This window comes from Sphingomonas sp. CFBP 13706 (assembly GCF_014842355.1).
Taxonomy (GTDB): Bacteria; Pseudomonadota; Alphaproteobacteria; order Sphingomonadales; family Sphingomonadaceae; genus Sphingomonas; species Sphingomonas aerolata.
In genome coordinates this window covers 57,672-154,208 of sequence record NZ_JACYVM010000009.1, presented here as the reverse complement: position 1 = coordinate 154,208, position 96,537 = coordinate 57,672, and the positions used below count along the sequence as shown (strand labels likewise).

The following is a 96,537-nucleotide window of genomic DNA, read 5'->3' as shown; positions in this document are numbered from 1 at the left end:
ACACCCCTCTAGGGCCCATCCCCAACCCCGTCAAACGCAAATTTCACTTTTATGGCAAGTTTTCTTCATTTCGACCAACTTACGCCCCCAGGCAGCCCGTGTGAGCCGTGCAGGGCACGACGACGGCGCCCCTGCGTGCCAGCAAGGGACGGCAGGCAACATCCCCGCGCAGGTTTCTTAAGTGCTTGTGAAGCGCAGGCGATTATAGGGCCGGTGCGATGACCACGCCGATTCCCAGCGCCCCGCCGGCGGCAGACCCGCTGGCGGACCGGCCGCCCGACGGGCCGATCGACGGCTTGGCCGCCCCGGCGCCGCTCGCCGGGCAGGTCCGCAGTGCGCTGATCTGGCGGTCGGGCAGCCAGATCGTCGCGCAGCTCGTGCAGTGGAGCGCCACCTTCCTGGTGATCCGCATCCTCGCCCCCGCCGATTACGGTCTCTTCGCGATGTGCCAGGTGATCCTGACCTTCATGGCGATGCTCAACGGCTATGGCCTGGCGAGCGGGCTGATCCAGCAGGCGACGATCAGCCGCCACGAGGTGCGCCAACTCTTCGGCATGCTGATCCTGCTCAACGCGACACTGGCCGCGGCGCAGCTGGTGCTCGCGCCGCTCGCCGCCGCCTATTACCGGCAGCCGGTCGTCGCCGACATGCTGCGCGTTCAGGCGCTGCTCTATCTCACCACGCCGTTCATCGCCCTGCCCTATGCGCTGCTGTCACGCGCGATGGATTTTCGCCATCAAGCCAAGGCGAACATCACCGCCTCGATCGCTTCGGCGAGCACCGCGCTTGGCGGCGCGCTCTACGGACTGGGAGTATGGACGCTCGTCATCGCTCCGCTCGTATTGTTCGCGGTGCGGGGCGCGATGATGACGTGGAGCGCGCGGTCGCTGGTCTGGCCGAGCTTCGACTTTCGCGGCGCGGGCCGGCTCGCACGCTATGGCGGAGTGATGGCGGCGAGCCAGCTCTTCTGGTTCCTGCAGAGCCAGGCCGATGTGTTCATCGCCGGGCGCCGGTTCTCGCCGCACATGCTCGGCATCTACACGACCAGCCTGTTCCTCACGCAGATCTTCGTCAGCAAGTTCGTGCCGCCGCTCAATGAGGTCGCTTTTTCCGCCTATGCGCGGATGCAGGCGGATCCCGACGCGATCGGGCGGGCGTTCGTCAAGGGCGTGCGGCTGGTGATGATCGTCGCCATGCCCTTCTATCTCGGGCTCGCGGTCACCGCCGAGCCACTGGTGCTGACCGTGCTCGGCGAGAAATGGGTCGAGACCGCACCGATCGTCCGGCTGCTCGCGCTGGCGATGCCGTTCATGACGCTCCAGGTGCTGCTGACCCCCGCCTCCGATGCGCGCGGACGACCGGGTATCGGCGTGAGCAACGGCGCGACCGGCGCGGCGATCCTCGGCACCGCGTTCCTGATCGGGGTTGAGTGGGGGCCGACCGGGCTCGGCCTCGCCTGGATCGCGGCCTATCCGCTGTATTTCGCGATCAGTGCGTGGCGGAGCCTGCCGGTGATCGGCGTCCCCGCCCGTGCGGTCGCGCGCGCGGTCGCGTCACCCGCGCTGGCAGCGATCGCGATGGCGCTCGCGGTCTGGCTGGTCGATCAGCGCCTGCCAGTGATCGATCCGGTCTGGCGACTCGCGGTGCTGCTCGCGGTGGGCGGCACGGTCTATGCAGGCTGGATGCTCGCCTTTGCGCGCGCGGCGCTGGGCGAGCTCGTCGCGGTGCTGCGCAAACGCCCCGTTGCGGCCTGATCGGATCGGCGCCCTGATCGGGTCCGCGGGTCAGGCGGACTGGATATAGGCGCGCATCGCCGCGGCATCCGCCTCGATCCGGTCGATCCGGAATTTGACGAGATCGCCGATCGAGACGAAGCCGACGAGCTGATCATGGTCGATCACGGGCAGATGCCGGATCCGCCGCTGGGTCATCAGCGACAGCGCGCCGATCACCGATTCGGTCGGCGCGACCGATTTGACCGCGCGCGTCATCACGTCGCCGATCCGCTGCGTCAGCGCCCCCGCGCCCTTGGCCTGCAGGCAATGGATCACGTCGCGTTCGGAAAATATCCCGACCACGCGGCCGTCGTCGAGCACCGGCGCCGCGCCGATCCGCTGTTCCGCGAGCATCGCCACCGCGTCCGCGACGCTCGCATCGGGGTGCAACGACAGCACCATGTCCGCGCGCGTGCCGTCACCGGTCCGCCGCTTCGTCTCGAGGATCGTCGCGATCGTCATCTCCGCCTCTCCTTGTCGCGTCTCCATGCGCGTGGCTTGAGAAAACCATGTTTGCGCGGCAATGAAAAGCGATGACCGATCCTTCTGCCGAGACACCGACCGGACTCGACGATCCACACTATGCCGCGTTCGCCTGGGGCCGGTTCCGGACGATCATGGCGTGGATGATCCTGGCGGCGGCGATCTGCGCCGCGGGCGTCATCGTCGCGATGGCGCATCTTCAGGGGGCGCTGCACCTCGTGACGATGCTCGCGATTCTCGGCGGGGTCGGCGGATCGGTGATCATGGCCGGGCTCTTGATGGGGCTCGTCTTCCTGAGTTCGGGAAGCGGCCATNGAAACGAAAAAGGCCGGTACCGCGGCGTCGCGGTACCGGCCTTTTTCGATTTTGCCGTCTGGCGCGACGGTCAGCCCGCCTCGACCTCGTCGGTGGCGACGCGGACGCGACGGCGACGCGGCTTTTCCGCAGCTGCGCCGTCCGCCGAAGCGTCGGCAGCTGGTGCGGGTGCCGAGGCCGAGATGCCGAGCGATGGCGGCAGGCGGTCTGCGTCGAATGCCGCGGGTGCGGCATCGTCCGTGGCGACCGGCGCGTCGAGACTGCGGTCGCGACGCGGGCGACCGCGACGGCGGGGCTGCTCCTCGCCCGAACCGTCCGACGCGGGCGCCGGGGCGCTCACGGTCGCAACGTCGACCGGCTCGCCCATGGACTGGGCCGCGGACGACCGGTCGTCAGACGTGGCGGCGTCGGGCGTGGCCGGCGTTACGCTGCGCGCGGCGACCTCGTCCGCGCGCTCGCCCTGCTGCTCGGAGTCGGCCTGGACCGGACGCGCGGCGCGTGGCGTGCGACGGATGGTGTCGCGGCGCGGAGCATCGCGGTACTCGTCACGGCCCTGGTTTTCGCGGGGCTGGGTCTCGCGCTGCTGGCCCTGCTCGTCACCGGGCTGCTCGTCGCGCGACTGTGTCATCCGCGGGCCGCGGGCTTCGCCACGCTGGCCCTCGTTACGCTGACCGTCGTTACGCTGGCCCTCGTTGCGCTGACCCTCGTTGCGGTTCGCGTCGTAGCGTGGGCGATCGTCGCGCTGCGAGCGGTCGTCGCGGCCCTGGCCATCACGGCCCTGGTTTTCACGGCCCTGGTTCTCACGGGGCGCGCGAGCGTTCGAATACTGGCCATTGGACTGGCCGCCATTCGCCATCGCCGCCTGGTCGCCGGATCCCTGCTGGCCGTTCTGCTGCGCGTGCTGCTGCCCGTTTTGCTGGCTGCCCTGCTGCTCGCCCGAGCGGATCGGTTCGCCCTCGTCGCCATAATCGTCGTCGCCGTCGAGATCGAACGGCTGCTGGCGGCGCGGCTGTTGCTGCGCCTGGGGCTGGCTCTCTTCGAAGCGTGCCCGGGTTTCGCTCAGCACGCGGAAATAATGATCCGCGAACTGGAGATAATATTCGATGTTGACGCGGTCGCCCTGCATCTGCGCGTCGCGCGCCAGGTTCTTGTACTTCTCGTACAATTGGCTCGCGTTGCCGCGCGCGCGGCTGTCGATGCGGTTGCCCGTGTCGCGGCCACCCTGGCCACCACCACCGCCGCCGCCCTGGCGTTGACCGCCACCGCCGCCACCGCCGCCATTATTATTGTTGCCACGACCGCGACGGCGGCCGGCTTGCCGGTTGTTGATCAAGCTTGTGTCCTCAGTCGTCGAACCAAAATCTGGTCGTGCTCCGAAATGCGGTGCAAACCCCCCGCCGCGCACCGATGACGATGCGTCGGACTTGCCAGGGCCGCCGGACTGCAGCGACTTTAAGGCGAAGGATGCGGGTCAACGCTCAAAAACGACCAAGTTGTCGAGATTGCGTGCCCCTGCCCACGTGATAGCGGCCCGGAAGGGCCTCCCACAAGCGAAATATGCGGCGGCGGGCTATAATCGTCAAGTCGCGCCGGTCATCGCGCGAGCAGAACACGCGGGTTTCCGCCATAATCATGATGTAGCGCAACGTGCAGCCCCGCCGCCTCGAGCAGCGCCGAGACCGGCGCCGCCTGCGTCGCGCCGATCTCGATCACCGCCGCGCCGCCGGGTGCGATCAGCGCGGGCAACTGCGTCGCGAGGATCCGGTAATCGTCGAGCCCGTCCGCGCCTGCGAACAGCGCCGCGTGCGGTTCGTGATCGCGGACCTCGGGCGGCAGCGTCTCGGCGGTACCGATATAGGGCGGGTTGGCGAGGATCAGGTCGAACCGCCCCTCGATCGCGTCCGCCCAGCTGCCGCGCAAAAACTGCGCCCGGTCCGCCATGCCGAGCGCCGCCGCATTGGCGCGCGCATAGCCGAGCGCGTCTGCCGAAAAGTCGATGCCGAGACCGCGCGCGGGCCATTCGTCGAGCGCGGCGAGCAGCAGCGTGCCGGGGCCGGTGCCGAGATCGAGGATGGTCGCGGGCGCGCCACCGGCAAAATGCGCCTGCGCGGCGATCAGCAGCGTCTCGCTGTCCGCGCGCGGCACCAGTGCCCCCGGCCCGACCGCGAGATCGATCGACCAGAAGCCGCGCGTGCCGGTGATATAGGCGATCGGCTCATGGCGCAGACGACGCTCGACGAGCGCAGCGAACCTGGCGGGGACGGCGTAGCGGTCGGGATCGAGCAGGATCGCGTTCCGCTCGACGCCCAGCGCATGCGCCATCAGCAGTTCGGCGTCGAGGCGGGGGGTGGCGGAGAAGGCAAAGCGCACGGCCGCCGTGGCGATCGCTGCGCTTACCCCCCCGCCCGCTTGCGGGAGGGGGTTGGGGGGTGGGCTGACGCTCACCGCGGTCGCACTGTCGGCGATGTGTCGAAAGACCGGAACGAAGCGCCCTCCTGGAACACGCCGCGCGCCCACCCCCCGGCCCCCTCCCGCACGCGGGAGGGGGGGAAGCAGCCACACTCACCCATCCAGCTGCGCCAGCCGGTCCGCCTCGTCCTGCGACACCAGCGCACCGATCAGCTCGCCCATGTCGCCCGCGACGATTTCCGGCAGGCGGTGCAGCGTCAGGTTGATGCGGTGATCGGTCACGCGGCCTTGCGGGAAATTATACGTCCGGATCCGCTCCGAACGATCGCCCGACCCGACCATCGACTTGCGCGCACCCGCGCGCTCGGCATGCAACCGGTCGCGCTCCGCCTCGTAGAGCCGCGTCCGCAGTACGCGCAGGGCCTTGGCCTTGTTCTTGTGCTGCGACTTCTCGTCCTGCTGGATCACCGTCAGCCCGGTCGGGATATGCACGATCCGCACGGCAGAATCGGTCGTGTTGACCGACTGGCCGCCCGGCCCCGACGAGCGATAGACGTCGATGCGCAGGTCCTTGTCGTCGATCTTGACGTCGACCTCCTCCGCCTCGGGCAGCACAGCGACGGTCGCCGCCGAGGTGTGGATCCGCCCGCCCGCCTCGGTCGCTGGCACGCGCTGGACGCGGTGGACGCCGCTCTCGAACTTCAGTTTCGCGAACACGCCCTGCCCCGTGACGCTGGCGACGACTTCCTTGAAGCCACCCGCGTCGGACGACGAGCCGGAGATCAGTTCGACCCGCCAGCCCTGCGATTCGGCATAACGCTGGTACATCCGGAACAGATCGCCCGCGAACAGCGCCGCCTCGTCGCCGCCCGTCCCGGCGCGCACCTCGAGCATCGCCGAGCGCTCGTCCGCGGAATCGCGCGGCAACAACGCGAGCGCGAGCTTGCGGTCCGCGGTCTCGAGCAGCGTGCGATTCTCGTGCAGCTCCTCCGACGCCATCGCGCGCAGCTCGTCATCGGCATCCTCGGCCATGAAGGCGAGGCTCTCGGCCTCCTGCCGCAACCGCCGCACCTCGGTCGCCGCCTGCGCGACGGGTTCGAGCTCGGCATATTCCTTCGACACCGCGACGAAGCGGTCCGACGGCAGGTCGCCGGTCGACATCAGCGCCTGCAACTCGTCCCGCCGCGCCTCGATCGCGCGGATCCGGTCCGGGGAGATCTGGGTCATGCGGACGCTCCCTCTTGCGTCATCCCAGCGAACGCTGGGATCCAGGGTGACCGGACGGAGCCTTCATGGCGCTGGATCCCGGCCTGCGCCGGGATGACGGGGAGGCTCAACGCAGCGCCTCCGCCAGATCGACGAACGCGACCTCGGTCTGCGTGCCGGTCGCGAGCGCTTTCACCGCGCCGACGCCTTTGGCGAGCTCGTCATCGCCAAGGATGATCGCAAACCGCGCGCCGAGCGCATCCGCCTTCGCCATCCGCGCCTTCATCTTGCCCTTATAGGCCATCTCGACCGCCACGCCCGCACGGCGCAGATCCGCGACGATGCCGGTCGCGCGCGCTTCGGCCGCGGCACCCATCGGCACGACCACCGCGTCGATCCCTGCCGCCGCCGGCTCCTCCAGCAGCATCGCCAGCCGCTCGACCCCCGCCGCCCAGCCGACACCCGCCGTCTCGGGCCCGCCCAACGACCCGATCAGCCCGTCATAGCGCCCGCCGGCCAGCACCGTCCCCTGCGACCCCAACCGATCGGTCACGAACTCGAATGCGGTGTGGCGGTAATAATCGAGCCCGCGGACCAGCCGCGCATTGCGCTCCCACGCGACGCCCGCGGCATCGAGCCCCGCAGTCACCGCGTCGAAGAACGCGCGCGCCTCGGGCGTCAGATACGCGTCGATGTCGGGGGCGCTGTCCGCGATCGGGCGGTCCTTCGGGTCCTTCGAATCGAGGATCCGCATCGGATTCTTCTCGAGCCGCGTCAGGCTGTCCTCGGACAGCTCGCCGCGATGCGCCTCGAAATGCGCGACCAGCGCCGCGCGCCATGCCTCACGCGTCTCGGCATCGCCCAAAGTGTTGAGCTGCAGCGTCACGCCGTCGGCAATGCCAAGCTCGCGCAGCAGCTGGTCCGCCAGCACGAGCAGCTCGACGTCCGCCGCGGGCTCCGCCGCGCCGATCACCTCGGCATCGATCTGGTGGAACTGCCGGAACCGCCCCTTTTGCGGGCGTTCATAGCGGAACACCGGACCGCTGGTCGTGATTTTCAGCGGCGCGAACTGCTGCCAGCCCTCGGTCAGATAGGCGCGCGCGATCCCGGCGGTGAATTCGGGCCGCAGCGTCAGCGAATCCCCGCCGCGATCCTCGAATGTGTACATCTCCTTCGACACGACGTCGGTCGTCTCGCCGAGCGAGCGCGCGAACACCGCAGTGGATTCGAACACCGGGATGTCGATCCGCTGAAAGCAATAGAGCGCGCGCACGCGTTCGAAGGTGCTGAGAACATGCGCGAAACGGCGCTGCTCGTCGCCGAAGATGTCCTGAGTGCCGCGGATGCGACGCGGGGTTTCTGTTCTGGCCATGATGCGCGCGTATCTAGGCGACGTGCCCGCGAAGCGCTAGCGCCGTCACATGAGCAACGACGTCCGCTATTGGGGGCTCGGCCGGCGCATCGCCCCGCCGCGCTTCGTGCTGTTCGCATGCGTCTTCGCGATCGGCCTCGTCGCGCTGATCCCCCCGTTCGGACTCGGGCTGGGGCTGGGCCGCGGCACGATGGCGGCGTTCGATATCGCCGCGGTCCTGTTCCTCGCCACCGTCGCGACCTTGTTCGGCAACGCCACCGCGGAGCGGATGCGGCGCTATGCGGACGAGAACGACGCCAACCGCGCGGTGCTGCTCGCGTTCAGCGGGACGATCCTGATCGTCGTGCTCGTCGCGGTGGCGAAGGAATTGCAGGGCAAGACCGATCTCGTCGCGGTCCTGATCTCGGTCGCGACGCTCGTGCTCGCCTGGCTGTTCTCCAACATGGTCTACACGCTGCATTACGCGCATCTGTTCTACAGCGACGCCGCGGATGGCAGCGACGCGGGCGGGCTGGATTTCCCCTCCTGCGCCGAGCCCGATTACTGGGACTTCGCCTATTTCGCCTTCACGCTCGGCATGACCTTCCAGACCTCCGACGTCGAGATCACGTCGCGGCGCGTGCGCAAGGTCGCGCTCGGCCAGTGCATGGCCGCGTTCGTCTTCAACATCGGCGTGCTCGCCTTCACCATCAACGTGCTCGGCAGCAGCTGACGCGGGTCCCTCGCTGTTTCGTCATCCTGACGAACGTCAGGACCCAGAGCCAGACACGCCACCACCCGCAACCCTGGGTCCTGACGTTCGTCAGGATGACGGGAAGAGGTCATGGTGACCAGGTGGACTATACCCCCCGGCAAAGGGCTGGACGACTGCCCTTTCTGCCGCTTACACCTTGACCATCGTCTCTCTGCCGGAAGGCCTTTTCCTTGATCCGCAAGCTTCTCGTCGCATCCCTGCTCGCGTCTGCACTTCCCGCGGTCGCGCAAGTCCCCGCCGGCAACACCGCACCACAGCCGGTGCCGTTCGTCGACACGATCCCCGCCGCACAGGACACGCCCTATCCCGGCACGATCCTGCTCGACATCGACGCGACCGATACCGAGCGCGGCATCTTCCGCGTGAAGGAGACGATCCCCGTCGCCAAATCGGGCAAGATGGCGCTGCTCTTCCCGAAATGGCTGCCCGGCAACCATGCGCCACGCGGCGAGATCGAGAAGCTCGCCGGGCTGGTGATCCGCGCGAACGGCCGGATCCTGCCCTGGACGCGCGATCCGGTCGACGTCTACGCCTTCCACATCGACGTTCCCGCGGGCACCAAACAGCTCGACGCGACCTTCCAGTTCATCTCCGCGACCAAGGCGGATCAGGGCCGTGTCGTCATGACCCCGACGATGATCAGCCTCCAGCCGAACTCGGTCAGCCTCTACCCCGCCGGTTATTATACGCGTCAGATCCCGGTGAAGATGACCGTCACCTATCCGACCGGCTGGACCGCCGCGGGCGCGGTCCCCGCCAAGGTCTCGGGCGCGACCTATGCCTATGACCGGACCAATTACGAGATCCTGGTCGATTCGCCGATCCTCGCGGGCAAATACGGCAAGGTCTGGCCCTTGAGCCCCAAGGTCGACCTCAACGTCTTCGCCGACACCCCCGACCAGCTCGCCGCCAAGCCCGAACAGATCGACGCGCACAAGCGGCTCGTCGACCAGGCCGCGCGCACCTTCGGCGCCGAGCATTATGATCATTACGAGTTCCTGCTCTCGATCACCGACCAGCTCGGCGGGATCGGCCTCGAGCATCATCGCAGCTCGGAAAACGGCGTCCGCCCCGGCTATTTCACCGAATGGGAGACGGGCGCGTCGGCCCGCAACCTGCTGCCGCACGAGTTCACGCACAGCTGGGACGGCAAGTTCCGCCGCGGCGCCGACCTGTGGACGCCCGATTTCCGCACGCCGATGCGCAACTCGCTGCTCTGGGTCTATGAGGGGCAGACGCAGTTCTGGGGCTATGTGCTCCAGGCGCGCTCGGGTCTGGTCAGCAAGCAGGACACGCTCGACGGCTATGCCTCGATTCTGGGCACCTACGACACCGCGCAGGGTCGCCAGTGGCGCCCGCTGATCGACACCACCAACGATCCGGTCATCTCGTCGCGCCGTCCCAAGGGCTGGACCAGCTGGCAGCGCTCGGAGGATTACTACAACGAAGGGCTGATGGTCTGGATGGAGGTCGACGCGATGCTCCGCCAGAAATCGGGCGGCACCAAGTCGATCGACGACTTCGCGCGAGCCTTCTTCGGCATCCGCAACGGCGATTATGGCGAGGTCACCTACACGTTCGACGACGTGGCCAAGACGCTGAACGGGATCCTGCCCTATGACTGGGCGGGCTTCCTCACCACGCGCCTGACCGAGACGGGCAAGCCCGCGCCGATCAACGGCTTTGCGATGAACGGCTACAAGCTGGTCTATGGCCCCGTGCAGAGCCCGTATCTGAAGCAGGCGGAGAAGAGCCGCGGCACCGATGTCAGCTATTCGCTGGGCTTGGTGATGAACAAGGACGGCGTCGTGACTGCCTCGATCTGGGACAGCCCCGCGTTCCGCGCCGGGATCGACGTCGGCACCGAAATCGAGGCGGTCAACGGCGAGTCCTACTCGTCGGACCGCATGAAAGCGGCAATTCTCGCGGCCCAGGGCACCAAGCTGCCGATCCGCCTGACTGTAAAAAACAACGAGCGATTCCGCGACGTCTCGCTCGATTACCATGACGGCCCGCGCTATCCGCGGCTCGAGAAGGTCGGTACAGGTGACGGCGGACTGGACAAGTTGCTGATGCCGCGCTGACAGTTCCGATATTTTTCCGGTGCCGGCCGCCTCCCCAAGGGGAAGCGGCCGGCACCGCCATTTCTGAAAGGACCGCCATGCGTATCGACCTCATCCCGACGGGCAAGAATCCGCCCGAAGACCTGAACGTCATCATCGAAGTCCCGACCGGCGGCGAGCCCGTGAAGTACGAGTTCGACAAGGCATCGGGCGCGCTGTTCGTCGACCGCATCCTGCACACGCCGATGCGCTACCCCGCGAACTACGGCTTCGTGCCGCACACGCTCAGCCCCGATGGCGATCCGCTCGACGCGCTCGTGATCGCGCGCTCGCCCTTCATCCCCGGCTGCGTCGTCCGCGCGCGCCCGATCGCGGTGCTCAACCTCGAGGACGAGGCCGGCGGCGACGAGAAGCTCGTCTGCGTCCCCGTCAACGACGTGTTCCCCTATTATTCGAACGTCGGCGGCCGTGCCGACGTGCCCGAGATCGTGTTCGAGCAGATCGAGCATTTCTTCACCCACTATAAGGACCTCGAGAAGAAGAAGTGGGTTCGCGTCGGCAAGTGGGGCGATGCTGAGGAAGCCAAGCGCATCACGATCGAGGCGATCGAGCGCTACGAAGAGGCCAAGAAGCAGGGCGACGAGCCCATGAACGCGGACGACGCCGCAGGCCGCTGATCACGAGCGACCGAAGTCGAAGCGGCGCGCACACGGCGCGCCCTTCGATTGCGCTCAGGGCGAACGGGGCCGCGAACTACGCCCCCCCGTTCGTGCTGAGCGAAGTCGAAGCACCTGCCCCGCCCTTACGGCGCCGGCCGCTCCGCCTGTGCCTCCGCCAGGTACAGCGAGAACAACCCCGCCGGATCGGTCCATTCGCGGATCGGCGTCCACCCGCCCGACCGCAACAGGATCCGCGCATCGCGCGACCCGTATTTGTGGCTGTTCTCGGTGTGGATCGTCTCGCCCGCGGCGATATCGAACGGCCGCCCTTCGATCGTGAACGCGGCGTCGCGCTGCGCCTCGAGATGCATCTCGATCCGCGCACGATCGTCGTTCCACACCGCCTTGTGCCGGAACGCCTCGACCGGCACGTCGGCGTCGAGCTCGCGGTTGATCCGCTCGAGCAGGTTCATGTTGAACGCCGCGGTCACGCCCTGCGCATCGTCATAGGCGGGGACCAGCACGGCCGGATCCTTGATCCGGTCCATCCCGATCAGCAGCATCGCGCCGATCCCGAGCGACGCACGCATCGCCTTCAACAGGTCGACCGCCATCAGCGGGATCATGTTGCCGATCGTCGACCCCGGAAAGAAACCGAGCTTGGGCGTGTCCGCGATCGTCTTCGGCAATGCGAGCGGCCGCATGAAATCCGCCTCGAACGGCAGGACGAGCAGCTCGGGGAACTGCGCCGCAAGCACGCGCGACGATTCGCGCAGGAAATCGCCCGAGATATCGATCGGCACATAGACCGACGGCGCCACCGCGCTGAGCAGGATCGGCGTCTTGGTCGACGACCCCGACCCGAATTCGACCACCGCACGTCCCGCGCCGGCGATCTCGGCGACCTCGGGGCACGCGGTCTCGAGGATCGAGCGCTCGGTCCGCGTCGGATAATATTCGGGCAGGTCGGTGATCGCCTCGAACAGCTCCGACCCGCGCCGGTCGTAGAACCAGCGCGCCGGAATCGCGCGCGGCCGCCGTTCCAGCCCGGCGAGCACGTCCGCCCGGAAGGCGGGGTCGGCCAGGCTCTGCTCGCCGTCTTCGATTTCACGCTTCAACATCAGATATCCTTGGCGAGCCGGACGCCGGTGAACTGCCAGCGCTGGTGCGGGTAGAAGAAATTGCGGTAGCTCGCGCGCGCATGACCGCGCGGCGTCGCGCAGCTCCCGCCGCGCAGCACGAACTGGCCGCTCATGAACTTGCCGTTATACTCGCCGACCGCACCCTCGACCGCGCGGAAGCCGGGATAGGGCCGATAGGCGCTCCCCGTCCATTCCCAGACGTCGCCGAAAAAGGCCGGGTCGCCGGCGCGCGCGGGCCGCGGCTCGACCGGGCCCGCCGCATCCATCTGATTGCCGCCATCGCCGGCATAGTCCGCCGCGACGGCCTCCCATTCGGCCTCGGTCGGCAGCCGCGCGCCCGCCCAGCTGGCATAGGCGTCCGCCTCGTAGAAGCTGACATGCGTGACCGGCGCAGCGGGATCGATCGCGCGCCGCCCGTCGAGCCCGAACCGCGTCCAGCCGCCGTCGCGTTCTTCCCAGTACATCGGCGCGACGATGCCCTCCGCCTTCACCCAGGCCCAGCCATCGGCGAGCCAGTGGCGCGGTTCGCTATAGCCGCCATCGGCGATGAACGCCGCCCATTCGCCATTGGTCACCGTCCGGTCGGCGATCGCGTGGCGCGCGAGCAGCGTATCGTGCCGCGGCGTCTCGCAATCGAACGCGAAGCCGTCGCCGTCATGGCCCATGCGCGCGATCCCGGCGTCGCGTTCGATCCAGCCGATCGCGCCCGGCATCTCGACCGGCACCTTGCGCGGCGCAGCCCAGACCGCGGGCTCGAGCGGATTTTCCGAAAACAAATGGAGGATGTCGGTCACCAGCAATTCCTGGTGCTGCTCCTCGTGATGACAGCCCAGCGCCACGAGTTCGCGCGCCGCCTCGGGCAGGTCGGGCAGCGCCGCGATCAGCGCCGCATCGACATGCGCGCGGTACGCCCGGACCTCGTCGAGTGTCGGCCGCGTGATGATCCCGCGCCGGTCGCGCGCATGCCGCCGACCTTCCGCCTCGTAATAGCTGTTGAACAGGAACGGGAAGCGTTCGTCGTGCAGCCGGTAGCCCGCGACATGATCGCGCAGCACGAACGTTTCGAAGAACCAGCTGGTATGCGCCAGATGCCATTTGGTCGGCGACGCGTCGGGCATCGACTGCACCGTCGCATCCGCATCCGACAGCGGCGCGGCCAGCGCGATCGACAGGTCGCGCACGGCTGTGAACCGCGCACCGAGCGCGTCCGTGTCAGGCAGGGTCGCGGGATCATGGGTGGGGACGGGGTTCGGCATCGACTGTCCTCGTGCGGGCGATGCACGCGGCACGGCCCCTTATAAAAGGATGCAGCGATACGGAGCGCTATCCGCGCGTTGCCCCCGGTCGCCAAAGAACGTCGCTCGCCCCGTTTTGGTTCACCGCACGCGCGGCGACGAACAGGAAATCCGACAGGCGGTTAACATACGCTAATGCCAGCGGATTGATCGGGTCGTCGACCGCGACCACCGCGCGCTCGGCGCGCCGCGTGATCGCGCGCGCCAGATGCAGCGCCGCAGCGCCCGGCGATCCGCCCGGCAGGATGAAGCTGGTCAGCGGCGCCATCTGCGCGGTCATCGCGTCGATCTCGCCTTCGAGCCGCTCGACCTGCGAACCGACGATCCGCAGCGTCATTTCGGACGGCGCGAAATCCTCGCCCGGCGTCGCGATGTCCGCGCCGAGATCGAACAGGTCGTTCTGGATCCGCTCGAGCGCTCGGCCAAGCGGATGATCGCCCAGCGCCACCGCGGCCACGCCGATCGCGCTGTTCGCCTCGTCGACATCGCCGATCGCCTGCATCCGCGGGCACGCCTTGGACACGCGCGACCCGTCGACCAGCCCGGTGGTCCCCGCGTCGCCGGTCCGCGTGTAGATCTTGTTCAGCTTTACCATGACGGTACGCCCCTCGCGCTCAGGTCCGGCCCGCGGCGAACAGGATCAGCACGACGATCAGGATCGCGATCGCCTGGAAGAAGATGCGCTGCTGCATCATCCGGTTCGATTTCAGCGACGCGGCGCTCGGCCCCCCGTCCTTCACCTGCGCCGACTGGTCCTGCAGGAACGTCACCACCCCGCGCACCAGAGCAACGAGCGTCGCGATCATCGCCGCGATCAGGAGGATGACGAGGAAGGTGTTCATGACGACAATCTAGGCATGCGCGCCCCGCCCCGCAATGGCCGTTCCGCCGGTCGTCGGACAAGCCTCGAAACGGGCGGAATTCTACGCTGACAGCCCCGATCTTCCCGGCTAGCATCGTGACAAATGGGGGAATGAGTATGCGTAACGGACGGATCGGCGCCAGCCTGGCGATGCTGGCTATGTTGAGTGCGTGCGGCGGAGACTCCGGCGCGGTGTCGGGATCGACCGGCGGTACGCCCGGGGTGTCCACCCCGACGACCGGCACGACCACCCCGACGACCGTCGCCGGATGCAGCCTGCGCGAGCGGCAGGACTGGGCCGCGGCGCAGCTGCGCGAATGGTATCTGTTCCCCGAGACGCTGCCCGCCAGCCTCGACCCGACACCCTATACGACCGTCGACGCCTATATCGACGCGCTGACCGCGACCGCGCGTGGCCAGCGCCGCGACCGCTATTTCACCTATCTGACGTCGATCAAGGAGGAGGACGCCTATTATGAGGCCGGTTCCAATGCCGGCTTCGGCTTCCGTCTCGGCATCGATGGCAGCGGGCGCCGTGCCTATGTCATCGAATCCTTCGAAGGCGGCGCCGCGCTGGCGGCGCAGGTCGATCGCGGTGCGGAAATCGTCGCGATCGGGACCAACGCCAACACGCTGCGGACCGTCAGCGCGATCTTCGCCGCAGACGGCAGCGCGGGCGTCTCGACCGCGCTCGGGCCCGACACGGTCGGCACCAGCCGCGTGCTGCAGATCCGCGATGCGCAGGGCACGCGCGACATCACGCTGACCAAGACCGATTTCGCGCTGCTCCCGGTCTCGAGCCGCTACGGCGCGAAGGTCATCGCCGATGGCGGCCGCAACTATGGCTATATCAACCTCCGGACGTTCATCTCGACCGCCGACCCCGCGCTGCGCGCCGCCTTTGCCAGCTTCCGCGCGCAGAACATCACCGATATCGTCATCGACCTGCGCTATAATGGCGGCGGGTTGATCTCGATCGCAGAGCTGATGACCGACCTGCTCGGTCGTAACCGCGCGACGTCCGAAGTCTCGAGCTACACGACCTTCCGCACCGAAAAATCCGCCAACAACACGACGCGCTTCTTCGCGCCGCAGCCCGAATCGATCGCGCCGACGCGCGTCGCATTCATCGGCACGGGCGGGACCGCCTCGGCGAGCGAACTCGTGATCAACGCGATGATCCCCTATCTGCACAGCGCTGCCGGGCTGATCGGCACCAACACCTATGGCAAGCCCGTCGGCCAGATCGGGCTCGACCGCGCCGCCTGCGACGACCGTCTGCGCGTGGTCGCGCTGGCGACGCAGAACGCCGCACGCCAGGGTGCCTATTATGACGGGCTCGCCGGCACGGTCGAGGCGAGCTGCCGGGCCGAGGACGACATCCGCTATCCGCTCGGCGACCCGCGCGAAGCCTCGACGCGGCAGGCGATCGACTTCCTCGCCGGCCGCAGCTGCCTGCCCGTCACCGCGACCGCGGCCACCGCGTCCGCCCGCACCAGCACGCCCACGCTGACGACCGACCTCCCCACGCGCGCGCTGCTCATCCCCGACCACCCCACCACCCCGCAACGCGAAGTCCCCGGCCTCTATTGATCCGTCCGGCGCGACGGGGCCGGGTCACCCCACCCACCCCGTCACCCGTCAAACCCGCGCGCACCCCTCACCCTGCCCTCCACGCTCACCCCACCCCCACCCGTCATCCTGACGAAAGTCAGGATCCAGAGCCAAATACGCCGCACGTCGTAACCCTGGATCCTGACTTCCGTCAGGATGACGGCGAATAGGGCGCATCCCCCGCCAGCATCGCCCGCACCCCCGCCGCAACCGCCAGCCCGTCCTCCCCCCGTTCGCGCATCGCCGCAAGCGAGGGCGCACCCGTGCGCTTGGCGAGCCGCGCGCCATCCGCCCCCAGCATCAGCGGATGGTGATGGTAGCGCGGCGTCGGCAACCCCAGCAGCGCCTGCAACAGTCGGTGCACGTCGGTCGCCGCGAACAGGTCGTCGCCGCGCACCACGTCGGTGACGCCCTGCACCGCATCGTCGAGCGTCACCGCGAGATGATAGCTGGCGGGTGCATCCTTGCGCGCGAGCACCACATCGCCCTGCGCCGCCGGATCGGCCCGCACCGTCCCCGCGCGCGCATCCACCCAGTCGAGCGGTCCCGTCACGTTGAGCGCCGCCGCCATGTCGAGCCGCCAGCAATGCGCCTCGCCCATCCGCGCCGCGACCTCGGCGGGCGCCAGCTTCCGGCACGTCCCCGGATAGACCGCGGCGTCTCCGGCATGCGGCGCCGACAGGCTCGCCGCGATCTCCGCGCGCGTACAGAAACACGGATAGAGCAGCCCGCGCGCGTTCAAGCCATCGAGCGCCGCCTGATAGGATGCGAGCCGCGCCGACTGGTGGGACAGATCGTCCCAGTCCAGCCCCAGCCAGCGCAGATCCTCCACGATTCCCGCGACATGCTCGGGCCGGCTGCGGCCCATGTCGATATCCTCGATCCGCAGCAGGAACCGCCCGCCCCGCGCCCGCGCAAAGTCGTGCGCGCGGATCGCCGACAGCGCATGGCCGAGGTGCAGCCGCCCGGTCGGACTGGGTGCGAACCGCGTCGTGACGAATTCCGCGCTGTTCACTGGACTTGACCCCATGTCCCGCGCCGTGCTGTCATGACCCTGTCATGCCGGTGCGCGAAAGCGCGTCCGGGACTTTTGTGGGAGGAGCCGTGTTTCACCCCGACCTGATACGCCACCCGGATGGATGTCCGGCGCTCGTGCTCAACGCCGATTACACGCCGCTCTCCTATTATCCGCTCAGCGTCTGGCCCTGGCAGACCGCCGTGAAGGCCGTCTTCCTCGATCGCGTCGATATCGTCGCCAATTACGAACGCGAGGTGCGCAGCGCGAGCTTCGCGCTCAAGCTCCCCTCGGTGATCGCGCTCAAGCAATTCGTCAAACCGTCGCAATTTCCCGCCTTCACCCGTTTCAACCTGTTCCTGCGCGACAAGTTCACCTGCCAATATTGCGGCAAGCTGCGCGATCTCACCTTCGACCATGTCATTCCCCGCGCGCAAGGCGGGCGGACCACCTGGGAAAATGTCGTCACCGCCTGTGCGCCGTGCAACCTCAAAAAGGGCGGGCGCACCCCGCGCCAGGCCGCGATGCCGCTCCATCTCGAGCCGATCCGCCCGACCAACTGGCATCTGCACGAACATGGCCGCAGCTTCCCGCCGAATTATTTGCACGAAACCTGGCATGATTGGCTCTACTGGGACATTGAACTCGAAGCGTGACCGTCCGGCCGCGCAGCATTGTGCGGGAGACGGGTCGATGCGGGTGATGATGGGTGTGATCGCGGTAGGACTGATCGTCGCAGGGTGCGGCGACAAGGATGCGCAGCGCGCAGAGGCGGATGCCGGCGCGGTCGGCTTCGTCCCCCCCTCGGTCACCTCGCGGCTCGACTTCGGCGCCAGCATGGAACGCCGCTTCCGCACGCTCGACCGCAACGCCGATGATCGCATCACCAAGGACGAGCTGCCCTCCCCCAATGCACGGATCAAGGCGTTCGACCGCAACAAGGACGGCGTGATTACCGAGGTCGAGTGGAGCGAAGGCACGCTGCGATGGTTCGACCGGATGGACCTGAACCACGACGGCACCGTCACCTCCGAAGAGCGCGCCGAAGCCCGCAAGCGCGAGGGGCGGTGATCGCCTGTAACTTTATGTCCTGACCGCACGGCTTCAGGCGCGGATTTCATCGCCGATTGCGGGTTCGGCGGTTGACCTGATCCCTGTCGCAGCGCAGCAAGGCGCATGGCCAGTCTTCCCGCAATCGCGAACAATTCCGACATCCGTTTCCTCGGCACGCTGCTCGGCGACGTCATCCGCAGCTATGGCGGGCCGCGTCTGTTCGAGGCGACCGAGACGATCCGCAAGGCCTCGGTCGAGCGTCACCGCGGCCTCGCCGAGGGCCGGACCGACGATCACGCCGCGGTCGATCTCAGCCTCGAAAAGCTCAGCCTCGACGAGACGCTCGATTTCGTCCGCGGCTTCATGCTGTTCTCGATGCTCGCCAATCTGGCCGAGGACCGGCAGGGGATCGCGGCGGAACACGGCGCCGACCTCGCCTCCGCGATCGCGCAGCTCGAAGCCGAGGGGATCGACCGGACGCAGGTCCGCGCGCTGCTCGACCATGCGCTGATCGTCCCCGTGCTCACCGCGCACCCGACCGAGGTGCGGCGCAAGAGCATGATCGACCACCGCAACCGCATCGCCGAGCTGCTCGCGCTGCGCGATGCGGGTCGCGACACCACCCCCGATGGCGACCGGGTCGACGACGCGATCCTGCGCCAGATCGCATTGCTGTGGCAGACGCGCGTGCTGCGCCGCGACCGGCTCTACGTCACCGACGAGGTCGATACCGCGCTCAGCTATCTGCGCGACGTCTTCCTCCCCGCTTTGCCCGCGCTCTACCAGCGCTGGGACCGCGCGCTCGGCGAACGCACGCCGAGCTTCCTCAAGCCCGGCAGCTGGATCGGTGGCGACCGCGACGGCAATCCCTATGTCACCGCCGATTCGCTCAAGACCGCGCTTGCCCGCGCCAGCGAGGCGGTGCTCGGCTATTATTGCCAGGCGGTCCACGCGCTCGGCGCCGAGCTCTCGATCTCGACCGAGCACGCCATCGCCGACCCCGCGGTCGAGGCGCTCGCTGCGGCAAGCGGCGACGACGCCACCAGCCGCGCCGACGAACCCTATCGCCGCGCCTTGTCGGGGATCTATGCGCGCCTCGCCGCGACGCAGCAGAAACTGACCGGCAAGGCCGCGCCGCGCCCCGGCCGCCTCACCGGCGCGCCCTATGCCAGCCCGGCCGATCTGCGCGCCGATCTCGTCACGCTCGCCCACGGGCTCGGCACCGCACTCAAGACCGGCGGCGCGCTCGGCCGGCTGATCCGCGCGGTCGAGACGTTCGGCTTCCACCTCGCCACGCTCGACCTGCGCCAGAACAGCGCGGTCCATGAACGCGTCGTCGCCGAACTGCTCAAGGTGTCGGGCGTCGAGGCGGACTATCTCGCGCTCGACGAGGCGGCGCGCGTCGCGCTGCTCCGCCGCGAACTTGCCAATGCGCGCCCGCTCACCACCCGCTTTGCCGCCTATAGCGACGAGACCGCGGGCGAGCTCGCGATCCTCCAGGCCGCCGCCGACGCGCATGCCGCCTATGGCCCCGCCTGCATCACCAACTACATCGTCTCGATGGCGCAGTCGGTCAGCGACCTGCTCGAGGTGAACCTGCTGCTCAAGGAGGTCGGGCTCTACCGCCCCGGCGACACCCCTACCGCCGCGATCATGGCGGTGCCGCTGTTCGAGACGATCGGCGATCTCGAGGCCGCGCCCGCGGTCATGACCGCCTGGTTCGCGCTGCCCGAGATCGCGACGATCGCCAAGGCGCGCGGTCATCAGGAGGTGATGATCGGCTATTCGGACAGCAACAAGGATGGCGGCTACCTCACCTCCACCTGGCAATTGTCCAAGGCCTCGACCGCGCTCAGGCCCGTGTTCGAGCAGGCGGGCGTCGGCATGCAGCTGTTCCACGGCCGCGGCGGCGCGGTCGGGCGCGGCGGCGGTTCGGCCTTCGCGGCGATTCGCGCGCAGCCCGGCGGCACCGTGCAGGGCCGCATCCGCATCACCGAACAGGGCGAGGTGATCGCCGCCAAATACGGCACGCGCGACGCGGCGATGACCAATCTCGAGGCGATCGCCTCGGCGACCCTGCTCGCCAGCCTCGAACCCGAACGCCTGTCGAACGCCGACACCGCGCGCTTCTGCGCCGCGATGGACTGGCTCAGCGACACCGCGTTCCACAGCTATCGCGACCTCGTCTACGGCACGGTCGGCGGCGACGAGCGCGGCTTTCGTACCTTTTTCCGCCAGATGACGCCGATCGCCGAGATCGCCGGTCTCAAGATCGGCAGCCGTCCCGCCAGCCGCACCAAGTCCGACCGGATCGAGGATCTGCGCGCCATCCCCTGGGTGTTCAGCTGGGCGCAGGCGCGCGTCATGCTTCCCGGCTGGTACGGCGTCGGCCAGGCGCTCGCCGGGTTCGAGGACAAGGCGCTGCTGCGCGACATGGCGCAGGGCTGGCCGCTCTTCGCCTCGGCGCTCGCCAATCTGGAGATGGTGCTGGCCAAGTCGGACATGGCGATCGCCGCACGCTATGCCGGGCTGGTCGAGGATCCGGCGCTGCGCGACACCGTCTTCGGCCGGATCCGCGACGGCTGGCAGCAGACGCATGACGGGCTGCTCGATGCGACCGGCCAGTCGCGCCTGCTCGAAAAACACCCTGCGCTCGAGGCGTCGATCCGCCTCCGCCTGCCCTATATCGAGCCGCTCAACCTGCTCCAGATCGAACTGATCAAACGCCGCCGCGCCGGTGAAGAGGATGCACGCATCGGCGAAGGCATCCTCCTGTCGATCAACGCGATCGCAACGGGCCTGAGGAACAGCGGCTAATCTCCCTCTCCCCTCAGGGGAGAGGGAAGGGGCCCGCGGCCCTTGCCGTGGGAAGGGTGAGGGCAAGTGAGGCCAAAACCCTCACCCCAAACCCTCAGCCCAAAACCCTCAGCCCGCCGCACCAAAAAACGGCGCGGCTATCTCCGGCCGCACCCGCAGCAACCGCCCGCTCGCCCGGTCGAGCAGCGCCCAGGTCGTCACCGCGTCCAGCTTCACGCGCCCGTCGTCGCCGACGAACCGCACATGCCGGTCGAACCGCGCGCCCTTCGGCCCGCCCTCGACCCAGGTCTCGCCGGTCACCGTCTCGCCCGCGACCACGCTGCCACGATAGTCGATCTCGTGCCGCGTCACGACCCAGACATAGGCGGCCTTGTGCTCGGCGGGCGCGACCGCCTCCCAATGCGCGGTCGCGATCCGCTGGATCCACTGGACCCAGACCGCATTGTTGACGTGCCCCAGCTCGTCGATATCCGCCTCGGCCGCGGTGATCGTCATCGTGAAGGTCATGCGCTGCGCTCCCGCCATTTCCGCCACGCGAACCAGCCGCCGCCGACGGTCAGCAACGCCGCGGCGCCGAACAGGATCAGCCGCCCGGTGCCGATCCGCCCGAGCATCTCCTCGATGACGTTGCCGAACGCATAGCCGATCGCGCTGAACACACAGCCCCACACGATCGCCGCGGCGAGGTTCACCGCCAGGAACAGGCGCTGCGAAATTCGGCTCGTCCCGATCGCGATCGGGCTGACGGTGCGGATCCCGTAGACGAAGCGATAGGCGAAGATGAACCGCCGCGGATAGCGTTCGAGCAGGTCGATCGCGCGCGCATAGGCCGACCGCCGCCGGATCGCCGCAACGGGGCGCGACTCGCGGAAATATCGCCCGCCCGCAAAGAACAGCTGGTCCGCGACGAACGACCCGATCACCGCCGCCGCCATCGCGCCCGCCAGCGACACCAGCCCCTGATGCGCCAGCACCCCGCCCGTCACGACCGCCGCCTCCCCCTCGACCCCTGCCCCGAGAAAGATCGCCACGACGCCATAGCGCGCCACCAACGCCTCGATCGTCACGCGGCAGGCAGTCCTTGTTCACGCGAAGGCGCGAAGGCGCAAAGATAGGTGGTTCGCGCAGAGGCGCAGAGGACGCTGAGAATGGTGTGCATCTTCTCTCTGCGTCCTCCGCGTCTCCGCGCGAAAATTCTAAATCTTCGCGCCTTCGCGCCTTCGCGCGAACCAAGAATCATCCCGCGACGCCCAGCTGCCACAGCACGAACGCATGCTCCTCCGCCGCCTCGCGCAGCGACTCGAACCGGCCCGACTTGCCGCCATGCCCCGCGCCCATATTGGTCTTGAGCAACAGCACATTGTCGTCGGTCTTCATCAGCCGCAGCTTGGCCGCCCATTTCGCGGGCTCCCAATAGGTCACGCGCGGATCGTTCAGCCCTCCGCTGATGAACATCGGCGGATAGGCCTGCGCCTTGACGTTGTCGTACGGCGAATAGGAGCGGATCAGCGCGAACGCCGCCGGATCCTCGATCGGATTGCCCCATTCGGGCCATTCCCCCGGCGTCAGCGGCAGCTCGGCATCGAGCATCGTGTTGAGCACGTCGACGAACGGCACGTCGGCGATCACCGGGCCCCAGAGCTCGGGGTCGGAATTGACCACCGCGCCCATCAGCTCGCCACCCGCAGACCGCCCCGCGATCGCGATCCGCCCTGCAGACGTCCACTTCGCGTCGACCAGCGCCTTGGCCACGTCGACGAAATCGTTGAACGTGTTCTCGCGCTTCTCCAGCTTCCCGTCGAGATACCATTGCTGGCCGAGGTCATCGCCGCCGCGGATGTGCGCGATCGCATAGGCAAAGCCGCGATCGAGCAGGCTCATCCGCCCGGTCGAGAAGCCCGGCGGGATCGCATAGCCGTACGCGCCATAGGCATAGAGGAACACAGGCGCCGACCCGTCGCGCACGAACCCGGCCGGATAGACGATCGACACCGGGATCTCGGTGCCGTCGCGTGCGGTGATCTTCAGTCGCTCGGTCGCGTATTTCGCCGCGTCGTAACCGCTCGGAATCTCCTGCACCTTGAGCATCGTCCGCTCACCGGTATCGACGTCATAGTCGTACACCGTCCCCGGCGTGACCATCGACTCATAGCCGAGCCGCAGCACGGTCATGTCATATTCGGGATTATCGCCGAGCCCGGCGACATAGCTCGCCTCGGGAAAGTCGATCCGCTTCCCCTCGGTCGGCGTCTCGTACCGGTGGATCGCGATCTGATCGAGCCCGTCCTCGCGCCCGTCGACCACGAAGAAGTCCTGATAGCACTCCACCCCGGTCATGTAGAAGGTCGGGCTGGCCGGGATCAGCTCGGTCCACGCACCCGGCTCCTCGACCAGCGCGGTGCACAGGCGGAAATTCGGATCGACGTCGTTGGTATGGATGAACAGCGTCCCGTCATGCTCGTCGACGTCATATTCGCGGCCAACCTTCCGCGCGGACACCAGGATCGGCACCGCCAGCGGCTCGTGCGCGGGCAGCAGGTAGATCTCGCTCGTCACATGGTCGCTCGTCGCGATCACGATCCACTTGCGCGAACTCGTCTCGCCGACGCCGACGCGGAAGCCCTCGTCCTCCTCGTGGAACAGCACGACGTCGTCCGTGATCGGCGTGCCCAGCCGGTGGAACCGCGCATTGTCGGTCCGCCACTGCTCGTTCGCCAGACCGTAGAGGAAGCCCGCATCGTCCGCGGTCCACACGATCTCGCTCAGCATCCCCGGAATCACGTCGGGCAGATGCTCGCCGGTGTTGAGGTCCTTGACCCGGACCTCGAACCGCTCGCTCCCGTTATCGTCGATCGCATAGGCGAGATAGCGCCCGTCATTGCTGACCGAGAACGCGCCGAGCCGGAAATATTCATGCCCCTCGGCCAGCGCCGGCTCGTCGAGCAGCAGCTCGTCGTCACCGCCCGCGACGGGCTTGCGCCACCATTTCTTGTACTGGCCGCCGGTCTCATAGGCGGTCCAGTAGAGCCAGTCGCCATCCTTTTGCGGGACCGAGGATTCGTCCTCCTTGATCCGCGCCTTCATCTCTTCGTACAAAGTGTCGGTCAGCGCCTTGTGCGGCGCCATCTGCGCCTCGAAATAGGCATTCTCGGCGGCGAGATACGCCAGCACGTCCGCGTCATCGACCTCGGGATAGTTGGGATCCTTCAGCCACGCATAGGGATCCTCGATCGTCACGCCATGCGCGGTAAAGCTGTGCGGCCGCTGCTCGGCACGCGGCGGCACGGATGGGGTCTCGGGCGAAGAGATGGCAGGGGAACTCATGGTCATCCCCCCTGTTACCGCCCCGAAGACCGGAAGCCAACGCACCACGCCTCCTCCCCGCAAGCAAACCCCGCTGTCCTACACGCCGCGTTTCTGTCACAACACGCGCCATGCCCTGTCCCGGCCCCAATCGCCCGCACACGCCCCGCCCGCGCGGCACCCGACCGGCACGCTGGACCTGACAAAGCCGCATATTTTGCTGCCAGCGTCTCAACATTCACAACATTCAGATCGACGAAAGCCCCGATGACCCGATCCAGCCCGACCCGACTCACCGCCCTGCGCGCCCATCTCGCCGCCGCCGGCCTCGACGGCTTCGTCGTGCCGCTGACCGACGAGCATATGAGCGAATATGTCGGCGGCTATGCGCAGCGGCTCGGCTGGCTGACCGGCTTCCAGGGCTCGGCGGGCAGCGCCGCGGTGCTCGCCGACCGCGCCGCGATCTTCACCGATGGCCGCTACACGCTCCAGGTCCGCGAACAGGTCGATGGCGATCACTGGGACTACGCCCCCGTGCCGCAGACCAGCGTCGCCGCCTGGCTCGGCACCCACGTCGCCGAGGGCGCGCGGATCGGCTATGACGCGTGGCTGCACACCAGCGCCTGGGTCGCCGAAGCCAGCGCGGTGCTCGCCGATCGCGGCGCACAGCTCGTCGCGGTCGATGCCAACCCGATCGACGCGATCTGGACCGACCGCCCCGCGCCGTCCGCCGTCAGGATCACCATCCAGCCCGACGATTTCGCCGGCGCCTCGTCCGCCGAAAAACGCGCGCGGATCGCCGACTGGCTCGCCGAACAGCGCGCCGACGCGGTCGTGCTGTCCGCGCTCGATTCGATCGCCTGGACGCTCAACATCCGCGGCGACGACGTCAGCCACACCCCCGTCGCGCTCAGCTATGCGATTGTCGGCGCCGACGGCACCACCGACCTGTTCGTCGCACCCGAAAAGCTCGACGACACCGTCCGCCAGCATCTCGGCAACGCGGTCCGCGTGCATGACCGCGCCGCGTTCCAGCCCGCGCTACGCGACTTCGCAGGCAAGCGCGTCGCCGCCGACCCCGAACGCGCCGTCGCCGCGATTTCCGACGCGCTGACCGCGGGCGGGGCCAAGGTGCTCGCGCTGCGCGATCCCGTCGTCCTCGCCAAGGCGCTCAAGAACCCGGTCGAGATCGCCGGCCACCGCGCCGCCTCGGTCCGCGACGGCGCCGCGCTCGCGCGCTTCCTGCGCTGGGTCGAGACCGACTGCGCCGACGGCAGCCAGACCGAATTGTCCGCCACCGCGAAGCTGCTCGCCTTCCGCGAGGCGACCGGGCTGCTGAAGGACACGTCGTTCGACACGATCTCCGCGACCGGCGCGCACGGCGCCAGCCCGCACTACCACTGCACCGAGGAGTCGAACGTCCCCCTCGAGCCCGGCCAGCTTTATCTGGTCGATTCGGGCGGGCAATATGCCGATGGCACCACCGACGTGACGCGCGTCATGCCGATCGGCGCACTGTCACCCGAACAGGGCAAGGAGATCCGCGACCGCTTCACCCGCGTGCTCAAGGGCCATATCGCGATCGCGACCGCGGTCTTCCCCGACGGCACGCTCGGCGGTCAGATCGACGCCTTCGCCCGCCGTCCGCTCTGGGAGGCGGGGCTCGATTTCGCGCACGGCACCGGTCACGGCATCGGCGCCTATCTGGCGGTGCATGAAGGGCCGCAGCGGATCGCCTCGCCCAACTACCCCGGCGGCGCGGCGATGGAGCCGCTGCGTGCGGGGATGATGCTCTCGAACGAGCCCGGCTATTACAAGGCGGGCGAATACGGCATCCGGATCGAGAATCTGCTGCTGATCGAACCGCGCACGATTCCCGGCGCGGACCGCGCGATGCTCGGCTTCGAGACGCTGACCTTCTGCCCGATCGAGCGCACGCTGATCGAACCGTCGCTGCTCACCCAGCCCGAGCTCGCATGGCTGAACGCCTATCACGCGCAGGTGCTGGATACGCTCTCGCCCGAAATGACCGGCGACGACCGCGCCTGGCTCCAGGCAAAATGCGCGCCGATCGGCTGACCGCCTCAGTCCACAGGCGGCTCGTCCGTAGGGGGAGCCGCGGCGGGCCCGGCCGACGCGGCACGCGCCTGCGCCTTGCGACGGCGCAGATTATCGCGCAGCGCGGCGGCCATGCGGGCCGCTTTTTCCGCCGCCTTTTCATCGTTCGATTGCATAATAACGCTCTACATCGTCGCGCGACGCCTTGACAATCGTCCCGCCCTCGTCTCTTAGCCCCACTCCGCCGACAGCGATGTCGACGAGTGCTGCCGTAGCTCAGTGGTAGAGCGCATCCTTGGTAAGGCTGAGGTCGTGAGTTCAATCCTCACCGGCAGCACCAGCTTTTTTCATCCGACCGCCGCGTGGACCCGACGTCCCGCCGGCCCTGCGATAGGGGCCCAAGGTCGGCCAACCCATCCTGACCAAAGTCTGTCGGCAATGGCCGCCATGGCAGCGACGCCTTGCCGTGACGCCGTCCTGTGCCTAAACCGCTCCCATAATACCAATGAAATACCGGAGAGCTGTTATGACGCGACGCATGGCCATGACGGGGACGTACGCGGCCCTGATCGCGACGGGCTTGGCGACCACGGTCTCCGCGCAGGGTGCCGCGCAACCGGTGACGATGCCCGCCATCTTCCCCGCGCCGACGTCGATCGCGCTGCGGACCGGCACGATAACGCTCGGCCGATCGGTGGTGCTTGTCGCCCCAGACGGCACCGACGGTGACAGCGTCGCGCTGGTCCGCGAGATCCTGCGTGCCGCCGGAGTCACGACGATCACGACCGCGCGGCGGCTGCCCGCCGCCCCCGATCGCCCGCACATCCTGCTCGGCACCGGCGACACCGCGATCGTCCGCGACGCGCTCGCCCGCGCCGGTACCGTCCGCGACACGCATCCCGAAGGCTATACGATCGCCACGCTCGCGGCGGGCAACAGCGGCATTATCACGCTGGCGGGCCAGGACGCGGACGGACTGTTCCATGCCGTCCAGACGTTCCGACAGCTCGCGGCACGCCCGGCCCTCCCCGCGCTGGTGATCCAGGATCATCCCGCGATGCCGATGCGCGGCACGATCGAGGGCTTTTACGGCAAGCCCTGGACGATGGCGGACCGGACGAAGCATCTCGACTTCCTCGCCACCGTCAAGGCGAACACCTATGTCTACAGCCCCAAGGACGATCCCTATGCGCGGGATCGCTGGCGCGAGGCCTATCCCGCGGCGACTTTGTCCGCGCTCGGCACGCTGGTCGCTACCGCACGGCGCAATCATGTCGACTTCGTCTATGCGGTGTCGCCGGGCCCGTCGGTGTGCTTCTCCGACCCTGCCGATGCTCAGGCGCTCGAACGCAAGTTCGCCGCGTTGCGATCGATCGGCGTCCACAGCTTCTACGTCGCGCTCGACGACATCGAATATACAAAATGGAATTGCGAGCGGGACAAGGCCAGTTTCGGACCATCGGGCGCCGAGGCCGCCGGCATCGCGCAATCGCGCCTGCTGAACGCGGTCCAGGCGGATCTGCTCGCAAAGGATCCGTCGTCGCGCCCGCTGATCATGGTGCCGACCGAATATTACGACGCGAAGGAAACCCCGTACAAGGCGGCGCTGCGCAAATATCTCGATCCCCGCGTCGTGGTGCAATGGACCGGCACCGATGTCGTCCCCCCCGCGATCTCGATCGCCGATGCGAAGACCGCGACCAAGGCCTTTGGGCGCAAGACGCTGCTGTGGGACAATTATCCGGTCAACGATTATGCCCAGACCACCGGGCGGCTGCTGCTCGCGCCTTATGCGCGGCGCGAGGCGGGGCTGGCGGGCGAACTGACGGGGATCCTGTCGAACCCGATGAACCAGGAGGCGCCAAGCCGCGTCGCGGTGACCGGCGTTGCCGCGTTCGGCTGGAACGACAAGGACTATGACGCGGACCGGACGTGGCAGTTCGCCGCCCGCGAGCTGGCGGGCGGCGATGCGCGCGCGACCGCGGCGCTGCTGAGCTTCTTCGATACGCAGCATCTCGCCCCGACCTTCGGCAGCCAACCCTGGCAGCCCCAGGCGCCCAGGCTCAAGGCGCAGCTCGACGCCGTGCGCCTCGCGCTGGCGGAGGGCGACGCGGCGGCCCGCGGCCTCGCGCTCGTGGATCTGGCCAGGGCGGCGGACACGCTGGCGGCGGCGCCTGACACGATCCGCTCGGGCACGATCGATCCGGGCTTTGCGGACCAGGCACGCCCCTGGCTCGATGCGATGCAGCTTTGGGGCCGCGCGCTCCAGATGACCGCCGCCGGACTCGACGCCGCGAACCGCGACGGCGCGGCCGCCGCCGGTTATTTCGCCGAAGCGCGGCGTCTCGCCGCACAGGCCGCGGCCGTCCAGACCATCCCCGGTGCGACGCGGTTCGACGGTGCGATCCGGGTTGCCGACGGCGTGCTCGACCGGTTCGTCGCGGACGCCCCGACGCTGATCGCCGCCGCATCCGCCCCAGCCGTGTCTGCTTCCGCCGAAGCCGTGCGGTAGCGTCGGCGGCGCCGCGCGTGGCGCCTCAGTGCGCGATCGCGCGGAGCGCCGACGCCTCGGTCGCGGACAGCTGGTCGATGCCGCTGGCGGGCACCTGGAACAGGCCGCGCGCGTCAGCGCGGCTCCCCGCCGCGTTGCTCGCGCTCCATTTGGCGAGCCACGGCGACAGCAACAGCCCGAGCGTCACCGGCGCCAGCCACAGCGCGGTGATCGGAACGGCGGGCGAGATCAGGAGCAGGGCGACCCCCGCCGCCAGATGCCAGCGATAGCGCGGCACGACATCCGCGATCGACAGCCCGTCGCGATCCCGGTTCTGCGGGCTCCAGCCCGAGGGCTGGCCGCGGAAGATGCTGATCAGGTCCATCGTCTGCGTAAGCATGATGACCGGCGCGGACAGCATCGATAGCGGAATCTCGGCAATGGCCGACACGATGATCGCCCGCGCGCCTCCGAACGCCGCGCGCCGGCTCCGGTCGGACACCGCCCAGATGATACCGAGCAGCTTGGGGCCGAACAGCAGGATGACCGTCAGCGCCAGCACGCGCGCCGAAGTGGTCGCCTCGACCAGCTTGCTTTCGCCGGCAAAGGCCTGCGCGATGGTCGTCAGGATCAGGACCAGCCAGGCGGGCGACGTCATGTATGCCGACGCCCCGATCGCCAGCTGCAGCCGGTTGACCGGATGGAACCCGTCCGACCCCAGCAGCTTCAGATGCTGGATATTGCCCTGCGCCCAGCGCCGGTCGCGCACCGCCATATCGATCAGCGTCGGGGGAAACTCCTCATAGCTGTCGTCGATCATGATCAGGTGCACCGCCCAGCCGCGCCGCCGCAGCAAGGCGGCCTCGACCATGTCGTGGCTCATGATCGCGCCGCCGAACGGCGGGCCGCCGGGCAGCACGGGCAGGCCGCAGCTTTCGGCAAAGGCCCGGGTGCGGATGATCGCATTATGCCCCCAGAAGCTCGCCTCCGACCCCGACCACCAGACCAGACCGGCGGTCGAGATCGGACCGTACAACCGGCTGTTGAACTGCATCCAGCGCTGGAACAGCGTGGTCGCGCCGCGGATCGTCGGCACCGTCTGCAACAGGCCGACCGAGGGGCGGCGCTCCATCACCTGCGCCATGCCGATCATCGCGTCGCCGCTCATCAGGCTGTCTGCGTCGAGCACCAGCATGTGATCATAGCCGCCGCCGAAGCGCCGGACCCAGTCGGCGACATTGCCCGGCTTGCGCGCGACATTGTCGGTCCGGCGGCGATAATAGAGCGGGACGCGCGATCCGGGGGCGAGCACCTCCCACGCCGCGACCTCCTGTGCGCCCGACTCTTCGCCCGAATCGCTCAGCACGAAGAAGGCGAAGCTCCCCGCCTCGCCCGCAGCCTCGATCGCATGCATCATCCGCGCGATCCGGCCGAACACCGCGTCGACATCCTCGTTATGGACCGGGATCAGCACCGCGGTCTGCCCGGTCAGCGGCTGACGGTTCTGCGGGACCGGCACGAAGCCCGGATGCATCCGCGTCATCAGCAGAACGAACCCGATCAGCGCGTTGAGAAATCCGAACGCGATCCACGCGAACAGCGGGAAGAACAGCACGAGCAGCGCGACGTCCCACAGGTCGATGCCGTCGCCGAGCAACGAATCCTGGACCGCCGCCGAGGCGGTGGTGGCGAGCAGCATCGTCAGCAGGAACAGGAGCAGTCGCCGCGACGACATGCCCTCGGGCGAAGTGAGCGTGTCCGAGCCATTGGACGGTCCGGCCAGCGGGTCGGGTGTCGGCCCGCCGCCGGTGCCGCGCGCCCGGAAATTCTGCAGCGGCATGTCGATCGGGACGTCGGCGGGCAATCGTGCCGGAAGTGCGGGATGACCGGGGCGGCCCGGGCTGTCCACGGTCATGGCTCAACCCACCTGCGTCAGCACGGTTTCGCTGAGCGACTGCCCGCCGCGCTTCAGGAACAGCCGGACATCGGCCAGGACGCCGCGTTCGGGGGCGACATCGAGCGTCACGCGCCAGCGGTTCGGCTGGCCGACGACCGGATAGGCGGCGCTGGCGAGGACCCGGCCACGGCTGACATCGGCCTGCACCGTCACCCCGCTCGAGCGGTCGAGACCGGCGAGCGTCGCACCGACGAAATCGACCACGACCTTCCGCGCGCCCGGCGTTGGCTCCGCGCCCGGCCGGCCGGCCGAGCCACGCCAGTTCTCGACCGCATGCGCGGGCTGCGCGACCGACGGATCGCGCGACGACCAGGTCAGCCGATAGTCGAACTGCATCGTCTTCCCCGCGGTCGCCGGCGCGGCGGGGACCCAGAAGGCGGCGACATTGTCGACCGTCTCGCTCGCGGTCGGGAAGGCGTACAGCGTCACCGCGCCCTTGCCCCAGTCGCCCTTCGGTTCGATCCACAGGTTAGCGCGGCGATCGTAGAAGGCGCCGTCGTCCTGATAATGATCGAACGCCCGGTCACGCTGGATCAGGCCGAAGCCGCGCGGATTGTCGTCCTGGAAGCTGTCGAGCGTGGGGGTCGCGGGATTGGCGAGCGGACGCCAGATCCGCTCACCGGCACCGGTCGCCATCGCCAGCCCGTCCGAATCATGGATTTCGGGGCGCCAGTCGATCGCCGCGGCGCGGTTGCCCTCGCCATACCAGAACATGCTCGTCGCCGGCGCGATGCCAAGCCGCGCGACGTCCTTGCGCAGCGTGATCGTCGACGAGACATCCTGCACGACGCCGCCATCGGTCCCGTCGGTGTACCGGCACACGAAGCGGTACGCACCGGTCACGCTGGGCCCGTCGAGAAGGGCATAGACGGTGTAGCTCTGCGCGCCCGTCGCCTCGATCCAGAAGGCGGTAAAGGCGGGAAATTCCTCCTTGCCGTCGATCCCCGTGTCGATCGCGATACCGCGCGCGGACAGGCCATATTGGTCCTGCGAACCGGCGGTACGGAAATAGGAGGCGCCGATAAACGCCATCCAGTCGCTCTTGCCATCACTCGACACCGCGCGAAAGCCGGCGATGCCGAGGGCGGCGTGATGCCCGGACTCGGTCTTGAAGAGATCCGCGGCAAAATCGACCGCGCGCGCCTGCCCGCGTTCGACGACATGGATTGCGACCGGGGTCGGCGCATAGCGGCCGAGCGGGAACAGGCGGATGCCCCCCGCCAGCGTGCGCTCGGGTCGATAGCTGATCGAGCCGACCGCATCATAATCGATCCCCTCGGCCGCCGCGACCTTGGCCGGCGCGCGGTAAGGCGCGCGCGCCAGCGCGGCGGCGCGCTGTTGCAGCGCCTCCCAGGAAAACGACTCGGGCTTGCCCAGCGCGGGGGCGGACGACGCCGCGGCGCCGCGCTTGCGGGGGGTGCCCGACCCCGTCTGTGCCAGTGCCGCCGCCGGCCAAAGGCCCGTGGCCGCAAGAGCCATCATGAAGTCGCGTCGTGTCGTTTCGGTCATGAACCGCTTATCCGACTTCGCGCGCCGCAGTGCAACAATCGGTAATGCCCCGCGCCGCCGCCCGCCCGCCAAACGGGGCCGCCTGCCCCGTCGTCAGGGCATCGCGTCGTGCCTCAGAGCGCGTGAAGCGCAGCGAGGATCATGCGGCCGGTGACCTCTGCGGTCTCGGTCTCGGACAGCCGCGGACACGACAATGTCCGATGCCCCAGCCCGAACATGCACGCCAGCACCAGCTCCTCCGCGCCATCGAGCGCATTTGCCGACAACGCGGGATTGGCGACGCAGGCGAGATCGCGCACCACCGCGCGAAACCCGGCGCAGAGCGAGCCGATCGTGTCCGCGACCTCGCCGTTGCGATGCGCTTCTGCCATGATATCAAACGACAGCGCCTCATCCCCCTTGGCGAGCGACCGCCGCGCGAGCTCGACAAATCCGCGCTCGATCGACAGCCGCCCCGTCGACACGTCGTCGGTCAGCTTGCGCAGGTCTGAGAGTTTGGCCTCGGCATCCTCAAGGATCAGCGCCTGGATCAGCGCGTTCTTGCCGGTGAACAGGCGATAGATCTGGCCGACGCTAACGTCCGCAGCGGCAGCGAGTTCGGCCATCGACGTCTGATGGAATCCCTGCGTCGCATAAAGATGCCGGGCCGCATCAACGATGTGCGAACGCGCCGACTTCTCATGTTGCACTGCAATCAAAATCCCACTCCGGATGACGTTTTAACTTGACCCGGCGTTTGCACGTCCATAGCGGCGGCGCAAGCGGAATGAACGTTCATTCCGGTGAACTCTTCTGCACGGACGTCGGGATGCTCAACATGCAGCGATTGAATCTCAAGGGATCGGTGGCCCTGGCCGCGCTGGCGCTGATGGCGGCGTGCAGCAAGGAAGAGACCCCCCCGCCCCCGCCGACGCCCACGGTCGGCGTCGTGACGGTCGCGCAGGAGGCGGTGACGCTGACCACCGAGCTGCCGGGGCGGATTGCCGCGGTGGAGACGTCCGAAGTGCGCCCGCAGGTATCGGGCGTCATCCGCCGTCGCCTGTTCACCGAGGGCGCGATGGTCCGTTCGGGCCAGGTGCTCTACGAGATCGAGGACGCCCCCTATCGCGCCGCGCTCGGCACGGCGCAGGGTCAGCTCGGCGCCGCCCAGTCGCAGATCAATGCGACCCGACTTCAGGCACAGCGTTACGGCCAGCTCGTCGCGCTGAACGCGGTCAGCAAGCAGGAGGCGGACAACGCCACCGCGTCCGCGCAACAGGCGCGTGCCAATGTTGCAGCGCAGCGTGCAGCGGTCGAAGCCGCACGCGTGAACCTCAATTTCACCCGCATCAAGGCGCCGATCTCGGGTCGTATCGGCCGTTCGATCTTCACCGCCGGCGCGCTCGTCCAGACCGGGCAGACCGACGCGCTCGCGACGATCCAGCGGACCGACACCGTCTATGTCGACGTCACCCAGTCGGCGGCGCAGCTGCTCGACCTGAAGGCGGCGATGGCGTCGGGCGGCGTGACTCGCGGCGACGGCACCGCACGCGTCCAGCTGATCCTGCCCAACGGCCAGACCTATCCGATCGAGGGTCGCCTGCAGTTCGCCGAAGTCACCGTCGATCCGGCGACGGGCGCGGTCACGCTGCGCGCCAGCTTCCCCAATCCCAACGGGCTGCTGCTGCCGGGCATGTATGTCCGCGCCAAGCTCGTCGAGGGTATCCGCAGCCAGGCGATCATGGCCCCGCAGGAAGGCATCACGCGCGATCCGCGCGGCAAGGCGACCGCGATGGTCGTCACCGCGCAGAACAAGGTCGAGCAGCGCAATGTCGTCACCGACCGCGTGATCGGCGACAAGTGGATCGTCACCAGCGGGCTGAAGCCCGGCGACAAGCTGATCGTCGAGGGGCTGCTCAACCTGCGTCCCGGCACGACCGTCAAGCCCGCCGCCCCGCAGCAGGTCGGCAAGGTTGGCGGCAAGGATGTCGCCGGGAATGCCGCAGCTGGCGGCGCCGCCTCCACGCAGGCCGGGAAGTAACGCCTCATGTCACGCTATTTCATCGATAGACCCATCTTCGCATGGGTCATCGCGATCATCCTGATGCTGGCCGGCGTCCTGGCGATCCGGTCGCTGCCGATCGCGCAGTTCCCCGAGATCGCCGCCCCCAAGGTGACGGTCGCGACGTCCTATCCGGGCGCCGACGCGCAGACGCTCGAGAACACGACGACGCAGATCATCGAGCAGCAGATGAAGGGGATCGACAACCTTCGCTACTTCGCCTCGACCAGCGACGGCGCAGGCAACCTCGCGATCACGCTGACCTTCGAACAGGGCACCGACGCGGACATCGCGCAGGTCCAGGTGCAGAACAAGCTGCAACAGGCGACCCCGCTCCTGCCGCAGGAAGTGCAGCAGGCCGGGCTTCGCGTGACCAAGGCGACCGCCAACTTCCTGCTCGTGATCGCCGCCTATTCGCAGGACGGCAGCCATGACCAGGTCGATCTCGGCGATCTGATTGCATCGAAGCTTCAGGATCCGCTCAGCCGGATCAAGGGCGTCGGCGACACGCAGGTGTTCGGCGCGCAATATTCGATGCGGATCTGGGTCGATCCCTTCAAGATGTCGAACCTCGGCGTCACCGTCACCGACATCACCTCGGCACTGACCGCGCAGAACGCACAGGTTTCTGCCGGTCAGGTCGGCAGCCTTCCCGCGGTCAAGGGCCAGGCGCTCAACGCGACCGTCACTGCGCAGTCGCGTCTGCAGACCCCGGAACAGTTCCGCCAGATCATCATCCGCTCGGCCACCGGCGGCGCCACCGTGCGCCTCGCCGATGTCGCCCGGGTCGAGATGGGCTCGGAAAACTACAGCTTCCAGGCGCGCTACAACGGCAAGCAGGCGGCGGGCTTCGGCGTGAAGCTGGCGCCGGGCGCCAACGCGCTCGACACCGTCACGCTGGTGAAGGCCGAGGTCGAGAAGATCGCCAAGCAGTTCCCGGCCGACGTCAAGATCGCCTATCCGGTCGACAATTCGACATTCGTGCGGCTGTCGGTCGAACAGGTGGTCCACACGCTGATCGAGGCGATCATCCTCGTCTTCCTCGTGATGTTCCTCTTCCTCCAGAACTTCCGCGCCACGCTCATCCCGACGATCGCGGTGCCGGTCGTGCTGCTCGGCTCGCTCGCCGTGCTTCAGGTCGCGGGCTTCACGATCAACACGCTGACGCTGTTCGGCATGGTGCTGGCGATCGGCCTGCTCGTCGATGACGCGATCGTCGTCGTCGAGAATGTCGAACGCCTGATCCAGGAAGAGGGGCTGAGCCCCAAGGAGGCCGCCAAGAAATCGATGGACGAGATCAGCGGCGCGCTGGTCGGCATCGGTCTCGTCCTGTCCGCGGTGTTCCTGCCGATGGCGTTCTTTAGCGGCTCGACCGGCGTGATCTTCCGCCAGTTCTCGATCACGATCGTTTCGTCGATGGTGCTTTCGGTGCTGGTCGCGCTGATCCTGACGCCCGCACTCTGCGCCACCATCCTGAAGCCGTCCAAGCAGGATCACGGCGACAAGAAGGGCTTTTTCGGCTGGTTCAACCGGACCTTCGATCGCGGCGTCGACCGATATGGCAAGGGCCTGCGCCGCGTAGAAAAGGGCTGGGTGCGGACGATGATCGTCTATGCGGTCATCGTCGGCGCGATGCTGTTCGTCTTCCTGCGACTGCCCTCGGGCTTCCTGCCCGAAGAGGATCAGGGGCTGATGTTCGCGCAGGTGTCGATGCCCACGGGCACGACGATGGAAGAGACTGCGCGGACGATGGACAAGCTGCGCGATCACTTCCTGGTCGACGAGAAGGCCAACATTGCGGGCATCTTCACGATCAGCGGCTTCGGCTTTGTCGGCCAGGGCCAGAATGTCGGACTCGCCTTCATCCAGCTCAAGCCGTGGGAGGATCGCGAAGGCGACGCGAACACCGTCGCCGCGGTCGCCCAGCGCGCCAACCAGGCGCTTGCCGGGATCCGCGCCGGCATGGTGATCGGCTTCGTGCCCCCCGCCGTGCAGGAACTCGGCAACGCCAACGGCTTCGACTTCATGCTGAAGGACAATGCCGGCGTTGGCCACGACAAGCTGCTCGAGGCCCGCAACATGCTGCTCGGCATGGCCAGCCAGGACAAGCGCCTGATGCAGGTCCGTCCGAACGGCCTGGAGGATGCGCCACAGCTCAAATTGAACGTCGACCAGGCTCAGGCGGGCGCGCTCGGGCTGAGCCAGGCGGATATCAACACCACCGTCAGCACCGCGTTTGGCGGATCGTACATCAACGACTTCATCGACCGCGGTCGCGTGAAGAAGGTGTTCGTCCAGGCCGATGCACCGTTCCGCAAGTCGCCCGCCGACCTTGGCAACTTCTTCGTCCGCGGCGCGACCAACGCGATGACGCCGATGTCGTCCTTCTCGACGACCGACTGGACCTACGGCCCCGCACGTCTCGAACGCTATAACGGCGTCGCCTCGTTCGAGATCATGGGGTCGCCCGCACCCGGCGTCAGCAGCGGCACCGCGATCAAGGCGATGGAGGAAATGGCGGCCAAGCTGCCCCCCGGCATCGGCTATGAGTGGACCGGCCTCAGCTATGAGGAACAGCTTTCGGGCGGGCAGTCGACCTATGTCTATGCGCTGTCGCTGCTGATCGTGTTCCTGTGCCTTGCCGCACTGTACGAGAGCTGGTCGATCCCGATCGCCGTGCTCCTCGTCGTGCCGCTCGGCGTGCTCGGTGCGGTGCTCGCGGCGATGGTCGCGGGGCTGAACAACGACATCTATCTCCAGGTCGGGCTGATTACGACGATCGGCGTGGCGGCGAAGAACGCGATCCTGATCGTCGAGTTCGCCGAGGAGAAGATGGGTGACGGGATGAACGCGGCGGATGCCGCGGTCGAGGCGGCCAAGCTGCGTCTTCGCCCGATCCTGATGACCTCGTTCGCGTTCATCTTCGGCGTGCTGCCGCTCGCGCTGTCGAGCGGTGCGGGCGCCGGCGGCCAGAATGCGATCGGTTGGGCGGTGGTGGGCGGCATGCTGTCCGCGACCGTGCTCGCGATCTTCTTCGTGCCGCTGTTCTTCCTGCTCGTGAAGCGCGTCTTCAAGCAGGACAAGCCCGGCCAGCAGGACGGAGACCGCCGCCGTGATGACACACGTGACGACACCCGTGACGGCGACACCACGCCCCACGACCAGCGGCCGCAGGAGGCCTGATCCGATGTTCTCGCGCAAAATCGCTCTGACGTTCGCCGCCGGGCTCACGCTCGCCGGCTGCAACCTGGCCCCGAAATATGTCCGGCCCGAGCTTCCGGTGGCCCCGTCCACGCCGACCGGACCGGCTTATGCGGCGACCGATGCGGCGGGTGCGATCGTGCCCGCGGACACCGCATGGGAGGCGTTCTTTACCGACGACCGCCTGCGCCGCGTCATTCGCACCGCGCTCGACAACAACCGCGACGTCCGGATCGCGGTTGCCAATGTCGCGCAGGCGCGGGCGCAATATCGCGTCCAGCGCGCCGACCTGTTCCCGACGCTGGGTGCGACGGGCAGCGCAACCTATCAGAAGTCCCCCTTCGGCGCCGTCGGTGGCGGTACGGGCGGCACCACGGGCGGCGGTACTGGAGGCGGCACCGGGGGCGGCGGCACCGGTGCCGGGGCGGTCGCCGGCGGCGGCCGGTTCGACATCTATTCGGCCAATCTCGGCGTCTCGGCCTGGGAAATCGATCTGTTCGGCCGGGTCCGCAATCTGACCCAGGCGCAGCAACAGGCCTATTTCGCCGCGGAGGAAAACCGCAACGCCGCGCAGGTGTCGCTGATCGCGGAAACCGCGACCGCCTGGCTGACGATGGCAGCGGACCAGGATCGGCTGAAGATCGCGCAGGACACCGAACGGGCCTTCGGCGAAACGCTCAAGCTGACGCAGGATCGGTTCCGCATCGGCATCGCGTCCGAACTCGAAGTGCGCCAGGCGCGGACGACCTATGACCAGGCGCGCTCCGACATCGCCGATGCGACGACGCTCATCGCGCAGGACCAGAATGCGCTGAACCTGCTCGCAGGCACCACGCTGAGTGCCGACCTGCTGCCGGCCCGGATGCCGGAGAAGACGCCGACGCTGGAAAATCTGCCCGCCAACCTGTCCTCCGAAGTCCTGCTGCGGCGCCCCGACGTCGCGGCTGCCGAGCATCAGTTGATTGCGGCGAACGCCAATATTGGTGCGGCCCGCGCGGCGTTCTTCCCCAATATCTCGCTGACCGCGTCGCTCGGCACGTTGAGCCTCGGCCTGTCGAACCTGTTCGGCAAGGGCAGCGAATCCTGGTCGGTCGCGCCGTCGATCACGCAGCCGATCTTCGACTTCGGTCGCAACAAGGGTAATCTGGACTACGCCAAGGCCTCGCGCGACGCGATGCTCGCTACCTATGAGAAGAGCGTCCAGACCGGCTTCCGTGAGGTTGCCGATGCGCTCGCCCGGCGCGGCACGATCAACGGCCAGCTCGAGGCGCAGACGTCGCTGCGCGACAATGCGGCGGGCGCGTTCAACCTGTCGCAACTGCGCTTCCGCGCGGGGATCGATCCGTTCCTAAACACGCTCGATTCACAGCGGTCGCTCTACACCGCGCAGCAGAGCCTGCTGGCGACCCGGCTGGTTCGCGACACCAATGCGGTCGAGCTGTATCGTGCGCTCGGCGGTGGGCTGCGGTAACACCGGCCCGTCACGGCCGCCGCGTCATCTAGGGCCAGACCCGGGTGACGCGGCGGTGCGACGCGCGGTCAGTTTGCCGGTTCGGACAAAGGTGCGAACCGCGCGACCTGCCGGCCGACCAGACGAAGCTGCTCAAGCACCGCGGGATCGCTCGCCCCGCCCTCGGCATCGAATTTCGTCACTTGTGTGTTGATCGCCGCTGCGAATGGCGTCGGCCAGCCGCGCAGTGCGTGGACGATCGAGCGAAGCGCCGCGATCGTGCTGCCCGTCGCCTGCCAGCCATAGGCGGTCGCGATCAGCCCGACCGGCATGTCCGCCAGATAGGGCCGTTCGGGATCGCGCGCGGTTTCCTCGAGCAGGTCGAGCGCGTTCTTCACCACGCCCGAGATGCTGCCATGATAGCCCGGACTGGCGATGATCACTGCCGAGGCCGCGCGCACCGCCGCGACAAAGGCACGCTCGTCCTCGGTCCGCTCGGTCGCCTTGGGATCGTAAAGCGGCAGCCGGGCCATGTCCGCGCCGCCGAACATCTGTGTCCGGTATCCGTGTCGCTCGACCGAATCGAGCGCGATCCGCAATGCGCGCTCGGTCGACGACACGCCGCCGATCGTCCCGCCAATGCCGACGACAAGCGGCAGGGAGGGCGATAGAGAGTCGGTAGCTGCCACGGTGTCACCCTGTTCGAACATCATCATTAGCTCTTCCTCGTTTCGCCCGGTGATGACAACAGGCCAATGCTGTCGCTCAGCGCGCGTACACGTTAAGCGTGCGCATAGGCTTGTCCGAACTGTCATAGAACGATAACACACCAGATGCCCGACCGCTGGAACGATCCGATGCGCCCCGATCCCTTCGACCCCGCCCGATCCGGCTCCGGCATGTCCGGCGAACGCGAGCCCTATGCCTATGAACGCGAGCGGTTGATCACCGAGCGCGAACGCCTGCGCGAGAAATATGAGCGCGAGCGACTGGGCGAGGATCCGGACGGCAATTACGATCCCCGCCAGGACGATGGCTACCCGCAGCCCGCGACACCGCGGCGCAGGCGGGGCGGGATCGGCCGGTGGATCGTGCGCGGCACCGGTATCGGCATCATCCTGCTGGTGATCGCGATCATCTGGCTGGCGACCCCCGCGCCCCTGTCGAAATCACTGCAGCCGCCGACCCCGCCCTCGATCACGCTCACCGCCGATGACGGCACGCCGATCGCACGGCGCGGCGCGATCATCGGCAAACCGGTCGACGCGGCGACGCTGCCGCCGCACGTGCGCGAGGCGTTCCTCGCGATCGAGGACCGCCGCTTCTATTCGCACTGGGGTATCGACCCGCGCGGGATCGCGCGCGCGGCCTGGGCGAATCTCGGGTCGGGCGGGGTGCGTCAGGGCGGCAGCACGATCACGCAACAGCTTGCGAAGAACGCGTTCCTCGATTCGGATCGCACCGCGACGCGCAAGATCCGCGAGGCGATGATCGCCGTCTGGCTTGAGGCATGGCTGTCGAAGGACGAGATCCTCTCGCGCTATCTGTCGAACGTGTATTTCGGCGACAACACCTATGGGATCAGCGCGGCTGCCAAGCATTATTTCGGCCGGACACCCGCGGCGCTGAACGTCGGCCAGGCAGCGATGCTCGCCGGCCTGGTCAAGGCGCCGTCGCGGCTCGCCCCGACCTCCAACCTCGAGGGTGCGCGCAAGCGTGAAGCCGTCGTCGTCGGCGCGATGGTCGCCGCGGGTTTCCTCACCGAAGCGGAGGGCGATGCGGTCCGCCCGCAACGCGTGCTGGCGAACCGCCCGAAGCAACTCCCCAACGGCACCTATTTCGCCGACTGGATCCTGCCCGAGGCGCGCGACCAGGCGGGCGAGGTGAAGACGGAAACCACCGTCCGGACCACGCTCGATCCGCGGCTGCAACGCGCCGCCGAACGCACCGTCGCGCGCGTTGGGCTGCGCGAGGCGCAGGTCGCGCTGGTGGCGATGCGTCCCGACGGGCGCGTCGTCGCGATGGTCGGCGGCAAGGATTACCGCAAGAGCCCGTTCAACCGTGCGACTCAGGCGCGTCGCCAGCCCGGATCGACGTTCAAGCTGTTCGTCTATCTCGCCGCGATGCGCGCGGGGATGACACCCGATTCGACGATCGAGGACCGCCCGGTGACGATCGGCGACTGGACGCCCAAGAACAGCGACGGGCGCTATCAGGGGACGATCACGCTGCGCCAGGCATTTGCCCGCTCTTCCAACGTTGCCGCCGCCCGGTTAACGCAAGAAGTCGGCGTCCGGGCGGTGATCAAGGCCGCGCGCGACCTGGGGATTTCCACGCCCATTCCGAACGAGGCGACGATCGGCCTCGGCACCTCGACCGTGTCGCTGCTCGAACTGACCGCCGCCTATGCCGCGATCGCGCGCGAGACCTATCCGGTGCAGCCGCGCGGGCTCGCCGATGTTCGGGAAAAGGGCTGGTATCAGTCGCTGACCGGGGGTTCGACCGCGCTGCCGCCGAAGATCCATGACGAGATGCTCGACCTGCTCGCCGCCTCGATCCGCAACGGAACCGGGCGGAGCGCCAACCTGACAGTCGATGCGTTCGGCAAGACCGGGACGACGTCGGACAACAAGGATGCGCTGTTCGTCGGCTTCGCACGCGACCTGGTGGTCGGCGTATGGGTCGGCAACGACGACAACAGTTCGAATCCCGGCCTGTCCGGCGGTGGCATCCCGGCGCGGATCTGGCGCGACTTCATGCAGTCCGCGCTGGGCATCGCCCCCGTCGCCGCCCCCGCGCCGCCGGTCGAGGAGATCGACCCCGATGCACTGCCGCCCGAAGACGGGGACAACAGCGTCCTGCCGCTCGGCGGCGAGATCGAGGGGCTCGGCTTCAACCTGAAGATGGGCGAGGACGGGACGATCTCGGTCGGCCCCGCACGCCGCGATCGACCGGAGGATGGGCCACCACGCGACGATCGCCGGCCGCCCGAGGAGGAACCGGGGTTTGACGAGGGGCAGTAGTTCGATCCCCCGCCGTCATCCTGACGAAAGTCAGGCCCCGGGATGACGACGTAGAAGGCGGCGACCAAGGCGAAGCGCCCGTTGACGCCATCACCGCATCGCAGCATGTCCTGACGATGCGCTTTTTCTCCGACAACGCCGCCAGGATCCACCCACAGGTCATGGCCGCGATCGCCGCCGCCGACACGCTCGACACCGCCTATGCGGGCGATCAATGGAGCCAGCAGCTCGACGGCCGCCTGTCGGCGCTGTTCGAAACCGAGGTCGCGGTGCTGTGGGTGCCCACCGGCACCGCCGCCAACTGCCTTGCGCTCGCCGCGCTGTGTCCGCCGCATGGCGGCATCGTCTGCCACCGCGACGCGCATATCCAGAATGACGAGGGCGGCGCGCCCGAATTCTACACGCACGGTGCCAAGCTGTTCCTCGCCGATGGGGACGGCGCGAAGCTGACGCCCGCGACGATCCGCACCGTCCTCGACGCGATCCCCGACGACGTCCACCGCGTCCAGCCGCACGCGATCTCGATCACCAACGCCACCGAATATGGCCGGGTTTACCTCTCCCATGAGGTCGCCGAGATCGGCGCGCTCGCAAAGGAGCGCGGGCTCGGCTTCCACATGGACGGCGCGCGCTTTGCAAACGCGATGGTCCATGCGGGATGCTCGCCCGCCGACATGACGTGGCGCGCGGGCGTCGACGCGCTCAGTTTCGGGTTCGTCAAGAACGGCGCGATGAGTGCGGAGGCGCTGGTGTTCTTCAAGCCCGAGCTCGCCGCCGTCACCCAGTATCGCCGCAAGCGCGCGGGCCTGCTCCTGTCAAAGGGGCGGTATCTGGCCGCACAGATCCTCGCGATGCTCGAGGACGACCTGTGGCTCGCCAATGGCGAGGCCGCGAACCAGGCTGCCACGCGACTGGCCGCGGCCGCGGGCGACCGCCTCGTCCATCCGGTCGAGGCCAACGAGGTCTTTCTCCGCGCGACCCCCGACGAGGCCGCCGCGCTTCGCGCGCAGGGGTTCGATTTCTACGACTGGGCGGCAGGCGAAATCCGGCTGGTGACCGCATGGGACACGCCGGTTGGTCCGGTCGACCAGCTTGCGGACGCGATCCGGGCGTTATGACCGGGCCGTCCGGTTCGCCGCAACCCCCGATCCAGTCGACGCGTGCGGCGGTGCTGGTCCCGTTCGGGATCGTCACGCTGATCTGGGGGTCGACCTGGCTCGTCATCCGCGACCAGATCGCGGTGGTGCCGCCGAGCTGGTCGATCAGCTACCGCTTCCTCATCGCCGGCATCGCGATGGCGATCTATGCGCGGGTGAAGCGTGAAAGCCTCGTGCTCGACACCCGCGGCTACGCCTTTGCCGCGGTCATCGGCACCGCGCTGTTCGCGTTCAACTTCAACTTCGTCTACCGTGCCGAGCATTATGTGACGTCGGGGCTGGTCGCGGTGGTCTTCGCGTTGCTGCTCGTCCCCAACGCGGTGTTCGGCCGCATCTTCCTGGGGCAGAAACTCGGGCGACAATTGATGCTCGGGTGTGCCGTGGCGATGGCGGGCGTCGCATTGCTGTTCGTCAACGAGGCGCGGGTCGATCCGCATGGTCCGCAGTCCGCGACCATCGGCATCGCCCTGACGCTGGGCGGCGTCCTGGCCGCGTCGATCGCGAATGTCATGCAGGGCAGCGCGTTTGCCAAACGCTATCCGATGGCCCCGATGCTGGCGATCGCGATGCTGATCGGCGCGACGCTCGACGCGACCTTCGCCTGGATCACCACCGGACCGCCGGTGTTCGAGCTGCGGCTGGGCTATATCGCCGGGATCCTCTATCTCGGCATCTTCGCCTCCGCGCTCGCCTTCCCGCTCTATTTCAACGTCATCCGCGCGATCGGGCCTGCCAAGGCGGCCTATTCGGGGGTGATCGTGCCGGTCATCGCGATGATCTTATCGACGATCTTCGAGCATTATCACTGGTCGACGCTAGCGGTGGCCGGTGCGGTGCTCGCCGGTGCCGGGCTCGTCATCGCGCTCAGCGCCCGCAGACCCGCCCGGTAATCCGGCCAGGTCGGCGTCCAGCGCAGGACGCGCTTCGCCTTGCCGTTCGCCACCCGCCGGTTCTCGGCATAGAAACCGCGCCCCATCGCCGACAGCTGCTCGATCGTCACGAACGGCGGCGCGGGCAGACCGAGCAGTGCTGCGGCGAAGGCGACGACGTCGTTCTGCGACGCGGGGACGTCGTCCGCCAGATTATAGGCGCCCGGCGGCGCATCGAACGCGGCGATTACGCCCGCGCCGATATCGTCGACATGCGCGCGACTGAACACCTGTCCCGGCTGGTCGATCCGGTGCGCCTTGCCCTCGCGCACGCGGTCGAGCGGCGACCGGCCGGGGCCGTAAATGCCGGGCAGGCGAAACGTCCGCGCGCCGATCGCGAGCCAGTCGGCATCGGCCGCTGCCCGCGCGCTCCGGCGTCCGCCGCCGATCGGCGCGGTCTCGTCGACCCAGGCACCACCGGCATCGCCGTACACGCCGGTCGACGACAGATAGCCGAGCCACGCCCGCGTCCGCAGCAGCGCCGATCCGTAGCGCGCCAGCACGGGGTCGGCGTCATGCTCGGGCGGGACCGAGGACAGGATATGCGTCGCTGCGGCGATCTCCGTCATGACCGCGGCGGCGTCGTCGAACCGGATCGTGTCGTCGCGACCGTCGCGCGACGTGCCGACGACATGCCACCCGTCCCCGGCCAGGCGGCGTGCGATCCGCGACGCGGTATAGCCGAGGCCGAAGACGAGCAGCCGGCTCATTTCGCGGCCGCCGCCCGGCCCATCGGCCCCTTGTAGAGCGTGCCGAAATAGTCGCCCGCATTCCAGACCGGCCGCTCCGCGCCATCGGCGATCTCGCGCGCGATCCGGTAGTTCGCATCGACGAACCGCACGCCCTGATCCCACAGGATCGGCTGCGACAGATCGTCCGAAGGCTTGTGATAGTTGTTCGCCATGAAATAGGCGACCGCGGCCTTGCCCGGCCCCTTCTGCCCCGGCCACAGGAACACCGCCGGGATCCCCTTCTGGACGAAGCGGAAATGATCCGAGCGGACGAAGATTCCCTCTTCGGGCATCGGATCGGGCGACAGGCCGACACCGATCGCCGCCACCGCCGTCTGGACGATCGGGCCGAGCGTCGATCGCTCCGCGCCGAACACCACCATGTCCTCGAACTTGTAGGTCAGGATCGGCATGTCGAGGTTCACGTCCGCGACGATATTGGCGAGCGGCACGGTCGGGTGGTTGGTGAAATAATCGCTGCCGACCAGCCCCTTTTCCTCGCCCGTGACCGCAAGGAAGATCAGCGTGCGCTTCGAGCCCTTGCCGCTGGTCGTGAAGCGCTTGGCTTCCTCGATCAGGCTGGCGATGCCGATCGCATTGTCGAGCGCGCCGTTGTTGAGCGCATCGCCGTCCTTCGCGCCGTTCGCGGGACGGGTGATGCCGATATGGTCGAGATGCGCGGACAGCACGACGACCTCCTTGCCAAGCACCGGATCGGTGCCGGGAATGACGCCGACGACGTTGCTGCTCGCCGCCGGCGCGAAGCTCGTCTTGGTCGCGACCGTCAGCGTGCCCGCAAGCGGCGCGGACCTGAACTTCGCATTGTCCGACCGCGCCTGCTTGGCAATCGCCTTCCACGACGCGCCGAACAGCTTGGTCGCGCCTGCAACGCTCAGCGTGCCGAGCGACGGCGCGCCGGGCGCGTCGACCTTGCCGGTGCCGTCGGGGTTGGCCCAGGTCATCCGGGCGGTGTCGTAGAATTGCGCCGATCGCGCGAACGGGCGGGCCTTGGCGGTCCGCGGGCTTTCGAGCGTGATCACGCCGACCGCCCCCTTGCTTTCGGCGGTCCGGGCCTTGGTGCCGCCGGATCCGAAAAAGGCACGTTCCTCGCCGCTGAACCGCGCCGGCGCACCGCCGAAATAGGCGACGATCTTGCCGCGCACGTCGACGCCGGCATAGTCGTTCTGGCCGTATTGCGGGGCGTCGATGCCATAGCCGACGAACACGATCGGCGCCGACACCGCGGTATCGGCCTTCGCACCGTTGGCGGCGGGGACATAGTCTGCCGCGAACACCAGCGGCTGCGCGGCGCCCGACTGCGGCGTCCAGGTGAAGCTGCCCTTGTCCGCGGCCTTGTAGCTGACCAGCGGCACGCGCTGCAGATAGCCGGCATCGTCACCGCCGGGCCGCAGACCGGCGGCATAGAATTGCGCCGCGACATATTGCGCGGCGATGTCGAACTCGGGGCTGCCCGCCTCGCGCCCCTTCATCGCATCGGAGGCGAGGAACAGGACATGCGCCTTCATCGCCGCCTGATCCGCCGGCAGCGGTGCTGCGAGCCGTGTATTGAGGATCGCCGGATCGGGCTTTGCCGCCGCGGTGCCCCCCGATGCGGGTGCCGGTGTCGGGGTGGCAGCTGTCGGTTGCGGGGCCGACGTCTGCGCCAGCGTCGCCGTGGAGAGGGCGAGCACCGAGAGCGCGCCGATGAACCGATACATGCCGAAATCCTTGCAAGACGAACGTGTTGCAGCCGGGTAGCACGCCGGCCGCGACACGCAAGCACAGCCCGGTAAGCTTTGGCTGGCGGAGCCCGCGACGGCCCCTATATTCGTCGTCTATGCTCGACATCCAACACAGCCTCGCCCAGCCCGACATCGCTGCCCCGGTCGCCATTCGCCGGGTCGATTATACGGCGCCGGCCTGGCTGGTACCGACGACACGGCTGGAGTTCACGCTCGATCCGTCCGCGACACGCGTCATCGCGACGCTGTCCGTCACCCGCAACGGTGACCATCACGATCCGCTGAAGCTCGATGGGGCAGGCCAGCGACCGCTGTCGATCATGGTCGACGGCGTCGCGGTCAACGACTGGCATTTCGAGGGCGAGCAGCTGGTGATTCCCCTGTCGGGTGACGCGCATGTCGTCGAGACCGAGGTCGAGATCGCCCCCGACCGCAACACCCAACTGATGGGGCTCTATGCCTCGGGCGGCAATCTGTGCACGCAGTGCGAGGCGGAGGGGTTTCGGCGCATCACCTATTTCCCCGACCGTCCCGACGTGCTCAGCCGCTATTCGGTGCGGATGACGGCGGACAAGGCGCGCTTCCCCGTGCTGCTGGCGAACGGCGACCCCGTCTCACAGGGCGATCTCGCCGATGGCCGCCACTGGGCGGAATGGAACGACCCCTTCCCCAAGCCCTCCTATCTCTTCGCGATCGTCGCCGGGGATCTCGCGGTCAATTCGGGCCGTTTCACGACGATGTCGGGCCGCGAGGTGTCGCTCGGCATCTGGGTGCGCAAGGCGGACCTCGCCAAGACCGATCATGCGCTCGAGGCGCTGGCGCTCTCCATGGCCTGGGACGAGGCGACCTATGGCCGCGAATATGATCTCGACGTGTTCAACATCGTCGCGGTCGACGACTTCAATTTCGGCGCGATGGAGAACAAGGGACTTAACATCTTCAACTCGCGCTACATCCTGGCCGACCCCGATACCGCGACCGATTATGACTATGACGCGATCGCCGCGGTCGTCGCGCATGAATATTTCCACAACTGGTCGGGCAACCGGATCACCTGCCGCGACTGGTTCCAGCTGTCGCTGAAGGAGGGCTTCACGGTCTATCGCGACCAGGGCTTCTCCGCCGACCAGGGCAGCCGTGCGGTCAAGCGGATCGAGGACGTCCGCGGCCTGCGCGCGTCGCAGTTTCCCGAGGATTCAGGGCCGCTGGCGCATCCCGTCCGCCCCGAATCCTATCAGGAGATCTCCAACTTCTACACAGCGACGATCTACAACAAGGGCGCCGAGCTGATCCGCATGATGGCGGCGATCCTCGGGCCGAAGAACTTCCGGGCGGGGACCGATCTGTATTTCGACCGCTTCGACGGCACTGCCGCGACCTGCGAGGATTTCGTCGCCAGCATGGAGGAGGCGAGCGGGATCGATCTGACGCAGTTCCGCCTCTGGTATTCGCAGGCGGGCACTCCGCGCCTCTCGGCAAGCCTGTCGCATGATCCTGTGGCCAAGCGCGCGACGCTGACCCTGGCGCAGCATGTACCCGCCACGCCGGGCCAGCCGGACAAGGCGCCGATGGTCCTGCCGCTCGCGATCAAGCTGTTCGGCGCCGACACGGGTGCCGCGCTGATCGACGAACGGCTCGTCCTGCTCGACGGGCCGGGCGAGACGATCCGGTTCGAGGGGATCGACGAACGCCCGATCCTGTCGATCAATCGCGGCTTTTCCGCGCCGGTCGTGGTCGAAAGCGATCGCAGCGCCGCGGATCTCGCCTTTCTCAGCGCGCATGACGACGATCCCTTCGCGCGGTACGAGGCGATGCAGCAGCTGATGCTCGAGACGCTCGTGGCCAGCGCGAGCACGGGTCGGGCGGAGCATGACGGTGTGATCGCCGCGGTCGCCCGGACGCTGGAGGATCCCGAGCTCGACCCCGCCTTCATCGCCGAAGCGGTGATGCTGCCGTCCGAGAGCTTTATCGGCGACCAGATGCGGATCGTCGATCCCGACGCCATCTTCCGCGCGCGCGACGGCCTGCGTCGCGATCTCGGCACGCAGCTCGAACGCCAGTGGCGCCAGGCGCATGCGCGCGCCGGTTCGGCACCCTTTGCCTATACGCCGGAGGGCAAGGGCCTGCGCCGGCTGCGCTCGGTCGCGCTCGCCTATATCATGGCGAGCGACGCGCCCGATGCCGCCGAACTGGCACTCGCGCAGTTCGAGGGGGCGGACAACATGACCGACCGCCAGGGCGCGCTGACCGCGCTCGTCAGCTCGACTGCGGCACAGCGCGACACGGCGCTCGACCGCTTCTACGCGCGCTACAGCAGCAATCCGCTCGTGCTCGACAAGTGGTTCCAGACCCAGGCCCAGTCGTCGCGCGACGATACCGGCGCGGTCGTCGCGGCGCTCGCCCGCCATCCCGATTTCACGCTGACCAATCCGAACCGCGCGCGCGCGCTCATCGGCGCGTTCGCGGCGAACCAGCGTGCCTTCCATGCGATCGACGGCAGCGGCTATCGCTTCCTTGCGGATCATCTGATTGCGCTCGACCGGCTCAATCCGCAGACGGCGGCAAAGCTCCTGCCGCCGCTCGGTCGCTGGCGCCGGTTCGACGCCAAACGCGCCGGACTGATGCGTGCGGAACTCGAGCGGATCCTGCACACGCCCGGATTGTCGCGCGACATGGTCGAGCAGAGCTCGAAAAGCCTCGAGGGCTAGGCGCCGGGCCGTATTCGGCCCGGACGGCGCCGCGTCAGAAGAGGCGGCCGCCGTTCGGAACGGGCTCGGACGGTGCGATCAGCACGACCTTGCCGTCTGAATCGGGAAAGCCCAGCGTCAGCACCTCGGACATCATCGGCCCGATCTGCCGCGGCGGAAAGTTGACCACCGCGGCGACCTGGCGGCCGACGAGCGTCTCCGGCGAATAATGGTCGGTGATCTGGGCCGAGGATCGCTTGGTCCCGATCGTGTCACCGAAATCGATCGTCAGCTTGAACGCAGGCTTGCGAGCCTCGGGAAAGGGCTCGACCGCGATGATCGTCCCGACCCGGATATCGACCCTGGCAAAGTCGTCGAACGCGATCACGGGCTCGGCCATCGTCAGAAGTCCACATTGTCATAATGTGCGGGCGGTGCGATCAATTCCATGCGCTCGCTGAGCAAGGGACGAAAGCTCGGCCGGCTCTTGAACCCGCGATACCAGCGTGCCGTCTGGTCGTGCCCCTTCCAGTCGATCCCGCCGAGATAATCCGTGACCGAGATCTGCGCCGCGGCGGCCAGATCGACCAGGCTCATCGTCGCGCCGCCCAGCCAGTTGCGGTGATCGAGCAGGTAGTCGGTGTAATCCAGATGTCCCACCGCCGCCTTCATCGCCTCGCGCAGGCCCTTGGCGTCGGGCGCGGCGCGGTGCGCGAGGCGCTTGACCATCCGCTCGTGGAGCAGCGGGCCGGTCACGTCGCGGTAGAAATGCGTGTCGAACCACGTCACCAGCCGGCGGATCTCCGCGCGGTTGGTCGCGGTGCCGTTGATCATAGCCGACTTCTCGACGGTTTCCTCGAAGAATTCGCAGATCGCCATCGAATCGATCAGCGGCGCCACGCCACGCGACGCATCGACCATCACCGGCGTCTGCCCCGCGGGGTTCATGTCCATAAACTCGTCACGCCGCTCCCAGGGCGATTCGCGGACGAGCTCGTAGCCGATGCCCTTCTCGCCCAGCAGCAAGCGCACCTTTCGCGAGAAGGGACATAAGGGGAATTGATAAAGCTGCCACATAGCGTCCGTTTAGGCGGCATCGGGCGGGTGTGTCACTAGCGCGGGTTTGCCGGTGCGTAAGAAGATTGGGTTCGCGCGGAGGCGCGGAGGCGCGGAGGTGTTGCGCTCGTGGCGCGCGAAGCTCCTTCATCAGCAGTCGCGATCAAGAAGCAGCAGAGGGGATTGAAGCTCCGCGTCTCCGCGTATCCGCGTGGACCCCCTTCTTTCCCCCTCCCCGGCGAAGGCCGGGGCCCAGTTGGGGCGCGCAGATAACGAAGCACCGCCCTCCGTTACTGCGACCTTTCCAACTGGGCGCCGGCCTTCGCCGGGGTGGAATACGCGGCAGACGCTATTCCGCCGCGACCAGCTCCGCGCTGTCGTCCAGCGGATGCGGAAGGCGCGTCAGCATTTCCTTCGGGACGATCTGCCAGAAATGCGGTGCCACCCGGTCCCAGTCCTCGAGCAGGCCCTTCGACCATTTGCTGTCGGTCGTATCCGCATGATCGCGCACCAGGTCGAGCAGGACGTCCGCCCAGTGGAGCGACTTCACCCGGTCCCAGGTGATGTTCTCAGGGTTGGCACGCTTTGCGAACAGGCCCTCGGGATCATAGACGAACGCCATCCCGCCGGTCATCCCCGCGCCGAAGTTCGCCCCCACCGCGCCGAGCACGACCGCGATTCCGTTGGTCATGTACTCGCAGCCATTCGCGCCACAGCCCTCGACGACCACGGTCGCGCCTGAGTTGCGGACTGCGAACCGCTCGCCCGCCTGCCCCGCCGCGAACAGCCGGCCGCTGGTGGCGCCATAGAGCACGGTGTTGCCGATGATCGTGTTGTCCTGGCTGGCGAGCGGCGAGCTCACCGCGGGCCGGACGATGATCGTCCCCCCCGACAGTCCCTTGCCGACATAGTCGTTCGAATCGCCGAACACCTCGAGCGTGATCCCCTTGCAGAGGAACGCGCCGAGCGACTGGCCGGCCGAGCCCCGCAACCGGATCGTGACGTGATCGTCGGCGAGCGTCGACATGCCGAACTTGCGCGTGATCTCGCTCGACAGCCGCGTGCCCACCGCGCGGTGCGTGTTGCGCACCGAATAGGTCAGCTGCATCTTCTCGCCGCGCGAGAACACCGCCGCGGCATCCTTGATGATCTGCGCGTCGAGGCTGTCGGGCACTTCGTTGCGGAAGGTCGACAGCGAGAAACGCCGCTCGGCATCCGACGCGTCGACCTTGGCAAGGATCGGGTTGAGATCGAGATCGTCGAGATGCTCGGCACCACGGCTGACCTGCCGCAACAGCTCGGTACGGCCGATCACGTCGTCGAGGCTCTTCACACCCAGCCGCGCGAGGATGTCGCGGACTTCCTCGGCGATGAACGTCATCAGGTTGATGACCTTCTCGGGCGTGCCGACGAACTTCTGCCTGAGCGCGTCATTCTGCGTGCAGATACCGACCGGGCAGGTGTTCGAATGGCACTGGCGGACCATGATGCAGCCCATCGCCACCAGCGACAGCGTGCCGATCCCGAACTCCTCCGCGCCGAGGATCGCGGCGATCACGATGTCGCGTCCGGTCTTGAGCCCGCCATCGGTGCGCAGCCGCACCCGGCCGCGCAGGCCATTGAGCGTCAGCACCTGGTTGACCTCGGACAGCCCCATTTCCCACGGCGTGCCCGCATATTTGATCGACGTCTGCGGCGACGCGCCTGTCCCGCCGACATGCCCCGCGATCAGGATCACGTCGGCATGCGCCTTCGCGACGCCCGCCGCCACGGTGCCGATGCCCGCCGAGCTGACGAGCTTCACACAGACCCGCGCGCGCGGATTGATCTGCTTCAGGTCATAGATGAGCTGCGCCAGATCCTCGATCGAATAGATGTCGTGATGCGGCGGCGGCGAGATCAGCGTCACGCCGGGCGTCGCATGACGCAGCTTGGCGATGAACTCGGTCACCTTGAAGCCGGGCAGCTGGCCGCCCTCGCCGGGCTTGGCGCCCTGCGCCACCTTGACCTCGATCTCCTCGCACGCGTTCAGATATTCCGCGGTCACGCCGAACCGGCCGCTCGCGATCTGCTTGATCGTCGAGTTCGCATTGTCGCCGTTCGCGTACGGCACGAAGCGCGACTTGTCCTCACCGCCCTCGCCCGACACCGCCTTCGCGCCGATCCGGTTCATCGCGATCGCCAGCGTCTCGTGCGCCTCGGGGGAGAGCGCGCCGAGCGACATGCCCGGCGTCACGAACCGCTTGCGGATCTCGGTGATCGCCTCGACCTGGTCGACGGGCACGCCCTCGGCCGGGAAGTTGAACTGGAGAAGGTCGCGCAGATACACCGGCGGCAGGTCGGACACCCCGCGCGAGAATTGCAGGTAGCTCGTATAGCTGTCGGTCGCGACCGCGGTCTGGAGCAGGTGCATCAGCTGCGCCGAATAGGCATGCGTCTCGCCGGTGTGGCGCTGGCGATAGAAGCCGCCGATCGGCAGCGTCGCGACCGCCGGATCGAACGCCGCCTCGTGGCGATCGGTCGCGTTGACGTGGAGCGAGGCATAGCCCTCGCCACTGATCTTCGCGGGCATGCCGGGGAACAGGTCGTTCACCAGGCTGCGCGAGAGGCCGACCGCCTCGAAATTATACCCGCCACGGTAGGACGAGATGACCGCGATGCCCATCTTCGACATGATCTTGAGCAGCCCCTCCTCGACCGCAACGCGGTGGCGGCGGAGGCATTCGGCGAGATCGAGATCACCGAACAGTCCGCGGCTCTGGCGATCGACGATCGCGGCCTCGGCCAGATACGCGTTCACGGTGGTCGCGCCGACGCCGATCAGCACGGCATAATAGTGCGTGTCGAGGCATTCCGCGGTGCGCACGTTGATCGACGCATAGGAGCGCAGGCCGCGACGGACGAGATGCGTGTGCACCGCCGCCACCGCGAGCACGCCGGCGATGCCGACGCGGTCCTCGCCGATCGCCTCGTCGGTCAGGAACAGTTCGCTCTTGCCCTGGCGGACCGCCTGCTCGGCCTCGTTGCGGATCCGCTGGATCGCCGCGCGCAGCTTCTCCGGGCCGCCGCCCGCGTCGAAGGTGCAGTCGATCTCGGCGACCGCGCCGCCGAAATGCGCCTTCAGCCGCGCCCAATGCTCACCGGTGAGCACCGGTGAATCGAGCACCAGCACGCGCTCGCGCTGGTCGCGCACGTCGAGGATGTTGGCGAGATTGCCGAACCGCGTCTTGAGCGACATCACGTGCCGCTCGCGCAGAGGATCGATCGGCGGGTTGGTCACCTGGCTGAAATTCTGACGGAAGAACTGGCTGATCAACCGCGGTTTGTCCGAAATGACCGCGAGCGGCGTGTCGTCGCCCATCGATCCGATCGCTTCCTTGGCCGATTCGACCATCGGCGACAGGATCAGCTCCATGTCCTCGATCGTCTGCCCGGCCGCGACCTGGCGTCGTGCCAGCTCGGCGCGATCATAGCGGACCACGGCGTCCTCGACCGACGGCAGGTCTGCCAGCGTGTGGAACTCGCCGATCATCGCGGCATAGTCCGCCTCGCCGGAGATGCGATCCTTGACCGCGCGGTCCTGCAGCAGCCGCCCTTCGTCGAGGTCGACCGCGATCATCTCGCCCGGCCCGAGCCGCCCCTTGGCGATGATCGTCGATTCGGGAACGACGACCATCCCGCTTTCCGATCCGACGATCAGCAGCCCGTCCACGGTCAGCGTATAGCGCAGCGGCCTGAGCGCGTTGCGGTCCATGCCCGCAACGGCCCAGCGGCCATCTGTCATCGCCAGCGCGGCCGGGCCGTCCCATGGCTCCATCACCGACGCCAGATACTGGTACATCGCGCGGTGCTCAGGCGGCATATCGGGGCTCGCAGCCTCGGGCACCAGCATCAGCTTTGCGGTCGGCGCATCGCGGCCCGAGCGGCAGATCGCCTCGAACACCGCATCGAGCGCGGCGGTGTCGGACGCGCCTGCCGGGATCACCGGCTTGATGTCCTCCGAATTGTCCCCGAAGGCGAGGCTCGCCATCCGGATCTCGTGGGACAGCATCCAGTTCTTGTTGCCGCGGATCGTGTTGATCTCACCGTTATGCGCAAGGCACCGGAACGGTTGCGCCAGCCACCATTGCGGGAAGGTGTTGGTCGAATAGCGCTGATGGAAGATCGCGACGCGGCTCTCGAACCGCTGGTCGCACAGGTCGGGATAGAAGACCGAAAGCGATTCGGCGAGGAACAGCCCCTTGTAGATGATCGAGCGGCACGACAGCGAACAGATGTAGAAGCCCTGGATCTGCGCCGCGATCACGCGCTTCTCGATACGCCTGCGGACCAGGTACAGCGTCTTTTCGAATTCGGCGGCGTCCTGCTCGTCGGGCAGCGGCCCGGCGATCATGATCTGCTCGATCTCGGGGCGCGTCGCCTGCGCCTTCTGGCCGATCACCGACACGTCGACGGGCACCTGGCGCCAGCCATAGATGGTATAGCCCGCCTCGATGATCGCGCTCTCGACGATCGTCCGGCAATCCTCCTGCGCCCCCAGATCGGTGCGCGGCAGGAAGATCATGCCGACCGCGAGCCGGTTCGGCCGCACCTTGTGCCCCGAGGCGGCGACCGCGTCGTCGAAGAATTTGAGCGGAAGGTCGATGTGAAGCCCAGCGCCATCGCCGGTCTTGCCGTCCGCATCGACCGCGCCGCGGTGCCACACCGCCTTCAGCGCATCGACCGCGGACTGCACGACGCGCCGCGACGCGCGGCCATCGGTCGCGGCGACGAGCCCGACGCCGCAGGCATCACCCTCGAATTCGGGACGGTACATGCCGTGTTCGGCGAGATATTGGCGCTGATCGGTGCTGGAATCAGTCATCGTCACTTCTTCTTTTGCTCGGGCGTGGCAACGTGCTTGGCGAATTCGGCGACATCTGCCTGCATGTGGCGCATCGAGGATTCCATCATCGACCGCTGCCACGTGGCGACGTCAGGATCGGCCATGATCGTCAGCGACTGCTGCATGTACAGGCGTCCGCTCGGCGTCGCGAAGAACGCCTTGATGTCGCGACACTGGGCAACGTCGAAGCGGCGCGCATAGGCACGCGCCATCGCATCGAACATGCCCGGCATGCCGTCGCGCATCAACGTCAGCGTGCGAGTCTGCTGCTGGTTCATGAAGGCGGCAAACTGCGCCTGCATCTGCGGATTTTTAGCCATTGCGCTGCTGAACATCGGGCTCTGCGCCATGCCCTGCTGGAGATTGCCCAACATCGGCGCGATCATGCCCTCGATCATCCGCGCGCGCGATTCGGGAGGCATCAAGACGTCGATCAATTCGCGCGCTGCTGCAAGTCGGGCCGGATCAGGGGCCGCGGCGGCAACAGGCGCTGCCTGCGCATGCGCCGCCGACGGGACTACCGCACCCGCCAGCAACACCGCCCCAAGAAACCCGAGCCTCATGCCGCGACCTTCGCGTTCGCAGCCTTGGTCTTGAGATATTTGTGCATCGTCGCCGCCACGTCACGCCCGTCGCGGATCGCCCACACGACCAGGCTTGCGCCGCGGACGATGTCGCCCGCCGCGAACACGCCGTCGAGGCTGGTCATCAGCGTCTTGCCGTCGACCAGCACGGTACCCCAGCGGCTTACCCCCAGTTCGGGCGTCGCGAACAAGGTGGGCAGGTCCTCGGCATCGAAGCCCAGCGCCTTGATGACGAGGTCGGCATCGACCGAATAGTCACCGGCAGGATCGGGTTCGGGCGTGCGGCGACCGCTCGCATCGGCCGCGCCCAGACGCATCTTGCGCACCCTGACGCTCGACACGCTCTCGTCACCGTCGAAGCCCTGCGGGCCCGACAACCAGACGAACTCGACGCCCTCCTCCTCGGCATTGGCGACTTCGCGCTGCGACCCGGGCATGTTCGCGCGGTCGCGGCGATAGAGGCACTTCACCGACTTGGCGCCCTGGCGGATCGCGGTGCGGACGCAGTCCATCGCGGTATCGCCGCCGCCGATCACGACGACGTCCTTGCCCTCGGCATTGAGGCTGCCGTCGTCGAAGGCGGGGACCGCATCACCGAAACCCTTGCGGTTCGACGCGACGAGGAAGTCGAGCGCGGCGACCACGCCATTGGAGCCACCACCGGGGAGGTCCATCGCGCGTGCCTTGTACACGCCGGTCGCGATCAGGATCGCGTCATGGCGCTGGCGCAGTTCGTCGAGGCTGGCGTCGTCACCGACCGCAAAACCTTCATGAAACACGATCCCCGCGGTCTTCAGTCGCTCGACCCGACGCATGACGATCGGCTTTTCGAGCTTGAACCCGGGAATGCCATAAGTAAGCAGACCGCCCGCGCGGTCGTAACGATCATAGACGTGCACGTCATAGCCGTGACCGCGCAGATATTCGGCGGCGCTCAGCCCGGCAGGCCCTGCCCCGATCACGCCGACTGACTGGCCGCGCGACTTGCCGGGGACCAGCGGCTCGACCCAGCCATTCTCCCAAGCGGTGTCGGTGATGAACTTCTCGACCGAGCCGATCGTGACCGCGCCGTGGCCCGTGAACTCGATAACGCAATTGCCCTCGCACAGCCGATCCTGCGGACAGATGCGACCGCAGATCTCGGGCATGGTCGACGTCGCATTGCTCAGCTCATACGCCTCGCGAAGCCGGCCCTCGGCGGTCAGGCGCAGCCAGTCGGGGATATGGTTGTGGAGCGGACAATGGACCGAGCAATAGGGCACGCCGCATTGCGAACAGCGCCCCGCCTGTTCCTCGGCGGGTTCGACCGCATAGCGCGCAGCGATCTCGCGGAAATCGTCCGCGCGTTCCGCCGCATTACGCTTGTCGGGATAGGATTGCTCCCGCCCGACGAATTTGAGCATCGAATCGTTCGCCATGAATGCCTCCGACAATCGCGTTATTGCGTCGTCGGAGGTTTGTCACGGTAAAATCACTCATTAAGTCAGCTATACTGACCCATAAATTACGCAAATTCTTGCAGGTCGGAGGATATATTCACAAATCTCACCGAATATATCCCGACTCGGACCTATTTCGACAGGAGCCATACGAGCGCGGCGGAGCCCGCGGCGATGCGATACCATGCAAACGGCACAAACCCGTGCTTTGTGACGATCCCGACGAACCATTTGACCACCAGCAACGCGACGACGAACGAAACGAGCGCGCCGATCGCGATCGACAGCAGGCCGACACCCTCGCCGCTGGTCAGCGCCGCATGGTTCTTCATCAGTTCGAGCCCGCTCGCCCCCAGCATCGTGGGGATGGCGAGGAAGAAGCTGAACTCGGCGGCGGTGCGCCGCTCGACGCCGAGTGCCAGCGCCCCGAGGATTGTTGCGCCCGAGCGGCTGACGCCAGGAATCATCGCGAGGCACTGGAGCAGGCCGATCCCGACGACGGTGCGCAGCGGGATGTCCGCGACACCGCTGATGTCGCTGCGCGGAGCGAACCGCTCGACCGCCAGAATGGCGAAGCCGCCAATGACCAGCGCGATCGCGACCACCTCGGCATTGCCGAGCAGCGCCTCGATATAATGGTGCAGCGCCAGGCCGATCACCGCGGCAGGGATGAAGGCGACCACCAGATTGCGCAGGAACAGCCAGGATTTCGGCTCGCCGCGAATGAGGCCCATGCCCACCGCCCAGAAGGTCCGCCAGTACAGGACCACGATCGCAAGGATCGCGCCGAGCTGGATGACGACGTTGAACACCTCCCAGCGCCCCGCATCATAGCCGAGCAGCCGCGTCGCGAGGATGAGATGGCCTGTCGACGAGACCGGCAGGAATTCGGTGATCCCCTCGACGATGCCGAGAAGGATGACGGTAAGAAGTTCAGACACGCAAAAGCTCCCGCAGCGCGGTGAATCAGGACTGGTCGATCAGTGTCGATGGCGGCTGGACCCGCATCGGGATCAGACCACGTGGGTCGCCGAATGCGTGTCCGCCTGGGCGTCGGCCCGAGTTGCGGCACGGCGACCGAACCGCCCCGCCTTGCGGAAACGGACGAGCCACCCCGGCGCGACCGTCGACATCGGCGTCGCCTCGATCCCCATCGCCTTCAGCCCGTCGACCCCGGTGACGATATTGTCGCTCTGCAGCATCCGCCACTGATCCTGGGTGATCGGCGCGCCTGGAAGGAACCCGGCCTTGGCGATCAGTGCCCCGGCAAAATCGGGCAATTCGACGATCGACGGTTCGCGGCCGATCGCGGCGGCGATCCAGCGGATCAGGTTGCCCATGGTGATGACGTCGGGCCCGCCGATCTCCAGCGTCTTGCCGCCGAACGTCTCGGGAGCCGCAGCCGCGGCGACGATCGCGTCCGCGACATTGCCGACGAACACGGGCTGGAACTTGGCCCCTGCGCGCAGCACAGGCACGACCGGCGCCTTGGCGATCATCCCGGCGAAGCGGTTCACGAACTGATCCTCCTGCCCGAAGATGATCGACGGCCGCAGGATCGTCGCGTTGGGGAAGGCCGCGCGGACCGCCGCCTCGCCCTCGCCCTTCGACTTGCCATAGGCCGAGTCCGATGCGGCGTCCGCACCGATCGCCGAGACATGGACCAGCGCGCCGACCCCCGCCTTGGCGGCGGCCTCCGCCACGGTCCGCGCGCCGAGCGCCTGGACGCCGTGGAAATCACCCGCCAGCACCCCGACCAGGTTCACGACGATGTCCGCACCCTGCACCGCCTGCGCGATCGTCGCGGGCTTGGTCACGTCGGCGCCGACGAATTGCGTCTGTCCGAGCCCGCCAAGTGGCTTGAGAAAAAACGCCTGCCGCGGATCGCGCTGTGCGATCCGGACCCGCGCACCCGACGCCAGCAGCGCCTGCGCGACATAGCGGCCGACGAAACCTCCGCCCCCGATCAGCGTCACCAGTCTGTCGTTCATCGCCCGTCCGTCCAATTCTTTATGCCTGTCCGCCCTTTGCCCCAGCAAGAGGGTTGTTGACAAGCATCGCAACCCTCCACTAGAGGCGCCCTCCTACCCCGTGCCCGGATGGCGGAATTGGTAGACGCACCAGCTTCAGGTGCTGGCGATCGCAAGGTCGTGGAGGTTCGAGTCCTCTTCCGGGCACCATTCTCGCCAAGCGGGTGAGACGACGGTCAGCGCCTTAGGCGGACCGTCGGGCGGCCGATCGGCAATGCCCCAAGCAATCAGATCTTAGCTCACACATTACCGACCACCTCGGCAACCGAAGCCCGGTCCGCCCCCGTCAGATCAGCGTTCCAGCGCTAGGCCTGCTGCCCAGGTTCGATGCACTGCGGCACACGCGTCCGGCTTCAGCCGGCCGACCTCAGCCACACGCCGCCCCAGACTTCGGAAGGACTGTCAAAGACAGTGACGGGTTCGGGTCAACCGTCCTTCCTCCGCAGTAGCATTCACGTCCATGGTATCGGTCCCATATTCATTCCACGGATCAATCAGGCCTGATCTGCATCATAGTTAATGAAGATATCGGACATTATCCCCTATAGTAAGTGTCTGCCCGGACCACTTCGCGATCTTCCTGGAGACTGCATCCAAGCCGGGGAAATTGCGTCTTGATACCGTGCGGCACGGCTTTTGGAAGAAAATGCATAGCAAATGGCATAATAGGTTCAAATCGGATGTTGATTACAGGGCGCTATAGGCGTAGGCGTCGATCAAAGACTGGAGCATATCATGTCCGAAGACATTATTGAGCTGAACGCTGTTGAATTGGCGACCGAACTGACGATCGCGTGGCTGACAAACCCCAATACGCGCACGTCCGCCGAAGAGGTTCCGTCGTTCCTCGGCAAGATGCACGACACCGTGTCTGCATTGCTGGGCACGTCGACGGAGGAGCCCGTGGTCGAGCCCGTCGCCGAATACACCCCGGCAGTCTCGGTCCGGAAATCGCTGGCATCGAAAGATCACATCATCTCGATGATCGACGGCAAGCCATACAAGACACTGCGCCGCCACCTGGCGACGCACGGCATGACGCCGATCGAATATCGCGAACGCTACGGGCTGAAGCCGGACTATCCAATGGTCGCCGAGACCTATTCGGAAAGCCGCCGTGCCATGGCCAAGAAGATCGGTCTCGGTCGCAAGCCCGGCGCCCGCAAGACCGAAGCCCCGGCTGCCGCGCCGCAGCGCAAGCGCAAGGTCGAGGCTGTCGCCGAATAAGCGACGCGGGTCGACCGATCTGAGCGGCTACAGGGGTCGGTGGTTCGCCACCGGCCCCTTTTCGCATTAGGCAGGGCGCACGCGCCGTTGCCGCCCCTCACCACCCCGGCGGACACCGGCCGGGTCGTCGCGCCGGGCTAGCTGCCGAAACGACCCCGACGGTAGAGCAAGGTGATCGCGACGCGCCGGTTGCGCGGATCACTCGGGTTCTTGACGATCAGCGGCTCGCGGTCCGCGACACCCTCGATCCGTTCGAAGCGCGCCTCGGGCGTGCCGCCGGCGAGCAGCCGCCGTCGTGTCGCCTCGGCGCGGCCCGACGAGAGCATCCAGTTGTTCATCGCGCGCGGATCGCCATAGGGCACGCTGTCGGTGTGCCCGCGGATCATGATCGGGTTGGCCGAGCCGGCGATCGATCCCGCGATCATCCCGATCAGATCGCCTGCCCTGGCGTCGAGCGCCGTCGTGCCCAGCGCGAACATCGAATAATCGGCATCGTCGATCAGGTCGATGCGCATCCCGTCCTGCGTCGGCACGAAGCGGATGTGGCTCGCGAGACGCGACAGGTTCTTCGACTGTTCGATCTGGCGGAGCACCTTGCGGCGCATCGCGTCGAAATTGCGGCGATCCTCCGCATTCAGCGCGTCGAGCCCCTTCTTGTTGCCCTTGGGCCCGGTGCCGGTGTCCGCGCCGCCCGCGCCCGCATTCGGAATGGCGATCTGCGGCAAGCTGGTCTGCCCCGCTTGCGGACCGATCTTGTTCTTCGACAGGATCGATTCGCCACCGAGCAGCGCACCGCCGCCGATCCCCAGCGTGTGCGTGTCGATCAGCGTCGGCGCGAAATAGTCGGCAATGCCCTTGCGCTGTTTCTCGGTCGTCGCGCCGAGGATCCACAGCAGCAGGAAAAACGCCATCATCGCGGTCACGAAATCGGCATAGGCGACCTTCCAGGCACCGCCATGATGGCCGCCATGGCCCTCGATATAGACCTTCTTGACGATGATCTTGGGCGGCTGGTTCGCTCCGTGCGGCGCGCGTGCCATCCTACTTCCCGCGCAGCCCGTCAAAGACTTCGGCGAAGCCCGGCTGGTTGCGGTGCGCGATCCCCGAACGCGCCGCCTCGATCACCAGCGGCTGCGGATGGCCGTGGAGCGAGGCGATGATGATCTGCTTCACCACGCCGTAGATCGAGGCATCGGCATCGAGCACCTGCTTCAGCCGGTTCGCCAGCGGCGCGACCATGCCATAGGCCAGCAGCACGCCCATGAACGTGCCGACCAGTGCCGATCCGATCATCGAGCCGAGCACCGACGGCGGCTTGTCGATCGATCCCATCGTCTTCACCACGCCGAGCACCGCCGCGACGATACCGAGCGCAGGCAGCGCGTCGGCGAGGCTGGTCAGCGTGCCGTGCGCGCTTTCCTCCTCGTGATGATGCGTCTTGATCGACTGGTCCATCACCTCCTCGACCGCATGCACGTCGAGCGTACCGCTCGACACCACGACAAGGCGCAGCGTGTCGGCGATCAGGTTGATCAGCGCATGGTCCTTCAGCAGCTTGGGGTATTCGGCGAAGACCGCGGAGGAATTGGGATCCTCGACATGCGGCTCGAGCGCGATCGGCCCGTCGACGCGCAACATCTTCATCAGCTTGCTGACGAGGAAGATGACGTCGAGATAATCCTGCTTCTTGTATTTCGGGCCCTTGAAGACCTTCATCAGCCCGCCGCCGAGGCCTTTGAGCTCCTTGCCCGAATTGCCGATGATCAGCGCGCCGGCGGCCGCACCGCCGATGATGAGCATCTCATGCGGGATCGCCTCGAGCACGGGGCCGAGCGCCCCGCCGGTAAACGCGAAGCCGCCGAACACCATGACGAGCAGGACGACGATGCCGATAATCGGAAACATGGTGTTGGAAATTCCCCCAAAGCCCGGAATGCCGGCCCTGTCACCGGAGGATTAACCGGATTTCGTAGCCATCCGGTTACCGGACCCGCCCGATCCGTTCTATAAATGCGCTCAGCGAAGATAATCGAACAGCGACAGCGCGCTGAGCTTCGAGAAGCTCGCCTGAGTCGCCGACAGGATCGTCATCGTCTTCTGCAATTCGGTGATCGTCGTCGTGATGTCGGTGCCCTCGATCGACTGGCGGGTATCCTCGCGGTCGACCGCGACGTCCTTCAGCCGGGCGGTTTCCAGATCGACCCGCGACGCGCGCGCGCCGAGCGACGCCTGGATCGACGACACCTGTTCCGACGCCGCCGACAGATCGTCGAGTGCGGTATCGAGCGCGGCGGGATCATAGCTTTCGGCCTGGAGCGCGGTCGCGATCGCGCTCAATACCGCCAGCGTGTCCTTGCCGTCGGCGCGCAGCACGCGCGACGCCGATTCGTTCGCCTGGACGCTCGCGCCGTCGCCGACCGGGATCGGCGAGACACTGGTCGTCGCCAGCGCATAGCTGCCATCGGCCTGCTTCACCGCCGCGGGCCCGCCGTCCGCGCCGCCGAAGATCGGCTGGCCGCGCAGGTCCTTGACGTTCGCGAGACTCGCGATTGTATCGACGATGCCCGCGATTTCGACGCCGATCGCCTTGCGCGCATCGCCGCTCTGCGTGCCGTTGCGCGCCTGCACCGTGAGTTCGGACACGCGCTGCAACTGCGCGGTGATCGCACTGAGCGTGGTGTCCGACTGTTTCAGCACCGATGCGGCGGTCGTCAGGTTCGCGGCATAGGCCTTGTCGTCGACGGCATCGCGCGCGAGCCCCGCCAGCCGCTGATAGGCGGCGCTGTCGGACGAGGGCGCGGTGAATTTGATGCCGGACGAGATCTGCGTCTGCAAAGCGTCCGCCTGCTTCGACAGCGCATTCATCGCCTTCGCCGAGCGGTCGTAGAACAGGCTGGTCGCGATCTGCATAAGGCCTACCGGATCTCGAGGATGGTCTGGAGGATGTCGCGCGCGGTCTGGATGACGCGGCTCGACGCCTGATAGGCCTGCTGGAAGCGGAGCAGGTCGACCGCCTCGCTGTCGAGGTCGACACCGCTGCCCGAATCGCGTGCGGTCACCGCGCCGTCGCGGATCGCGCCCTGCGCATCGCCGACCAGCTTGCGCTGCTCGAGCGACGCCGCGTTGCTCGTGATCATGTTGGTCAGCCGCTGTTCGCTGCCCGTCGTCGGGTCGCGCGTCGCGAGCAGCGCGGCCAGGTTCGACGCATCGCGCGCGCCGCCGGTCGCGCCCGCCGCGGCGATGCCGCGCGGGTCGGTCAGTGCAACGGCGATGCTTGTCGGCGTGTCGCCGGTCTTGAACAGCGGCACACCCGGATTGCCGTCGAGATCGCGCCCCTGCGCCTGGATGGCGTTGACCTGCGTGGTGAAGTCGGTCGCGATGCCGTTCAGCGTGTCGCGCGCCGCGATGATCTTCTGCGCGCCCTCGGCATAGCCGGCCAGCGCGCCACCCGACGGCGTCACCGCCGATGTCGTGCCCGTCCGCTGCACGACGAACCCGACCGCGCCCTCGTCATTCTTCAGATAGCTGACATTGCCCGCATCAGGGCCCGCCACGAATACCGGGCCGCTCGCGCCGCCCAGCCGCACCGTCGCACGGCCGAGATCGTCGAACTCCGTACTGATATCGGTGATCGTGCTCATCTGCTCGAGCAACTGGTCGCGCTGGTCGCCGAGCTGCGCGGCGTTGGTCGACCCCTTCTGGCTGCGTGCGATGCCGTCATTGACCTTGGCGAGCGCGGTGCCGAACGAATTGAGCGTCTGCGTCGCCTGGCGCGTCGCGGTGTCGAGATCGGCCGCCGCGGTGTCGAGCGCCTTGCCCGTCGCGGTGAACGCCGCGGCCGCGCTGGTCGCGGATTCGAGCATCACCGACCGCGCCGGGACCGAGGTCGGGTCCGCCGACAAGGTCTGCGCGGCGGAAAAGAAGCTGGTTAGTCGATCGCCGAGCTTGTTGTCGGTCAGCGACGTCTCGACCCGCCCGAGCCAGGCCGCCGCGGTCTCCGTCCTGGCAAGATCCGACCCGGCGTTGCGGACCGCGAGCGAACGGAACGTGTCGGCCGAGCGCGAGATGCCGGTGACCGTGACACCGTTGCTGCCCGTCGCGACGCTCGCGTTGATGCCACTGCCGATCGAGGTCACCTGGCCGAGATTCGTCGTCCGCCGGGTATAACCCGCGGTGCCGGTGTTCGCGATGTTCTCGGACACGGTGTTCAGCGCGGTCTGGTACGCCCGCACGCCCGACGCGCCGATCGACAGGAGGTCGCTCATGGCGACGGCTCTGCCGCGCCGGGGTTAAGATCGGATTGCGATTTGGCGAGGAAATCGGTCATCGCCTTGCCGATGCCGAGCGGCGTGTGCTCGGCCATCGTCTGCGCGACGCGCGCGTCCTGCATCTCGGTAAAGGTGTCGAGCGCCTTGGATTCGAACAGCGAATCGCTCAATTTCGCCTGGCGCATGCTCTTCAGCATCATGCCGGTGAAGACCGCCTCGAACTTCTTGCCCGCCTTGTCGAGATTGTCGTTCGACTTGAGCCGGCTCGTGTCGGTCGAGATGCCGCCGGCATCGATCGGGCCGGGGGCTGCGATCGGGCTCACAGGACGATCAACTCGGCCTTGAGCGCGCCGGCTTCCTTCAGCGCCTCGAGGATCGCGACCAGATCGGCGGGCGACGCGCCGATCGCGTTCACCGCCTTGACGATGTCGGCAAGCCTGGGGCCGGGGTTCAGCAGGAACATCGGGCGACGTTCCTCCTCGACCGCGACCGCGCTGTTCGGCGTGACGACGGTCTGGCCCTGGCTGAACGGCGCGGGCTGGCTCACCTGTGGCTTCTCGTCGATCCGCACCGTCAGCTTCCCATGCGTCACCGCGGCAGGCCCCACGCGCACCGCGGAGTTTATAACGACCGTACCGGTGCGCGCATTTACGATTACTTTTGCCGAGGGCTCGGCGGAGACGACGTCGAGATTCTCGATCGTCGACATCAACGTCGCACGAACGTCCGCACCGACCGGCGCGCGGACCGCGACCGAAACCGCGTCGATCGCCTGTGCGCTGCCGAAGCCGAGCTTCGAATTGATCGCGCCCGCGACGTTCTGCGCGGTGGTGAAATCGGCGCGCGCAAGGTTGAAGGTCAGCATCGGCGCGCTGTCGAACCCGGTCGCGACCGCGCGCTCGACCGTTGCGCCCTCGGGGATGCGCCCGGTTGAGGGGATGTTGACGACGATCTTCGACCCGTCCGCGCCCTCCGCGCCGAGCCCGCCGACCGCGAGATTGCCCTGCGCCATCGCATAGATCTGGTTATCCGCGCCGAGCAGGGGCGTCATGATCAGGCTGCCGCCGCGCAAGCTCTTGGCCTTGCCCATCGACGCGACGGTGATGTCGAGCCGCTGGCCGGGCTTGGCGAAGGGCGGCAGTTCGGCGGTGATCATCACCACCGCGGCGTTCTTCATCCCTGGATTGGCGTTGGGCGGCAGCTGCAGCCCGAAGCGCGACGCGACGGCTTTCAGCGACTGGACGGTATATTCCAGATTGTCGTCGCCCGTGCCGGGCAGCCCGACGACGATGCCGTAGCCGGTCAGCTGGTTCGACCGGATCCCCTGGAACCCGCCCAGATCCTTGATCCGGTCGGCAGACGCCGGTGCTGCAATCAGGAGCGAGGCAAGGAGGGCGAGCAGGAAGCGCATGGTCACGGCCTCAGAAAGGGCTGACAACGGAGAAGAAGCGGCTGAGCCACCCCTGGCGGCCGGCACGGGCGACATCGCCCTTGCCGGTGTACGAGATCTGCGCATCGGCGACCCGCGTCGACAGCACGCGGTTGTCGCGGTCAACATCGGCGGTGCGCACCAGCCCCTTGATCTTGAGGAACTCGTCGCCGCGGTTGAGCGTCACGCGCTTCTGCCCCTGCACCAGCATCGTGCCGTTGGGATAGACTTCGGCGACCGTCACGCTGACTTCGCCCGACAGCGAGTTCGCCTGGTCGGCGGCGCCCGCGCCGCTGAAGTTGCGCCCGCCGCTGATCGTCGCATCGGCGCGGTTGAACAGGTTCAGAGCGCCCGTCGTCGGCGGGGTGATGCTCGCCGAGCCGCTGCTGTCGAGCTTCGAGCCCGAGGATTTCGACGCGGCGGTGCGCTCGACCAGCACGATCGTCAGTGGGTCGCCGACCTTGCGCGCCCGCCAGCCCTCGTACAGCGCGGCATAGCCGTCCTGCGCCTGGAAGATCGATCCGGTCGCGGGCGACGCCACCGGCACGGGCAGCGGCCGTGCGACGGTGAAGTCCTCGGGCGGCGCCTTCTTGCCGAACAGCCTGGCCTGCGCCGACAGCGGCGCGAGCGTGCCGGCGACAATCGCGAGGAGCGCGATCGGCGCGCGCGTGGGGATCGGAAATGCCATGATGCGCCCTGCGATCAGATGTTCTGGTTGACGTATTTCAGCATGTCGTCGGTCGCCGAGATCATCTTCGAATTGACCTCATACGCACGCTGAGTCTCGATCATGTCGACCAGCTCCTCGACGACGTTGACGTTCGACGCCTCGAGCATCCCCTGCCGCACGCGACCGCGGCCATCCTGCCCGGCAACGCCCAGATTGGCGGCGCCCGACGCGGCGGTCTCGACCAGGTAATTGTCGCCGGTTGCCTGGAGCCCGGCACCATTGGCGAAGCTTGCGACCTGGATCTGGCCGATCTGCTGCGCTTCCGACTGGCCGGGGATCGTCGCCGAGACGGTACCGTCCTGGCCGATCGTGATGTTGGTCGTCCCCTCGGGCACGGTGATGCCGGGCATCACCTGATAACCCTCGCTGGTCACCATCAGCCCTTCGGGGCTGCGCGAGAAATTGCCCGCGCGGGTGTAGCCGAGCGTGCCGCCGGGCATCTGCACCTGGAAATAGCCGTCGCCGTCGAGCGCGAGGTCGAGGCTGTTGCCCGTCGTCTGCATCGACCCCTGCGTATCGATCCGCGCCGTGCCCTGGATCCGGACGCCGGTGCCGAGGTTGAGCCCGGTCGCGTATTTGGTCTCCGACGTCGACTGCGCGCCCGGCGCGGTCACGACCTGGTACGCCAGCGTCTCGAACGCGGCGCGATCCTTCTTGAACCCCGTCGTGTTGACGTTGGCGAGGTTGTTCGAAATGACCCGCATGCGCGTATCCTGGGCGTCGAGCCCGGTACGCGCGATATGCATGGCGGAACTGCTCATGGCCTAATCCTTCCTTAGCTCGGCAGGCGCATCAGTGATGCACCGCTTTCATCCATGTCCTTGGCGGACTTCAGCATGTTGGCCTGGACCTCGTAGCTGCGCTGATTCTCGATCATGTCGACCAGCGCCTGCGTCATGTTGACGTTCGATCCCTCGATCGCCCCGCCCTGCACCTTCGCATCGAGATCCTCGGGCAGCACGCCGCCACCGCGCACACGCAGCAGATTGTCGAGCCCCTTGACCGTGTCCGACCCCTTGGTGTCGGCCAGCTTCAGCTTGTCGATCACCTGCGGCGCATTCGCATCGCCACCCTGCGGCACGATCGAGATCGTCCCGTCGCCGGCGATCGACAGCGTGTCATAGGGCGGGATCGTGATCGGCCCGCCCGATCCCATCACCGGAAAACCGTCGCCGGTCTGGAGCACGCCCGACGGCGCGATCTCGAGGTCGCCGCGCCGCGTATAGGCTTCGGAGCCGTCCGAGGCCTGCACCGCAAGCCATGCGGTCGCGCCGGTGACCGCGACGTCGAGTGGCCGGCCCGTGGTCTGGATCGCCCCCGGCGCGCGGTCGGCGTCGGTCACTTCCTCCGACGTCGGCGCACGCGCCTCGAACTGCTGGCCGCCACCCTTCAGGTCGATCCGGTCGAACACCACGCGGTCGGCGCGAAATCCGGTGGTCGACGCGTTCGCCATGTTGTTGGCGATCGCCGACTGCGCCGCCATGTGCGCGCGCAGTCCCGTCGCCGCGGTGTAGACCAGCTTGTCCATTCAGGGTTCTCCGTCCGCGCCCTGGATCAGCTGCGGATGTTGAAGATGGTCTGCGAGATCTGGCTCGCGGTATCCAAGGCCTTCGAGTTCGCCTGGAAATTGCGCTGTGCCGCGATCAGCGAGACGAGCTCTTCGGTGATGTCGACGTTCGACCGCTCGATCGTCCCCGACATCAGCTTGCCGAAGCCGTTGACGTCCGCGATGCCGAGCTTGGCCTCGCCCGAGATGCCCGTCGCCGACCAGTAGCTGCTGCCGAGCTGGCGCAGACCCTCGGGGTTCGAGAAGTTGGCGAGCATCACCTGACCGAGCGCCTGGGTGTCGCCGTTCGAGAAGCTCGCCTTGACGATGCCGGACTCGTCGATCGTCACGCCCTGGATCTGGCCGACCGCCTTGCCGTCCTGCGCGCGCGCGGCGACGTTGAACGCCGATGCCAATTGCGTGGTGTCGAGCCCGAAGGTGAAGCCGAACTGCTGCGTCGTGCTGCTGCCTGCAGTGGTGAACGGGTCGAACGCGACCGCAGTGGTCGGCGCGGTCAGCTTGCCGGTAGTGTCGAAGTCCAGCTCGACGCTTGCCGCACCGTTGGTGGTCATCGGCTTGTCGCCGACATAGCTGAACACTTCCCAGCTGCTCGTATTGCCGTTGGCGGCATCGGGCGTCGTCGTGCGCTTGAAGTAATTGGTCAGCGTCTGCGCATTGCCGCTCGCATCATAGATCGTCGTCTGCGCCGACTGGTTGTAGCTGGTCGGGTCGAACCGGTCGAACGTCGTCGTCGCCGGGATCGCCGCATTGGCGCTGAGGTTCAGCGACATCGATACGTTCGCGGTCGGAACCGCCTTGCCGCTGGTCGCGGGAAGCTGAAGACTGACCGCGGAATCGAGCCCCGATGCGACGACCTTGCCCGACCCGTCGACCGGATAGACCTGCAAATGGCTGCCGTTCGAATCGACCACATAGCGATCGGCATCGACCAGGAAGCCGCCATTGCGCGTGTAGTTGACGTTGAGCGACGTCGTGCTCGGCTTCACCACGAAGAAGCCGTCGCCCGACACGGCGAGATCGAGCGCGTTGGCCGACTGGATGAGGTTGCCCTGGCTGAACTGCTGCCGATTGCCCTGCACCACGGTGCCCGAGCCGATCTGCTGCGCGGGGTTCAGCGACACGCTAGACGCGATCACGTCGGCGAATTCGGTGCGGCTCTTCTTGAACCCGTTGGTCGAGACGTTCGCGAGGTTGTGCGAGATCGTCGACATTTCGGTCTGCGAGGCCTGGAGGCCGGAAAGCGAGGTATAGAAGGACATCGGGTTACTCCTGGAATTCTGGCAAGCAGCGGGCGATCAGCCGATCTGGCGAACCGCGGTGACGGGGACCTCACCGAGGCCCGGTAGCGTGAGGATGGCGGCACCGGTCGTCGTCGAAACCGACTGAACCGGCGCCCAGACAAGGTTCTGTGATGCAACGGTCGTGCCATTATTCTGAGCGTTGACGATGACCTTGAACGGCCCCGTCCCGGCATCCTCGCCGGTCGCGGTCTTGCCGTCCCAGTCGTAGTTCACGGTGCCCTTGTCGGCGCTGCCGAGCGACATGGTCTTCAGCACGCCGCCATTGGCATCGGTGATCGTGACGTTGACGTTGCTCGCCGCTGCGCCGAGCTCGATCCCGCCGGCCAGCCCGCCGCTGGTCCGACCATAGGCCGTGTCGCCTGCGGTCAGCACGGTCTTGCCGACATAGGCCATCGCATCGCTCGCGCTGGTCACGTTCAGCTTGTCGGCAATCGACTTCATCGTCGTGCTCATCTCGGAAATACCGGCGAGGCTCGAGAACTGCGCCATCTGTGCGACCATCTGGGTGTTGTCGACCGGGTTGAACGGGTCCTGGTTCTGCATCTGCGCGGTCATCAGCTTCAGGAAATCCGACTGGTTAAGAGTCGTCGAATTGGATGCCGTGGTCGTCGTCGCGGCGGTCGTCGCGCGCGTAATGCCGAGGTTCGAAAGCGTGGAGTCGAAGGAACTTGCCATGATCAGCGGCCTAGCTTGAGGGTATCGATGATCAGCGACTTCGCAGTCTGCATCACCTCGACATTGTTCTGGTAGCTGCGCGCGGTCTCCATCATGTCGACCAGCTCGCGGGTTTCATCGACCGCCGCCTCGAAGATGTTGCCATCCTTGTCGGCCATCGGGTTGTTCGGATCGTAGCGCTTGGCGGGGGCCTCGCCGGCGGTGACGACCTTCTCGACATCGACCGTCGACATCCCGCTGGCGGCGTCGAAGCTGGTGCGGAACACCGGCTTCATCGTCTTGTACGCAGCCTCCGCGGAGCCGGCGACGCCGCCCGCATTGGCAAGGTTCGACGCGGTGGTGTTCATCCGCAACAGCTGCGCGGACATCGCGCGGCCCGCGACCTGGAAAATCGTCATCGGCGCATTGGCCATCGCTTAGTCCCCCTTCAGCGCGCGGGTGACCTGGCTGATCCGCCCGTTCAGGAACGACAGCGTGGTCTGGTACTGCACCGCATTCTCGGCGAACGCGGTCTGCTCCTGGTTCAACTCGACGGTGTTGCCGTCCATCGAGGTCTGCGTCGGCACGCGATACTTGGTCGCCGCGTCGATCCCGCCCGCGCCATCCGTCTCGAGCGACGCGAGCGCCGACTTGAAGTCGATGTCGCGCGCCTTGAAGCCGGGGGTGGAGGCATTGGCGATGTTCGACGCGAGCACCCCCATGCGCTGCGATCGCACCTCGAGGGCCGCACCATGAACGCCGAACAGCGAGTCACCTGACACTGGACCGAACTCCCGCGCTGAATTGCGCACGCCTTCCGAAGCAATGGCCGTGCCAGTTGGCGCTCGCCGACCGGATGATGCCGCTTTGCCGCCCGGCGGCAAGCGCGCGGCAACCCGGCCGGCAACGCCTTGCCGCCCCGGCAGACGTGGCGGCAATCGTTCCGGCAGGCGTGGTGCCGACCGGTCGCGCAGCCGGCAAACCACCGGCCCGCGCGAGTCCCGCTCACCGGGGGATCGCGAACTGGCCCGGCCCTTGCAACGATTTGCGGGACATGATCACGCTCGCCCATCTGCTCGACCCTGCTGCCCTCGCCATCGTCGGCGGCGGCACGATCCTCGGCGTCGCCTTGCGGACACCGCTGCGCGATCTGGTCCGCGCGATCGCGGCGCTGAAGACGCTCGGCCGCGCCCGGCTCGACGGCGGTGCGCTGCTCCAGCAGATCGTCGCGCTCGGCCGCATCGCCCAGCGCCACGGTGCGATGGCGCTCGACCGCACGGTCATCGCCGATCCCGACATCGCCGCCGGTATCGCGGCGATCGTCGACGGCGCGACCGCCAGCGACGTGGCACTGCTGATCCGGCATCGCCGCCATGCGCGGATCGAACGCCACGTCGCCGCCGCCGAGGTCTGGGCAGGCGCCGCCGAACTCGCGCCCGCGATGGGCATGGTCGGCACGCTGATCGGGCTCGCCCAAATGTTCGCGACGATGAGCGATCCGACCGCGATCGGCGGCGCGATGGCTATCGCGCTGCTCGCGACGCTCTATGGCGCGCTGCTCGCCAACCTCGTCTTCATGCCGGTCGCCAACCGCCTGCGCGCGCAAGGCCGCAACGAGGCGTTCGAACGTGCCCGGATCGAGGCGCCACTGGTCGCGCTCGCCGCGCGCGAGGCCCCACGCGCACCGTTGATGAGCGTCGCATGACGGTCGGTGATTATCCCGAGCCGCAGCCCGGGCGTCCGCTCTGGCTGATCACGCTCGCCGACCTCGCGCTGCTGCTCGTCGGCTTCTTCGTGCTCCTGCAGGCCACGCAGACCGCAGGTACCCGTCCGCTCGCGCCCCGCGCGCTGGCGGCCGGGTTGCGCGAGGGTTTCGGCGCCTCCGTAACGCCAACCGTCGACACAGCGCGGCCGAGATCGCTCGCCCCTTCCGCGCCACGTGCAGTGGCCCAACCCACGGCCCTGCCCGTTGCGGCGGCCGGAATGCTCGACTTCACGGTCGGCTCGGCTGTGCTGCCGACGTCACCCGAGACGCTGGCGACATGGGCGCGCGACGCGGTGCAGGACCCGCGCGTCCAGCTGACCGTCACCGGATCGGTCGACGGCTCGCGCGGCGATGTCGACTCCGTCACGCGCAGCGCGGCGATCCTCGCCTCGGACCGTGCGCGCGCGGTCGCGGCCGCGATCGCCCATGTCGCCCCCGGCCGCGTGACGCTCGCGACCTCGCCGACCACCGGCCGCCGCGCCGCCATCGTCACCCAAGCCTTTGTCGGCGAACCGCCAAGGACCCCCTCATGATGCTCGCCCTGTTGATGATCGCTGCCGGTGCGCCGTCCGCCGGCTTCCAGGATATCGCCGCACTCGATCGCGCGGTCTCGGCATTCACCGGCCGGCCGATCGGTGCCGAGGGTGGCGCGCGGACGACGGTCGATTCGCGGTTGCGGCTCGCGACGTGCCCGACCGTCGCGATGTCGTGGCGGACCGAAGCGCATGACGCGGTGGTCGTCGCCTGTGCCGGCCCCGCCTGGCGCATTTTCGTCCCCGTCATACGCCCGGCCTCGGCCCCCGGCGCGACGCCCGCCACGACCCGTGCGGCCTATGCCCCGGTCGTGAAGGCCGCCCCCGTCATCCGCCGCGGCGATCCGATCGTGATCGAGGCTGGCACCGACGGCTTTTCGATCAGTCGCGAGGGCGTCGCGCTGGCGGATGCCGCCCCCGGCGCACGCTTCATGGTCAAGGTCGACGACACCCGCACGCCGGTCCAGGCGATCGCGGTCGCCAGCGGCCGCGCGACCCTGCCCGGCTGGACGAATTAATTTTGTTAAAGCTTTTCGCGCGCCGGCCGTTTCTCCCTCTGTCAGCAAGAACCAGAGGGTGCAGACATGGTGGAATCGATCGGCTCGAAGCCGTTGACGGGAGGCGAGCGCAGCATCGCGCGCATCGCCGCGACGACGCCCGTTCAGCCGTCCGCCCAGCCCCTGGCGCAGGCGCCCGACCGTGCGGTCGAGGCCGAACCTTCGGCAACCTCGTCGATCGCGCTCGCGCGGACGATGGCCGCCGCCGCCCCGATCAACGAAGCGCGCGTGGCCGCGGTCAAGAAGGCGGTCGCCAACGGCACCTTCCCGATCCTGCCCGCGACGATCGCCGACCGGCTCCTCGCCTTCAAACTGGAATGGGCACCGAATGACCCGGCGTGACGCCCTGGTGCGCGTGATCGACGCGCTGCATGCCGAGATCGCGGCGCTGAAGTCCAACGACGTGGCCGGGCTGGAACGCGCGACCTCGCAGAAGCTCGACGGCATCAATGCGGTCGCAACGCTCGGCACCGGTCCCGCCGGTCCCGAACTGCGCGAGCTGGCGGACGAGGCGAACCGCCTCAATGAAACCTGCCGCATCTATACCAACCTGATGGCGGCAAATGTCCGCCGCCGCCTGCAAACCTTGACCGGCGAGGGCGGCATTGCCGGCTATCGCCCGCGCATGGGTGCGGCCTACGCCTGATCCGCGCGGCCGGGCAAGATCTGGCACGCCCCTTGCTGTGTAGTGTCCTGAAACAGGGACATTACTCGCGGGATGACCGTCAATCCTATCACTACCGGCCGGATCCAGTCCGCGATCGCGCTTGCGAGCAGCAAGACGGGCGTGGATTTCGACTATCTGCTCGGCCAGGCGAAGCTCGAGAGCGGGCTTAACGCCAATGCCAAGGCGGGCACGTCGAGCGCGTCGGGTCTGTACCAGTTCATCGAACAGAGCTGGCTCGCGGTCGTCAAGAAGCACGGCGCGGAGCACGGCCTGGGCTGGGCAGCCGACAGCATCGGCCAGTCCTCGGGCGGGCATCTGGGCGTTGCGGACGCGGGCACGCGTCAGGCGATTCTCGCGCTGCGCAACGATCCCGCCGCCGCCTCGATGATGGCGGCCGAACATGCGTCGGACAACAAGGACGCGCTCGAGGGCAAGCTTGGCCGCACCGCGACCGGCACCGATCTGTACATGGCGCATTTCCTGGGGCTCGGCGGCGCGTCGAAGTTCCTGACGACGATGCAGGCCAATCCCGACGCGAGCGGCGCCGCGCTGTTCCCTTCCGCCGCGCGCGCCAATCGCGGCGTCTTCTACGAGTCCAACGGTACGCCGCGCTCGCTGTCGGCAATCTACGAGCGGTTCTCGACGAAGCTCGGCGCCGCCGCCGCGGGCGCGACCGGTTCGGCCACGACCGGCTCGGTCCAGTTCGCCGCACAGGCGCTCGACATGGACGGCAGCACGGTCGTCACCGGCAACAATGAAAGCGCCGAGGACGCGCTCGCCTGGGCGACGTCGACGATGGGCCGGTTCGGCACCCGGAACGCCGGCTTCAATGCGGGCCAGACCTCGGCCAGCCTGTTGCGGCCGACGCCCGACACCGCGCGGCTCGCCTATCTCATGCTCGCCAAGATGGGTGGCTAAGCCATGAACCGCCTGCTCTCCAACGCCCGTGCATCGGTCCTGCCGCTCGCGATCCTGATGCTCGTGCTCGTCATGGTCGTGCCGATCCCGGCATTCATGCTCGACATCTTCTTCGTCGCGAACATCGCGATCAGCCTTGCCGTGCTGATGGTCGCGCTCAACGCGCAGAAGCCGCTCGACTTCTCCGCCTTCCCGACCGTGCTGCTGTTCGCCACGCTCTTCCGCCTCGGCCTCAACGTCGCCTCGACGCGCATCGTGCTCGTCCACGGTCATGAGGGCGAGAGCGCGGCGGGTCACGTCATCGAGGCGTTCGGCACCTTCCTGATCGGCGGCGATTACGTCGTCGGCATCTTCGTCTTCGCGATCCTGATGATCATCAACATGATCGTCGTCACCAAGGGTGCGGGCCGCGTCTCCGAAGTCAGCGCGCGCTTCACGCTCGACGCACTGCCGGGCAAGCAAATGGCGATCGACGCCGATCTGAACGCCGGGCTGATCACCCCCGACGAGGCGAAGGCGCGCCGTATCGAGGTGTCGACCGAGGCCGATTTCTACGGCTCGATGGATGGCTCGTCGAAGTTCGTGAAGGGCGACGCGGTCGCTGCCATGCTGATCCTCGCCGCCAACATCATCGGCGGCCTGATCCTCGGGCCCGTCAGCCACGGCATGTCGATCGCGGATGCCGCGCACAATTACATCCTACTCGCGATCGGCGACGCGCTCGTCGCACAGCTGCCCTCGCTGATGCTGTCGATCGCCGCGGCGTCGATCGTCACGCGCGTCACCTCGGACAAGGATCTCGCCGGCCAGATCGGCGGCCAGTTCGGATCCCCGCGCACCTGGACGCCGGTCGCGGTCATCCTCGCGCTGCTCGGTGTCCTGCCCGGCATGCCGCACATGGTGATCCTGCCCGCCGCCGCGATAGCCGGGTTTGCAGCCTGGAAGCTGCGCCAGATCGAGCGTCGCCCCGCCCCCGTCGTCATCGCCCCCGTCGAGGCGATCGACCAGTCGAAGATCGGCTGGGACGAGGTTACCGACGGCATGCAGGTCAATCTCGACATCGGCTACGGCCTCGTGCCGCTGGTCGACGACCGCCGCGGATCGCCGCTGATGGGCCGCATCACCGGCGTCCGTCGCCAGCTGTCGAAGGAGCTGGGCTTCGTCGTGCCGCAGGTCCGCGTCCGCGACGACATCAACCTCGCCCCCTATGTCTACCGCATCATCGTCAACGGCGTCGTCGTCGGTGAGGACACCGTGTCGCCCGACGACATGCTCGCGCTCGACACCGGCCAGGCGTTCGGCTCGCTGATCGGCAAGACCACCAAGGATCCGACCTTCGGGCTCGACGCGACCTGGATCTCGACCGCGGACGCGGATGCGGCGACCGGGGCTGGCTATCTCGTCGTCGATCCCGGCACGGTGGTCGCGACGCATCTCAATCACCTGCTCGGCCAGACCGCGTCCGATCTGCTCGGCCCCGACGAGGTCCAGGCGCTGCTCGACGGGCTGAAGGAGCGCGCGGCGCAACTCGTCACCGCGCTCGCGCCGATCCCGATCACCACGTTGACCCAGGTCCTGAAGGGCCTGCTCGCCGAGAACATCCCGCTGAAGGAATTCCGCAGCATCGCCGCCGCGATCGCGGTCGCAGCGCAGCGCAGCCAGGATGCCGAGGAGATCATCGAACTGATCCGCCCGCGTCTCGGCGCGCTGATCATCCAGAAGCTGTGCGGGATGCGCGAGCCGCTCCGCGTGATGACGCTCGAGGGGCATCTCGAAGGGCTGCTCGGCCAGGCGATGCGCGCCGACCAGTCGCGCCGCCATGTCATCGAACCCGATCTCGGCCGCCGCATCGTCGAGGCGTTGCAGAACGCCGCGCAGCCGCTGATCGCCGAGGCCAAGCCGTTCGCACTCGTCGTCCAGCCCGCGATCCGCCTCGCGATCCGCAAGCTGGTCCGCACCTGCCTGCCCGACACACCGGTGATGTCGTTCTTTGAAGTGCCCGAGGACAAGGCGGTCGAGGTCGTCGCGGTCATCGGCGCACCGCAGCAGGCACTGGCCGCATGAGCGCCGAACCGATGACCGCGGCGTTCGACAAGGCCCGCCCCGCGCGCGCCGGCGAAATTCCGACGGGGCCCCTCACCTATCGTCCCCAGCAACGCCCCAGCGGCGACCCCGACCAGCTCGTCAAACAGCATCTCGCGATGGTCCGCCGGATCGCTTGGCACGTCCACGGCAGCATGAGCAGCATCGTCGAGGTCGAGGATCTGGTGCAGGTCGGGCTCGTCGCGCTGGTCGAGGCCGCGGCAGGGTTCGAGGAGCGCGGTACGCCGTTCAAGGCCTATGTCGCGACCCGCCTGCGTGGCGCGATGATCGATGAACTGCGGCGCCAGGCAACGACGACGCGCGGCGCGATGCGCCGCCGCCGGCAATATGCCGACGCCATTTCCACGCTCACCGCCCAGACGGGCAAGGCCCCCGGAGACGCCATGATCGCCCAGCATATCGGCGTCAGCATCGACAAGCTGCGCAGCGACTATGTGACCGCGGACGCGATCCGGTTCGATTCGATCGACGAGGTCTATGCCGACGACATGCCGTGGTTCGCCGACGACACCCCCGACGCGTTCGAACAGCTCGCCGACAACGACCTGCGCGACGCGCTGATCGCGGCGATCACCGCGCTGCCCGAACGCGAGGCGCAGGTGATCCAGCTTTATTATGTCGAGGAGATGAACCTCGAGGAGATCGGCGCGGTCTTCGACATCGGCGCCGCCCGCGTCTGCCAGATCAAGGCGTCCGCGCATGCGAAACTGAAACGCGCACTCGCCCGCAAGGTCTGACGTACCCCTCATCCTCCCCCGCCAGGGGGACGATAGAGCGTATGAACCGTGCGGATGATGTGTTGCCCGCGAATCATCCCGCCGCCGCGCGGATGCGCGCCGCCTCTCCGATCGCCATCGCGAAAATAGCGCAAGCCAACCCGCGCGCCCAGCCAACCCGCTGTCATCCTAATGCACAAAACCCCGGCGGCCATGAGGCCACCGGGGTTCGCTGCGCCCCGTTACCGGGGGGCGATCCGACTGGCGCCGACACCCATAAGGGGGGCGGTGCCGGCGCCGGGATCGGATTACTGAAGCAGCTTCAGCACGCCCTGCTGGCTCTGGTTCGCCTGTGCGAGCATCGCGGTCGACGCCTGGCTCAGGATCTGTGCCTTGGCGAGCGCGGTCGTCTCGGCCGAGAAATCGGCGTCCTCGATGCGGCTCTTTGCATCCGACAAGTTCGTCGAGTTGGACGTCAGGTTGTTGACCGCCGACTGGAGCTGGTTCTGGCCTGCACCAAGACCGGCGCGTGCGGTCGTGATGGTGTCCAAAGCCGCATCGACAGTAGCAATCGCGCTGTTGTCCGTTGCGGTCCCCAGGTTGAGCTGCGTCGCCGCAGTGATCGTTGCATTGTCGGTCAGCTTGGTCAGCGTCAGATCAACCTTGTCATCGGCGTTGGCGCCAGCCTGGATCGTTACGACGCCAAGGGTTCCGGTAGTAGCGTCGAACAGCTTGTTGCCGTTGAATTCGGTGTTCGCGAGCGTGCTCGTGATCTGCTTGGTCAGCGCCGTGACTTCGGCCTGGATGTTGGTCTTGTCCTCGGCGCTGTAGGTGCCGCTCGACGACTGCACGGCGAGCTCACGAACGCGCTGCAGCATGTTGGTGACTTCGTCGAGTGCGCCTTCGGCGGTCTGCGCCATCGAGATGCCGTCGTTCGCGTTGCGAATGCCCTGGTTCATGCCGCGGACTTGCGCCGTCATCGAGGTCGAGATGGCGAGACCGGCCGCATCGTCCTTGGCCGAGTTGATTCGCTTGCCGGTCGACAGGCGCTCCATCGCGGTCGACAGCATGTTCGACGCGCTGGTCGAGGCATTGGCGGCGCGCAGTGCCGAGACGTTCGTCGCAATAACACTCATGATTCATCTCCATTTCGCCGGCTACCCCGCCGCCCCCGTGGCGAAGGACCGAGCCGTCAGGATGGGTAACGGCCGCCCCGCGCCGGGCTTTAGGGAAAAAAATCCGCCCCTCGCGCACCGGCGTGGCGCGCTCCCGTACACGCGCGCGCGAACGCGCCCGGAAATAGTTTGCCGCGACGCGGCACGATTTAACCGCGCCTTTACCCTCAAGGCCGCATTCCCGAATCGTCACAGGGGGACTTCATGCGCTCGATCTTTCCATCCGCCGCCGTCACGGCGCGCAAATATGCGCTCGTCTCGTCCCTGCGTGCGCAGGGCTTCGGGATCGGATCGCTCGACACCGCACAGCCGGGCGCGAACGACCTGTTCCTCGTCGCCGAGGGCGAGCCCGTCGCCTACCCCGCGCGCACCGTCGTGATCGGCTCCGAAGGCCGCAGCGTCACCCCGTCGCGCAGCGGCGCGCCCGCGCGGATCGGCTTTGCCGCCGAGGATACCGCGGTCGGCAACGGCTTTGCCCGCGCGCTGATCGGCGGGCCCGACATGCCGACCGCCGCCGACCCCGAATCGCTCGCGCTGCTCGCACTGGCCGAGCGCGTCGCCGCCGCCGACATCACCGTGCTGATCAACGGCCCGACCGGTACCGGCAAGGAAGTGCTCGCCCGCGCGATCCACAATGGCTCGCCGCGCAAGGACGGCCCGTTCATCGCGATCAACTGCGCCGCCCTCCCCGAATCGATGCTCGAGGCGATGCTGTTCGGCCACCAGAAGGGCGCGTTCACCGGCGCATCGTCGGGCGGCGAGGGCTTTTTCCGCGCCGCGAACGGCGGCACGATCCTGCTCGACGAGATCGCCGAGATGCCGCTGACGCTTCAAGCCAAGCTGCTGCGCGTGCTGCAGGAGCGCGAGGTCGTGCCGCTCGGCGCGACCGTGCCGCAGCCGATCGACGTCCGCGTCATCGCCTGCGCCAATCGCGACTTGCAGGGCGAGGTCGCCGCCGGCCGGTTCCGCGCCGATCTCTATTACCGGCTCGCGGTGTTCCCGCTGACCACCAAGTCGCTCGCCGAGCGGCCGCAGGATATCCCTGCGCTCGCCGCGACGATGATCCTGCGTCATGCCGGCAACCGCAACGTCATTCCCTGGCCGTCGCGCGCGGCGATCGAGGCGCTGATGCTGCACGACTGGCCGGGCAATGTCCGCGAGCTCGAGAACGTGATCCAGCGCGCGCTGCTGTTCTGCGGCGGCGACACGATCGAGGCGAGCCATATCCTGTTCGATCGCCCGGTGACGATGACCTTCGCCGCGCGCCCCGCGCCGGTCGTCGCGCCCATCGCCGAACCGCTCGTGCCCGTTGCCGAGACGCCCGCCGAAACGCCGACCGACACGCTGGGTACCATCGTCCAGATGAGCGAGTTCGCCGCGATCCGCGAGACGCTGAAAGCATGCGGCGGCAGCCGGATCGAGACCGCGCGCCGGCTCGGCATCTCGGAACGCACGCTGCGCTATCGCCTCGCCAAGGCGCGCGAACAGGGTGAGGACTTCGCCCGGGTGATGTCGGCATGAGCGGCGTGAGCGGAATCGGCGGCGGCGCGATGAGCGTCGACCGCGTCATGGCGCTGCGCTCGCAGATCCTCGAGCGCAACCAGGCACTCGCGCGTGCCAGCCAGACCGCCCCGACCATCGCGCCGACCGAGACGAAACCCGTCAGCTTTGGCGACACGATGGAAACCGCGCTGAAGAGCGTGAACGAGGGCCAGACCCAGGCCGCCAAGCTTAGCGAAAGCTATGAGCGCGGCGAGACCGTCGACATCGCCAAAGTGATGCTCGCGCGCCAGCAGGCGTCGGTCGGGTTCGAGGCGACGCTGCAGGTCCGCAACAAACTCCTGTCCGCCTACAAGGACATCATGAGCATGCCGGTGTAATGATATGAGCACTGCCCTCATCCCCGCTTCGTCGGCCAATGGCCTCCCCGAGAAATTCGCCAACCCGCTCAAACAGATAAAGTCCGCCTTCGCGCAGCCCGCGGTACGCCGCTCGCTGCCGATGGTGCTGATGATCGGCCTGATCGCCGCCGCCGCGCTCGCGTGGATGACGCTGTCCTCGCCGACGCAGAAAACGCTGTTCAACAACCTGCCCGATGCCGACAAGGCCGCGGTCACCTCCGCGCTGACGACCGCAAACATCAAGAGCCGGATCGACGATTCGACGGGTTCGCTGACGGTTGCCGAGGAGGATTATTCGCGCGCGCGGATGCTGCTCGCCGGCCAGGGCCTGCCCAAGGCGGCACCCGGTGGTTACGCGATCCTCGACCAGCTGCCGATGGGCGTCAGCCGCGCTGTGGAGGGCGAACGCCTGCGTCAGGCGCGCGAATCCGAGCTCGCCCGGTCGATCGAGGAGATCGACGCGGTCGCCGAGGCGCGCGTGCATCTCGCGACGCCCGAAGCCTCGGTGTTCGTCCGCGACAATGCCGCGCCCTCGGCCTCGGTGATCCTGAAGCTGCAGGGTGGCCGGTCCTTGAGCGACGCACAGGTCGCCTCGATCATCAACCTCGTCGCATCGTCGGTACCCGGCATGAAGCCCGATTCGGTGACGATCGTCGACCAGATGGGCGCGCTGCTGACCAAGCCGGGCGGCGTCGACGGCGTCGGTGCGGCGGGCGACAAGCGGATCGAGATCCAGCGTCGCGTCGAGGACAAGTACCGCACCCAGCTGATCCAGCTGCTGACCCCGCTGGTGGGGGCCGGCAACTTCACCGCCGAGGTTCAGGCCGACGTCAATCTCGACGAGACCCAGGCGACGCGCGAAAGCTATGACAAGCAGGGCGTGCTGCGCGCCGAGACGGGCAACTGGACCGGCAACCAGAAGGACGGCGCCGCGACCCCGGGGGGCATCCCCGGCGCGCTCAGCAACACGCCGCCCGCCGCCAGCACGCTGCAGGCGCCGCAGCCCGCAACCGGCAATCCCGGCATGCCGCAGCCCGTCGCCGGTGGCCCCGCCCCCGACGCGATGAAGCAGTCCGACCAGTATCAGCGCGCCTATGACCTTGGCCGCGAAGTGTCGGTGACCCGCGCCACCCCGGGCAGCGTCAAGCGTCTGTCGGTCGCGGTGCTGCTCCGCGATCCCGACAAGACGCGCCGTACCGCGATGGAGATCAACCAGATCACCGACCTGGTAAAGAGCGCGGTCGGCTTCGACCAGACGCGCAACGACAATGTGACGGTGATCAGCCGCAAGTTCGCCGGCGCCGATGCCGCCGCCGATACCGGCCCCGCCTGGTACGACAATGCGTGGCTGCCGGTACTCGCGCGCAACGGAACCGCGATCGTCATCGCGCTGCTCGTCCTGCTGCTCGGCGTGCGCCCGATCGCCAAGGCGCTGATGAAGAAGCGCGAGGACGCGACGCCGCGGCCCGCCTTCGGCCAGACGATCGAGGGTGCCGAGGGCGAGGGCGCCGAGGCCCTGACCGGTCCGGTCGTCGTCCCCCCGGTCAGTCTCGACCAGCTCGAAAGCTCGCGCGGCTATGACGAGCGGGTCGGCGCGGTCCGCGGCTTCACTCGCGACAATCCGACCCGCGCCGCGCTCGCCGTGCGCGACATGATCAAGGCGGACGCACGCTGATGGAGGGCTTGCGCACCTATACCGGCGTGGAACGTGCCGCCGTGCTGATGATGCTGGTGGGCGAGGACGAAGCCGCCGCGATCCTGCAGAAGCTCGACCCGGAAGAGGTCCGTCAGCTCGGCGCGGCGATGTTCAAGGTCGCCGATGTCTCCGAGCAGGAGGTCGAGACGGTGCTCGACGATTTCGTCGACCGCGCACGCGAGCGCACCACGATCGGCTTCGACCCCCGTCCCAAGATCGAGGCGGTGATGAACCGCGCGCTCGGCCGTGAAAAGGCCGAGAGCGTGCTCGCGCGGATCACCCCGGCCGAGGCGGCGTGCGAGCTCGAACTGCTCGACTGGCTCGATGCGAGCGAGATCGCCGCGATGATCGAGAAGGAGCATCCGCAGATCGCCGCGGTGCTGATCGCCAATCTCGACGCGTCAGTCGGCGGCCAGGTGCTCGAACTGATGCCCGATGCGGTCCAGCCCGACATCCTCCACCGCATCGCCCGGCTGGGACCGATCACGCCCGAGGCGGTCGACACGCTGCGCACGCTGCTCGCCAACCGCACCGGCACCGGGTCGAGCGGCCAGGGCGTGACGCTGGGCGGCACCCGCGAGGCGGCCAAGATCCTGTCGGGCGCGCGCAAGGCGACCGAACAGCGCGTCATGCCCAAATTGTTCAAGATCGACCGCGACGTCGCCAAGGCGATCGAGGAGGCGATGTTCGTGTTCGACAATCTGCTCGAGCTCGACGACAAGAATCTGGGCACGCTGATCCGCAACGTCGATGGCGAGATCCTCACCAAGGCGCTCAAGGGCGTCGACGAGGCGGTGCGCAACCGCTTCCTCGGCTGCATGTCGGCGCGCGCCGCCGACGGCATTCGCGACGAGATGGAGTCGCGCGGACCGATGCGGCTCGCCGAGGTGCTCGAGGCGCAGAAGGCGATGATCGCGACCGCGCGCGGGCTCGCCAAGGACGGCACGATCATGATGGGCGGAGGCGAGGACGATTATGTCTAAGTTTGTCGGGGCATCCGGTTTCGTCGCGGGTTTCGCCGCGCGCCACGACACCGCGGCGCAGCTGCTCGCGCACGCCTTCGCGCCGCCGATGGGCTTTGCGGCGGCCGATATCCGCGATCGTGTCGCCGCCGCGCCGCGCCGGGCGACCGGGTTCGCGCCGCAGGGTGCCACGCCCACGCCCACGTCGGCCCCGACCGCGCCGGCCACCGGGCCGAAGCATTTCAGTCCCGCCGACAAGGACAGCAATCCGACCGAGGGCTGGGATCCGCTCGATCCCGCCAGCGAGACCGAGAGCTTTCTCGATCCGCTCGCCGCCGCGCATGCCGCCGGCTATGCCGAGGGCCTCGCCGCCGCAGCCGCGGTGGCACAGGGGAATGCCGCGCGCGACCAGGCGCTGCTCGCCTCGCTCGCCGCCGCGCTCGCCACCGACCGGCTCGACCGCGACCGGGTCGCGACGCAGCTTCGCCAGACCGTCCTGCTGCTGGTCGGCAAGCTGGTCGGCGAGATCGGCATCTCGCCAGAGCTGCTCGCCGGACGGATCGAATCCGCGACCGAACTGCTCGCCGATTCCGCCGAGGCCGCGTTGCTGCGCCTGCATCCCGACGACGTCGCGCTGATCGAAGGCACGCTGCCCAAGTCGATCTTTGCCGCCGGCGACCCCAATGTCGCCCGCGGCAGTTTCGTGCTCGAAAGCGCGTCGACGATCGTCGAGGACGGCCCCGCCATGTGGCTCGACCAGCTCGCGAGCGCGATCGACCGCGTCGCGGTTCCCGCGAAAGCCGCCTGAGTGCTGAACCGCTTCACCGCCGATTATCTCGAAACGCTCGCCAACGCCGATTTCGTCGCGGCCCCCAGAGTGTCGGGTCGACTCGCCTCGTTCGACGGGCTGCTGATGGAGGCGGTCGGGCTGACCCTGCCCGTCGGCACCGTGTGCAAGGTCGGTGAGGGCAGCGCGAGCGTCGAGGCGGAGGTGATCGGCTTTCGCAACGGGCGTACGCTGATGATGAATCTCGGTGGTCCCGCCGCGCTCCTGCCGCGCGCGCCGGTCAAGCCGATCGGCCCTCCAGGCGAGGCCGAGGTCGGCGCAGCGCTGCTCGGTCGCGTCGTCGACGGCGCGGGCAAGCCGATCGACGGCCTCGGTCCGATCCGCGGGGCCGGCCGCTGGCCGCTTGCGGGCAAGCTCCAGTCGCCGCTCGACCGTGGCCGCGTGCTTCAGCCGATGGACGTGGGGGTGCGCGCGATCAACGGCCTGCTGACAATCGGCCAGGGTCAGCGCGTCGGCATCATGGCGGGGTCGGGCGTCGGCAAGTCGGTGCTGCTCGGCATGATCGTCCGCGCCGCGCAGGCCGACGTGATCGTCATCGGGCTGATCGGCGAACGCAGCCGCGAGGTCGCCGATTTCCTCGAGACCAAGGTCGCCGGTGCCGCCCGCGCGCGCTCGGTCGTCGTCGCGGTGCCCGCCAACCATTCGCCCGTGCTCCGCATCCGCGGCGCGCTGCGCGCCACCGCGATCGCCGAAGGGTTTCGCGACGAGGGCAAGAAGGTCCTGCTGATCATGGATTCGCTGACCCGCGTCGCGCATGCCGGCCGTGAGATCGGCCTCGCGCTCGGCGAACCCGCCTCCGCACGGGGCTATCCGCCATCCGCCATCGCGATGCTGCCGAACCTGATCGAGCGCGCTGGCGTCGACGTCCACACCGGCGGGTCGATCACCGCGATCTATACCGTGCTGGCGGACGGCGATGACGGCAACGACCCGGTCGTCGATTCGGCGCGCTCGATCCTCGACGGGCATATCGTGCTGAGCCGCCAGCTGGCCGAGCGCGGCGTCTATCCGGCGATCGACATCGGCCCCTCGGTCAGCCGCGTGATGACCGACATCGCCGACGCGCCGCATGTCAGGGCCGCGCGTGTGCTGCGCCGCAATCTGGCGACCTATGAGGAGAATCGCGACCTCGTGCTGATGGGCGCCTATCGTGCGGGTGCCGACCCGGCGATCGACAATGCGATCGCCTGCCACGGTGCGATCATGGAGTATATCCGCCAGGATTCGGACGAGAAGGTGTCGCTGGGCGATGCCGTTGCCGAGCTGGTCGGTGTCTTCGGTGGCTGACGCCCGCGCCAAGACGCTGGCACGGATCCACCGCGTCCGGACCTTGCAGCTCGGCCTGACCCGCGCCGACGAAGCCCGCGCGCACGACAAGGCCGCGAGCGAACAGGCCTTGTCGACGCGCATCTCCAGCCTGGCCGCCGCCGTCGCGCCCGTGCCGCAGACTGCGGTCGCGGTCTCGCTGGGGGCGTCGGCGCATTACCGCGAACGCCTGCAACAGTCCGCCGACGCCGCGGTCGAGCGCGTCCGGTCGGCGGAATATCAGGTCGCGCGTGCCACCGATGCGACCCGCGCCGCTCAGCGCGACCAGAGCGCGGTCGAAAAACTCATCGCGCGTGCGCAGGCCGATGCAGTCATCCGTGAGCTGCGCGCGCTCGAGGAGGCACCGGCCTTCAGGAAAATCCGGCACGATCCTTGCTGAGTACGGGCTGACACCGCCCTATTCGAGAGATTGCATGATCCTGCCCGCGCTTGCCTCCCCTCCTGGCCTCGCCCTTACGGCCGCGCCACGCGTGGCGGGCGGTGAGTCCGCGGGTGATTTCGGCGGCACGCTGGCTGCGCTGCTCGACACCGGGCTGGTGGCCGACGTCGCACCGGCCGATTTCACCGACCGGCAACCGGCCGTCAGCGGCGGCAAGCCCTTGCCGGATGCCGCCGCCGAGGCCGAAACACTGCCGTTCTGGTCGCCGGGTGTCGCCTTTGTTCAAGTGCCGGTCGCGGCGCCCCCGCCGCTAGTCGCGGCAACAGTGGAAATTACCGCCGAAGTACCGGCGTCCGTAGCGGCGGCCGCGCTCGCGCCGGCCGCATTGGGCACGTCCGCGCTCACGCCGGTGAAATCGCCGCTTGCGTCGTCGCTGGTCGGCGGAGGCGGCGACGTGCCGATCGAAGGCCCGGACCCGGCACCGGTCGAAAACCGGCTTCCGCCGCCGTCGGAGCGCGTCATCCGGATCGGCCTGCGCGGTACCGAACGCCCGACCACGGCGAAACGTCCGCGCGATTTCGACGCCACCGACGACACACCGACAGAACACGCGACGATCCCGGGGGCAGCCCCGACCGCCGTGCCCGTCGTGGCCGATGCCCCCCAAGTCCTGCCGCCCGCCGCACCGCAGGCAACGCTGCCAGAAGCTGGTATCGGCACGGCAACGTTGGCGGGAGACGCGTTCGCCAAGTCGAACATGCCAGGCGCGCGACAGGCTTCCCCTCTCGCGACGATGCCAGAGCCGCTACCCGCCGCTGCGTTTGCGCGCGACGCCGGAAGGAAGCCTCCTGCTCTTCAGTCCGGGATCGCCACGCCAGCGACGGCGGATACGCCCGCCGTCGATGAGACGCCAAGCAGCAATTCCCCGCCGCCGCCTTCCGGCGCACGCCCGACATTTGCCGCGGCTTCCGATTTCCAGGTCGCCGCCGCGATCCTGTCGGGCACCCGCCTGGTCGCGCTTCCCGACACCCCCAGCCTGCCAGCAGGGGAAGCCTTGCCGCCGCCCGCCGCTTTCAATGGCACGGTCATGCCCTCGCCAGCGCCGGGTACGCCGGCTCAGGCTCCGGCACTGCCGCCCGCAGTTGCCGCGGACTCCGCCAGCGCCGACACGCCGCCACCGCAATGGTCGTCACGCGACGGCGCACCACCCGTGACCCTCGTCGTGCAGCTGCCGCCCGCCGCCGCCACACAGCCGCAACCCGGCACCGTTGCCTCCGCCGCGCAGGTCTTCGGCGCCGCGATCCAGGCGGCGGCGCAGCGCCGTGACGAGCCCCGCCTACGGGACGACACGACGCTGCTCGCCCCGCTCACCGCCGCCGGCACCGTTCACGCGCTCGCCCCGACCACGGACGCACAAGCGCCGCTCGACATGCGGCAGGAGCGCTGGCCGAGCGCGATGATCGAGCGGATCGATATCCTGCGCGATGCGGCCAACGCGACCGACACGCGGATCCGCTTGATCCCCGATGCGCTCGGCACGATCGACGTTTCGGTCCGCAAGGACGGCGACACGCTGCATGTGCATTTCGCCGCCGAACAGGCCGCCACGCGCAGCCTGTTGCAGGAAGCGCAGCCGCGGCTGGCCGAACTCGCCGATGCCCGCGGGATGAAGCTGACGCAGAGCAACGTCGATACCGGCGCCGGCCAGCAGCAGCAGCAGCGCACTGCGACGCCGCACCAGCCTTCGGCGCCTGCGCGGCCCCGCGCCGGAACCGCGACCGCCGCCGATACCGATCCCACCGACACCCGACTCGCCTGACCCGAAGGACTGCCTAGATGAGCGACAAGACCGAAGCCCCCGTGCCCAAGAAGAAGGGGAAGATGGGCAAGATGATCATCGGCGGCGTCGCGCTGCTCGTCCTCGTGGGCGGCGGCGTGGGGGCCGGTGTCTATGCCTCGAGCGCGGGGCTGATCGACGGCGGCCATGCCGCGGCCGATGACGGCAAGCCCAAGCTCATTCCGAAAAGCGAGCAGAAGTCCGCCGGGGCCGAAGGGGACGGCGAAGGCGGCGGGCATGGCGGCGGCGAGGATGCCGCACCCGAGAATCACGGCATGGCGCCGCCTGCGGGCGAGGGCGACGACCGCTATGCGTCGACCTATTACGCGCTGGAGAAGGAATTTACCGCCAACCTTCAGGACAGTGCGCATTTCATCCAGGTCGGCGTCGCCGTCTCGACGCCCTATGACAACAGCGTCATCGACCATCTCAAGACCAACGAGATCGCGGTCCGCTCCGCGATCCTGATGGCGCTCGGCGAGGCGACCGAAGACGAGGTCTTCACCGCGCAGGGCAAGCGCAAATTGCAGGGTGAACTGGCCAAGGCGATCAACGCGACGCTCAAGCAGAAGGAAGGTTTCGGGGGGATCGGTAACGTTTACTTTACCAGTTTCGTCGTTCAGTGAGGCATGGTTAACGCCCCCCCAGACACGACGATGCGCGAGCGGCGCGAGCGCGATCGTCCCCAGGCGGCCCATTCGGGCATGCTGGGGTCGGCCAAGCTCAATCCCTTCGGCGACCTGCACACGCTGCAGCATCTGTCCGCCCGGTTCGCGCGGACGCTGCGCGGCGTGTTCGAGCCGATGCTGCGCCAGGAAGTGCGCAGCTGGGCCGAGCCACTCGTCGTCCAGCGTTTTGCCGACTACCGGGCGGAGCGCGGCGACGGGCTGATCGCCTGGCTGCCGATGGTGATGACGCCGGGCGCCGCGCAGGCGCTGTGCGTGATGGACGGGCGGTTCATCCTCGAGCTGCTCGACCTGTTCTTCGGCGGGACGGGCGCGGTGCCACCGGTGCTGCCGGCCGAATTCTCGCCCGCGGGCGAGGCGATGATCGCGCGGATCGGCCAGCTGATCGCGACCCCGCTCAAGACCGCGTGGGAGCCGATGGCGCGGTTCGAGTTCCAGCCGACCCGTGTCGAGGTGAACCCGGCGATGATAGCCGAGCTCGACGGCGAGGATGCGATGATCGTCACCCGCTTCGGACTGGCGACGGGGGCGGGCAAGCCGGTCTTTCTCGACCTCGTCTACCCGGTCACGGCGCTCAAGCCGCACGCGCCGTCGCTCACCACTAAGGTGCTCGGCAAGACCGCCGAGCCCGATCCGGCCTGGCGCAACGAGCTGACGCGTGCGGCGATGAACATCCGCTTCCCGATCCGCTCGGTGCTCGCCGAACCCGTCGTGTCGCTCCAGATGCTGATGGACCTGAAACCCGGCGACGTGATCCCGATCACGATCTCGGGCGACGTCCCCGTGATGGTCGGCAACGACCGACTCGGCTGCGGCACGGTCGGCACGTCCAACGGCTTCGCTGCCATCCAGCTCACCTCCATTACCCGTATCGACGAAGGATTCGCAGCATGACCGACATGGCCGGTACTTTTCCGGTCGACGCCGCCGTGGCCGCCAATTTCCGGCTGCTGCAGGACGTCGACGTCAAGCTGACCGTCGAGATCGGCTCGACCAGCCTGACGCTGCGCGAACTGCTCGCGCTGAGCGAGAGCAGCGTGATCGAGCTCGATCGCCAGGCCAACGAGCTGCTCGACGTGTTCGTCAACGGCACGCTGATCGGCCGCGGCGAGGTCGTCACCGTCGGCGAACGCTTCGGGGTGCGGATGACCGAGCTGGTCAGCCCCGACAAGTCGCTCGCGGCGCGCGGCTGATCCGATGCTCTGGTCCTATATCCTGAAACTCGTCGTCCTCCTGCCGCTCGTCTGCGGGCTGATGGTCGGCTGTCTGCTGCTGTGGCGCAAGTTCGAGAGCCGGATGCCCGGCAAGCCCACGTCGCGGCTGATCGGCGTCAAGGAAACGATGATGATCTCGCCGGGCCTGCGCCTCGCGGTGATCGATTTTGAGGGCCGGCGGCTGCTCGTCTCGGTCGGTCGCGGCGGCGTGCACCTGATCGACAAGGTCGACGCATGAGCCTGATCGTTACGCGCAAGGGGTCGGGCCCGGCGCTGATTACCGCTGTAGAGGCCAGGACGCAGTCGCGTGGCGCTGCGTGGCTGTGGGTCGGCCTCGCGCTGCTGGTCGCCCTGTTCCTCGCCATGCCCGCCTTCGCGCAGGCCGTCCCCGCCCCCGCCAGCCCGGCGGTCGGCGACGCGGTCGACCGCGCGCTCGGCCAGCTCGGCGGCCAGGCGGCGGGCAATAGCGGGCAGAGCGGCTCGCTGTCGCTGTCGCTGCAGGTCCTCATCATCATGGGGCTGCTCACGGTTCTGCCGGGCATCCTGCTGATGATGACCAGCTTCACGCGGATCATCATCGTGCTGGCGATCCTGCGCCAGGCGCTCGGTTTGCAGCAGACGCCGCCCAACCAGGTGCTGCTCGGCCTGTCGCTGTTCCTCAGCTTCTTCATCATGGCGCCGACGATCACCCAGATCAACACAACCGCGATCCAGCCCTATGCCGCCGGCCAGCTCGCGGGGACGCAGATGATCACGACCGCGGGCGTCCCGCTCCACGCGTTCATGGTCAAGCAGACGCGGATCAAGGACGTCACGATGTTCGCCGAGATGGCGAAGTCGGGCCCCTATGCGTCGCCGCGCGACATCCCCTTCTCCGTGCTCCTCCCGGCGTTCGTCACCTCGGAACTCAAGACCGCATTCCAGATCGGCTTCCTGATCTTCCTGCCGTTCATCGTCATCGATCTCGTCGTCGCGACCGTGCTGATGTCGCTCGGCATGGCGATGCTGTCGCCGACGATCATCTCGATGCCGTTCAAGCTGCTGCTGTTCGTGCTCGTCGACGGCTGGGCGCTGACGATGGGCAGCCTCGCCAACTCGTTCGCGACCTGACCCGGTGGATGCACCCACACTCCCGTTCGTGCTGAGCGCAGTCGAAGCACATGAGTCCCAGGCCCTTCGACTTCGCTCAGGGCGAACGGAAGCATTATAAGCCATGGACGCGCAATATTTCCTGACCATCGCCAACCAGACGATGTGGGTGCTCGCGCTCGCCAGCGCGCCGATCCTGATCCCCGCGCTGCTGGCGGGGCTGATCCTCGGCATGATCCAGGCGGCGACGTCGATCAACGAACAGACGCTGTCGTTCGTACCCAAATTGCTCGTCGTCGCGGTGTCGATCATGATCTTCGGCAGCCTGATCCTCGGGCTGCTGAGCGACTTCACCGTCAGCATCTTCGAACGCATTCCCGATCTGGTGAAATAGGCAGATGTTGGGCTTCGGCCTCTCGATCGAGCCGCAGCTCTGGGCGCTGATCTTCGTGATGGTGCGGATCGGCGCAACGTTCATCGCCGCGCCGGTGTTCGGCAATGTGTCGGTGCCCGTCACGGTCCGCGTCACGCTGTCGGGCGCGATCGGTTTCCTCGTGCTCGCCGCGCACCCGGTCCAGCCGCCCGCGCAGATCTTCGCGACGGCGACCGTACTCGCGGTCGCCGCCGAGGCGCTGGTCGGGCTCGCGCTCGGTTTCGTGCTGCAGATCGCGTTCGCCGCGCCGGTGATTGCCGCCGAGATCATCGGCGGATCGATGGGCCTCGGTTTCGCCTCGTCGGTCGATCCGCAAAACGGCCGGTCGAGCCCCGCGCTCGGCCAGTTCTTCTCGATCATGCTGACCTTGCTGTTCCTGTCGATGGACGGCCACCTCGTGCTCGTCGAGATGCTCGTCAAAAGCTATGACGTGCTGCCGCCCGGCGCCGCATGGCTCGGCGTCGACCGGTTGCGGGGAATCGCGTTCTTCGGCGGCTATGCGTTTCTCGCCGGGCTGCTGCTCGCGCTGCCGGTCGGCTTCCTGCTGCTGTGCCTCAACATCGTCGTCGGCATGATCAGCCGCGCCGCACCCGCGCTCAACCTGTTCTCGGTCGGCCTGCCTGCGAGCCTCGCGGTCGGCGTCGTCGCGCTCGCGGTCGGCTTCCCAGCGATGGGCGACTATATGGTCGTGATCATCCGCGAAGGCCTCGAAGCCACGCAGAGCCTGGTGCTCGGCTGATGGCGGACGAATTCGGCGAAAAGACAGAAGCCCCGACCGACAAGCGCAAGAAGGATGCGGTCGAGAAGGGCGACATCCTCCGCTCGCGCGACTTCGCGACCGCGCTCAGCATGCTCGCGGGCGTCGCCTGGCTGATCTATGCCGGCCCCTCGCTGATCGCCGCGTGCAAGGCGGTGATGGCGTCGAGCTTCCAGTTCGGCCGCGCCGATGTCGAGGATTTCTCGCCTTGGCGCCCGCTCCAGGAGGCGGGGTGGAAGCTTGCACCCTCGCTCGTCACCCTGTTCGTGGTCAGCCTGGTCGCCGCGGTGCTCAGCCAGGCGGGGCTTGGCGCGCTCGGCTTCAACGGCAAGCTGCTCGCGCCCAAGTTCACGCGCATCAACCCCGCCTCGGGGCTCAAGCGGATCTTCGGCCCGACCGGCTGGATCGAGCTCGGCAAGTCGCTGCTGAAGGTCGCGCTGCTCGGCACGATCGGCGGCTGGATGCTGTGGCAGGCATCGCATACGACGATGGGGCTCGCCTCGTCCGCCGATCTCAACCAGGCGCTGACGACGCTCGGCGGGACCTTCTCGTCGATCCTGATCGCGATGGCGTTCGGGCTCGTCGCGATCGCCGGGATCGACGTGCCAATCCAGATCATCCGCCGCCTCGGCAAGATGCGCATGTCGAAACAGGAGGTGAAGGACGAGCACAAGGACAATGAGGGCAATGCCGAGGCCAAGGGCCAGCAGCGTGCCAAGATGCGCGCGATGGCCAGCGGCAACATGCGCAAGGCGGTCGGCGAGGCGCACGTCATCCTGACCAACCCAACGCATTTCGCGGTCGCGCTCCGCTATGATCGCGGCAAGGACCAGGTGCCCGTCGTCGTCGCCAAGGGCCGCGGCGCGACCGCGCTGGCGATCCGCGAACTCGCCGCGGAGACCCGCGTACCCGTGCTCGAATACCCACTGCTCGCGCGTGCCGTCTATTACACGAGCAAGGAAAACCAGGAGGTTCGCGACGACCTGTACATGGCGATCGCGACCGTCCTCGCCTTCGTGTTCGGGCTGAACGCGGCCGCAGGCGGCACGCCGATGCCACAGCCCGCGATCACCGTGCCGGTCGATGCGCGGTTCGACGAAAACGGCGTGAAACTTCCCTAAAGATCCGGCGGCCGCGGTCGTTATTCCATTCGAGCGCGCAAGGATTCCGGCATGGCAATTTCGACGACGAGCAGCACCGCGACGCCGACCCCGGCGGCTACGCCGACGCCGACCGCGGCGAGCGTGACGAAGAACGCGGCGCAGTCGCTGCTGACCTCGCTCAATGCCGGCTCGGGGATCGACACCGCAAGCCTGGTGCCCTCGCTGGTCGAGGCGCAGTTCGCGGCCAAGACCGCGCAGCTGACCGCCAAGTCGAAGACGATCACCACGCAGATCTCGGGGCTCGCATCGCTCAAGAGCGCGATCTCGGGCTTCTCGACCGCCTATGCCGCGCTGGTGAAGGGCGGCACGCTGACCAGCCAGCCGACCAGCTCCAACACCGCGGCGCTCGGCGTCAGCGCGCTGGCGGGCGCGAAGGTCTCGGGGCTGTCGTCGACCATCTCTGTGAACCAGCTCGCCGCCGCGCAGACCATCCGCACCACCGCCGCGGTCGCCGATCGCACCGCGGTGATCGGCTCGGGCAGCTTCACGCTCAACTTCGGCACCGCCACCTATGACGCGGCGGGGACGACGATGACCGGCTTCACCGCGGGCGGCGGCACCGCGGTGACGATCGACGTCACCGACGCCAGCCTCGACGGGATCGCTGCGGCGATCAACGCGAAGGGCGCAGGCATCACCGCCTCGGTCGTGACCGATTCGAACGGCAGCGCCTATCTGTCGATGAAGGGCGCGACAGGCGCGTCGCAGGCGTTCACGATGACGGCGACGACGGACACGAGCGGCAAGCTGGCCGCCTATAACGTCGGTCCCGGCGCGACGAACACCAGCGTCACGGCGGCTGCACAGAATGCCAAGCTGACCGTCGACGGGATCGCGGTCGAGCGCGCGAGCAACACGATCAACAACCTGGTGACGGGCGTCAAACTGCAGCTCAACGCCGTGTCAACCGGCCCGGTCACGCTGGGTAGCACGACGCCGACCAGCGCGCTGTCGCAGGCGGTATCCGACGTCGTCGAGACCTATAACCAGGTCATGGCAACGCTGACCGAGCAGACCGACCCGGTGACCGGCGTGCTGCGCGCGGACCCGGCGGCAAAGACGCTGTTGTCGTCGCTCAAGGCGCTGACGCTGGCGCCGCTGTCGGGCGACACCGGTGCCGGCAGCCCCACGACGCTCGCGCAGATCGGCGTCGCGACCAATCGTGACGGCACGTTGCGCGTCGATGCCGCCGCGCTGTCGAACGCGATGTTGACCAATTCGACCGCGATCGAGACGATGCTGAATGGCTCGGCGGACGGCAAGGCCGGGCTTGGCGCGGTGCTGAACGCGATCACGACCAGCGCGACCAATACGACGATCGGGCTCGGCGCCTCGCAGACGCGCTATACCGCCGCGCAATCCGCGATCGCCGATGCCGAGGCCAAGATCGCGGATCAGTCCGCGGCGATGACCACCCGCCTGACGCAGCAATTCTCGAGCATGAATTCGCGCGTGTCGTCGTACAAGTCGATCCAGAGCTTCCTTACCAACCAGATCGCCGCCTGGAACAAGAGCGACTCGTGATGTACGCAACCACCCTCACGCGCGACCCGTTTGCCACCTATCGCCAGATCGACGCGGTCGGCCGCACCACGACCGATGGCCCGGGCCTCGTCCAGCTGCTCTACAAGGAACTCGTCGCGGCGCTGCGTGCCGCCGCCTGGGCCTCCGACAACCGCCAATATGCGACCAAGAGCGACCGCGTGACCCGCGCGACCGCGATCCTGTTCGCGCTCGAGGCGGGGCTCGACTTCGACCGCGGCGGCGCGGTGTCGGAAACGCTCGCGCGGCTCTATGCAGGCGCACGCCGGACAATCGTCGACGCCTCGGTCGGCCAGGACGGCTCGGTCTTCCGCACCACCGCGGACACGCTCGACGAGATCGCGCAGGCCTGGCGCACCGCCAGCGCGGCCTGAGCCGCTACCGTTCGAACCAGTGCCGCTGGACGAAGTAGATCACGATACCCAGCGCAATCACCAGGCAGCCGCCCGCGATCGCATCGAACGCCCAGGGCTCCTCGGCAAAGGGCAGCCCCTTCACGTTCATCCCGTACAGCCCGGTCAGGAACGTCAGCGGCAGGAACACCATCGCCGCGACCGAGATGATCAGCGAGCGATTGTCGATCTGTTCCGCGCGCAGGTCGGTCAGCGCCTCGTGCGTCAGCGCGGATCGCTCGCGGATCGATTCGAGCTCCTCGGCCATCCGCGCCGCGCGGTCCGCCGCCGCCGCCAGGTGCAGCCGGTCGTCGTCGCGCAGCCAGTCGCCCGGCAGCGCGGCCAGTTTCTCGAGCGCGGCACGCTGCGGATTGAGAAACCGGCGATAGCTGATCGCCGCCACGCGGACCTCACTGACGGTGCGGCGCAACGCGAAGACATGCTTGGCGTCGAGCCGCTCCTCGCAATCGTCGAGCTCGTCGCCGAGCGCCGCCACCTCGGGGTCAAGATCGGTGGTGATCGCGGTCGCGAACGCGGTGATCAGATCGCCGGGATCGCGCACCCGCCCCGCCTCGACCTCTTTTTCAACCAGCGGGATCGCGACCAACGGCTTGCGCGTCAGCGAATAGACGCGTCCCTTGACCACCCAGATGCGCAGCGACGCGAGCAGGTCGGACGAATCCATCTCCTCGTTCGTCCGCCCGCGCAGATTGAGGAACGCCCCCTCGCCGACCGCCTCGCAGCGCGGCCGCGTCTCGGTCGCGGTCAGTGCGTCGATCACATAGGATTCGAGCCCGGCCTCGTTGCGAAGCCAAGCCTGCGCCTCGTCCTCGGTGGTCGACAGATGCACCCAGACCAGATCGCCGCTCGCGGCCGGCGCCGCCTCGACCGCGAGCCGCGACGCGACTCCGTCAGCGACCTTGAACCCGAACCCGCTCACGCGCGCATCGCCACATCGACGACCAGCCCCGATCCCGGCGCATCGGGCGGCGCGTCGCACAGGATCCGTGCCGCATCCGCGCGCGCGCGATCGAGGATCGCCGGCGGCACGTCGCTGCGGTGATAGACCCGGTCCGCGCTGGCGAGCGCCCGCGCCTGCCGCAATGTCAGATCGTCGGGGTCACGCGATGCGAGCGTCATCCGCACGATCGCCCCGTCCTGTACCGATCCCCCGTCGAGCCAGCCGGCCACGTCGCGCGACGATCCGAGCGGATCGAGCACGCCCCCCGGCGCGAGCGCATCGGCCAGCGCACGCCGTCTCGCGCCGCCTTCGGGGAAGCGCGTACGCATCGCGCCCCGCGCGCGCTGCAGGGCGTTTGCCAGCCCGCCCAGGTCCGCCGGCACCAGCGCCTCGAGCCGCTGCCGCAGTGCCGCCGCCAGCCCGGCCGACGCGCCGCCGGTCCCGATCGCGATCAGCACAGGCTCGCGGTCGACGATAGCGGGCAGCGTGAAGTCGCAATGCTCGGACCGGTCGACCGCGTTGACGAGCACGCCGCGCGCCTTGAGCCGCGCGACCGCCGCGAGCGCCTCCGCCTCGTCGTCGATCGCGACGATCGCCAGCGCGGCCATGGCGGCCTCATCGGTGACGACGTGAGC

General features: G+C 67.8%; 87 protein-coding genes and 2 tRNA genes (1 of these 89 cut by a window edge). 46 read left to right on the top strand and 43 right to left on the bottom strand.

All coding sequences use genetic code 11. From position 1 onward, the window contains the following. The first annotated feature begins 218 nt into the window (after nucleotides 1-218). A complete protein-coding gene (locus IFS44_RS15995) occupies nucleotides 219-1,754 on the top strand; it encodes a lipopolysaccharide biosynthesis protein (RefSeq protein ID WP_192099181.1) in 1,536 nt (511 codons plus the stop codon). Between the two features lie 30 nt (nucleotides 1,755-1,784). Here the strand turns inward: IFS44_RS15995 and IFS44_RS15990 are convergent, their stop codons facing one another. The 5 genes from IFS44_RS15990 to hisS form a co-directional block, all read right to left on the bottom strand. After that, complete coding sequence (locus tag IFS44_RS15990; RefSeq protein ID WP_031394021.1) at nucleotides 1,785-2,237, bottom strand: CBS domain-containing protein; 453 nt, start codon at nucleotides 2,235-2,237, stop codon at nucleotides 1,785-1,787. Between the two features lie 406 nt (nucleotides 2,238-2,643). Further along, complete coding sequence (locus IFS44_RS15985; RefSeq protein WP_192099180.1) at nucleotides 2,644-3,906, bottom strand: DUF4167 domain-containing protein; 1,263 nt, start codon at nucleotides 3,904-3,906, stop codon at nucleotides 2,644-2,646. Between the two features lie 260 nt (nucleotides 3,907-4,166). Continuing rightward, nucleotides 4,167-5,018, bottom strand: coding sequence for a peptide chain release factor N(5)-glutamine methyltransferase (gene prmC, locus IFS44_RS15980; RefSeq protein ID WP_342366449.1), 852 nt, complete (start codon nucleotides 5,016-5,018; stop codon nucleotides 4,167-4,169). A 117-nt stretch (nucleotides 5,019-5,135) separates the two neighbouring features. Next, a complete protein-coding gene (gene prfA / locus IFS44_RS15975) occupies nucleotides 5,136-6,209 on the bottom strand; it encodes a peptide chain release factor 1 (protein WP_037531654.1) in 1,074 nt (357 codons plus the stop codon). 106 nt (nucleotides 6,210-6,315) lie between these two features. Continuing rightward, nucleotides 6,316-7,560: a histidine--tRNA ligase gene (gene hisS / locus IFS44_RS15970; RefSeq protein WP_192099179.1), complete on the bottom strand. Its 1,245-nt coding sequence runs from the start codon at nucleotides 7,558-7,560 to the stop codon at nucleotides 6,316-6,318. 49 nt (nucleotides 7,561-7,609) lie between these two features. Between hisS and IFS44_RS15965 the strand changes: the two genes are divergently transcribed. The 3 genes from IFS44_RS15965 (at nucleotide 7,610) to ppa (ending at nucleotide 11,054) form a co-directional block, all read left to right on the top strand. Next, nucleotides 7,610-8,272, top strand: coding sequence for a DUF1345 domain-containing protein (locus IFS44_RS15965; protein ID WP_192099178.1), 663 nt, complete (start codon nucleotides 7,610-7,612; stop codon nucleotides 8,270-8,272). Between the two features lie 212 nt (nucleotides 8,273-8,484). After that, nucleotides 8,485-10,398: a M61 family metallopeptidase gene (locus IFS44_RS15960; RefSeq protein ID WP_031440457.1), complete on the top strand. Its 1,914-nt coding sequence runs from the start codon at nucleotides 8,485-8,487 to the stop codon at nucleotides 10,396-10,398. A 77-nt stretch (nucleotides 10,399-10,475) separates the two neighbouring features. Continuing rightward, on the top strand, nucleotides 10,476-11,054 hold the full coding sequence (gene ppa / locus IFS44_RS15955) for an inorganic diphosphatase (protein WP_031393175.1): 579 nt from the start codon (nucleotides 10,476-10,478) through the stop codon (nucleotides 11,052-11,054). A 125-nt stretch (nucleotides 11,055-11,179) separates the two neighbouring features. Here the strand turns inward: ppa and egtD are convergent, their stop codons facing one another. From egtD to IFS44_RS15935, 4 genes are all read right to left on the bottom strand, one after another. Next, nucleotides 11,180-12,157 carry an L-histidine N(alpha)-methyltransferase gene (egtD, locus tag IFS44_RS15950; RefSeq protein ID WP_037531658.1) on the bottom strand — a complete coding sequence of 326 codons (978 nt, stop codon included), beginning with the start codon at nucleotides 12,155-12,157 and terminating at the stop codon, nucleotides 11,180-11,182. Next, entirely contained in the window at nucleotides 12,157-13,434 is a 1,278-nt protein-coding gene (gene egtB, locus IFS44_RS15945) for an ergothioneine biosynthesis protein EgtB (protein WP_192099177.1), read from the bottom strand. The genes egtD and egtB overlap by 1 nt, the downstream gene beginning before the upstream one ends. A 67-nt stretch (nucleotides 13,435-13,501) precedes the next feature. After that, the gene (locus tag IFS44_RS15940) at nucleotides 13,502-14,068 is read right to left on the bottom strand and encodes a cob(I)yrinic acid a,c-diamide adenosyltransferase (protein ID WP_031440452.1); all 567 of its coding nucleotides are present in this window, start codon (nucleotides 14,066-14,068) and stop codon (nucleotides 13,502-13,504) included. Nucleotides 14,069-14,087: 19 nt separating this feature from the next. Further along, entirely contained in the window at nucleotides 14,088-14,315 is a 228-nt protein-coding gene (locus tag IFS44_RS15935; RefSeq protein WP_031395690.1) for a twin transmembrane helix small protein, read from the bottom strand. A 137-nt stretch (nucleotides 14,316-14,452) separates the two neighbouring features. Between IFS44_RS15935 and IFS44_RS15930 the strand changes: the two genes are divergently transcribed. After that, nucleotides 14,453-15,928 carry a S41 family peptidase gene (locus IFS44_RS15930; RefSeq protein WP_244650357.1) on the top strand — a complete coding sequence of 492 codons (1,476 nt, stop codon included), beginning with the start codon at nucleotides 14,453-14,455 and terminating at the stop codon, nucleotides 15,926-15,928. A 172-nt stretch (nucleotides 15,929-16,100) separates the two neighbouring features. On the opposite strand, the gene gluQRS is transcribed toward IFS44_RS15930, so the two are convergent. Further along, the gene (gluQRS, locus tag IFS44_RS15925) at nucleotides 16,101-16,979 is read right to left on the bottom strand and encodes a tRNA glutamyl-Q(34) synthetase GluQRS (protein ID WP_192099176.1); all 879 of its coding nucleotides are present in this window, start codon (nucleotides 16,977-16,979) and stop codon (nucleotides 16,101-16,103) included. 74 nt (nucleotides 16,980-17,053) lie between these two features. Between gluQRS and IFS44_RS15920 the strand changes: the two genes are divergently transcribed. From IFS44_RS15920 to ppc, 3 genes are all read left to right on the top strand, one after another. After that, on the top strand, nucleotides 17,054-17,620 hold the full coding sequence (locus IFS44_RS15920; protein WP_031440448.1) for an HNH endonuclease: 567 nt from the start codon (nucleotides 17,054-17,056) through the stop codon (nucleotides 17,618-17,620). Between the two features lie 37 nt (nucleotides 17,621-17,657). Continuing rightward, on the top strand, nucleotides 17,658-18,035 hold the full coding sequence (locus tag IFS44_RS15915) for an EF-hand domain-containing protein (protein ID WP_192099175.1): 378 nt from the start codon (nucleotides 17,658-17,660) through the stop codon (nucleotides 18,033-18,035). Nucleotides 18,036-18,140: 105 nt separating this feature from the next. Beyond that, nucleotides 18,141-20,834 (top strand): phosphoenolpyruvate carboxylase, encoded by a 2,694-nt coding sequence (gene ppc / locus IFS44_RS15910; RefSeq protein ID WP_192099174.1) that lies wholly within the window; start codon nucleotides 18,141-18,143, stop codon nucleotides 20,832-20,834. Nucleotides 20,835-20,942: 108 nt separating this feature from the next. Here the strand turns inward: ppc and IFS44_RS15905 are convergent, their stop codons facing one another. From IFS44_RS15905 to IFS44_RS15895, 3 genes are all read right to left on the bottom strand, one after another. Beyond that, the gene (locus IFS44_RS15905; protein WP_183937533.1) at nucleotides 20,943-21,341 is read right to left on the bottom strand and encodes an acyl-CoA thioesterase; all 399 of its coding nucleotides are present in this window, start codon (nucleotides 21,339-21,341) and stop codon (nucleotides 20,943-20,945) included. Next, the gene (locus IFS44_RS15900; protein ID WP_192099173.1) at nucleotides 21,338-21,901 is read right to left on the bottom strand and encodes a VTT domain-containing protein; all 564 of its coding nucleotides are present in this window, start codon (nucleotides 21,899-21,901) and stop codon (nucleotides 21,338-21,340) included. The genes IFS44_RS15905 and IFS44_RS15900 overlap by 4 nt, the downstream gene beginning before the upstream one ends. 169 nt (nucleotides 21,902-22,070) lie before the next feature. Next, complete coding sequence (locus IFS44_RS15895; RefSeq protein ID WP_244650356.1) at nucleotides 22,071-24,158, bottom strand: S9 family peptidase; 2,088 nt, start codon at nucleotides 24,156-24,158, stop codon at nucleotides 22,071-22,073. A 246-nt stretch (nucleotides 24,159-24,404) separates the two neighbouring features. On the opposite strand from IFS44_RS15895, the gene IFS44_RS15890 reads away from it, so the two are divergent. Continuing rightward, nucleotides 24,405-26,216, top strand: a complete 1,812-nt coding sequence (locus IFS44_RS15890) for an aminopeptidase P family protein (protein ID WP_192099171.1) — start codon at nucleotides 24,405-24,407, stop codon at nucleotides 26,214-26,216. Between the two features lie 5 nt (nucleotides 26,217-26,221). Here IFS44_RS15890 and IFS44_RS15885 read toward each other — a convergent pair whose 3' ends face one another. Then, a complete protein-coding gene (locus tag IFS44_RS15885) occupies nucleotides 26,222-26,371 on the bottom strand; it encodes a hypothetical protein (protein ID WP_192099170.1) in 150 nt (49 codons plus the stop codon). An 89-nt stretch (nucleotides 26,372-26,460) separates the two neighbouring features. Between IFS44_RS15885 and IFS44_RS15880 the strand changes: the two genes are divergently transcribed. Both IFS44_RS15880 and IFS44_RS15875 read left to right on the top strand, forming a co-directional pair. After that, nucleotides 26,461-26,535, top strand: a tRNA-Thr gene (locus IFS44_RS15880). A 204-nt stretch (nucleotides 26,536-26,739) separates the two neighbouring features. After that, nucleotides 26,740-28,707, top strand: coding sequence for a beta-N-acetylhexosaminidase family protein (locus IFS44_RS15875; RefSeq protein WP_244650355.1), 1,968 nt, complete (start codon nucleotides 26,740-26,742; stop codon nucleotides 28,705-28,707). A 25-nt stretch (nucleotides 28,708-28,732) separates the two neighbouring features. Here IFS44_RS15875 and mdoH read toward each other — a convergent pair whose 3' ends face one another. From mdoH to IFS44_RS15860, 3 genes are all read right to left on the bottom strand, one after another. Then, complete coding sequence (gene mdoH / locus IFS44_RS15870; protein ID WP_192099168.1) at nucleotides 28,733-30,601, bottom strand: glucans biosynthesis glucosyltransferase MdoH; 1,869 nt, start codon at nucleotides 30,599-30,601, stop codon at nucleotides 28,733-28,735. 3 nt (nucleotides 30,602-30,604) lie between these two features. After that, nucleotides 30,605-32,152, bottom strand: coding sequence for a glucan biosynthesis protein (locus IFS44_RS15865; RefSeq protein ID WP_192099167.1), 1,548 nt, complete (start codon nucleotides 32,150-32,152; stop codon nucleotides 30,605-30,607). Between the two features lie 113 nt (nucleotides 32,153-32,265). Next, nucleotides 32,266-32,841: a TetR/AcrR family transcriptional regulator gene (locus IFS44_RS15860; protein WP_311725698.1), complete on the bottom strand. Its 576-nt coding sequence runs from the start codon at nucleotides 32,839-32,841 to the stop codon at nucleotides 32,266-32,268. Between the two features lie 128 nt (nucleotides 32,842-32,969). Between IFS44_RS15860 and IFS44_RS15855 the strand changes: the two genes are divergently transcribed. Genes IFS44_RS15855 through IFS44_RS15845 form a run of 3 tightly spaced genes read left to right on the top strand, consistent with a single transcriptional unit; the run spans nucleotide 32,970 to nucleotide 38,865 of the window. Further along, nucleotides 32,970-34,172: an efflux RND transporter periplasmic adaptor subunit gene (locus tag IFS44_RS15855; RefSeq protein ID WP_192099165.1), complete on the top strand. Its 1,203-nt coding sequence runs from the start codon at nucleotides 32,970-32,972 to the stop codon at nucleotides 34,170-34,172. A 6-nt stretch (nucleotides 34,173-34,178) separates the two neighbouring features. Next, entirely contained in the window at nucleotides 34,179-37,376 is a 3,198-nt protein-coding gene (locus IFS44_RS15850) for an efflux RND transporter permease subunit (RefSeq protein WP_107931291.1), read from the top strand. Between the two features lie 4 nt (nucleotides 37,377-37,380). Further along, nucleotides 37,381-38,865: an efflux transporter outer membrane subunit gene (locus IFS44_RS15845; protein ID WP_107931289.1), complete on the top strand. Its 1,485-nt coding sequence runs from the start codon at nucleotides 37,381-37,383 to the stop codon at nucleotides 38,863-38,865. Between the two features lie 68 nt (nucleotides 38,866-38,933). Here the strand turns inward: IFS44_RS15845 and IFS44_RS15840 are convergent, their stop codons facing one another. After that, nucleotides 38,934-39,560 (bottom strand): NADPH-dependent FMN reductase, encoded by a 627-nt coding sequence (locus tag IFS44_RS15840; protein WP_244180476.1) that lies wholly within the window; start codon nucleotides 39,558-39,560, stop codon nucleotides 38,934-38,936. 117 nt (nucleotides 39,561-39,677) lie between these two features. On the opposite strand from IFS44_RS15840, the gene IFS44_RS15835 reads away from it, so the two are divergent. The 3 genes from IFS44_RS15835 (at nucleotide 39,678) to IFS44_RS15825 (ending at nucleotide 43,914) form a co-directional block, all read left to right on the top strand. Further along, on the top strand, nucleotides 39,678-41,867 hold the full coding sequence (locus tag IFS44_RS15835; protein WP_192099164.1) for a transglycosylase domain-containing protein: 2,190 nt from the start codon (nucleotides 39,678-39,680) through the stop codon (nucleotides 41,865-41,867). A 116-nt stretch (nucleotides 41,868-41,983) separates the two neighbouring features. Then, nucleotides 41,984-42,985, top strand: a complete 1,002-nt coding sequence (locus IFS44_RS15830) for a threonine aldolase family protein (RefSeq protein WP_192099163.1) — start codon at nucleotides 41,984-41,986, stop codon at nucleotides 42,983-42,985. After that, the gene (locus IFS44_RS15825; protein ID WP_192099162.1) at nucleotides 42,982-43,914 is read left to right on the top strand and encodes a DMT family transporter; all 933 of its coding nucleotides are present in this window, start codon (nucleotides 42,982-42,984) and stop codon (nucleotides 43,912-43,914) included. The genes IFS44_RS15830 and IFS44_RS15825 overlap by 4 nt, the downstream gene beginning before the upstream one ends. Here the strand turns inward: IFS44_RS15825 and IFS44_RS15820 are convergent. Together IFS44_RS15820 and IFS44_RS15815 are read right to left on the bottom strand one after the other, a co-directional pair. Further along, nucleotides 43,827-44,663, bottom strand: a complete 837-nt coding sequence (locus IFS44_RS15820) for an NAD(P)-dependent oxidoreductase (RefSeq protein WP_192099161.1) — start codon at nucleotides 44,661-44,663, stop codon at nucleotides 43,827-43,829. The two genes, IFS44_RS15825 and IFS44_RS15820, sit on opposite strands and share 88 nt — an antisense overlap. Next, nucleotides 44,660-46,402 carry a M28 family metallopeptidase gene (locus tag IFS44_RS15815; RefSeq protein ID WP_192099160.1) on the bottom strand — a complete coding sequence of 581 codons (1,743 nt, stop codon included), beginning with the start codon at nucleotides 46,400-46,402 and terminating at the stop codon, nucleotides 44,660-44,662. Before IFS44_RS15815 ends, IFS44_RS15820 begins: the two co-directional genes overlap by 4 nt. A 119-nt stretch (nucleotides 46,403-46,521) precedes the next feature. Here IFS44_RS15815 and pepN point away from each other — a divergent pair, with 119 nt between their 5' ends. Continuing rightward, nucleotides 46,522-49,134 carry an aminopeptidase N gene (gene pepN, locus IFS44_RS15810; RefSeq protein ID WP_192099159.1) on the top strand — a complete coding sequence of 871 codons (2,613 nt, stop codon included), beginning with the start codon at nucleotides 46,522-46,524 and terminating at the stop codon, nucleotides 49,132-49,134. Nucleotides 49,135-49,168: 34 nt separating this feature from the next. Here pepN and IFS44_RS15805 read toward each other — a convergent pair whose 3' ends face one another. From IFS44_RS15805 to IFS44_RS15775, 7 genes are all read right to left on the bottom strand, one after another. After that, nucleotides 49,169-49,513: a tRNA-binding protein gene (locus IFS44_RS15805; protein ID WP_192069252.1), complete on the bottom strand. Its 345-nt coding sequence runs from the start codon at nucleotides 49,511-49,513 to the stop codon at nucleotides 49,169-49,171. Between the two features lie 2 nt (nucleotides 49,514-49,515). Beyond that, complete coding sequence (locus tag IFS44_RS15800) at nucleotides 49,516-50,190, bottom strand: glutathione S-transferase family protein (protein WP_031396481.1); 675 nt, start codon at nucleotides 50,188-50,190, stop codon at nucleotides 49,516-49,518. A gap of 328 nt (nucleotides 50,191-50,518) precedes the next feature. Continuing rightward, on the bottom strand, nucleotides 50,519-55,033 hold the full coding sequence (gltB, locus tag IFS44_RS15795; RefSeq protein WP_166746678.1) for a glutamate synthase large subunit: 4,515 nt from the start codon (nucleotides 55,031-55,033) through the stop codon (nucleotides 50,519-50,521). A 2-nt stretch (nucleotides 55,034-55,035) separates the two neighbouring features. Next, nucleotides 55,036-55,617, bottom strand: a complete 582-nt coding sequence (locus IFS44_RS15790; RefSeq protein ID WP_192099158.1) for a DUF2059 domain-containing protein — start codon at nucleotides 55,615-55,617, stop codon at nucleotides 55,036-55,038. Continuing rightward, the gene (locus IFS44_RS15785) at nucleotides 55,614-57,056 is read right to left on the bottom strand and encodes an NAD(P)-dependent oxidoreductase (protein ID WP_192099157.1); all 1,443 of its coding nucleotides are present in this window, start codon (nucleotides 57,054-57,056) and stop codon (nucleotides 55,614-55,616) included. Before IFS44_RS15785 ends, IFS44_RS15790 begins: the two co-directional genes overlap by 4 nt. A gap of 152 nt (nucleotides 57,057-57,208) precedes the next feature. Next, a complete protein-coding gene (locus IFS44_RS15780) occupies nucleotides 57,209-58,018 on the bottom strand; it encodes an undecaprenyl-diphosphate phosphatase (protein ID WP_192099156.1) in 810 nt (269 codons plus the stop codon). A 72-nt stretch (nucleotides 58,019-58,090) separates the two neighbouring features. Beyond that, complete coding sequence (locus IFS44_RS15775) at nucleotides 58,091-59,068, bottom strand: complex I NDUFA9 subunit family protein (protein ID WP_192069256.1); 978 nt, start codon at nucleotides 59,066-59,068, stop codon at nucleotides 58,091-58,093. Between the two features lie 102 nt (nucleotides 59,069-59,170). On the opposite strand from IFS44_RS15775, the gene IFS44_RS15770 reads away from it, so the two are divergent. Both IFS44_RS15770 and IFS44_RS15765 read left to right on the top strand, forming a co-directional pair. Then, nucleotides 59,171-59,257, top strand: a tRNA-Leu gene (locus tag IFS44_RS15770). A 585-nt stretch (nucleotides 59,258-59,842) separates the two neighbouring features. After that, nucleotides 59,843-60,334: a MucR family transcriptional regulator gene (locus IFS44_RS15765; RefSeq protein WP_031394198.1), complete on the top strand. Its 492-nt coding sequence runs from the start codon at nucleotides 59,843-59,845 to the stop codon at nucleotides 60,332-60,334. A 137-nt stretch (nucleotides 60,335-60,471) separates the two neighbouring features. Here the strand turns inward: IFS44_RS15765 and IFS44_RS15760 are convergent, their stop codons facing one another. From IFS44_RS15760 to IFS44_RS15700, 13 genes are all read right to left on the bottom strand, one after another. After that, the gene (locus IFS44_RS15760; protein WP_031441540.1) at nucleotides 60,472-61,374 is read right to left on the bottom strand and encodes a flagellar motor protein MotB; all 903 of its coding nucleotides are present in this window, start codon (nucleotides 61,372-61,374) and stop codon (nucleotides 60,472-60,474) included. Between the two features lies 1 nt (nucleotide 61,375). After that, nucleotides 61,376-62,239: a flagellar motor stator protein MotA gene (motA, locus tag IFS44_RS15755; RefSeq protein ID WP_031394196.1), complete on the bottom strand. Its 864-nt coding sequence runs from the start codon at nucleotides 62,237-62,239 to the stop codon at nucleotides 61,376-61,378. Nucleotides 62,240-62,350: 111 nt separating this feature from the next. Continuing rightward, on the bottom strand, nucleotides 62,351-63,244 hold the full coding sequence (locus IFS44_RS15750) for a flagellin N-terminal helical domain-containing protein (RefSeq protein ID WP_192099155.1): 894 nt from the start codon (nucleotides 63,242-63,244) through the stop codon (nucleotides 62,351-62,353). 5 nt (nucleotides 63,245-63,249) lie between these two features. Then, nucleotides 63,250-64,599 carry a flagellar hook-associated protein FlgK gene (flgK, locus tag IFS44_RS15745; RefSeq protein ID WP_192099154.1) on the bottom strand — a complete coding sequence of 450 codons (1,350 nt, stop codon included), beginning with the start codon at nucleotides 64,597-64,599 and terminating at the stop codon, nucleotides 63,250-63,252. Continuing rightward, nucleotides 64,596-64,925: a rod-binding protein gene (locus IFS44_RS15740; RefSeq protein WP_031440261.1), complete on the bottom strand. Its 330-nt coding sequence runs from the start codon at nucleotides 64,923-64,925 to the stop codon at nucleotides 64,596-64,598. Before IFS44_RS15740 ends, flgK begins: the two co-directional genes overlap by 4 nt. Beyond that, complete coding sequence (locus tag IFS44_RS15735; protein ID WP_192099153.1) at nucleotides 64,922-66,013, bottom strand: flagellar basal body P-ring protein FlgI; 1,092 nt, start codon at nucleotides 66,011-66,013, stop codon at nucleotides 64,922-64,924. Before IFS44_RS15735 ends, IFS44_RS15740 begins: the two co-directional genes overlap by 4 nt. A gap of 10 nt (nucleotides 66,014-66,023) precedes the next feature. Continuing rightward, nucleotides 66,024-66,719 carry a flagellar basal body L-ring protein FlgH gene (locus tag IFS44_RS15730; protein ID WP_192099152.1) on the bottom strand — a complete coding sequence of 232 codons (696 nt, stop codon included), beginning with the start codon at nucleotides 66,717-66,719 and terminating at the stop codon, nucleotides 66,024-66,026. 14 nt (nucleotides 66,720-66,733) lie between these two features. Next, complete coding sequence (flgG, locus tag IFS44_RS15725) at nucleotides 66,734-67,522, bottom strand: flagellar basal-body rod protein FlgG (protein ID WP_031394684.1); 789 nt, start codon at nucleotides 67,520-67,522, stop codon at nucleotides 66,734-66,736. A gap of 14 nt (nucleotides 67,523-67,536) precedes the next feature. Next, nucleotides 67,537-68,289: a flagellar basal body rod protein FlgF gene (locus tag IFS44_RS15720; RefSeq protein ID WP_031394683.1), complete on the bottom strand. Its 753-nt coding sequence runs from the start codon at nucleotides 68,287-68,289 to the stop codon at nucleotides 67,537-67,539. A gap of 26 nt (nucleotides 68,290-68,315) precedes the next feature. Then, nucleotides 68,316-69,587 (bottom strand): flagellar hook protein FlgE, encoded by a 1,272-nt coding sequence (locus tag IFS44_RS15715; RefSeq protein WP_192099151.1) that lies wholly within the window; start codon nucleotides 69,585-69,587, stop codon nucleotides 68,316-68,318. A gap of 36 nt (nucleotides 69,588-69,623) precedes the next feature. Then, nucleotides 69,624-70,304, bottom strand: coding sequence for a flagellar hook assembly protein FlgD (locus IFS44_RS15710; RefSeq protein ID WP_031394681.1), 681 nt, complete (start codon nucleotides 70,302-70,304; stop codon nucleotides 69,624-69,626). A gap of 2 nt (nucleotides 70,305-70,306) precedes the next feature. After that, nucleotides 70,307-70,717, bottom strand: a complete 411-nt coding sequence (flgC, locus tag IFS44_RS15705; protein WP_031394680.1) for a flagellar basal body rod protein FlgC — start codon at nucleotides 70,715-70,717, stop codon at nucleotides 70,307-70,309. A 3-nt stretch (nucleotides 70,718-70,720) separates the two neighbouring features. Next, the gene (locus tag IFS44_RS15700; protein WP_031440256.1) at nucleotides 70,721-71,065 is read right to left on the bottom strand and encodes a flagellar basal body rod protein FlgB; all 345 of its coding nucleotides are present in this window, start codon (nucleotides 71,063-71,065) and stop codon (nucleotides 70,721-70,723) included. A 272-nt stretch (nucleotides 71,066-71,337) separates the two neighbouring features. On the opposite strand from IFS44_RS15700, the gene IFS44_RS15695 reads away from it, so the two are divergent. From IFS44_RS15695 to IFS44_RS15660, 8 genes are all read left to right on the top strand, one after another. Then, nucleotides 71,338-71,988, top strand: a complete 651-nt coding sequence (locus IFS44_RS15695; protein WP_192099150.1) for a motility protein A — start codon at nucleotides 71,338-71,340, stop codon at nucleotides 71,986-71,988. Further along, nucleotides 71,985-72,581 (top strand): flagellar motor protein MotB, encoded by a 597-nt coding sequence (locus IFS44_RS15690; RefSeq protein ID WP_192099149.1) that lies wholly within the window; start codon nucleotides 71,985-71,987, stop codon nucleotides 72,579-72,581. Before IFS44_RS15695 ends, IFS44_RS15690 begins: the two co-directional genes overlap by 4 nt. Continuing rightward, the gene (locus IFS44_RS15685; RefSeq protein ID WP_320481756.1) at nucleotides 72,578-73,099 is read left to right on the top strand and encodes a flagella basal body P-ring formation protein FlgA; all 522 of its coding nucleotides are present in this window, start codon (nucleotides 72,578-72,580) and stop codon (nucleotides 73,097-73,099) included. The genes IFS44_RS15690 and IFS44_RS15685 overlap by 4 nt, the downstream gene beginning before the upstream one ends. 66 nt (nucleotides 73,100-73,165) lie before the next feature. Continuing rightward, on the top strand, nucleotides 73,166-73,480 hold the full coding sequence (gene flgM / locus IFS44_RS15680) for a flagellar biosynthesis anti-sigma factor FlgM (protein ID WP_107931250.1): 315 nt from the start codon (nucleotides 73,166-73,168) through the stop codon (nucleotides 73,478-73,480). Next, entirely contained in the window at nucleotides 73,467-73,784 is a 318-nt protein-coding gene (locus IFS44_RS15675) for a flagellar protein FlgN (protein WP_107931248.1), read from the top strand. The genes flgM and IFS44_RS15675 overlap by 14 nt, the downstream gene beginning before the upstream one ends. Nucleotides 73,785-73,856: 72 nt before the next feature. Beyond that, on the top strand, nucleotides 73,857-74,723 hold the full coding sequence (locus tag IFS44_RS15670; protein ID WP_166746670.1) for a lytic transglycosylase domain-containing protein: 867 nt from the start codon (nucleotides 73,857-73,859) through the stop codon (nucleotides 74,721-74,723). A gap of 3 nt (nucleotides 74,724-74,726) precedes the next feature. Beyond that, the gene (flhA, locus tag IFS44_RS15665; RefSeq protein WP_056672994.1) at nucleotides 74,727-76,787 is read left to right on the top strand and encodes a flagellar biosynthesis protein FlhA; all 2,061 of its coding nucleotides are present in this window, start codon (nucleotides 74,727-74,729) and stop codon (nucleotides 76,785-76,787) included. After that, on the top strand, nucleotides 76,784-77,563 hold the full coding sequence (locus IFS44_RS15660; protein WP_192099148.1) for a FliA/WhiG family RNA polymerase sigma factor: 780 nt from the start codon (nucleotides 76,784-76,786) through the stop codon (nucleotides 77,561-77,563). The genes flhA and IFS44_RS15660 overlap by 4 nt, the downstream gene beginning before the upstream one ends. A gap of 287 nt (nucleotides 77,564-77,850) precedes the next feature. Here IFS44_RS15660 and IFS44_RS15655 read toward each other — a convergent pair whose 3' ends face one another. Further along, nucleotides 77,851-78,678 (bottom strand): flagellin N-terminal helical domain-containing protein, encoded by an 828-nt coding sequence (locus IFS44_RS15655; RefSeq protein WP_192099147.1) that lies wholly within the window; start codon nucleotides 78,676-78,678, stop codon nucleotides 77,851-77,853. A gap of 243 nt (nucleotides 78,679-78,921) precedes the next feature. Here IFS44_RS15655 and IFS44_RS15650 point away from each other — a divergent pair, with 243 nt between their 5' ends. The 18 genes from IFS44_RS15650 to IFS44_RS15565 all read left to right on the top strand — a co-directional run bounded on the left by IFS44_RS15650 (nucleotide 78,922) and on the right by IFS44_RS15565 (nucleotide 94,923). Then, the gene (locus tag IFS44_RS15650; protein ID WP_192099146.1) at nucleotides 78,922-80,238 is read left to right on the top strand and encodes a sigma-54 interaction domain-containing protein; all 1,317 of its coding nucleotides are present in this window, start codon (nucleotides 78,922-78,924) and stop codon (nucleotides 80,236-80,238) included. Beyond that, entirely contained in the window at nucleotides 80,235-80,597 is a 363-nt protein-coding gene (fliE, locus tag IFS44_RS15645; RefSeq protein WP_037530804.1) for a flagellar hook-basal body complex protein FliE, read from the top strand. Before IFS44_RS15650 ends, fliE begins: the two co-directional genes overlap by 4 nt. Before the next feature lie 4 nt (nucleotides 80,598-80,601). Further along, the gene (fliF, locus tag IFS44_RS15640) at nucleotides 80,602-82,293 is read left to right on the top strand and encodes a flagellar basal-body MS-ring/collar protein FliF (protein ID WP_192099145.1); all 1,692 of its coding nucleotides are present in this window, start codon (nucleotides 80,602-80,604) and stop codon (nucleotides 82,291-82,293) included. Then, nucleotides 82,293-83,297, top strand: coding sequence for a flagellar motor switch protein FliG (gene fliG / locus IFS44_RS15635; protein WP_031394705.1), 1,005 nt, complete (start codon nucleotides 82,293-82,295; stop codon nucleotides 83,295-83,297). The genes fliF and fliG overlap by 1 nt, the downstream gene beginning before the upstream one ends. Further along, complete coding sequence (locus IFS44_RS15630; protein WP_192099144.1) at nucleotides 83,290-84,084, top strand: FliH/SctL family protein; 795 nt, start codon at nucleotides 83,290-83,292, stop codon at nucleotides 84,082-84,084. Before fliG ends, IFS44_RS15630 begins: the two co-directional genes overlap by 8 nt. After that, nucleotides 84,085-85,410, top strand: a complete 1,326-nt coding sequence (locus tag IFS44_RS15625; RefSeq protein WP_192099143.1) for a FliI/YscN family ATPase — start codon at nucleotides 84,085-84,087, stop codon at nucleotides 85,408-85,410. After that, a complete protein-coding gene (locus IFS44_RS15620; protein ID WP_342366448.1) occupies nucleotides 85,403-85,828 on the top strand; it encodes a hypothetical protein in 426 nt (141 codons plus the stop codon). Before IFS44_RS15625 ends, IFS44_RS15620 begins: the two co-directional genes overlap by 8 nt. A 34-nt stretch (nucleotides 85,829-85,862) precedes the next feature. Further along, nucleotides 85,863-87,647, top strand: a complete 1,785-nt coding sequence (locus IFS44_RS15615; RefSeq protein ID WP_192099141.1) for a flagellar hook-length control protein FliK — start codon at nucleotides 85,863-85,865, stop codon at nucleotides 87,645-87,647. 17 nt (nucleotides 87,648-87,664) lie between these two features. Then, entirely contained in the window at nucleotides 87,665-88,291 is a 627-nt protein-coding gene (locus IFS44_RS15610) for a flagellar basal body-associated FliL family protein (RefSeq protein ID WP_192099140.1), read from the top strand. Nucleotides 88,292-88,294: 3 nt separating this feature from the next. Beyond that, entirely contained in the window at nucleotides 88,295-89,245 is a 951-nt protein-coding gene (locus tag IFS44_RS15605) for a flagellar motor switch protein FliM (RefSeq protein WP_031441299.1), read from the top strand. Further along, a complete protein-coding gene (gene fliN, locus IFS44_RS15600; protein ID WP_031394024.1) occupies nucleotides 89,242-89,544 on the top strand; it encodes a flagellar motor switch protein FliN in 303 nt (100 codons plus the stop codon). The genes IFS44_RS15605 and fliN overlap by 4 nt, the downstream gene beginning before the upstream one ends. 4 nt (nucleotides 89,545-89,548) lie before the next feature. Continuing rightward, on the top strand, nucleotides 89,549-89,803 hold the full coding sequence (locus IFS44_RS15595) for a flagellar biosynthetic protein FliO (RefSeq protein WP_192099139.1): 255 nt from the start codon (nucleotides 89,549-89,551) through the stop codon (nucleotides 89,801-89,803). Further along, nucleotides 89,800-90,675 carry a flagellar type III secretion system pore protein FliP gene (gene fliP, locus IFS44_RS15590; protein WP_037528688.1) on the top strand — a complete coding sequence of 292 codons (876 nt, stop codon included), beginning with the start codon at nucleotides 89,800-89,802 and terminating at the stop codon, nucleotides 90,673-90,675. Before IFS44_RS15595 ends, fliP begins: the two co-directional genes overlap by 4 nt. 103 nt (nucleotides 90,676-90,778) lie before the next feature. Then, nucleotides 90,779-91,048: a flagellar biosynthesis protein FliQ gene (gene fliQ, locus IFS44_RS15585; protein WP_031395965.1), complete on the top strand. Its 270-nt coding sequence runs from the start codon at nucleotides 90,779-90,781 to the stop codon at nucleotides 91,046-91,048. Between the two features lie 4 nt (nucleotides 91,049-91,052). Then, nucleotides 91,053-91,826 (top strand): flagellar biosynthetic protein FliR, encoded by a 774-nt coding sequence (gene fliR / locus IFS44_RS15580; RefSeq protein WP_192099138.1) that lies wholly within the window; start codon nucleotides 91,053-91,055, stop codon nucleotides 91,824-91,826. Beyond that, nucleotides 91,826-92,965 (top strand): flagellar type III secretion system protein FlhB, encoded by a 1,140-nt coding sequence (gene flhB, locus IFS44_RS15575; protein WP_192099137.1) that lies wholly within the window; start codon nucleotides 91,826-91,828, stop codon nucleotides 92,963-92,965. The genes fliR and flhB overlap by 1 nt, the downstream gene beginning before the upstream one ends. A 51-nt stretch (nucleotides 92,966-93,016) precedes the next feature. Beyond that, on the top strand, nucleotides 93,017-94,531 hold the full coding sequence (fliD, locus tag IFS44_RS15570; protein WP_192099136.1) for a flagellar filament capping protein FliD: 1,515 nt from the start codon (nucleotides 93,017-93,019) through the stop codon (nucleotides 94,529-94,531). Then, nucleotides 94,531-94,923 (top strand): flagellar export chaperone FliS, encoded by a 393-nt coding sequence (locus IFS44_RS15565; protein WP_037528697.1) that lies wholly within the window; start codon nucleotides 94,531-94,533, stop codon nucleotides 94,921-94,923. Before fliD ends, IFS44_RS15565 begins: the two co-directional genes overlap by 1 nt. Before the next feature lie 4 nt (nucleotides 94,924-94,927). Here the strand turns inward: IFS44_RS15565 and IFS44_RS15560 are convergent, their stop codons facing one another. Further along, the gene (locus IFS44_RS15560) at nucleotides 94,928-95,881 is read right to left on the bottom strand and encodes a zinc transporter ZntB (RefSeq protein WP_107931217.1); all 954 of its coding nucleotides are present in this window, start codon (nucleotides 95,879-95,881) and stop codon (nucleotides 94,928-94,930) included. Next, nucleotides 95,878-96,537, bottom strand: partial view of an NAD(P)-dependent oxidoreductase gene (locus IFS44_RS15555; protein ID WP_192099135.1) — the 3' portion only. It continues 111 nt past the right edge of the window; the window shows 660 of its 771 coding nt (coding positions 112-771); its start codon lies off the right edge, out of view; its stop codon occupies nucleotides 95,878-95,880. Before IFS44_RS15555 ends, IFS44_RS15560 begins: the two co-directional genes overlap by 4 nt.

Excerpts from the sequence above, each read along its gene's own strand:
- IFS44_RS15995 (WP_192099181.1), top strand. The coding sequence starts at position 219 with ATGACCACGCCGATTCCCAGCGCCCCGCCGGCGGCAGACCCGCTGGCG.
- IFS44_RS15990 (WP_031394021.1), bottom strand. The coding sequence starts at position 2,237 with ATGACGATCGCGACGATCCTCGAGACGAAGCGGCGGACCGGTGACGGC.
- prfA (WP_037531654.1), bottom strand. The coding sequence starts at position 6,209 with ATGACCCAGATCTCCCCGGACCGGATCCGCGCGATCGAGGCGCGGCGG.
- hisS (WP_192099179.1), bottom strand. The coding sequence starts at position 7,560 with ATGGCCAGAACAGAAACCCCGCGTCGCATCCGCGGCACTCAGGACATC.
- IFS44_RS15965 (WP_192099178.1), top strand. The coding sequence starts at position 7,610 with ATGAGCAACGACGTCCGCTATTGGGGGCTCGGCCGGCGCATCGCCCCG.
- ppa (WP_031393175.1), top strand. The coding sequence starts at position 10,476 with ATGCGTATCGACCTCATCCCGACGGGCAAGAATCCGCCCGAAGACCTG.
- egtD (WP_037531658.1), bottom strand. The coding sequence starts at position 12,157 with ATGTTGAAGCGTGAAATCGAAGACGGCGAGCAGAGCCTGGCCGACCCC.
- egtB (WP_192099177.1), bottom strand. The coding sequence starts at position 13,434 with ATGCCGAACCCCGTCCCCACCCATGATCCCGCGACCCTGCCTGACACG.
- IFS44_RS15940 (WP_031440452.1), bottom strand. The coding sequence starts at position 14,068 with ATGGTAAAGCTGAACAAGATCTACACGCGGACCGGCGACGCGGGGACC.
- IFS44_RS15935 (WP_031395690.1), bottom strand. The coding sequence starts at position 14,315 with ATGAACACCTTCCTCGTCATCCTCCTGATCGCGGCGATGATCGCGACG.
- IFS44_RS15930 (WP_244650357.1), top strand. The coding sequence starts at position 14,453 with ATGCGTAACGGACGGATCGGCGCCAGCCTGGCGATGCTGGCTATGTTG.
- gluQRS (WP_192099176.1), bottom strand. The coding sequence starts at position 16,979 with ATGGGGTCAAGTCCAGTGAACAGCGCGGAATTCGTCACGACGCGGTTC.
- IFS44_RS15915 (WP_192099175.1), top strand. The coding sequence starts at position 17,658 with ATGCGGGTGATGATGGGTGTGATCGCGGTAGGACTGATCGTCGCAGGG.
- ppc (WP_192099174.1), top strand. The coding sequence starts at position 18,141 with ATGGCCAGTCTTCCCGCAATCGCGAACAATTCCGACATCCGTTTCCTC.
- IFS44_RS15905 (WP_183937533.1), bottom strand. The coding sequence starts at position 21,341 with ATGACCTTCACGATGACGATCACCGCGGCCGAGGCGGATATCGACGAG.
- IFS44_RS15895 (WP_244650356.1), bottom strand. The coding sequence starts at position 24,158 with ATGAGTTCCCCTGCCATCTCTTCGCCCGAGACCCCATCCGTGCCGCCG.
- IFS44_RS15890 (WP_192099171.1), top strand. The coding sequence starts at position 24,405 with ATGACCCGATCCAGCCCGACCCGACTCACCGCCCTGCGCGCCCATCTC.
- IFS44_RS15885 (WP_192099170.1), bottom strand. The coding sequence starts at position 26,371 with ATGCAATCGAACGATGAAAAGGCGGCGGAAAAAGCGGCCCGCATGGCC.
- IFS44_RS15875 (WP_244650355.1), top strand. The coding sequence starts at position 26,740 with ATGACGGGGACGTACGCGGCCCTGATCGCGACGGGCTTGGCGACCACG.
- mdoH (WP_192099168.1), bottom strand. The coding sequence starts at position 30,601 with ATGACCGTGGACAGCCCGGGCCGCCCCGGTCATCCCGCACTTCCGGCA.
- IFS44_RS15865 (WP_192099167.1), bottom strand. The coding sequence starts at position 32,152 with ATGACCGAAACGACACGACGCGACTTCATGATGGCTCTTGCGGCCACG.
- IFS44_RS15855 (WP_192099165.1), top strand. The coding sequence starts at position 32,970 with ATGCAGCGATTGAATCTCAAGGGATCGGTGGCCCTGGCCGCGCTGGCG.
- IFS44_RS15850 (WP_107931291.1), top strand. The coding sequence starts at position 34,179 with ATGTCACGCTATTTCATCGATAGACCCATCTTCGCATGGGTCATCGCG.
- IFS44_RS15845 (WP_107931289.1), top strand. The coding sequence starts at position 37,381 with ATGTTCTCGCGCAAAATCGCTCTGACGTTCGCCGCCGGGCTCACGCTC.
- IFS44_RS15840 (WP_244180476.1), bottom strand. The coding sequence starts at position 39,560 with ATGATGATGTTCGAACAGGGTGACACCGTGGCAGCTACCGACTCTCTA.
- IFS44_RS15835 (WP_192099164.1), top strand. The coding sequence starts at position 39,678 with ATGCCCGACCGCTGGAACGATCCGATGCGCCCCGATCCCTTCGACCCC.
- IFS44_RS15830 (WP_192099163.1), top strand. The coding sequence starts at position 41,984 with ATGCGCTTTTTCTCCGACAACGCCGCCAGGATCCACCCACAGGTCATG.
- IFS44_RS15825 (WP_192099162.1), top strand. The coding sequence starts at position 42,982 with ATGACCGGGCCGTCCGGTTCGCCGCAACCCCCGATCCAGTCGACGCGT.
- IFS44_RS15820 (WP_192099161.1), bottom strand. The coding sequence starts at position 44,663 with ATGAGCCGGCTGCTCGTCTTCGGCCTCGGCTATACCGCGTCGCGGATC.
- IFS44_RS15815 (WP_192099160.1), bottom strand. The coding sequence starts at position 46,402 with ATGTATCGGTTCATCGGCGCGCTCTCGGTGCTCGCCCTCTCCACGGCG.
- pepN (WP_192099159.1), top strand. The coding sequence starts at position 46,522 with ATGCTCGACATCCAACACAGCCTCGCCCAGCCCGACATCGCTGCCCCG.
- IFS44_RS15805 (WP_192069252.1), bottom strand. The coding sequence starts at position 49,513 with ATGGCCGAGCCCGTGATCGCGTTCGACGACTTTGCCAGGGTCGATATC.
- IFS44_RS15800 (WP_031396481.1), bottom strand. The coding sequence starts at position 50,190 with ATGTGGCAGCTTTATCAATTCCCCTTATGTCCCTTCTCGCGAAAGGTG.
- gltB (WP_166746678.1), bottom strand. The coding sequence starts at position 55,033 with ATGACTGATTCCAGCACCGATCAGCGCCAATATCTCGCCGAACACGGC.
- IFS44_RS15790 (WP_192099158.1), bottom strand. The coding sequence starts at position 55,617 with ATGAGGCTCGGGTTTCTTGGGGCGGTGTTGCTGGCGGGTGCGGTAGTC.
- IFS44_RS15785 (WP_192099157.1), bottom strand. The coding sequence starts at position 57,056 with ATGGCGAACGATTCGATGCTCAAATTCGTCGGGCGGGAGCAATCCTAT.
- IFS44_RS15775 (WP_192069256.1), bottom strand. The coding sequence starts at position 59,068 with ATGAACGACAGACTGGTGACGCTGATCGGGGGCGGAGGTTTCGTCGGC.
- IFS44_RS15765 (WP_031394198.1), top strand. The coding sequence starts at position 59,843 with ATGTCCGAAGACATTATTGAGCTGAACGCTGTTGAATTGGCGACCGAA.
- IFS44_RS15760 (WP_031441540.1), bottom strand. The coding sequence starts at position 61,374 with ATGGCACGCGCGCCGCACGGAGCGAACCAGCCGCCCAAGATCATCGTC.
- motA (WP_031394196.1), bottom strand. The coding sequence starts at position 62,239 with ATGTTTCCGATTATCGGCATCGTCGTCCTGCTCGTCATGGTGTTCGGC.
- IFS44_RS15750 (WP_192099155.1), bottom strand. The coding sequence starts at position 63,244 with ATGCAGATCGCGACCAGCCTGTTCTACGACCGCTCGGCGAAGGCGATG.
- flgK (WP_192099154.1), bottom strand. The coding sequence starts at position 64,599 with ATGAGCGACCTCCTGTCGATCGGCGCGTCGGGCGTGCGGGCGTACCAG.
- IFS44_RS15735 (WP_192099153.1), bottom strand. The coding sequence starts at position 66,013 with ATGCGCTTCCTGCTCGCCCTCCTTGCCTCGCTCCTGATTGCAGCACCG.
- IFS44_RS15730 (WP_192099152.1), bottom strand. The coding sequence starts at position 66,719 with ATGGCATTTCCGATCCCCACGCGCGCGCCGATCGCGCTCCTCGCGATT.
- flgG (WP_031394684.1), bottom strand. The coding sequence starts at position 67,522 with ATGAGCAGTTCCGCCATGCATATCGCGCGTACCGGGCTCGACGCCCAG.
- IFS44_RS15720 (WP_031394683.1), bottom strand. The coding sequence starts at position 68,289 with ATGGACAAGCTGGTCTACACCGCGGCGACGGGACTGCGCGCGCACATG.
- IFS44_RS15715 (WP_192099151.1), bottom strand. The coding sequence starts at position 69,587 with ATGTCCTTCTATACCTCGCTTTCCGGCCTCCAGGCCTCGCAGACCGAA.
- IFS44_RS15710 (WP_031394681.1), bottom strand. The coding sequence starts at position 70,304 with ATGGCAAGTTCCTTCGACTCCACGCTTTCGAACCTCGGCATTACGCGC.
- flgC (WP_031394680.1), bottom strand. The coding sequence starts at position 70,717 with ATGGCCAATGCGCCGATGACGATTTTCCAGGTCGCGGGCCGCGCGATG.
- IFS44_RS15695 (WP_192099150.1), top strand. The coding sequence starts at position 71,338 with ATGATCACGCTCGCCCATCTGCTCGACCCTGCTGCCCTCGCCATCGTC.
- IFS44_RS15690 (WP_192099149.1), top strand. The coding sequence starts at position 71,985 with ATGACGGTCGGTGATTATCCCGAGCCGCAGCCCGGGCGTCCGCTCTGG.
- IFS44_RS15685 (WP_320481756.1), top strand. The coding sequence starts at position 72,578 with ATGATGCTCGCCCTGTTGATGATCGCTGCCGGTGCGCCGTCCGCCGGC.
- flgM (WP_107931250.1), top strand. The coding sequence starts at position 73,166 with ATGGTGGAATCGATCGGCTCGAAGCCGTTGACGGGAGGCGAGCGCAGC.
- IFS44_RS15675 (WP_107931248.1), top strand. The coding sequence starts at position 73,467 with ATGACCCGGCGTGACGCCCTGGTGCGCGTGATCGACGCGCTGCATGCC.
- IFS44_RS15670 (WP_166746670.1), top strand. The coding sequence starts at position 73,857 with ATGACCGTCAATCCTATCACTACCGGCCGGATCCAGTCCGCGATCGCG.
- flhA (WP_056672994.1), top strand. The coding sequence starts at position 74,727 with ATGAACCGCCTGCTCTCCAACGCCCGTGCATCGGTCCTGCCGCTCGCG.
- IFS44_RS15660 (WP_192099148.1), top strand. The coding sequence starts at position 76,784 with ATGAGCGCCGAACCGATGACCGCGGCGTTCGACAAGGCCCGCCCCGCG.
- IFS44_RS15655 (WP_192099147.1), bottom strand. The coding sequence starts at position 78,678 with ATGAGTGTTATTGCGACGAACGTCTCGGCACTGCGCGCCGCCAATGCC.
- IFS44_RS15650 (WP_192099146.1), top strand. The coding sequence starts at position 78,922 with ATGCGCTCGATCTTTCCATCCGCCGCCGTCACGGCGCGCAAATATGCG.
- fliE (WP_037530804.1), top strand. The coding sequence starts at position 80,235 with ATGAGCGGCGTGAGCGGAATCGGCGGCGGCGCGATGAGCGTCGACCGC.
- fliF (WP_192099145.1), top strand. The coding sequence starts at position 80,602 with ATGAGCACTGCCCTCATCCCCGCTTCGTCGGCCAATGGCCTCCCCGAG.
- fliG (WP_031394705.1), top strand. The coding sequence starts at position 82,293 with ATGGAGGGCTTGCGCACCTATACCGGCGTGGAACGTGCCGCCGTGCTG.
- IFS44_RS15630 (WP_192099144.1), top strand. The coding sequence starts at position 83,290 with ATGTCTAAGTTTGTCGGGGCATCCGGTTTCGTCGCGGGTTTCGCCGCG.
- IFS44_RS15615 (WP_192099141.1), top strand. The coding sequence starts at position 85,863 with ATGATCCTGCCCGCGCTTGCCTCCCCTCCTGGCCTCGCCCTTACGGCC.
- IFS44_RS15610 (WP_192099140.1), top strand. The coding sequence starts at position 87,665 with ATGAGCGACAAGACCGAAGCCCCCGTGCCCAAGAAGAAGGGGAAGATG.
- IFS44_RS15605 (WP_031441299.1), top strand. The coding sequence starts at position 88,295 with ATGGTTAACGCCCCCCCAGACACGACGATGCGCGAGCGGCGCGAGCGC.
- fliN (WP_031394024.1), top strand. The coding sequence starts at position 89,242 with ATGACCGACATGGCCGGTACTTTTCCGGTCGACGCCGCCGTGGCCGCC.
- IFS44_RS15595 (WP_192099139.1), top strand. The coding sequence starts at position 89,549 with ATGCTCTGGTCCTATATCCTGAAACTCGTCGTCCTCCTGCCGCTCGTC.
- fliP (WP_037528688.1), top strand. The coding sequence starts at position 89,800 with ATGAGCCTGATCGTTACGCGCAAGGGGTCGGGCCCGGCGCTGATTACC.
- fliQ (WP_031395965.1), top strand. The coding sequence starts at position 90,779 with ATGGACGCGCAATATTTCCTGACCATCGCCAACCAGACGATGTGGGTG.
- fliR (WP_192099138.1), top strand. The coding sequence starts at position 91,053 with ATGTTGGGCTTCGGCCTCTCGATCGAGCCGCAGCTCTGGGCGCTGATC.
- flhB (WP_192099137.1), top strand. The coding sequence starts at position 91,826 with ATGGCGGACGAATTCGGCGAAAAGACAGAAGCCCCGACCGACAAGCGC.
- fliD (WP_192099136.1), top strand. The coding sequence starts at position 93,017 with ATGGCAATTTCGACGACGAGCAGCACCGCGACGCCGACCCCGGCGGCT.
- IFS44_RS15565 (WP_037528697.1), top strand. The coding sequence starts at position 94,531 with ATGTACGCAACCACCCTCACGCGCGACCCGTTTGCCACCTATCGCCAG.